Source organism: Streptomyces sp. NPDC001770 (assembly GCF_053596135.1).
The window spans coordinates 113,588-196,056 of record NZ_JBSFFN010000013.1; the positions used below are offsets into that span (position 1 = coordinate 113,588).

General features: G+C 72.3%; 62 protein-coding genes, 1 tRNA gene and 2 pseudogenes (1 of these 65 cut by a window edge). 16 read left to right on the plus strand and 49 right to left on the minus strand.

Annotated features, from left to right (window positions below):
• Window positions 1-1,229 carry the 5' portion of a phage tail sheath family protein gene (locus ACWCSV_RS14415; RefSeq protein WP_451141966.1) on the minus strand. 376 nt of this gene lie to the left of the window's left edge, so only the first 1,229 of its 1,605 coding nucleotides appear in the window; it begins with the start codon at window positions 1,227-1,229; its stop codon lies off the left edge, out of view.
• A 452-nt stretch (window positions 1,230-1,681) separates the two neighbouring features.
• On the opposite strand from ACWCSV_RS14415, the gene ACWCSV_RS14420 reads away from it, so the two are divergent.
• Together ACWCSV_RS14420 and ACWCSV_RS14425 are read left to right on the plus strand one after the other, a co-directional pair.
• Entirely contained in the window at window positions 1,682-3,244 is a 1,563-nt protein-coding gene (locus ACWCSV_RS14420) for a LamG-like jellyroll fold domain-containing protein (protein ID WP_451141968.1), read from the plus strand.
• A gap of 198 nt (window positions 3,245-3,442) precedes the next feature.
• Entirely contained in the window at window positions 3,443-4,879 is a 1,437-nt protein-coding gene (locus ACWCSV_RS14425) for a COG1470 family protein (protein ID WP_451141970.1), read from the plus strand.
• A 107-nt stretch (window positions 4,880-4,986) separates the two neighbouring features.
• Here ACWCSV_RS14425 and ACWCSV_RS14430 read toward each other — a convergent pair whose 3' ends face one another.
• From ACWCSV_RS14430 to ACWCSV_RS14440, 3 genes are all read right to left on the minus strand, one after another.
• Window positions 4,987-7,038: an ATP-binding protein gene (locus ACWCSV_RS14430; RefSeq protein ID WP_451141972.1), complete on the minus strand. Its 2,052-nt coding sequence runs from the start codon at window positions 7,036-7,038 to the stop codon at window positions 4,987-4,989.
• Window positions 7,035-7,727, minus strand: coding sequence for a DUF4255 domain-containing protein (locus ACWCSV_RS14435; protein WP_451141974.1), 693 nt, complete (start codon window positions 7,725-7,727; stop codon window positions 7,035-7,037). The genes ACWCSV_RS14430 and ACWCSV_RS14435 overlap by 4 nt, the downstream gene beginning before the upstream one ends.
• Window positions 7,728-7,909: 182 nt before the next feature.
• Window positions 7,910-8,578: a LuxR C-terminal-related transcriptional regulator gene (locus tag ACWCSV_RS14440; RefSeq protein ID WP_451141976.1), complete on the minus strand. Its 669-nt coding sequence runs from the start codon at window positions 8,576-8,578 to the stop codon at window positions 7,910-7,912.
• Window positions 8,579-8,805: 227 nt separating this feature from the next.
• Between ACWCSV_RS14440 and ACWCSV_RS14445 the strand changes: the two genes are divergently transcribed.
• Window positions 8,806-11,694 carry a LuxR C-terminal-related transcriptional regulator gene (locus ACWCSV_RS14445; protein WP_451141978.1) on the plus strand — a complete coding sequence of 963 codons (2,889 nt, stop codon included), beginning with the start codon at window positions 8,806-8,808 and terminating at the stop codon, window positions 11,692-11,694.
• Window positions 11,695-11,735: 41 nt separating this feature from the next.
• Here the strand turns inward: ACWCSV_RS14445 and ACWCSV_RS14450 are convergent, their stop codons facing one another.
• Together ACWCSV_RS14450 and ACWCSV_RS14455 are read right to left on the minus strand one after the other, a co-directional pair.
• Window positions 11,736-17,027 (minus strand): hypothetical protein, encoded by a 5,292-nt coding sequence (locus ACWCSV_RS14450; RefSeq protein WP_451141980.1) that lies wholly within the window; start codon window positions 17,025-17,027, stop codon window positions 11,736-11,738.
• Window positions 17,028-17,269: 242 nt separating this feature from the next.
• The gene (locus tag ACWCSV_RS14455; protein WP_451141982.1) at window positions 17,270-18,958 is read right to left on the minus strand and encodes a protein kinase domain-containing protein; all 1,689 of its coding nucleotides are present in this window, start codon (window positions 18,956-18,958) and stop codon (window positions 17,270-17,272) included.
• Between the two features lie 171 nt (window positions 18,959-19,129).
• On the opposite strand from ACWCSV_RS14455, the gene ACWCSV_RS14460 reads away from it, so the two are divergent.
• Window positions 19,130-19,924 (plus strand): FHA domain-containing protein, encoded by a 795-nt coding sequence (locus ACWCSV_RS14460; protein ID WP_451141984.1) that lies wholly within the window; start codon window positions 19,130-19,132, stop codon window positions 19,922-19,924.
• Between the two features lie 60 nt (window positions 19,925-19,984).
• On the opposite strand, the gene ACWCSV_RS14465 is transcribed toward ACWCSV_RS14460, so the two are convergent.
• From ACWCSV_RS14465 to ACWCSV_RS14475, 3 genes are all read right to left on the minus strand, one after another.
• Window positions 19,985-20,233 carry a hypothetical protein gene (locus ACWCSV_RS14465; RefSeq protein WP_451141985.1) on the minus strand — a complete coding sequence of 83 codons (249 nt, stop codon included), beginning with the start codon at window positions 20,231-20,233 and terminating at the stop codon, window positions 19,985-19,987.
• A 109-nt stretch (window positions 20,234-20,342) separates the two neighbouring features.
• Window positions 20,343-22,838 (minus strand): AAA family ATPase, encoded by a 2,496-nt coding sequence (locus ACWCSV_RS14470; protein WP_451141987.1) that lies wholly within the window; start codon window positions 22,836-22,838, stop codon window positions 20,343-20,345.
• Window positions 22,839-22,936: 98 nt separating this feature from the next.
• Window positions 22,937-23,701 carry a Crp/Fnr family transcriptional regulator gene (locus ACWCSV_RS14475; RefSeq protein ID WP_451141989.1) on the minus strand — a complete coding sequence of 255 codons (765 nt, stop codon included), beginning with the start codon at window positions 23,699-23,701 and terminating at the stop codon, window positions 22,937-22,939.
• A gap of 171 nt (window positions 23,702-23,872) precedes the next feature.
• On the opposite strand from ACWCSV_RS14475, the gene ACWCSV_RS14480 reads away from it, so the two are divergent.
• The 7 genes from ACWCSV_RS14480 to ACWCSV_RS14510 are packed head-to-tail and all read left to right on the plus strand — an operon-like array spanning window position 23,873 to window position 28,822.
• Window positions 23,873-24,622, plus strand: coding sequence for a hypothetical protein (locus tag ACWCSV_RS14480; protein WP_451141991.1), 750 nt, complete (start codon window positions 23,873-23,875; stop codon window positions 24,620-24,622).
• A gap of 9 nt (window positions 24,623-24,631) precedes the next feature.
• Window positions 24,632-25,069 carry a hypothetical protein gene (locus ACWCSV_RS14485; protein WP_451141993.1) on the plus strand — a complete coding sequence of 146 codons (438 nt, stop codon included), beginning with the start codon at window positions 24,632-24,634 and terminating at the stop codon, window positions 25,067-25,069.
• Window positions 25,066-26,274 (plus strand): protein phosphatase 2C domain-containing protein, encoded by a 1,209-nt coding sequence (locus ACWCSV_RS14490; protein WP_451141995.1) that lies wholly within the window; start codon window positions 25,066-25,068, stop codon window positions 26,272-26,274. The genes ACWCSV_RS14485 and ACWCSV_RS14490 overlap by 4 nt, the downstream gene beginning before the upstream one ends.
• Window positions 26,271-27,380, plus strand: a complete 1,110-nt coding sequence (locus ACWCSV_RS14495; protein WP_451141997.1) for a hypothetical protein — start codon at window positions 26,271-26,273, stop codon at window positions 27,378-27,380. The genes ACWCSV_RS14490 and ACWCSV_RS14495 overlap by 4 nt, the downstream gene beginning before the upstream one ends.
• 15 nt (window positions 27,381-27,395) lie before the next feature.
• On the plus strand, window positions 27,396-28,046 hold the full coding sequence (locus ACWCSV_RS14500; RefSeq protein ID WP_451141999.1) for a vWA domain-containing protein: 651 nt from the start codon (window positions 27,396-27,398) through the stop codon (window positions 28,044-28,046).
• The gene (locus ACWCSV_RS14505; protein ID WP_451142000.1) at window positions 28,046-28,516 is read left to right on the plus strand and encodes a hypothetical protein; all 471 of its coding nucleotides are present in this window, start codon (window positions 28,046-28,048) and stop codon (window positions 28,514-28,516) included. Before ACWCSV_RS14500 ends, ACWCSV_RS14505 begins: the two co-directional genes overlap by 1 nt.
• Before the next feature lie 51 nt (window positions 28,517-28,567).
• On the plus strand, window positions 28,568-28,822 hold the full coding sequence (locus tag ACWCSV_RS14510; RefSeq protein WP_451142002.1) for a hypothetical protein: 255 nt from the start codon (window positions 28,568-28,570) through the stop codon (window positions 28,820-28,822).
• A 114-nt stretch (window positions 28,823-28,936) separates the two neighbouring features.
• On the opposite strand, the gene ACWCSV_RS14515 is transcribed toward ACWCSV_RS14510, so the two are convergent.
• The 21 genes and pseudogenes from ACWCSV_RS14515 to ACWCSV_RS14615 form a co-directional block, all read right to left on the minus strand.
• A complete protein-coding gene (locus ACWCSV_RS14515) occupies window positions 28,937-29,938 on the minus strand; it encodes a hypothetical protein (protein WP_451142004.1) in 1,002 nt (333 codons plus the stop codon).
• A gap of 177 nt (window positions 29,939-30,115) precedes the next feature.
• Window positions 30,116-31,084: pseudogene (locus ACWCSV_RS14520) on the minus strand (2-isopropylmalate synthase); the annotation flags it as partial.
• 12 nt (window positions 31,085-31,096) lie between these two features.
• Complete coding sequence (locus tag ACWCSV_RS14525) at window positions 31,097-31,918, minus strand: class I SAM-dependent methyltransferase (RefSeq protein ID WP_451142006.1); 822 nt, start codon at window positions 31,916-31,918, stop codon at window positions 31,097-31,099.
• A 51-nt stretch (window positions 31,919-31,969) separates the two neighbouring features.
• Window positions 31,970-32,761, minus strand: a complete 792-nt coding sequence (locus ACWCSV_RS14530; RefSeq protein ID WP_451142008.1) for a maleylpyruvate isomerase family mycothiol-dependent enzyme — start codon at window positions 32,759-32,761, stop codon at window positions 31,970-31,972.
• 31 nt (window positions 32,762-32,792) lie between these two features.
• Complete coding sequence (locus ACWCSV_RS14535; protein WP_451142010.1) at window positions 32,793-33,533, minus strand: SDR family NAD(P)-dependent oxidoreductase; 741 nt, start codon at window positions 33,531-33,533, stop codon at window positions 32,793-32,795.
• A 23-nt stretch (window positions 33,534-33,556) separates the two neighbouring features.
• Window positions 33,557-34,654, minus strand: a complete 1,098-nt coding sequence (locus ACWCSV_RS14540; protein ID WP_451142011.1) for a PEP-utilizing enzyme — start codon at window positions 34,652-34,654, stop codon at window positions 33,557-33,559.
• On the minus strand, window positions 34,654-35,313 hold the full coding sequence (locus ACWCSV_RS14545) for a hypothetical protein (RefSeq protein ID WP_451142013.1): 660 nt from the start codon (window positions 35,311-35,313) through the stop codon (window positions 34,654-34,656). Before ACWCSV_RS14545 ends, ACWCSV_RS14540 begins: the two co-directional genes overlap by 1 nt.
• The gene (locus tag ACWCSV_RS14550; protein ID WP_451142015.1) at window positions 35,310-35,825 is read right to left on the minus strand and encodes a LeuD/DmdB family oxidoreductase small subunit; all 516 of its coding nucleotides are present in this window, start codon (window positions 35,823-35,825) and stop codon (window positions 35,310-35,312) included. Before ACWCSV_RS14550 ends, ACWCSV_RS14545 begins: the two co-directional genes overlap by 4 nt.
• Complete coding sequence (locus tag ACWCSV_RS14555; protein ID WP_451142017.1) at window positions 35,822-37,111, minus strand: 3-isopropylmalate dehydratase large subunit; 1,290 nt, start codon at window positions 37,109-37,111, stop codon at window positions 35,822-35,824. Before ACWCSV_RS14555 ends, ACWCSV_RS14550 begins: the two co-directional genes overlap by 4 nt.
• The gene (locus ACWCSV_RS14560) at window positions 37,108-37,395 is read right to left on the minus strand and encodes a phosphopantetheine-binding protein (protein ID WP_451142019.1); all 288 of its coding nucleotides are present in this window, start codon (window positions 37,393-37,395) and stop codon (window positions 37,108-37,110) included. The genes ACWCSV_RS14555 and ACWCSV_RS14560 overlap by 4 nt, the downstream gene beginning before the upstream one ends.
• Window positions 37,388-38,929, minus strand: a complete 1,542-nt coding sequence (locus tag ACWCSV_RS14565; RefSeq protein WP_451142021.1) for a PEP-utilizing enzyme — start codon at window positions 38,927-38,929, stop codon at window positions 37,388-37,390. The genes ACWCSV_RS14560 and ACWCSV_RS14565 overlap by 8 nt, the downstream gene beginning before the upstream one ends.
• Window positions 38,926-39,924 carry an SDR family oxidoreductase gene (locus ACWCSV_RS14570; protein ID WP_451142023.1) on the minus strand — a complete coding sequence of 333 codons (999 nt, stop codon included), beginning with the start codon at window positions 39,922-39,924 and terminating at the stop codon, window positions 38,926-38,928. Before ACWCSV_RS14570 ends, ACWCSV_RS14565 begins: the two co-directional genes overlap by 4 nt.
• Entirely contained in the window at window positions 39,921-41,039 is a 1,119-nt protein-coding gene (locus tag ACWCSV_RS14575) for an SDR family oxidoreductase (RefSeq protein ID WP_451142025.1), read from the minus strand. The genes ACWCSV_RS14570 and ACWCSV_RS14575 overlap by 4 nt, the downstream gene beginning before the upstream one ends.
• Window positions 41,036-42,259 (minus strand): acyl-CoA dehydrogenase family protein, encoded by a 1,224-nt coding sequence (locus ACWCSV_RS14580; RefSeq protein WP_451142027.1) that lies wholly within the window; start codon window positions 42,257-42,259, stop codon window positions 41,036-41,038. Before ACWCSV_RS14580 ends, ACWCSV_RS14575 begins: the two co-directional genes overlap by 4 nt.
• Complete coding sequence (locus ACWCSV_RS14585; RefSeq protein WP_451142029.1) at window positions 42,256-43,287, minus strand: UbiA family prenyltransferase; 1,032 nt, start codon at window positions 43,285-43,287, stop codon at window positions 42,256-42,258. The genes ACWCSV_RS14580 and ACWCSV_RS14585 overlap by 4 nt, the downstream gene beginning before the upstream one ends.
• 35 nt (window positions 43,288-43,322) lie before the next feature.
• A complete protein-coding gene (locus ACWCSV_RS14590; protein ID WP_451142031.1) occupies window positions 43,323-45,014 on the minus strand; it encodes an AMP-binding protein in 1,692 nt (563 codons plus the stop codon).
• Between the two features lie 4 nt (window positions 45,015-45,018).
• Entirely contained in the window at window positions 45,019-45,702 is a 684-nt protein-coding gene (locus ACWCSV_RS14595; protein WP_451142033.1) for a TenA family transcriptional regulator, read from the minus strand.
• Between the two features lie 68 nt (window positions 45,703-45,770).
• Complete coding sequence (locus ACWCSV_RS14600; RefSeq protein WP_451142035.1) at window positions 45,771-46,991, minus strand: cytochrome P450; 1,221 nt, start codon at window positions 46,989-46,991, stop codon at window positions 45,771-45,773.
• Between the two features lie 58 nt (window positions 46,992-47,049).
• Complete coding sequence (locus ACWCSV_RS14605; RefSeq protein WP_451142037.1) at window positions 47,050-48,309, minus strand: cytochrome P450; 1,260 nt, start codon at window positions 48,307-48,309, stop codon at window positions 47,050-47,052.
• Window positions 48,310-48,457: 148 nt separating this feature from the next.
• Entirely contained in the window at window positions 48,458-49,519 is a 1,062-nt protein-coding gene (locus ACWCSV_RS14610; protein ID WP_451142039.1) for an ABC transporter permease, read from the minus strand.
• 11 nt (window positions 49,520-49,530) lie between these two features.
• Window positions 49,531-50,436, minus strand: a complete 906-nt coding sequence (locus ACWCSV_RS14615; protein ID WP_451142041.1) for an ABC transporter ATP-binding protein — start codon at window positions 50,434-50,436, stop codon at window positions 49,531-49,533.
• Between the two features lie 484 nt (window positions 50,437-50,920).
• Here ACWCSV_RS14615 and ACWCSV_RS14620 point away from each other — a divergent pair.
• Window positions 50,921-51,214, plus strand: a pseudogene (locus ACWCSV_RS14620) (tyrosine-type recombinase/integrase); the annotation flags it as partial.
• 55 nt (window positions 51,215-51,269) lie between these two features.
• On the opposite strand, the gene ACWCSV_RS14625 reads toward ACWCSV_RS14620, so the two are convergent.
• The 10 genes from ACWCSV_RS14625 to ACWCSV_RS14670 all read right to left on the minus strand — a co-directional run bounded on the left by ACWCSV_RS14625 (window position 51,270) and on the right by ACWCSV_RS14670 (window position 66,048).
• Window positions 51,270-51,343 (minus strand) — tRNA-Thr (locus ACWCSV_RS14625).
• Window positions 51,344-51,507: 164 nt separating this feature from the next.
• On the minus strand, window positions 51,508-53,046 hold the full coding sequence (locus ACWCSV_RS14630) for an alpha/beta hydrolase (RefSeq protein ID WP_451142043.1): 1,539 nt from the start codon (window positions 53,044-53,046) through the stop codon (window positions 51,508-51,510).
• A gap of 257 nt (window positions 53,047-53,303) precedes the next feature.
• A complete protein-coding gene (locus ACWCSV_RS14635) occupies window positions 53,304-54,509 on the minus strand; it encodes a DNA polymerase III subunit delta' (protein WP_451142045.1) in 1,206 nt (401 codons plus the stop codon).
• Window positions 54,510-54,874: 365 nt separating this feature from the next.
• Window positions 54,875-58,261: a dTMP kinase gene (gene tmk / locus ACWCSV_RS14640; RefSeq protein WP_451142047.1), complete on the minus strand. Its 3,387-nt coding sequence runs from the start codon at window positions 58,259-58,261 to the stop codon at window positions 54,875-54,877.
• A gap of 250 nt (window positions 58,262-58,511) precedes the next feature.
• Window positions 58,512-61,394 carry a type I DNA topoisomerase gene (topA, locus tag ACWCSV_RS14645; protein ID WP_451142049.1) on the minus strand — a complete coding sequence of 961 codons (2,883 nt, stop codon included), beginning with the start codon at window positions 61,392-61,394 and terminating at the stop codon, window positions 58,512-58,514.
• Between the two features lie 354 nt (window positions 61,395-61,748).
• Window positions 61,749-61,946 (minus strand): hypothetical protein, encoded by a 198-nt coding sequence (locus ACWCSV_RS14650; protein WP_451142051.1) that lies wholly within the window; start codon window positions 61,944-61,946, stop codon window positions 61,749-61,751.
• Window positions 61,947-62,207: 261 nt separating this feature from the next.
• Window positions 62,208-63,689 (minus strand): DUF7059 domain-containing protein, encoded by a 1,482-nt coding sequence (locus tag ACWCSV_RS14655; RefSeq protein WP_451142095.1) that lies wholly within the window; start codon window positions 63,687-63,689, stop codon window positions 62,208-62,210.
• A 183-nt stretch (window positions 63,690-63,872) separates the two neighbouring features.
• Window positions 63,873-64,454 (minus strand): small secreted protein, encoded by a 582-nt coding sequence (locus ACWCSV_RS14660; protein WP_451142053.1) that lies wholly within the window; start codon window positions 64,452-64,454, stop codon window positions 63,873-63,875.
• Between the two features lie 570 nt (window positions 64,455-65,024).
• A complete protein-coding gene (locus ACWCSV_RS14665) occupies window positions 65,025-65,501 on the minus strand; it encodes an ATP-binding protein (protein WP_451142055.1) in 477 nt (158 codons plus the stop codon).
• A gap of 193 nt (window positions 65,502-65,694) precedes the next feature.
• Complete coding sequence (locus tag ACWCSV_RS14670) at window positions 65,695-66,048, minus strand: STAS domain-containing protein (RefSeq protein ID WP_003967428.1); 354 nt, start codon at window positions 66,046-66,048, stop codon at window positions 65,695-65,697.
• Between the two features lie 78 nt (window positions 66,049-66,126).
• Here ACWCSV_RS14670 and ACWCSV_RS14675 point away from each other — a divergent pair, with 78 nt between their 5' ends.
• Window positions 66,127-68,640, plus strand: coding sequence for a DEAD/DEAH box helicase (locus tag ACWCSV_RS14675; protein ID WP_451142057.1), 2,514 nt, complete (start codon window positions 66,127-66,129; stop codon window positions 68,638-68,640).
• Here ACWCSV_RS14675 and ACWCSV_RS14680 read toward each other — a convergent pair.
• From ACWCSV_RS14680 to ssd, 7 genes are all read right to left on the minus strand, one after another.
• Window positions 68,558-68,959, minus strand: a complete 402-nt coding sequence (locus tag ACWCSV_RS14680) for an Rv3654c family TadE-like protein (RefSeq protein WP_451142059.1) — start codon at window positions 68,957-68,959, stop codon at window positions 68,558-68,560. The two genes, ACWCSV_RS14675 and ACWCSV_RS14680, sit on opposite strands and share 83 nt — an antisense overlap.
• Window positions 68,956-69,465: a TadE family type IV pilus minor pilin gene (locus ACWCSV_RS14685; protein WP_451142061.1), complete on the minus strand. Its 510-nt coding sequence runs from the start codon at window positions 69,463-69,465 to the stop codon at window positions 68,956-68,958. The genes ACWCSV_RS14680 and ACWCSV_RS14685 overlap by 4 nt, the downstream gene beginning before the upstream one ends.
• Complete coding sequence (locus tag ACWCSV_RS14690; RefSeq protein ID WP_451142063.1) at window positions 69,452-69,646, minus strand: DUF4244 domain-containing protein; 195 nt, start codon at window positions 69,644-69,646, stop codon at window positions 69,452-69,454. The genes ACWCSV_RS14685 and ACWCSV_RS14690 overlap by 14 nt, the downstream gene beginning before the upstream one ends.
• Before the next feature lie 244 nt (window positions 69,647-69,890).
• A complete protein-coding gene (locus ACWCSV_RS14695; protein ID WP_451142065.1) occupies window positions 69,891-70,802 on the minus strand; it encodes a type II secretion system F family protein in 912 nt (303 codons plus the stop codon).
• Complete coding sequence (locus ACWCSV_RS14700; protein ID WP_451142067.1) at window positions 70,799-71,674, minus strand: type II secretion system F family protein; 876 nt, start codon at window positions 71,672-71,674, stop codon at window positions 70,799-70,801. The genes ACWCSV_RS14695 and ACWCSV_RS14700 overlap by 4 nt, the downstream gene beginning before the upstream one ends.
• A gap of 50 nt (window positions 71,675-71,724) precedes the next feature.
• A complete protein-coding gene (locus ACWCSV_RS14705) occupies window positions 71,725-72,870 on the minus strand; it encodes a TadA family conjugal transfer-associated ATPase (protein WP_451142069.1) in 1,146 nt (381 codons plus the stop codon).
• Window positions 72,867-73,988 carry a septum site-determining protein Ssd gene (ssd, locus tag ACWCSV_RS14710; RefSeq protein WP_451142071.1) on the minus strand — a complete coding sequence of 374 codons (1,122 nt, stop codon included), beginning with the start codon at window positions 73,986-73,988 and terminating at the stop codon, window positions 72,867-72,869. Before ssd ends, ACWCSV_RS14705 begins: the two co-directional genes overlap by 4 nt.
• Window positions 73,989-74,487: 499 nt before the next feature.
• Between ssd and ACWCSV_RS14715 the strand changes: the two genes are divergently transcribed.
• Complete coding sequence (locus tag ACWCSV_RS14715) at window positions 74,488-75,330, plus strand: HAD family hydrolase (protein ID WP_451142073.1); 843 nt, start codon at window positions 74,488-74,490, stop codon at window positions 75,328-75,330.
• A gap of 470 nt (window positions 75,331-75,800) precedes the next feature.
• Here ACWCSV_RS14715 and ACWCSV_RS14720 read toward each other — a convergent pair whose 3' ends face one another.
• Complete coding sequence (locus tag ACWCSV_RS14720) at window positions 75,801-76,625, minus strand: oxidoreductase (RefSeq protein WP_451142075.1); 825 nt, start codon at window positions 76,623-76,625, stop codon at window positions 75,801-75,803.
• Between the two features lie 102 nt (window positions 76,626-76,727).
• On the opposite strand from ACWCSV_RS14720, the gene ACWCSV_RS14725 reads away from it, so the two are divergent.
• Window positions 76,728-77,720 carry an ATP-binding protein gene (locus tag ACWCSV_RS14725; protein ID WP_451142077.1) on the plus strand — a complete coding sequence of 331 codons (993 nt, stop codon included), beginning with the start codon at window positions 76,728-76,730 and terminating at the stop codon, window positions 77,718-77,720.
• A 209-nt stretch (window positions 77,721-77,929) separates the two neighbouring features.
• Here the strand turns inward: ACWCSV_RS14725 and ACWCSV_RS14730 are convergent, their stop codons facing one another.
• Window positions 77,930-79,276, minus strand: a complete 1,347-nt coding sequence (locus ACWCSV_RS14730; RefSeq protein ID WP_451142079.1) for a hypothetical protein — start codon at window positions 79,274-79,276, stop codon at window positions 77,930-77,932.
• Window positions 79,277-79,556: 280 nt separating this feature from the next.
• Between ACWCSV_RS14730 and ACWCSV_RS14735 the strand changes: the two genes are divergently transcribed.
• Complete coding sequence (locus ACWCSV_RS14735) at window positions 79,557-82,103, plus strand: SulP family inorganic anion transporter (protein WP_451142081.1); 2,547 nt, start codon at window positions 79,557-79,559, stop codon at window positions 82,101-82,103.
• The last annotated feature ends 366 nt before the right edge of the window (window positions 82,104-82,469 follow it).

Genomic DNA, 82,469 nt, shown 5'->3' on the forward strand with positions numbered 1-82,469 from the left:
ATGCGGATGCCGCGGCCGGGGAAGGCCCGGATGCAGTTCACGCCGATCGGGTTGAGCAGGTCCTGCTCACCGCGGGTGATCTGGGTCTCCAGGTCCACCGCGCCGCGCACGACCTCGTTGGCGGGGGCCTTGTGCACACCGCGCTCGGAGTCGTTGCGGGCCCAGATGCCGGCGACGTGACCGCTCGGCGGGATCAGCACCGACTGTCCCACGGACGGGTCGAAGGACTTGATCCACGGGTAGTACAGGGCCGCGTACTTGGAGTCGTAGCCGGCCGTCTCCTGGCGCCACACCCGGATCTGACGGGCGTTCAGGCTGGGCGGCGGGTCGATGACCGCGACCCGGTCGCCCATGAGCTCGCAGTGCGCGATCAGGCCCAGCTGTACGGCCTTGACGGCCTCCAGGTCGATCGCGCCGCGCTGGTAGGCGGCCATCAGGTCGGGCACCGCGACCATGGAGATCTCGTCGATGGCCTCCAGGCCGCCGAAACCGGTGCGGTCCGCGGAGTCGCCCAGGTAGCGGGCGGCTCCGGGGTACGAGTCGTCGGCGGACCCGGCGGGCACGGCGGGAGCGGCGGCCGACGGGGCCGCGAGGGCCACCGTCTGCGCGTCCGGCCGGACCAGCTGTCCGGCGGGCGCGGCCTCGGCCACGGTGATGAGCTTGGAGCGCTCCTTCACCTGGGTGACGACGTAGGTACGGCCGCCCTTCTTGGCGGACACGTCGAAGGTCTCGACGGCCTTGTCGCCGTCCTTGACCGTGAGCTTGAACCGGTCGGCCGGGCTGTCGTCCTCCGGAAGCGTCACCTCGACGCTGAGCGCGCCGTTGGTGCCGGGGGCGATGGCCGCGACCGAGAACCCGCCGAGCGGCCGGAACTCGCCTGCTTCCAGGGCGGCCGGGGCGGTGGAGGCCTTCACGGCGGCGCGGCCGGAGCCGGCGGCCGGGCCGTCGGAGGACGCACCCTCGGCGGAGCCACCCACACGGACCACGTAGGCCGCGGAGCCGCCGTTGTTGAAGAAGCCGTAGACGGAGTGCGCGAGGTAGTACCCGTCGGTGAACTCACCGAACGACGCCACGTACTGGCTCCAGTTGGTGACCAGGGTCGGCTCGTTCAGCGGACCGCTCGGCGCGAGCCCCACGAAGGCGGCGACCGACGTGCCCACTCCCTCGATGGGACGCGAGCCGCTGGCCACCTCCTCGACGTAGACGCCGGGCGACAGATAGGACGGCATGTTCTGCTCTCCTCGGGGTACGAGACAGGAACCACTCCACACTCTCGCCCGTGCGGAAAGGCCTTCGAAACGTCCTCCGGGACCTGTTCGGGGGCACTGCCGCTGCCCTCAAGGGCATCCGGTGGTCCCCGCACGGGCCGGAGAGGGACCGGTCGCCGGCTGCGCAACCGCTCCCCGCCCCGCCGTTACGGGCGGGCGCGGCATCCCCATCGGCCGGGGAGCGGCAGGTCTGTGCCCGGAGCGGGGCGGGTGCGCGCTCCTGCGGGTCCGGTTCTCTGCTTACCACGGCACGTCCGTCCGCCGAAAGGGCCTCCCGGGCACACCCGGAGGCAGACGGCCACACTTCGGGGAAGTACGGATGGCCGAACAGGCAGCCCCCTCGGCCCTTGTGGCCGACTGCCCCTGCCCCGTAGCCACATGACCGGGCTCTCGTGCCGTCCTAGCGTGGCCGGGTGAGCCTATGGACCTCTCTCGAACCCGCGTCGGCCACGGTCGATCCCGGCAGCAGCACCACCGTACGACTCCGCCTGCGCAACACCGGTGACGTGGTCGACGAATACCGCTTCGAACCCGTCGGCGACATCGCCCCCTGGACCACCGTCGAACCACCCACCCTGCGCCTCTACCCCGGAACCACCGGCACGGTCGAGCTGAGGTTCGCACCCCCACGCACACCCGACGCCACCGCAGGCCCCAACCCCTACGCCATCCGCATCACCCCCACCGAACACCCCGAAGCAACCACCGTCCCCGAGGGCAACCTCACCATCACCCCCTTCACCGAACTCCACGCCGAACTCGTACCCCCCACCGTCAAAGGCCGCCTCCGCGGACGCCCCAGACTCGCCATCGACAACCTCGGCAACACCAAACTCACCGCCTCCCTCAACGGCACCGACAACGGCGACCAACTCACCTACGAACTCCGCCCCAGCAACATCCAGATCGAACCCGGCCGCGCCGCCTTCATCACCACCACCCTCAAACCCCGCAAAATCATCTGGTTCGGAGCCAAAGAACAACGCCCCTACACCCTCACCGTCCAACGCTCCGGAACCACACCCCTCCCCATCGACGGAACCTTCGTCCAACGCGGCTTCCTCCCCCGCTGGCTCGCCACCTTCCTCGGCATCCTCATCGCCCTCACCATCACCTTCCTCGCCCTCTGGTTCGGCCACAAACCCACCATCGCCAGCGGCACCACCGAAAAACTCGTCGAAGCCGGCTCCACCATCGCCCCCAGCCCCACCCCCCAGACCTCCCTCGCCCCGCCACCGGTGACCACCGCACCCGTCACGGCACCCGCCCAGCCGACCCAGGACACACAGTCCGAAGCATCGGGCGGAGGCGGCGGGGGAGACTCCTCGGACCCGAAGCCCCCGGAGGTACCGGAGCCGATCGGCCAGTGGCTGGTCAGGCCCGGCGCCCTGGGCAAGGACGAGACCGGCGCCCACCCGCTCACCGTGACCGACGTAGCCGGTGCGGACGGGCACGGTGGCGCCGGAGCGTTCAACGGTTCGAGCAGCCAGATGATCTCGACCGGCCCGGTCGTGCCCACCGGGCCGGGCAGCAGTTTCACGATCTCGGCGTGGGTGTACCTCAACACCACCGCTCACTTCTCCACCGCGGTCAGCCAGAGCGGGAAGCACAACAGCACCTTCTACCTGCAGTTCTCCCCGGGGGAGAAGCGCTGGTCATTCTCCCGGACAGGCTCGGACGGTGGCGACAACGCCGCGATCGGCTACCGCGCGCTCTCCCTGGATCCGGCGGCCCTGCACACCTGGACCCATCTGGTCGGTGTCTTCGACGGAGCGACCGGCAACCAGACGCTCTACGTCGACGGCGCGCCCCAGGGCTCCGTGCAGGACCCCTACCCGTTCGCGACCACCGGCGCCTTCATCATCGGCCGGGCCAGGTACGCGGACGCCAACGCCGACAAGTTCGACGGGCGGATCAACGAGGTCGCGGCGTGGGACCAGGCACTCACCCGCGAGCAGATCAACGAGATTCCCTGAGCCCGCCCCGTCCGCGGAGATGCCCTGGGATACGCCCGGGTGATGCCCCCGGGATGCCCTGCGGGGCATCACCCGGGGGCAGACGGGCTGCCCGGGGAGACCACGGGGCCGCCTGGACGGGCACTCTCGGTGGCGGCGACAACTCCGTTCACCCATAGGGCACATGAGGGTGACGGCTCACTGCTCTAACGTGGCCGGGTGAGCCTATGGACCTCTCTCGAACCCGCGTCGGCCACGGTCGATCCCGGCAGCAGCACCACCGTACGACTCCGCCTGCGCAACACCGGTGACGTGGTCGACGAATACCGCTTCGAACCCGTCGGCGACATCGCCCCCTGGACCACCGTCGAACCACCCACCCTGCGCCTCTACCCCGGAACCACCGGCACGGTCGAGCTGAGGTTCGCACCCCCACGCACACCCGACGCCACCGCAGGCCCCAACCCCTACGCCATCCGCATCACCCCCACCGAACACCCCGAAGCAACCACCGTCCCCGAGGGCAACCTCACCATCACCCCCTTCACCGAACTCCACGCCGAACTCGTACCCCCCACCGTCAAAGGCCGCCTCCGCGGACGCCCCAGACTCGCCATCGACAACCTCGGCAACACCAAACTCACCGCCTCCCTCAACGGCACCGACAACGGCGACCAACTCACCTACGAACTCCGCCCCAGCAACATCCAGATCGAACCCGGCCGCGCCGCCTTCATCACCACCACCCTCAAACCCCGCAAAATCATCTGGTTCGGAGCCAAAGAACAACGCCCCTACACCCTCACCGTCCAACGCTCCGGAACCACACCCCTCCCCATCGACGGAACCTTCGTCCAACGCGGCTTCCTCCCCCGCTGGCTCGCCACCTTCCTCGGCATCCTCATCGCCCTCACCATCACCTTCCTCGCCCTCTGGTTCGGCCACAAACCCACCATCGCCAGCGGCACCACCGAAAAACTCGTCGAAGCCGGCTCCACCATCGCCCCCAGCCCCACCCCCCAGACCTCCCTCGCCCCGGCCCCCGCACCCGCACCCACCACCGCCCCACCCGCCCCCCGGCCCACGCAGGAAGCGAAGTCCGACGCATCCGCCGGAGGCGGCGGGGACAAGGAATCCACCGCCCCGAAGGAGCCCGAGGACACGGCGGCGACCGAGGTGAACCTCATGGCCGAGGACGACCCCACGGGCCGGCACATCTGCTACCGGGCGTTCATCAAGGGCGAGGGCTGGCAGCGTCCCGCCTGCGACGGCGCCATGGCGGGGAACAGCCGGAGCGAGCCCCTCACGGCCCTCAACATCGCCGTGTACGGCGTCAGCGGCTCCGCCGCCAACGCCCTCCCGCACGACCCCGATTCGACCGACGGACAGGCCCACTGGAAGACACCCTGGACGGCCATCGTCGCCGACGGCAAGGACAACTACATCGGCAGCACCGACGACGACGCCGAGGTGCTGGCCGGCTTCGCCATCAACGTCGGCTCCGGGCAGATCTGCCACAACATCCGGTTCACCGGGTCGGAGTGGACCAGGACCGCCACGTGCAAGGGGCCCCGAGGGGACTTCAACTTCGGCGGTACGACCGACAACTCCCGCGCGCTCGAAGCCGTCTCGTTCACGGTGCCCGCCGCCGGGTGACGTTCACCGCCGGGTGACGTTCACGGCCGGCTGACGATCACGGCATGCTGACGCTCACAACCGGTCGACGCTCGCCGCCGCATGACCACCGCCGCCGGGCGGGCGGCCTACCAGGTCCCCTCGCCCGGCACCAGGCGCCCGGCCTTGCGGTACTCGCGCCGGGCGCCTTCCAGCAGGTCGGCCGCCGTGACCAGGTCGTCGCGGGAGGCCGCGAGGTAGGCGGCGGTCACCACGGCGCTGCGGATCGAGCCGCCCGCCAGCTCGAAGACCGACGCCACCGGCTGCACGTCGACGTCCGCCACGCAGGGCACGTGGGAGAGGCTGTGCCGCCACAGGGCGAGGCGCTGTTCGACGTCGGGGAACGGGAAGTCCACGACCAGGTCGAGGCGGCGGGTGAACGCCTCGTCGATGTTGGCGCGCAGGTTGGTGGTGAGGAGCGCGATGCCGTCGAAGGACTCCAGGCGCTGGAGCAGGTAGGAGCTCTCCATGTTGGCGTACCGGTCGTGCGCGTCCTTCACCTCGGACCGCTTGCCGAAGACGGCGTCGGCCTCGTCGAAGAGGAGGACGGCGTCGGTGCGGTCGGCCTCGGTGAAGATGCGTTCGAGGTTCTTCTCGGTCTCGCCGACGTACTTGTCGACGATCGACGACAGCTGGACCGTGTAGAGGTCGAGGCCGAGTTCGGCCGCGACGACCTCCGCCGCCAGCGTCTTGCCGGTGCCGGAGGCGCCCGCGAAGAGCCCGAGGACGCCCCGGCCCCGGCCGCCGCCCGCGCTCAGCCGCCACTCGCCGAGGACCCGGTCGCGGTGCCGGGCACGCAGGGCGAGTTCGCGCAGCTCGGTGAGCGGGCCGGGGGGCAGCACCAGGTCGCGCCAGTCGACGGCCGGCCTGATGCGCCGGGCGTGCTGTTCGAGGCCCGAGGCGGACTGCTGGCGGGCGGCGAGCCGCAGGTGGGCGGGGGTGAGCGGCCCCTGGTCGAACGCGGCGAGGCCCCGGGCCGCGCGGGCGGCACGGACGATGTGGTCGCCGGCCAGGTGGTACGGGGCGACGGTGGCGGCCAGGTCGAAGCCGGGCTCCTCGCCGAGCGCCGCCGCCCAGGCACCGGCCGCACCGGCACCGCGCGGGGGCGCCTCCAGGACCAGCGGGTCCGTGTCGCACCACTGCGGGTCGTACGGGCGCGGTCCGGTGATCAGCACCGGTACGTCGGTGGCCCCGGCCAGCTGCCGTACCAGCGCCTCCGGCCTGTCCGGCAGCCCCTGGACGACCACCGCGCGGCCGGTCAGACGGGCTTCGCGCAGCAGGTCGGGCACGCGGTCCTCGGGTCCGGTGAACCGCAGGGCCGGCAGGCCCGCGAGGCGCAGTGCGGCGGCGATCGAGGGAAGTCCGTCGCCCTCGCGCCGCTCACGGAGGTAGGCCGTGACCGGCGGACCGGCGGCGAGCAGGGCGGCCAGACGGTGCACGAAGAGGCCGGTGGCGGTGTCGGGAGACGGCTCCCGCTCGCCGTGCGCCTCCTGCCCGTCGTACGACCCGTCGTGCGGATCCGGGCCCGCGTCCAGCGGGTGGAGGTGCCCGGCGAGGGAGGCGTCCGGGGCGTCGTCGCCGAGCAGGTGGGCCAGCAGCCGGTCCGGTACGCGCAACGAGCGGCTCAGGAAGGGGCGTTCGGGCTCCTCCACGTCGAGCAGGCCGAGCGCGCGCAGCGGTGCCGCCGGGTGCAGCCGGGCCCGTGCGGAGGCGAGGTGGACGGGGATGCCGCAGAGGTCGAGGGCGAGCGCCGCGGTGGCCCGGCGGCGGCTGACGTCGTCGTTGAGGTAGCCGTACAGCGACTCGAAGCTGCGGTCCAGGTCCGGGGCGAGCGCGATGAGCAGGACGAGGGCGTCGAGTCCGGTCAGCCCGAGCCGGACGGCGAGGTCGGTCAGCCGGTCGGCGTACGCGTCGACGGGCTCGGCGACACCGAGCCGCGGAGGTTCCGCCGGGCTCAGCAGGCGGTGGACCGCCTCCTTCGACACGTACAGGCCGCGCAGCGGGTCGTTCGCTGTGGGGTCGTCGGCTGAGCGGTACTCGACCAACAGCGCCGTGCGTTCGCGCAGTTCGGCGAGTCGGGCGAGGAGCGGCCCGGCGTGGTCGGTGTGGTCCTGCGGCGGAAGCCGGGTTCCGGCGGTCATGTGCGGTTGCCCGTGGCGCGGTTGCGACGGGCCGCTTTCCTGGCCTCCTGGGCGGCCGCGACCTGGTGGGGCCGGTGCGCACGCTCCGACTCGGCCCGGGGTTCGTCCCCGGTGGAGTCCATGGTGCCCACGCGGACCGCGGCGCCCTCGGTGACGGGTGGCCCGGCGTCGTACTCCGGATAGGCCGGGAAGGGTGCGGTGACCACCAGGTCGAGGGAGGGCTTGAGTTCTCCGCCGAGCGCGGACCAGATCTCCGCGAGCGAGCGGGCCTCGGTCTGGATACCGGCCACCGAGAGCGGCACGGCCAAGCCCAACGCACCCAGCGAGCCCGGGAGTTCCGAGGGCGCGATGAGTTCGCGCGGGATGAGCGTGGCCAGCGCGGCGGAGAGCAGCCGGTGTTCGTCCTGGGGTTGCTTCGTCCAGGCCGTCACCAGATACGACAGCCGGAACCAGCGCGGGGGCTGGCGGCGCTTGACGACCACGTCCCGCTCGTCGTACACGGGGACGTGCCCCCGCTGGCGGCGGTTGACGTCCTCACGGATGTCGTACAGATAGGCGTTGATGGTGGGCGCGTTGCGGCGGGCGGCCCAGTCCCGGGTGGGGGCGTCGAGGGCGATGTCGATGCCCGAGCCGCTCAACGCGCCTCCTTTGAGGAGGTTCTTGAGGACCTCGTCCACTTCGTGGATCACCGTCGTGCTCCCGCCCTGCCGTTCCCGGCCCCGCTGTCGTCCATGCCGTCGTGCCCGCGGCCGTGACCGACCGGCCGCCCCGGACGATCCTGCCTCCCGCGCCGCCCGTCCCCGCAGTCGCACCGGGACGTCCGCCGGGCAGACCGTGCCGCCCCCAGGGGCGGCTCCGGTTGCCCTTCCGGTCAGATGTAGCCTTCCCTCAAGGCCTGAGCCACGGCGTGCGCACGGTTGCGCAGGTGGAGTCGGGTGGTCATTCCGTGCATGACGTTCTTGACCGTGCGTTCGGAGTAGGACAGCTTCTTGGCGATCTCGCCGGTGTCGAACCCTTCGGCCACCAGCCGCAGTACGTCGACCTCACGCGGTGTCAGCCCCGACACGGGGGCGCCGGGCCGGCCTGCCGCGCTGCGGTGCAGCGAGCCCACCTGGGTGATCAGCCGGCCGAGCAGGTCGGACGGCAGGTCGCCGTCGCCGCGGGCGGCCGCGTGGACCGCCTGCAGGAGCCGGTTGGCGGTGGCCTCGTGGCGCCACACGATGGCGCCGACCCCGCACTCGATGACGTCGAGCAGTTCGGCCTCCCGCAACGTGCCCACCACGAGCGCGGCCCGCGCGCCCTCGCTGCGCACCAGCCGGCGCAGCCGGGTCAGTACCGCATCGTCGAGCGAGTCCTCGACGAGCAGCAGCACCGTGCCGGGGCCTGACTCGCTCTCGTCCCGGAGGTCGATCTCCGGGTACCGGCGCAGCTGGCTGTGGACGCCTTCGCGCGAGATCGGGTCCCTGGTGTGCACCGCGACGCGTATCCGCTCCACGGTGTCGGCCGGGCCGGGCTGTGTGGTGCGCGTGGCGCTGTGCAACCGAGTTCCCCCATGTCCGCGTGCGTGGAACCCGGTTCCGTCCGGCGGCGGGTCCGCGTTATCCACCTTTGTGGAACGGCTGGGGTGCCCGCCATCGTGGAACACCACGAGCGGTACCACGAGATCGGCGGTGGCCGCGGAACACGGCACCATCCGCAGCGGGCACGGCGCCCGGGGCGGTACGCGGGGGAAAGCCCCGTTCTCCACCGTCGCGAGGAGGGGACAGAATGTCCGGACCCTACAGTGAGCACCCGCGCGAGCACAGGGGTGCGGCAGAACTGATCGCGACGCGCGCTGCCCGCGCCCGCGCGGGCCACGGTGGTGCGGTGCTCCTGCGCGGGGCCACCGGCACCGGCCGGACCACCGTGCTGGAGGCCGCCGCCGAGGCCGCCGCCGGGCACGGCATGCGGGTGCTGCGGGCCCGCTGCTCCCCCGACGATGCCGCGGTCCCCTTCGCCGCCGCCCGGCACCTGATGCGCTCCGGGGCCGCGCCGGAACCGTCCGCGGGGGGCTGCGGACGCGGTACGGGCACCGGCCGGGAACAGGACCCCCGCGAACCGGGCGCCGGCCCGGAACAGGAAGCCGGCGAACCGGGCGCCCGTGAACAAATCGACCGTGAACGGGGCGACCAGCTGCGCCAGTTGCTGTTCTCCCAGGCCGAACAGGCCGCGCTCCTGGTGGCCGTGGACGACGTGCACCTCGCCGACGCGTCCTCGTACCGGTGGCTGGTGGAGACCGCCCGGCACGTGGACCGGCTCCGGCTGCCGGTGCTGCTGGTGGTCGCCGAACGCAGCCAGTACGACGTGGGCGCGCCCGCACCGGGCTTCGCCCGCGGCCTCTCACCCGCCCTCCTCCGCACCCACACCCTCGCCCCGCTCACCGGGGACGCGGCGGCCGCCCTGGTGCGCGCCAGGTTCCCCTCGGCCACCGGGGCATGGGTCGAGGCGTGTACGCGGGCGGGCGCGGCGAGCCCGCTGCTGCTCCGTGCCCTGCTGGACGACCTCGGTGCCTCCGGCGCCCTCCCGGCCGTGCCCGAAAGTGCCGCCGCGCTGTACCCGGGTGCGTACGTGGCGGCGGTTTCCTGGTGGCTGGAGTCCGCCGGGGCGGACACCTCGGAGGTGGCGCGCGTCCTCGCGGCCCTCGACGAGGAGCCGGACCGCAGGAGCCCGGAGCAGCCCCGCACGGCCGCCACCGGCGCGGACCGGGCCGCCGAGGAGCTCGGCCGGCTGCTCGCCGAACTGTCCGGCGCCGATCCGGCCCGGGTGACGGGGTGGCTCACGGCGATGACCGGGCTGGGCCTGCTGCGTCCCGGCGGCGACGGCAGGCCACGCTACGCCCACCCGTTGCTGCGGGACGCGGTCCTCACCTGCGTACCCGCGACCCGGCGGTACGCCGTGCGCGGGGCGGCGGCCGAAGTGACGCGGCGCTGGGGCGCCCCCGCCGAGACGGTCGCCGGGCATCTGCTGCTCGCCGGTCCGGTGGGTCAGCCCTGGGCGCCCACCGCACTGCACGGCGCCGCCTCGCTGGCCCTGCGCGCCGGACGGACCGGCGACGCCGTCGCGTACCTCCGCCGCGCCCTGGACGAACCGCTCCCCGACGGGCAGCGACAGCGGCTGCTGACCGACCTGGGCTCCCTGGAGTACGCGGGCGCCCAGTCGTCGGCCGCGATCCCCCGGTTCACCGAGGCGCTCGCGCTGGCGGGCACCCCGCGCGAACGGGTCCGCGCCGCCGTCGCCCTGGGCACCGCGCTCGCCGGGCGCGGCAAGACGCGCGCGGCCCTGGAGGTGCTGCGCAGGGCCGACGGACAGCTCGCCGGCCACCCCGGCCTGGCGAGCACCCTGCAGAGCGCGACGGTGCTCCTCTCCGACCAGGACAAGACGGTCCGCCGCGAGGTCTACCGGTGGCTGCGCGCCACCGCGGAACGCACCCCGGAGCTGGTCAGCCCGGCCGCCCAGGCGCTGCTCGTACGGTACGCGGCCACCGCCGGGCTGACCTCGGCCGACGAGGCGATGCGGAAGGTACGGGTCCTGCTCGCCGAGCCGTCCGACCCGCTGGCCGAACCGTTCCTGCTGGGCGCGGCGGCCACGGTCGCGCAGTGGGCCGACGAACTCGACGAGGCCGAGGAGCTGGTCGACCGCGGCCTGGACGGCCGGCTCCCGCACCTGCCGCACCCCATGCACATGGCGCTGGTCAACGTACGCACCGACATCGCGGCCGCCCGGGGCGAGTACACCCGCCTGCCGGCCGGGCCCGCCGTCGCCGGGTCCACCGGGCTCGCCCCCGCGCACGCCCATGTGCTGACCGGGCTCGTGGAGGCGGGCCGCACGGCCGAGGCGCGGCGGCTCGCGGACGCCTTCGACCTCCGGGAGGCGCCCGATTCCTGGGGCCGCAACCGGTTCCTCTACGCGCGAGGACTCCAGCGCGCCTCGGCGGGAGACCCGGCGGGAGCGCTGCACGACTTCCTGGAGTGCGGGCGCCGCCAGGCCGAACGCCAGGTGGTCAGCCCGGTCGTCACCCCGTGGCGCACGGCGGCCGCCCTGTGCTGCCTGGTCCTGGGCAGCCCCGGGCAGGCGCTCGCGCTGGCCGAGGAGGAGCTGCGCCTGGCCCGTGTCTGGGGCACCGCGCGCCCGGTGGGCCGCGCGCTGCGGGTGTTCGGCACGGTCACCGGCGGGCGCCGCGGTCTGCGGATGACCGAGGAGGCCGTACGGCTGCTGCGGGACTCACCGACCGAGGTCGGCACGGAACTGGTCAGCGCACTGCTCGCGCAGGGCCGGGCGCTGACCGCCGCCGGGGAGCACGCCCACGCCCGCAGATGCCTGCGCGAGGCGGTCGAGCGCGCCGAACGGCTCGGGGCGGTACGGCTGCGCACCCTCGCGGAGCAGGCCCTGCGGGAGAGCGGCGCCCGCCGCCCCACCCGGGCCGGTACCGGCGCGCGCTCCCTCACCGCCAGCGAACGCCGCATCGCCCGGCTGGCCGCCAACGGCCACACCAACACCGAGATCGCCGACCTGCTGCATCTGGCCCGGCGCACGGTGGAGACCCATCTGACGAACACCTACCGGAAGTTGGGGATACGGCGACGGGTCGAGCTGGTCACCTCGCTGGGCTCGGACTGAGCCGGGGCCGCTCCCCTGGCTCCGGCCTCGTAGCCCCGGTGCTACGAAGCTGCCGGAGGTGCCGGCGCCGCAGGGGCCAGACCCAGGTGGTTCTCCGGGTCGCGGAGTCCGGCCCCGGCCGTCCGCACCATGCGCCCGGCCATCGGCTCCGGCACCCGGATCACCACCGGCTGCGGCAGGGTCAGCTCCCGCACGGTGGGGCCGCCGGTCCCGTCCAGGCCTACGGCGGCCCGGCCCCTGTTGCTCACCTGGGCCACCACCCTGACGTCCAGGGTGAACTGGAGGAGCACCGACTTCGTCTTCGGCTTGACCAGCGGCCAGGACCCGGCCGCGTTGCCCGCCGCGGCGGCCGCGCCGCCCGAACCTCCCACCGTGCCCATCAACTGGTTGAGCCGGAGCTCGTCCGGGTTGAGCAGAGCCGCACCCGCCGCTCCCCGCCCCGATCTGCTCTGCTCCGCGGAGGCGGAACCCTCGCCCTGGGTCGGGCGGAGTCCTCCGAGACGGCTCTGGCCCACGGTCTCGAACGTCATCGTGTCGCCGACGCCCAGGACCCGGCCCTCCCGCAGCCGGGCGTGCACGGAGGCCCGCAGATCCTGGCCCTCGACGCCACTGGCGTGCACCGGCGGCAGGTCCGCCCCGGCGGAGACCAGCAGGGGCAGCGCCGCGATCATCCACTCGGTGGAGATCGCCTCGTTCAGCGCGTACGCGGCCGCCTGCCCCTTGCCACGGAAGCGGTCGCCGCCCCCCGCCGCCCTGACAGCGGTTTCGAGCACCTGCCGTACGCGCCCGGCTCCCTGGAACCCGTTGACCTGTGCCTCCATGGGCAACCGCACCCCTCGGGCCCGCCAGGCCCCGTGGTCGGACCGGTCTCCGACGGACCGGGGGGCGGGGGCAGTGGTCTCCGCGGCAGTGGCGGGAGCAGCCGCGGAGGCGGCGGCCGGCGCGGGCAGACGCGTGCGCGCGGGGCCCGGGGCGGGCGCGCGCACCCGGCTGAGGGCGTCCAGGTCCTTCACCGGCACCCGGTGGGTCAGTTCCAGTCCGCCCAGCCGGGCCAGCGTCACGCGCGTCCCCGAGGCGTCGAACAGCTCCAGGTTCGCCGTGACCGGTATCCGCATCTTCGCCGACGGAGCGGACTTGGCCTCGGCGACCATCTTCATGCCCACCTGGCCCCGGCTCGCGGAGCCCTGGCGGCGGGACGAACCGGTGGCGAACCCGGCCCCGCCCGCGCCGCCCACTCCCTTCAGGCCGCCCAGCCCGCCCTCGGGCCGGGCCGAGCCGGCGAAGATGCCCTCCACCCCCTTCGTCACCCCCTGGTCGCGCATGGTGGCCTGCTGGCCGACGGCCGCGGTGATGTACTCCATGTCCCGCCCGTCGTCCGCGTCCTCCAGAAACGTGCCGTGGCCGGACCGGTCGATCCTGAACACGGCCCAATAGGGGGTGTTGCGCCCGTCGAACAGCTCGACGGTGACCCCGCCGTCCATGGCGCCGGACAGCAGGCCGGTGGAACCGCTCCGGTCCAGGACCCGCAGCAGCCGCTGCACGTTGTCGTGCCGGTCCTTGAGCTGCTGCCTCGGCAGCAGGTCCTCCGCGAGCCTCTTCTTCGGGCCCCGCGCGAGGCTGTCGCGCACCATCCCGAGCAGCGGGACGAAGTTCGGCAGCTGCTCGACCGTGCCGAAGCCGAGCGGCAGCGCGCGGTCGAGGGTGCGCCCGGCCCCCGAAGCGGACGCGGCGGGCGCGGTGGTCCCCTCCCCGGTCGTAGCGGCGGTGACGGCCGTGGCCAGGTCGCCGCCCGTACCCTCGCGGGCTTCCCGTTCGGCGCCCGTACGCGAGCTCTCCCCGGTCTCCGGGCCGCCCTGCCGGGCCCCCTTCGCGCCGACGGCTGCCTTCGCCCCGGCCTCCTGCTTCTCCCGCCGTCCCACCTGCTTGCGCACGGACGCCGGGAGCTGGGCCTCCGTCAGCCACACCGCGGCCTCGGCCGGCAGGGTCAGGGCGCGGCTCTCCACGTAGGGCCCGCCGGTGGTGACCGCGACTTCGGCCACCATGTGGACCAGCAGGTCGCACTGGACCAGGTAGAGCGGGGCCTTCTTCGGCGTGTGGGCGTTCCGTTCGACCGTGCCGGAGACGGCGGAGGTGTCCGCCCCGCCCTCCGACACGGTGCGGTGGAACGCCAGCCCCTGGCTCGTCCGGCCGCCCGCGACGGTCTCCGAGCCCGTGGCCCCGAACTGCCACGTGCCGCTGGTGCTCCGCCCCTCCTGCCCGGCGCTCTGGTGACCGCCCAGGACCAGGGTCTCCGTACCGGGACCCGCCCCCTTGTGCAGGAACCTCGGGTTGGCGAGGGTCATCCGGCTGCCGACCGCCCCGTTCAGCGCGGCGAGGCGGCGCGCGTACCGCAGGTCCTTCACCACCCAGCCCGAGGACGTCGCCTGCCGCAGTGCGGCGTGCAGCGCCTGCGGGCTGAGCCGCTCCTCGATCGCCAGCCGGGGCGCGAGGCCTTCCGTCGCCAGCGCGTCGTCCCCCTGTGCGCCCGTGCCCCTGGCGGCGGCCTTCGACAGCAGCGCGAAGGCGAGATCCCGGACGGCCCCGCCGTCGCCGACGGTCTCCAGCAGCTGCCAGTCCCGCACCACCGACCCGGCGGAGGGCTTCTGGACGAGCGCGGCCAGGTCACCGATGCCCGAGAGAGCGAAGGGGCGCTCCAACCCGGCCGGCCGCGCCTTGCGCGTCTCGGCGTCCGCATCCTGCCCGGACTTCTCCGAGTCGTCCAGCGTGAACTCCTGCGGCGTGCTCAGCCGGACTTCCTGCCCGCCCAGGTGCAAGGTGCTGATCGATTCCGCCCTCGGCGCCCGACGGCCGGGGCTGCCCGGGGTGACGGTCCGGGCGAGCTTGCGCGGCCGCGAGGTCATGGAGACGTCCACGTCGAGCAGGAGCGACGCGCCGAAGACGGACGCGGTGTCGGAGCCGTTGGTGAGGGTGTCGGTACGGGTGCCGGGGCCGCCCTGGTTGCGGCGCTTGCCCGACCACTGCTTCTCGTAGCGGGCCGAGGCCGTCAGGATGCCGGGGATCAACCGGACCTGCCCCAGAGCCTGGACGCCGAGCGACCGTGAACTGCTGCGCCCGGTCTGGGCGTTGCTGGTGATCCCGGAGTGGCCGCGCACCATCCAGTCCTTGGTGTCGCCGAGGTAGTGGGTGCCGTCGAGCCGCCCCTTGACCCGGACCAGCACGTCATGGCTGTGCATCTTCGACTTGCGTCGCAGCCGTACCGGGATGCCCGTGGAGAGCAGCTGGGCCTTGTTGGCCTTGAGGCTGGTCTCCGACAGGGCGAGCGCGAGGCTGCGGTAGTTGCCCCGCTGGGTCTCTGCCTCCTCCCTGGTGGGGATCCTCGTCGCCGGGGTCCCCCCGAAGAGGGGGAGGTACCCGGCCAACCGGGCGTCGTCCCCGAACAGTTGCGTCACGGCTTCCATCATCGGACGGCTGTCGACATGGCTGAGGACGACGCTGGAACCGTTCTCGTACGCGAGGTGCCGCTCGGCATCCTGTTCCCGGCCGTCCTCGCCGGTCTTCTTCGGCTTCCTCACGAACTCCCCGGCCTCCGCACCCGGCGGCAGCGGCAGCCCGAGGTCCCGCGCCTCGTCGGAGCGCAGGCTCATCCACACCTTCATCGAGTGCGTGGCGGTACCGAGCCGCGGGTTCAGCACCACCGCCCCCGGCTTGGGCCCCGTGCCCTCGGCGGTGAACCGCACGGTCGCCAGATAGAGCGCCTTCTCGCCGCGCACCTCGGCGCCCTGACGGTTCGTCACCGTTTGCTCGTTCACGGAGAACCGTGCCTTGCGGACGCCACCCACGGGCATGACCGTACCCCGTGCGACAGCGGCACCGGCGGGAGCCCCGAAGCCGAACGCCGGGCCCGCGCCGAGCCGGGCGGCGCGACCGTCGCTCGCGGTCGCGGTCGCCGTGTGCTGGGACTGCTGGTGGGTCCGCAACTGGGTCTTGCCGGTCGGCCAGGCGGGCGTCAGGCCCGCGAAGTCGGCCCGCAGGCGGTAACCGCTCGCCGTCTTCCCGTCCTTGGCCCACAGGTCCTCCCCGACGACCCCGTCCCCGAGCAGCCGGGGCAGGTCCTCCAGGACGCTCGCCGTCGAGGTCGCCTCGTACAGCCGCGCGCGACCGGGCGCGCCCGGGGCCGTGACCGACGGGTGCAGGACGGAGGCGACCGTGTCGAACAGCCCGCCGCCGCCCTTGTGGGGCGCCGCCTCCTCCGACACACCGACCGGGGCCAGGGAGTCGGCGAGCCGGACCCGCCGGGCGAACCCGTGGCTCAGGGCCTCCGGTTCGATCGGTGCCTGCGGTGCCGCGGTGCCGTTCGAGACCAGATGCTCGGTGGGCACCCGCTGCGTGAGCGTCCCGGTCTGCTGGAAGGACTGGACTTCCCGCGTACCGCTCTTCTGTACCCGTACGTCGAACCGCACCCTGCGCCGCACCTCGACGGTGCCCTTGTCGCTGCGCAGGACGCGTGGTTCCGCGGCGGTCCGCTGAGTCCGGGACTCGTCGGCGCTCTCCCAGGGCCGCACCGTGCCGGTGACGGCGGCGCCGGCCCACACCGCCGGTGCGACGGGCGCGAGCAGGAAGCCCGTGCCTCCCACCCCCTTCTCGGACGAGCCGCCCGCCGTCGCACTCACCGTGGCGCCCGAGTGGTGCTGGACGTCGACCTTGGTGTCCTTGCCCTCCTTGTCGTCCAAGGCTGCCGCCGGGGAACCCGGACGACCGGCCGGGAGCTTGCCCAGCTCCTTCTCCGTACGGAAGACGGGCAGGCTCCCCTCGTCGAGAGGAGAGATCCTGACCGTGACGTCGAACCAGTCCTTGCCCCGGGGGCCCCGCACCGCGAAGGCGCGCCCCTGCCCGAAGAAGGACTCGGGCCGCCCGGCCAGTTCGGCGGCGATCCCGGCGGCGGTGCCCTCGCCGCCCCCGGCCGGCTTGCCCGCGGCGGTACCGGCCCCGTGCCCGACGGCCGTCGCCACGGCGCCCTCGACCGGCTCGTGCCCGGTCAGCCCGTACACCGCCGACAGCCCGGCCGTCTCCAGCGACGCCAGATACGACGGCAGGACCATCCCCGTCCCGGCCTGCCCGGAGGCCACCGGAGCCACGGGGGCAGGGGCCGGTGCGGGGGCAGGGGCTGGTGCGGGGGCAGGGGCTGGTGCGTGGACGATTGCGGGGACCGGTGCGGGGACGGTCTGCGCCCGCCCCCGCTGGGCGTTCTCCACCACCGCCGCGGCCGCCGCGTTCCCCGCGGCCCGCTGGATGCCGAGGAGGACGCTCGGGGCGGGGCCCGGTGCGGAACTCACGGCCGCCTGCCTCGTCCGGGGCGCCTGCTGGGAGGTCTCGGTCCTGCCATCACCTGACTGCTGCCGTGTCCGCACGGGATCACCGTAAAGACGCCCGTCCCTGGTCAGGCGCCCGAATCAGGCTTCGGCCCGAGTCGCCTCCGACACCACACGCGCACGCCATCTTCCGTACATCGGGGCTTCGTCCGGGGTGCGGGCGCGGCGCGGCCACCGCGCCCACGGCGGCCGAGGGCCCACCCGCGTCACCCCCTGACCGGGGTGTGGCCGTCCATGGCGAAGCGGGGGGAGCACCGCTCGTCGGACCGGTCGCCCCCGTCCCAGACGCAGATCCACATCGTGTGTCCGACGCCCGAGAGGTAACTCGTCTTCGCCGCCTTCCAGTCGGCGTGGAACGCGTACGCGGTGCCGTCGCTGCGGTGGAGTTCGGCGCCGCAGCTCCGGCCCAGGGAGGTGTTGAGCACACCTGCGAGCTCCCCGGCGCCGTTGTCGTCCAGCCAGGCGGAGCAGCCGGCGGCGCTGCCGACCCAGGAGACGTCCGCCTCGGAGCCCTCGACCTGGGCCGGGTCCTTGTTGCCGTCGATCGCCTCGATCGGCGTCGAGGTGACGCGGGGGGCGGACGGTGCGGGCGGGGCGGACGTGGGTACGGCCGACGCGGCGGGTGCGGTGGGGCCCGACGAGGCGGGCGCGCCGCCGCCGGACGCGCTCGGTGCGGCGGTCGCGGCCACCCCCGCCGGTCCGGCCGGGGCCGGGCCGCCGGACTTGCCGGACCCGGCGGTGGGTGAGGCGGGGCGGTTCGGGTTCGCGGAGGCCGTCCGGGTCACCTCCGCCACGGGCTCGACGACGGCCGACGCGCGGTCCGACGGATCCGCGGCGTCCTGGTGCCGGAACACCGGCGGGTCGAGCAGGAACCCTGCCGCGACGCCCAGGGCGATCGTCGTGGCGGCCGTGAGCAGGAACAGGCGTCCGCGTCGGCGGCGAGGTGCGGCGGCGGGCGGCCGGGGGCTCCCGGGGGCCGGGCCGCCGTCGAGGTCCGGCGGCGGGCCGGCGTCCGGATCCGGCGGCGGGACGGTCTCCAACTTGCTCACCGGCGTGGTGGCGAAGGCGCGCCGCGCGGCGATGCGTGACATGACCTCGCGGGGCCAGGGAGCGGGAGCCGGCAGATGCGCGCGGGCCGCCTCCGCCAGCCCGGCGGCGGTGGGGCGGGCTGCGGGATCGTCCGCGAAGCAGGACCCGACGACGACGGCGAGGCCGGCGTCCACCGCACGCAGCGGCTCGGCGTCCGGGACGACGCCCGGGGTACGGCCCGAGGCCGCGTAGAGCACCAGCGCCCCGAGCGCGTAGACGTCCGCGGGCGCGTCCACGTGCTCGTCCCCGGCCTGCTGTTCCGGTGCCGAGAACCCCTGCGTCCCGTAGCCGCCACCGCTCCTGGTGAGCCTCGCCTGGTCCGCCGCGCGGGCGATGCCGAAGTCGATCAGCTTCACCCCGTCCCGCACCAGCATGACGTTGCCGGGCTTGACGTCGCGGTGCACGATCCCCAGCGCGTGCACGGCCGCCAGGTGGGCGGCCGTCTCGGCCAGCAGCAGCCACAGTGCCTCGGCGGGCAGCGGTCCGCGCATCCGGACCGCTTCGTCCACGGTGAGTCCGGGCACGTACTCGGCCGCGAACCAGGGGCGTTCCGCGGTGCCGTCGCTCGCCAGCACCCGCGGTCCGATCCCGGCCGGCACCCGGTAGAGGATGCCGACCTCGCGCTCGAAGCGCTCGCTGGAGACCAGCCGCGGCCGGACGCGCTTGACGGCGGCGTACCCCCTGTCGGACGCCCCGAGGTAGACCTCGCCCATGCCGCCGACGCCGAGCAGGCCGATGAGGTGGAAACTGCCGATCTCCTGCGGATCGTCCGCGCCCAGCGGCTCGGCGACCGTGCCATCCATCATCAGCAGTCCTCCGACCGCTCGCGCTCAGGGCGGGCAGATTATCGAGCGACTCCGGCCAAATCAAAACCAGTTGGCGGCGCCGAATGAATCAAGCCGGATGCACACGCGCGGGAGGAACGGTCCTCCCGGCGCCTTCGTACACTGACGCGATCCCGAGCCGGAGGTAGGCGCATGGCGTACGGAAACTTCCCACCCCAGATACTGCCGCCGGGCAGCCCCTCCGACAGAGTGCCCTCGGCTCCGCCGGGGACGATCTTCGTACTGGGCCCGGAGGGCGGCTACGCCGTACCGCCGCGCCGGTACACGCTGCTGTTCGGACGGGACCGCGAGGACGTTCATGTACCGGTCGGTGTCGACGACCCGACCGTCAGCCGTCGGCACGGCGTGTTCACCTGCACGACCGCGGACGGCGACTGGTGGCTGGTCAACACCGGCAATCTGCCGATCGAACTTCCCGACGGGGTGCTGATGCTCACCGGACACAAGCGGCTCATCGAGTCCGGGTACACCCCACTGGTGATCAACTCCTCCAAGCGCCGCTCCCACCTGGTGGAGGTCCGCGTCGTGGACGAGGACGACCACAACCCCCGTACCAGCGGCGGCGCGGAGACCGTGGACCCCGAGACGGTCTACGAACTCTCCCCACAGGAACGGCTGGTAGTGACCGCGCTCGCCCGCCGCTACCTGGAGGGCCACGACGCCTTCCCCCTCCCGCTCCCCTGGGAGGACACGGCGCGTCTGGTCAACGCCTCCCCGTACGTGACCAAGTCCTGGACCCACAAGTCGGTGGCGAACACGGTCGAGGACGTACGCGAACGGCTGCACCGCCGGGGCGTGCGCGGACTGCTGCGCGACGAGGTCGGCGAGCCCGTCGGCTCGACCCTCAGCGTCAACCTGATCAGAGAGCTGCTGAAGACGGCGACCCTGAGCGCCCAGGACCTGGAGTTGCTGACCGACAAGGACTGAGCGAACCGCACGCGCGGAGTGCCCCGGCCGCCGGACCTCCGGCCGGGGCCTCCGCGCCGCTCAGCCCTCCCCGTCCCGCTCGGCTCCGGCGTAGTACGTGACGTACTGGTGGCCGTTCTCGACCGCGAAGACGGCCGCTCGGTCCGTCGCCGAGTTCCGCTGCTGCGCCTGCGCCTGCGCTTCCTGTGGTGACTCGTGCTGCTGATCGGGTTCGTGCGTCGTACTCGTCACGTGGTTGTTGTCCCCCACGATGAAGGTGCCGGAGACGTTCCCGGTGCGGATGTCCCCGCGGGTGGATTCGGGTGGCATGGGGCGGCCTTTCTGTCGGTCGGGCAGGGAGGTCCCGGTCGGACGGGACGTTCTGCCGCTGCTGGGTCCGGGGCTGGGAGGCCGGGCCGGTAGACCGGCCCGGAGGGGGTCAGGCGCCGCAGTCGGTCTGCAGGCTGTCCAGGGCCGAGTTCATCGCCGCGTTCTCACTCGACGCGTCGACCTCGGAGCTCGTCGGATCGCTCGCGTACGACTCGTACTCGGCCTTCATCTCCTGAACGGCCGTCAGCATGTCCTCCAGATCCGCTTCCACGGAGCTGTCCTCGGCCTCCGAAGAGGCTTCCCGCAACGTGGATTCGATGGAGCCCAGATCGCTGATGACGGCGGCAATACCGGAGTCGGCCGCACCGGTGTCGGGCACGACGGAGGTGGCGCCCGAGTTGTACGAGGCCATGGCGTTGTTGTACGAGTCGACCGCGGCGGACGCGGTGTCGGCGTCGGCACTGGACTGCTCCATCTCCGGCGCCAGCTGCTGCATCACCGTCAGGCACACGGGATCGAAGGTTTCCCCGATGTCCTCCGTCCCGGTCCCGGTCGAACCGTCGTCGGAGCCGGGGACGAAGCCCGAGAACGCGTCCGGCGCGGACGAGTACGAGGGAGAGAAGTCCGACACGTAGGAGGTCGGCCGGTCGTTCGCGTCGACCGCGTATCCCACGCCCACCACGGCAGCGAAACCGAGCGTGCAGGCGAGCACCAGAGCCGACACCTTGCCACCCGCACCGACGGCGGCAACAGCCGTGTGGCCCGCGGTCGTCGTGGTCGCGGTGGTGCCCCCGGCATGCGACGCGTGCGCGGCGGAGGAGTGCGCCGCCGAGAAGTCGATCGTATGGGGCGTCGGTGCGGCCGTGTGCGCGCCGGTCAGGGGGCTCGCAGCGGCGTGCGGCTGTGCGGCGGCGTGGGTCATGTCGACCACCGGCCTCGCCGCGTGCGCGGTCCCGGCCGCATGCGCCGTCCCGGCCGCGTGCGCGGTCCCGGCCGCGTGCGCGGTCCCGGCCGTGTGCGCGGTCCCGGCCGTGTGCGCGGTCCCGGCCGCGTGTACGGGCCCGGCCGCGTGTACGGGCCCGGCCGCGTGTACGGGCCCGGCCGCGTGAGCCGCATGCGCCGTCCCGGCCGCATGCGCCGTCCCCACCGTGTGCGCAGCCACCGGTGCATGCGCCTGGACCCCGCCCGACACCGCGGTCAACGTGTTGCCCGCCGCCGTGCCGGCTGCCTGGGTCACGGAATGCGCGTGCAGCGTGGCGAGTTCCTGGAACAGCACGCCCGCTTCGAGCACCAGGGCCGCCGTCAGGGCGCCCCGCCCGATCGCCCTCCGGCGGTTGCGGGCCTCGCCCAGGAAGAACTCCTCGCCCTGCGCGTCTCCCGCGCTCCTCGCCGCCGCCCAGCCGGCTCCGAGCAGACTGCCCCACGCGTCGAACTGCCGGGACAGCGCCAGCTTCGGCGAGGCGGCACGGGCCAGCGCCACGCCGAGCTGCGGGTGTCCGCTGCTCTCCGCCCGCCGTACCGCCACGTCCAGGGCCTGGAAGTGTGCCGCGACGTCGTCCGGAGTGGTGTCCGTCGCCTCGACCCACACGGTGAACGCCTGGCAGAGCCGATCGGCGGGAAACTCCGTCCGCCGCAGGTCCAGCACGCAGTCGGCGACATCCGGCGGGCAGCTGTAGCCGGTCTCCGAGGCGACCAGCAGGCCGTGCCGGGTCATCCCCTCGGCGAGCGCCTCGGCGTCCGACCGGCCGAGCAGACCGTCGAGGTGCCGGGGGGCCAGCCAGGCACCGGGGAGCGATCCGAGCAGGTACAGCAGGTCGCGTTCCTGCGGCTGGAGCCTCTTCAGCAGCGCGGGGAGCAGCGCGGGGAGGTCACCGATGCGCGGCAGACCACGGCCGGTGGCGGCCGCCAGGGCGATGCGCCGCAGCCGGAGCGGGTTGCCCTCCACCGCGTCGCACAGCGCGGGAACGACCAGCGCCTCGTCCGGACTCAGTTCGCGGTGGATCAGCGACCCCACGAGCTCCGCCGCCGCCGGCGCCTTCACCCCGCCGAGCCTGATCGCGTGCACGCTGTCGACCGAGGAGCGCCGCTGCGAGGTGAAGACGAAGGTGGACTGCTCGGCCATGTCGAAGAGTCGCCGCACGTCGCTCTCGTCGAGCCCCACGTCGTCCAGGTAGATCCGCAACCGCAGTGTTCTCAGGTGCTCCTTCAGCACCTCCGTCGACGGCCTGTAGTTCGGCGCGTCGAAGCTGATGTCGAAGAGCGCCTGCGCGATGTCGTCGGCCGTACGCCCGCCGGCCTCGACGTAGGCGACGCCCTCGGGCCCGCGTGGCAGGGTGCGCGCGAGGTGGCGCAGCAACGCGCTCTTGCCGATCCCGGACGCGCCCCAGATCTGCACCAACTGCCGTGTCCCGATGGCGTCCCGCAGCACGTCCGCGTCCTGCGCCCGTCCGAACAGCGGCTCGGTGGCGGCCCGCGGCAGCTGTGCGATCGGCCGGCGCTTGACCGGGACCGGCAGCGGGCCCCCGTGCACGGTGACGACCGAACCCGACTGGGCGGTGATGTTGGTCAGGATGTTGCCGTTGCCCACGATCATCGTTCCGGGCACGTCACCTGCCCGAACGCCGCCTGACCGCTCCGGAACACCGTCGTTCTCCACCATCTGCTCTCCCCCGTCCTTTCCCGAATCCGGGTTCCCTCACCCGGTCACACTGGCGCCGTAGCACCGCGCCGACCGGGCGTTTTTACGTGTTCGGCGAGATCGCCGCCGGGCCCGGCCGCGGCGGCGATCCGGGCGAGGTGGTCCAGGTCGAGGATCGTGATGCTGCGGTAGCCGGTCACGACCGCGCCGGACTTCCGCAGCGCCCGCAGCGCTTTGTGGATCGACGACTCCGCCGCGCCGACCAGGGTGGCCATCTCCGGCTGAGACAGCGGGAGCCGGGCCTCGTGCCGGCCGGGCCGCCCGTAGGTGACGGCCAGGTGGTGCAGGATCCTGGCCAGGCGTCCGAGCACGTCGCAGCCGGTGAAATCGACGATCCGGCCGGTCGCCGTACGCAACTTGGCCACCACGCTCGCGTTGAGCGCGAGTCCGATGGCAGGGTGCCTTCTCGTGCACTCCACCAGTTCGGTACGGAGGATGTAGCGGGCCAGCACCGTCCCGCAGGCGGTCACGGTGCCGACGCGCGGCTGGTTGTCGATCCCGGCGAGCTCCCCGACCAGGTCTCCTGCCATCCGTACGGCCAGCAGCGCCTCACGGCCGTCCTGCGCGTGCGCGGTGACCTTCACCATGCCGCCGAGCAGGAGCAGCGCGAAGTCCGAGCGGTCGGCCTCGCGGATGGTGATCTGACCGGCCGGGTAGGTCACGCCGTGGCCGAGTCCGATGAGGACTCCGCGGTCGGCCTCGTCGAGCCGGCCGAGCAGCCCGGCCGACGGCCAGTACGCCGCGGCGCCGCGCACACGTGTGTTGCTCATGGGCCACACCCTCCCTTTCGTACGGCCGAAGCCGCACAAGCCGTATTAGTAGCCGTTCTCTTCGGGGACCCCTCCTCTACGGTCTCACCCATCATCTGGCTGACACCGGACAACCGGACGACGGCAATTGATCTTCGAATTGCCTGAACCCGTCGCGATCACGGAGGAATTGTGAATCCGAGGTACGAGTACCGGGCTTTGCTGGCGTGCGACATCGCGGGCTCCGCGGGCCGTGGGGAGCAGCATCTGCAGGAGATCCGCGGCGTCCTGCGTTCCGCGCTGACCGACGCCCTCGGTACGGCGGAGCTGGACGCGCGGGGGTTCGCGTCCGTCGACACCGGCGACGGCTGCCGGCTCGTCGCCCCGGCCGGGCTGCCCAAGGCCGGGCTGCTGTTCCCGTTGCTCCCGGAGTTGTGCGCGCGGCTCCGCGCGCACAACCGGCACGCCGGCCCGGAGACCCGGCTGCGGGTGCGGGCCGCGGTGCACGCGGGGGAGATCCGGTTCGATCCGGACGGCACCGTCTCCGGCGCCCCCTTCGAGGCGCTGGCCCGGCTGCTCGACTCGGCTCCGCTGCGGCACGCGACCCTGACCGGTACCACCGGCACCCCGCTGGCCGCGATCCTTTCGCGCCACGTCTACGAGGAGACGGTCGGGCACGGCTGGGAGGGGCTCGAAGCGGACGCCTTCACCGGGGTCGACGTCCGGGTCAAGGAGTACGCCTCCCGGGCCTGGCTCTGGTACCCGGGCAGCCCCGTCGGGCCGCGGGCCGTCACCGGCCAGGAGTCCGGGTCCGGCGAGGGGGCAGCGCGGCCCGAGCCGCAGGCGCCCTCGTCGGAGCAGGTCGTCCAGGTCTCGGGAAACGGCACCGCGTTCACCGTCAACCGGGGCAAGCAGCACGTCGCCCACAGCGACCGGAGTTGATCCGCACCGATGAACGAGGAACTCGCGGTGCTGGCCACGAGCGGTGCCACCGCTCTGGTCTCCGCCATGGGCACCGATCTCTGGCAGGAGGCGCGAGGGCTGATGAACAGGGTCCTCGACCGGACCGGGCGCGGCAGTCACCGCGACGAGCTGTCCGTGGAGCTGGACCGGCAGTCGACCGCCACGAGGGGAGCGGTCGACGCCGGTGCGGCCGACTACTGGACCGAGGTCCTGCGCCAGGTGCTCGAACAGAACCCGGACGCCGTCGGGGAGGTCACGGCACTGGCTTCGCTGCGCCTTCCGGAAAGGCCGGACATGGCGATACAGATCAATTCCGCCACCCATTCCGGCGAGGTGTTCGCGGTGCAGCACGGCTCTCAGCATTTCACCTCCCGGTCGAATGGCCGGGATTCAGGAGAACTTCGGGATTCAGGAGAACTTCGGTGAACCGGGACGAGAGCCGGCGGGACGGGCTCATGGACGGGCGGTTGCGGGCGGTGCTGTTCATGGCCGTCGTCGCCGGCGCCTTCGTCGAGGTCAGCACGGAGCACCAGCGGTACGGCCCGCTGGTGAACGTGTTCGCCCTCGCGGCGGTGGGCGTCGTCGGCGCGGCGGCCGTACTGGGATTCGCTCACGCCGAAGGTCCCGCCGCCGGGTCCGCCCCGACGCCGGACCCGCCGGCACGGGAACCGGTGCCCGGCACACCGCTTCCGGTCTGCCGGTACGCGGGCGGGCCGGCGGCACCACAGCCCCCGAAGCCCCGGTCGTTCCTGCGCGAGCGGCCGACCGACCTCAACGTTCCCCGCTTCGGCGACGGCGCCCGTGCCCAGGGCTACCCCTGGCTGCTGCCGGAACGCACGGTGCAGAACGGGATCGCCGCCGACGAGGCGACGGTCGGCGCCTTCACCATTCGCGGGGCCTCGGTCATCGGCCCCGGCCACCGCTGCGGTCACCCCGCCGAGCCGCGCCAGGACTCCTACCGGATCGGGCGCACCCGGGACAGTCGGCACGCGATCGTGGCCGTGGCCGACGGCCTGTCCAGCGCGGCCTGGTCCGACACCGGGGCCACCACGGCCTCCAGCCAGGCCGTCACCCTGCTCCGCGAGCAGATCGGGACGGTGGGCTTCGGCGGGCTCGACGTGAAGGAGCTGTACGGGCGGATCGCGGCGTCGATCGCCGCGCAGGCGACCGGCCGGGGCGTCGCCGCCTCGCACATGGCCACGGTGCTGATCACCGCGGTGCTCACCGAGCCGGACGTGAACGGCGTCGCGAAGGTCTGGGTCTCGTGGCTCGGCGACAGTTCGGCCTGGATGCTCGACCCGCACGTCCCGCTGTGGCGGTTCACCTCCGGACAGGTCAAGGACCGGTCCGCCGCGGTCGTCTCGAACGAGGTCGCCGGCCGGTTGCCGGACACCCCCCACCTGGCCGGGGACCACTACTTCACGCTGCCCCCGGGCGCAGCCCTCGCCCTGGTCACGGACGGCATCGGCGACGCGTGGGCGGACCCGGCGGGTCACGTCAACGAGTACTTCGCGAACGCCTGGCGCTCGCCGGTCCCGGCGACCCGGTTCACCGCCGACGTCGGCTTCGACGCACCGCAGTGCCTCGACGACCGCACCGCGGTCGTGCTGTGGAACGGTGGCCGGGCATGACCGGGCCCACTCCCGCCGACGGTGGTGCCGCCGGCCGGGCGGACGTCCGGCCGGGCTGGAAGCTGCCGCGGACCGTGAGTCCCGGCGATCTCGGGCCGCTGGCCGACCCGATCTCCGAGCACAACGGCCAGGCCGTCGCCGTACGGCCGTTGAAGGACCATCCGGGCTGGCTGGCCAAGCTCTACCGGCCGGGCGGGCACCAGGAGGAAGCCGATCGCCTCGACCTGCTGATCGCGGCTCCGGGCACGCTGCCGGACGCGGACCGCGCGCTCCTGTACACCGGCACGTGCTGGCCCGCGGCGCGGATCCAGGAGCCCGGCAACCCGGCCGTCGGCTGCGTGATCCCGATGGCGCCCGAGCACTACCGCTCCGAGCTGCGGCGCGGCGGGTTCGGCGAACGGCGCTTCGTGGAGATCGACTGGCTGGCGAAGTCCGACGAGTCCATCGGGGGCATCGGACTGCCGCCCCCCGGCTCCGAGGGCAGGCTGGCCGCCTGTCTCCGGCTGACGGAGCTCGCCGCGATCCTGGAGAACCTGGGCCTGGTCTACTCGGACTGGTCGTTCTCCAACGCCTTCTGGAGTCCGGACCGGCGCTCCGTCTACCTCATCGACGTCGACGGCTGCCGGCCGCGGAAGATGCCCGACATCCACCAGCCGAACTGGGCCGACCCGCTCACGCCTCCGGGCACCGACGCGGACGAGTACACCGACCGCTACCGGATCGGCCTGCTCGTCGCCAAGTGCATGACGGGGAGGCGGGACGCCCACGCCTTCCACACCGTCGCGGCGTCCCCCTGGCAGAACCAGCCCGCCGTCTCCGAAGTACTGCTCGACATGCTGCTCGCGACCGACCGGGAGCGACGTCCCTCCGCAGCCCAGCTGAACCGGGCGCTGAACGGCGGCCCCTACCTCAGGCCATCGCCACGTCCGGCCCGCGGCGAGCTGCCGCCGCTGCCCCCGCGGCCCCCCGCCGTTCCCACCGATCCCGCGAAGAAGTCCGAGGTCACGGCCCCCGAACGGCCACCGACCGACCTGCAGGCCGTCGGCTGGATCGTCGTACTCGCCGTCGCCGTGGTCCTGCTCCTCATCGTCATTGCCCACCACTAGCCCAGAGGTACACCCATGTCGCTCTGCCTGCCCACCTACGTGGTCATCGACGCGTCCTCGTCGATGAAGCCGCACGAGGCCGTACTCAACGCGACCCTCTCCCGCCTGCACCTCAACCTGGCGATGAATCCCCGCGTCTCGGAGTTCGCCCGGGTCAGCGTGGTCGCCTTCTCCACCGATGTGCACGTGGTGATCCCGATGTCGGACATGGAGCAGGTGCCGGCCATGCCCGAGGTGATCTGCGGCGGTCGCACGGAGTACGGCAAGACCTTCGCCCGGATCCGGGAGTGCGTCGAACGGGATGTCAGCGACCTGCGGGCGCAGCACCTGGACGTACTGCGGCCGACGGTCTTCTTCCTGACCGACGGCAGCCCGACCGACACGGGCTGGCAGGACGCCTTCCGCGAACTCACGGACCGGGACTGGCCGCGCCACCCCCATGTGATCGCCTACGGCTTCGGCACCGCGCAGCGCGCCGTGCTGGAAAAGGTGGCGACCAAGGCGCTGTTCATCGCTGACGGTTCGGACACGGAGTCGGCGCTGAGCGAGGCGATCACCGGCCTGCTCAACACCCTGATCGCCTCGTCGGCGACCGGCCGGATGCAGATCGCCACCGACGTCAGGGGCTTCACCTACGTCGAGGTCGCACAGGAGTACGTGGACTGATGAGCACCCCCGCCCCTCGCTCCCCGGCCCCCCGGCCCTCACGCGCCGCCGCCGGACTGACCACGCTGGCCGTGGTGCTGCTCCTCTGCGGCGCCTCGGTCCAGCTGACCGGCAACCTCCTCGGCTCCCCCACGACCAAACCCGGAGGCGCCCCGCACCCGCCGTCAACCGTCGAGCCCACCCCCACCCACCCCACCCGGCCCCCGTCACCACCCGCACCCGCGCCGACGTCCCCATCCGCGGCCCCGTCCACGTCCGCGTCGGCCGCCCCGTACGACCCCGGCGCTACGGCCACCACCGCCACGCCCACCCCCACGGCCTCCGCCGCACCGGCGCCCACCGCCACCGACGGCCCCTACTGCGCCGGGGAGCCCGAACCCGGCCTGTGGCCTTGCGGGACATCGGCACACCGAGCGAGCGGCACCGGTGCCCGGCCGGCACCCTCCGACACCGATCAGCAGAGTCCGTAAGGCGGTTGGAGAGCCGAGCGGGCCAACAACACCCAGGAGCGGGAGACGCACATGGGACTACTGCACGCGATCCGGATGCAGAAGCTCGTCGCGGACGCCAGGCGCGCACACGTCCAGGGGAACGACATCTTCGAAGCCTCCATCGACATCGACCCCCGGGCCATGGCCCGGGTCAGGAACCCCATGAAGAAGATCCGCAAGGAGATCGATCTGGTCGTGCGGTCCGTCGAAGCCGTCGGCTGGGAGTGCGTGGACGTCGGCCAGTTCATGTACGCGATCGAGATGAGGTTCGTCCGAGCGGGCTGAGCTGCGCGCTCCCGGGATGACGGACACGCCAGGCCCCCCGCTGACGTGCGCGTACGGCCCGGAGCTGTTTCCAGCCCCGGGCCACGGTGGTCGGCACGGCCCTGACGGGACCGGTCAGAGGCCGGCCGTGCTCACCGCTCGTTCGCGGACGAGCCAGCCCGCCTGGAACCTGCTCTGAGCGCCCACCTCACCGAGAATCTCGGCGATGTGCTTGCGGCAGGTCCGCAGGGCGATGCCGAGCCGCTTGGCCACCACCTCGTCCTTGTACCCCGCGGACAGCAGCTGGATTATGGCTGCCTTCGTCTCCTCGGTCAGGCTGTCCGGAAAACGGAGACCTCCCTTGGCGGCCCGGAACTCCGTGCCGGACGCCCAGGCACCCTCGGCGGCGTGCGCGACGAAGTCGACCAACGCCTTGTGCTGCACCATGTGATAACCGTCCTCGCCGTCCGTGACGACGACGGCCGACCGGTCGAAGAGCACCAGTCCCGGAAGCAGCGAGACCACCGTGCGCACTTCGCCACCCGCCTCGGTGATCCGCTCGGTGTACTCGGCGACGACCGAATCGTAGCGGGCGTAGTGGCCGAACAACGCCCGCACCTTGACATTCCGACGGAGCAGCGCCAGATCCCGCCGAATTGCCCACTCAAGTGACAGAGAGCTATTTCGGCCAAGCGGCTGGATGCTGAGCATTTCGTCGGTCACGTACGAAGCGGTCTCGTCCAGAACGTCATAAAGGTGAGACGTGTCACCAATCGGAACAATGACGCCGTTGTGGTTGGTCCCGCACCCGACGGTGTAGATGTCGGCCAGTCCGGCGAGCTGTTCACGAATTCCGTCCACCTGGGATCGCCAGGCGTCGATCAAGCCTTCGATGGGCTTTGTGTACTGCGCCTTTGCCGTATCCGGGTTCACCGCGACCCAGACACCCGCACGCACCGGACAGGCCTTGACGAGCCGCACTTCACGCAGGGTGCGCATCACCCGCTCGGCTCTCTCCTGCCCCCAGCCCAGAACGTTGACGATGCGCTCCGCCGTCAGACCGCCCATCTTGACCGCCAGGCCGTACGCCGCGCCCTCGTCATCCCCGATCACCGGGACCGCATATGGGATCTCCATTTTCCCCCGCCCATCGGATCTTCACTGATACCGGACCTGCCTGCTGGACACGCAGAAGCATCAACGAATCCCGCCCCGGGCGCCATTGGATGCACCACACACCCAGTACAAGGTGTAGTAAAATTTGAGTCAAGGGATTGAAGGGTGATTGGTGTCGGCCTTAAGAAATCGGAAAACCGGATGACACGGGTCCGTCTCCATGAGATTACATCGCTCGGATACGGTGCGAATTACTTCGATGTCCGAAAAGTCGATCTGCGGATCCACGCCCTGTGCGAGCAGATTCATGGCCAGGGTGATCAGATCGACGTTGCCGGTGCGCTCACCCTGTCCGAACAGACAGCCCTCGACCCGGTCGGCGCCCGCCTGCACGGCCAGTTCGGCCGCCGCCACCGCCGTACCGCGGTCGTTGTGCGGATGCGCGGACAGACAGACGAACTCGCGGCGGGACAGGTTGCGGGACATCCATTCGAAGCGGTCCGCCTGTGTCGACGGGGTCGAACGCTCCACCGTGGCCGGCAGGTTGAGGATGATCTCGCGCCCGGCGTCCGGCTGCCAGACGTCCATGACGGCCTCGCAGACCTCCAGGGCGAAGTCCAGCTCCGTGTCCGTGAACATTTCCGGGCTGTACTGGAAGCCGAACTCGGTCTCGTCGTCCAGTAGTTTCCCGGCGTGCTCCAGGACCGCTCGCGCACCGTCCACCGCGATCCCGCGCACGTCCTCGCGGGTGCCGCGGAAGACCACTTCGCGGAAGAGCGCGGCCGTCGCGTTGTAGAGATGGACGGTGGCACGGGGCGCGCCCCGCAGCGACTCCACGGTGCGTTCGATCAGTTCCCCGCGGGCCGGGGTGAGGACGGATATCGTCACGTCCTCGGGGATCGCCCCGCCCTCGATGAGGGAACGCACGAACGTGAAGTCCGTCTCCCCGGACGCCGGGAAGCCGACCTCGATCTCCTTGTAACCCATCTTGACCAGCAGGTCGAACATCTCCCGCTTGCGATCGGGGGTCATCGGGTCGATCAGCGCCTGGTTGCCGTCGCGCAGGTCTGTCGACAGCCACCGCGGCGCCGCCGTGATCCGACGGTCCGGCCAGCGGCGGTCCGGCAGATCGACCTGTTCGTAGGGGCGGTAGCGGTGGAAGGGCATCTTCGGCACGGTTCAACTCCCGGCTGTGCCAGGTGCGGTGGCCAGGACGGCCCAGGTGCGGTGGGGTACCCGCAGCGGGTCGTCCGGGAAGCGCTCACACAGGACACGCCCCAACTCGGCGTCGAACGCGGCCACCCCGTCCGGAGGCAGACTGGCTCCCACCCCGGCGCTGGCCCGCATGCGGCCCCGCCACGCCTCGTGCGTGTAGGTCACCTCCACGTCGAAGGAGAAGGTTTCGATCCCGGTGAATCCGCCCGTGGCCAGGTCGGTCGGCCAGCGCGGATACAGACCGGTGCTGCCGTACAGCGTCCAGTCCGGGTTGCGGGACCGGATGAGCCGCTCCGTCGCCTCCACCACGTTGCCGGGCAGCGGCAGCATGTCGAAGTGGGCGATGACGGCGTGTCCGCCCGGTCGCAGCAGCCTGGCCACTTCGCGGATCGCGCGGGGCGCGTCGAACCAGTGCCAGCACTGTCCGGCCGTCACCACGTCGTAGCGGGCGCCGGGCAGCCCGGTGTCCTCGGCCGCCGCCGCCCGATAGGTGATGCTCACTCCTTCCTCCGCGTCCAGCTCCGCGGCCCGGTCGAGCAGCGTCTCGGCCCGGTCGACTCCGGTGACGTCGGCGCCGGCCCGCGCGAACAGCCGCGCCAGGGAACCGGTTCCGGTGCCGAGGTCGAGGACCCGCTGGCCGGGCAGGCCGATGCCGTGGCCCCGCAGCCGCCGTAGCAGCTCGGCGGGAAAACCCGCCCGGTGCCGGGCGTAGTCGGCGGCCGTCAGCCCGAACTCCGGCCGCAGCGGTCCCGCCGTGGGATGCGTCTGGCTGAACCTGGTTGTCACCTGAGTCCGAATCCTTCCGTCGTGGCCGGCCCGGTCCGTGGCCGGGCGGTATCACAGATAGGCGCGGGCATGGGTCAGCGCGAGCCGCGCGAGTTCGCCGTCGGCCACCAGGGCGGCCGACTCGGGCCGCGGGCGGCGACGGGTCACGGCACAGCACCACTGGATCAACGGGCCCCGGATCACGTCGGTGCTCTCCTCCGGGCCGAAGGCGTACCGGGTGCCGTCCGCCGCGGTCAGTTCCAGACTCAGGGTCAGCCCCTGCGGCCAGCGCTGCCGGGCCCGGCCCAGCCCGAAGCGGAGCGTGGCGAGGCCGAGCCCGGCGACATGCCGCAGCCGGGGTGTCTCGGTCAAGGTGAGGCCGAGGGCGTCCGCCACGTCGAGGCCGTGCGCCCAGTGCTCCATGAGACGGGCCGCGGCGAAGTGCCGGCCTCCCATGCCGAAACCCCACGCGACCCGCTCCGACGGGTTCCGGGCGGCCAGCAGTTCGGCGGTGCGGTGGGCGTTCTGCGCCCACAGGGAGATGAGCCGGATCGGCGTCTGCTCGCGGTTGCGCCTGCACCCGTCCGCCGTGAACTCCTCCGCCGTGGCGAAGCCGGCGAGCGCCGTCGTGAATGCCCTCGGCCCGTCGCACAAGGTGTCCGCCGCCACCTCCTCGGTGTCCGCGAGATGGGCCAGCTGATCGCGGATCGTCCAGCCCGCCGCGGCCGAGGGCCGCTCCCAGTCGGCGTCCCGCACACAGGACAGCAGGGCCGCGAACGCCTGGTGCTCCGCACGCAGGTCGAGCACCTCGCCCGCCCAGGCCGTATTCCCCGCGACAGGCTCGACGGCCCGTGTCCGTTCCATTGACTGACCACTCCACTTCGGGGGCACGGTCTCAACGCCCGAGCAGCGTTCCGCCGTTGATGTTGAGGAACTCTCCGGTGACGTAGCCCGCCTCCGGTGCGGCCAGGAAGGCGACCGCGGCGGCCACGTCCTCGGGCTCGCCGACCCTGCCGACCAGGGTCTGCGCCCGCCTGCGGGAGAGCTCCTCCTCGGTCGCGGGGCCGCCGAAGAAGTCGGTCCCGGTCACGTAACCGGGCACGACCACGTTGGCGGTGGCCCCCTTGGGCCCCAACTGCCCCGCCAGCGCGTGGTTCCAGGCCTGCAGGGCCGCCTTCATCGCCCCGTAGGAGCCGTTGCCGCGCAGGGCGGCGATGGACCCGACCGTGACCACCCGGCCGCCCGGCGAGGCGAGCCGGGGCAACAGCGCCTCGGTGAGCAGAACCACCGGCAGGACGTTGTTGTCGAAGTCCCGCCGCCACCGCTCGGCGACCTCCTTCAGGCCTCCCCCGGCCGTCGCCGGTGTGCCGCGCACGCCCGCGTTGTTCACCAACACGTCGATCCGATCCGGCAGTTCGGACAGCCTGGCATCGATTTCCGCTGGGTCGGACAGGTCGACGGCGACGGTGCGCACCGGGTGCGCACCGTGGATCGCGTCCGCCGCCGCCCGCAGCACCTCGGCGCGCCGACCGAGGATGGTCACCCGGTCGCCCTGCCGGGCGAACCGGGCGGCCACGGCCCGGCCGATTCCCGTGCCGCCACCGCTGATCACTACCGATCGTTCTGTGCCGTTCATCCGTTCCTCCGGGTTCTCGCCGATCACGTCACCACCACCCTTCCACGCGTACCGTCCACCTCCATGACGGTGTTCGGCCCAAGGCCGGCGAGGGCCTGGGAGCCCACTCCGGTGACGCAGGGGAGGCCCAACTCCCGGGCGACAATGGCAGCGTGGCAAAGCATGCCGCCCACGGCGGTCACCAGGGCCGTCGCCTCTGCCATCAGCGGCACCCACTCGGGTCCGGTCTCCTCGGTGACCAGCACCGAGCCCGGCCGCCATCCGTGCTCGTCCGCATCCCTCAACCGCACGGCCGGCCCGCTCACCACCCCGGGCGACGCGGCCACCCCCGTCAGGAGCCGGCCCCGGCCACCGTGGCCCGGCCCGGCCGGGTCTCCGAGGTCGGCCCGGTCGTCCGCCCGGGTGAGATCGCGGGTGACGGGGCGGCACTGCAGCCAGACGAGACCGGAGCCCAGCACCGCGAACTCCAGGTCCGTCGCCTGCCCCAGCAGCCGCTGAACGGCCAGACAGGCGCCGCCGGCCGCGTGCCCGTCCACCACCAGCAGCCCCGGCTCCCCGGCTGCGGCCGGCCACTCCTCGGCGTGCGGGGTGACCCGCCCCGAGACGAGGCGCTCGCCGCTGCCCTCGGTCCACTCCAGGCGGCCGCTGCCGGGGCCGCGGCCCAGCCACACACCGGAGGCGGCGGGGGGCTCGTAGGGCTGAAGCACCACTCCCATGCCGATCGGGCCGGCCGGGGCCCCCACGCGGTCGCGGTACGCCGCGACGCCGGGCTCATCGGCGGACGCCCGCACCCGGGCCGCAGCGGACGCCAACTCAGCTCCAGCCACGTCCAGTTCGCTGTGGAAAAGACCTGCGTGGGAGAGGTCGGCGCCGTCCTCGACATCGGCGGAGCTGCGTACCGCCCAGCGGTCGGCGACCGCGGCGAGCCGGTCCCAGTCCCCGGGCCGGGCCGTGCGCCCGGCCGGCAGTACCCAGGTTCGGGGGACCCGCAGGCCCGCCCGGTGCAGGGTGGCCAGCCCGAGTGTCTTGCCGCCGACGTCACGGGCGGTGAGCGGCCCGGCGCCGGCGGCGGCCGTCACCTCGATCAGCGCGTCGGCCGGCCGGCCGTGGTCCCGGCCCATCAGCCGCCCTCCGCCGGGACGAGGCGTGTGCCCTTCAGCCGGGCCTCCTCGACGTCCCGGCCGGTGCCGGTGGTCAGCAGCAGATCACGGTGCAGTTCCATCCACACGTCGTGGTAGGAGTCGCGCATGACCCCGGTGAACGCCGTGATGTCACCCCCGGTCAGCCGGGCCAGAGCCGAGTCGAGCCGGTCCCGCAGCCGCAGGTAGCGGGGCCGCAGAGCGCCGAGGCCACCGAGAACCCCGGTGGTCCGCTCGTGCAGGGCTTCGAGTTCACCGACGACCCGTCGGTCGTGGGCGTCGTCGGTGTGGTCGTTCGGGCTGCCGTCGCGCACCTGCCACTGGGTGCACAGCGACTTGAGGCGGTCGTTGAGCGGCAGGAACCGCTCGTACCACGGCTGGATCAACTCCACGACAGCGGCCGGGGTGTCCTGGCGCAGCAGACCGGCATGGTGCTCCTTGCCCTCGGCGGTCGGACGCCAGATGTCACGCTTCTCCAGGTGCTGGGCGAATCCCTCGGCGGCCAGCGCCCGCAGTGCGCCGGCCGTGGCCGGTCCGCCGCGGTCGAGGGTGCCCGCGAGCGCGGCCGCGGTCCCCATGCCCTTGAGGACCAGGATGTGCAGGGTGAGGAAGTGCTCGTCCTCCGGTGCCGCTCCGGTCATGTCGTCGCCTCCCCACGCCCGGCCGTCCTCGTCCGCAGCCGGGCCATGAGTCCGCCGTCGGCGATCAGCCCGAGCAGGAAGCCGGGCACCGGGTCGCCCTTCAGGACCCGGCCGTCCGCGCAGTGGATCTCCCCCGTGGAGAGGTCGACCTCGGTGGGACCGTCGGTGGGGAAGGGCTCATCGCCGCGGTACTCCAGCAGCGGCAGGCCGATGTTGAAGGCGTTGCGGTAGAAGATCCGGGCGAAGGAGCGGGCGACGACCAGCGGCACTCCGAGGTCGCGCAGGGCGGTGGCCGCATACTCACGGCTGGAGCCGCAGCCGAAGTTGCCGCCCGCGACGATGGCGTCACCGCTCTGGAACCGCTCCGCCATCTCCGGGTGCACGGAGGCCAGTCCGCGCAGTGCGCCGTCGGCGCTGGCACCCCTCAGCGTCATGAAGCGGCCGGGGAACAGCGTGTCGGTGTCGATGTTGTCGCCGAGCCGCCAGGTACGGCTGGGCAGTGTGATTCTCATGCGCGGGCCTCCGATGGATCGCTGTCGGCTTCGGCGAGGTAGATGTGCGCGTCGGTGACCACTCCCGCGAGTGCGCTCGCGGCCACCGTCGCGGGGGACGCGAGGTAGACGCTGGCCCGCGGGTTGCCCATGCGTCCGATGAAGTTGCGGTTGCTGGCGCTGATCGCGTTCTCGCCGTCGGCGAGGACACCGCCCTGGAGCCCTGCGCAGGGGCCGCAACTGGGGGCGGCGACGATGGCGCCCGACTCCGTGAGCGTCTGGACCAGACCCTCGACGAGCATCTGCTGGTAGATCCGCCGCGAGGCCGGGGTCACCAACAGGCGTACGTCGGGGTGGACCTTCCGCCCCTTCAGCACACGCGCGGCCTCACGGTAGTCGTGCAGCCGGCCACCCGTGCAGGAGCCGATGAAGGCCTGGTGGACGGTGACCGGTTCGACGAGGTCGGCGACCGGCCCCACGTTGGCGGGGCTGTGCGGGCGCGCGCACATGGGGCTCAGTGTGCCGAGGTCGATCCGGATGAGCCGGCGGTAGTCCGCGTCCGGGTCGAAGGCCAGCCCTTCGCCTTCCTCGGGCGGGATGCCGAGATAGCGCGTGGTCTCCTCGTCGACCTCCACCAGGCCTACCTTGGCGCCGAGTTCGACCGCCATGTTGGCCAGCACGAGCCGTTCGTCCATCGGCAGCGCGCGCAGCCCCTCGCCGCCGAACTCCAGGGACTGGTAGGTCGCTCCGTCCACCCCGAGCAGGGACAGCAGGTGCAGGACGACGTCCTTGGCGTAGACGCCGTCGGGCAGCCGCCCGGTGAGTTCCACACCGATGGCCTCGGGTACCCGGAACCAGATGCGCCCTTCGGCGAACACACCGGCCATCTCGGTGGACCCGATCCCGGTGGCGAAGGCGCCGAGAGCACCGGCGGTGCAGGTGTGGGAGTCGGTGCCCACGACCACCTGACCGGGCCCGGCCAGGCCGGACTCGGCGAGCGTCTGGTGGCTGGGGCCGTCGTACAGGCCCGTGTTCGTGATGCCGTGGCGCCGGATCGCCTCGATCGTGACCTTGTTGTTCTCGGCCTGCGCCGCGGTGGCGGCGGGCACGAAGTGGTCGATGGTGACGTACACCTTGCTGGGGTCCCACAGCGGTATCCCGAGTTGCTCGAACGCCTGGAAGGTGGGCGGTCCCAGCACTTCGTGGGTGAGCGCGATGTCGACGTCGGTCTCGACGACGTCACCGGGGCGCACCGGGCGGCCGCACTTGCGGGCGAGGATGCGCTGGGCGAGGGTCGGCGTCGTCATGAGCGCGGCGCCGGGGTGCCCTGCTCGGCGCGGAGTTCGCCGATCAGATCCGCGAGGGCGCCCACGGTCGGCACCTGGGCCGCCCGCAGATTGTCCACGAGGTGGACCCCGAAGCGTTCCTCCAGCGCGAGCAGCAGTTCGAGGGCGGCCAACGAGTCGACCTCGAGGTCCTGCACGATGCGGTCCTCTCGGCGCAGGTCGCGGCGGATCCGTTTGATCTGGTGGTAGATCTCCTCCATCGCCGTTATGACGTCGTCGGTCCGGGGCGTAGAGCTGTCACTCATGGTCATGGATGGTCACCTCTCCGGTGGTTCCGTTGATGGACACGGTGGTGCCCGATGGGAGTGAGGCGGCGCCGGGATAGCCGACGACGCAGGGGATCCGGTACTCGCGGGCGAGGATGGCGATGTGCGACAGCTCGCTGCCCCGCTCGCTGAGCACGCCTTCGGCGAAGGGCAGCAGCGGGGCGATGTCCGCGTCCGCCGACGAGCACACGATGATCGCGGGGCCGTCCGGCGGATCCTCGTCGGGCGACATCACCTGGCCGAACCCGCTGCCGGGCGCCACTCCGCGGGAGGTACGGGGCGCGTCGGGCGCCCACATGCGCCGGCTGCCGTCGTCCGCGGTGAGGTCGAGATGCTCGGGCATGGGCACGGCGAGGGCGGCCCGGCACGTCTCCACCCGCCCCTCGGCACGGGCGGCGAGCTCGGGACGCGTGACCAGGTCGGTGAATTCACGCACCGTCAGGTAGGGCCACATGTCGTCCGCGACGCCCTGGTGTCCGGCCAGTCGCGGCAGCAGCCGCCGGAACAGGTGCAGTGTGCGCATGGCGAGGGACTTGGAGTGCTCCCGGCCCGCCATGACCTCGCCGACGGTGGTGGAGACCGCCTGGACCGTGTGGGCCCGCCACTTCGGCAGCATGCTCGCGAGCGCCTCGGCGGGGCCGACCAGGGCGTCCGCCGCCCCCTCGTCGAGCGAGCCGGCCCGGTGGCGTACCGCGTAGTCACGCCATGGGGCGTGGCTGTCGGCGACCTCGTAGAAGGAGGAGTCCAGGAAGTTTCCGGGGCCGTACGGGTCCTCGGTCGCGGCCGCCCGGTGCAGCCGGTCCCAGACCAGTTCCCTGGGCCGGTTGAGCCACTGCGCGGTCTCCTCGGGGTGGCGGACCATACGGCGGTAGATCCGGTGCTGCACCGAGCGCAGCGGCACCAGTCCCGAGGTGCTGAGGATGTGCACGCCCCACGCTTCCTCGAGGACCGGCAGCGTGTCCTTGAGCACTCCGTACATCGCCAGCGGACTGCCCGTGGTCAGCGCCGCCCGCAGGTCCCACTCCAGCTGGGAGACGTTCTCCTCCAGCGCGCGCAGCCGCGGCCCCATCTCACGCAGTTCCCGCAGCAGCCGCACGGCCCCGGTCGCCCGGCGCAGGCGGGGCTCGCGCAGGGCGCCGATCTCCTCGGGGGGTTCGACGTCCTCGAAGTAGGCAGCGGTGACGTCCCGCGCGGTCAGGCCCGGGATCGTACGGGAGAGATGGCAGTACGACGACAGGTTGTGGTACGGCCGGCAGCCGAAGTAGCCCACGAAGACGTAGTGCGAGCCCTCCGCCCAGGCGCAGCGGCCCCACAGGCGCCGGGCCAGGGAGCGGGTCGCGCGCTCCATGGGGTCGCCCACCAGCGACCACGACATCGGGGACAGGCGCTGCGGAGCCACCTCGCCGAAGTTGCCCGCCGAGTAGACGCGGAAGAACGGGTGCGGATCGGTGTCCACCGTCGGCGCCGCCCCGGTCGTGCCGGGGACGGTGCCTGTCGGCTCCGTGATGGTCATCGGACCACCTCTCGTGCGTCGGCCTGCGGCAGGTCCCCGCGCAGGGCCCGCCCGGTCTCGGTCAGGTAGTGCGGCTGGGGGACGGGACGCGGTCCCGGAATCGCGTCCAGGACGGCGGGGTCCAGGTCGAACCACGGCTCCGCGTAGTCGGTCAGCTCAGGGGTCGCGCCGACCCGCTTGCCGACCAGCCGGGTCAGCCTGCCCAGACCCTTGGCCTCGACGATCCGGGGCACGACGCCCCACGGGCGGCAGACCTCCTCGAAGACCTCGGCGAGGGTGGGCATCGACGGGTCGAACCAGCTCCAGGTGGCCCCCGCGGGCGGGGTTTCCAGCGCCCTGAGGACCACCTCGGAGGCGGACCGGGCGTCGGTGACCCAGCTCGGGAAGTCGCCCCTGCGCTCCAGGTGGACGGGGTAGCCGGCCAGCAGGTGCGGGAAGACCGCGGGCAGTCCGGAGCGGGTGTCGGGCCGCCCGCCCCGCGGGTCGGGGCCCAGCACGGGACCGAACCGCACGACGGTGACCGGGAGATCGCCGGTGGCGTTGCGCACCAGTTGTTCCGCGCAGTACTTCCCGTACTCGTACCAGTTGCGGAAGCGCTGGCCGGTGTACAGCTCCCGGTTGGTGACGCGGCCCTCGGCCCGGCCCAGGGCCAGCAGGGACGACACGTGCACGACATGCTCCAGGGCCGGCAGTTCGCGCAGGAACCGCAGCACCGACTGCATGGCGACGCTGTGCGTGTCCATGGCTTCCCCCGGACCGCAGGCCCAGTCGACCGAGCCGAAGGCGAGCACCACGTGCGTGACGGTGTCACGGACGTGGCCGAGGTCCGCTCCGGTGAGTCCGAGTCGGGGCCGCCGCACATCGCCGCGTACGGCGCGACCGGTGACCGCGCGGCCCCCGCGGGACAGCGACACCGGGTGGGCTCCGGCCTCGGCACAGGTCAGCGCGATCTGGCTGCCGAGGAATCCGGAACCGCCCACTATCAGTACGTTCATGGCTGGAACCTCGCCAGTCCTCGGTCCCCGACGGGGCGTGGCCGCGCCGGGGAGGGCAGGTCGAACAGCAGCCGGGCGAGCAGCTCCGTCCGCACCGCGGGGGGCGGCTCCGGCAGCAGGGCCGACAGCGCGCCGCGCTCCATCACCCGGTCGAGGCCGATGTAGCGCAGCCCGATCACGCTGTTGCGCCAGGCGTCGGGAAGTTTCGCGAACCGCTCCGCGTTGGCCGACAGCCACAGCAGGTGCTCGGCCCGCGCGGGCACGAGACGCGCCCAGTCACGGAACGCCAGGGGCGACGCGGCCCGCGCGGTCTCCAGCAGGCTGCGCAGGGTGGGGGCGCTCTCCCCGGCCGCGACGTGCACGATCGTGGGTTCGCTCGCCGGCCCGGCCGCGTGCCGGCTCTCCAGGACGGAGAGCAGGACGTCCGCGGCCACGTCCCTGGGCAGGACGTCGACCCGGGCCCGCGGCATGGCCGGCAGCAGCCTGCCCGGGAGTTCGTCCCACCGCTCGGCGAGCAGGTACAGGGAGTTGCGGCGCAGGGTCGCGCCGGTACGGGAGTCGCCGAGCAGCGCCGCGACGCGCGCGACGACCAGGTCCGGGTCACCCGGCCGGTGCAGCGACCACAGCTCCCGCTCGGCGAGCCACTTGCTGTGCTCGTAGGCGGTGCGGTGGCGGTCCGGAGGCATGGGCGCCTCCGGAACGGTGCCCACGGCTCCGCCCGCGACGTAGATCGACGAGGCGTGGCAGTACAGGACCGGCCGGCCGCCGCGCCGCTGGAGTTCCCTGGCCACGTCGAGGCCGGTGCGGGCGCCCAGGACGTTGCTGGTGTACAGGTCGCGGCCGGTGCCCGCCCAGTTGGTCTCGCCCGCCAGGTTGAGTACGGCGTCCACCTCGCCGGCGAGGCGCTCGACGGCCGCGTCGGTCAGGCCCCACAGGGGCGCGGTGACGTCTCCCTTCACCTCACTCCCGGCCCAGGCGGGGAAGGCACGTTCGAACGGCACGCGGCCCCTGCGGTTTCGGCGCACCAGGGGAACCAGGCCGATGCCCCGCGTCTCCGCGGTCTCGGCGACGGCGGTGCCCAGTTGTCCGGTCATACCGGTGAGGAGAATTCTCATCCGACATCGACGCTCTCGTCGTAGGCCTCGAAGTCGGGTACGAGCCCGCTCGCCACCAGTTCCCACATCATCTCGTCGGTGCCGCCACCCAGCCGCGCGAGCCGCGCGTCGCGCCACATGCGGGCGAGCGGGGTCTCGTCCTCCAGGTAGCCGGGCCCGCCGAACAGGTGCATGCATTCGCTGATCGCCTCCTCCGCGAAGCGGGCCGCGGTGACCTTGAGCGCGGCGGTGTCGCGGGGGCCGACGGCACCGGTGACCGGCAGCCCCTGCCCGGCGGCGTACACCGCGTAGCGCAGGGTGAGCAGCCGCGAGGCCAGTTCGGCGAGGCGCAGCCGGAGCGCCTGATGCTCCATCAGCGGACGGCCGAACTGGTGCCGGCGGTGAAGGTGGGCGGTGGCCAGGGCGATGGCGCGCCCGATCCCGCCCACCGCCTGCCCGGCGATGGACAGCCGCTCATGGCTCAGCCCCCAGGTGGCCACCAGCAGACCGGCGCCGACCCGGCCGACCCGTGCCTCGTCGGGCACCTCGACGTCGACGGTCATCCACGTGGTGTCGAGAGCGGCGGTGCCCGCCTTGGCCAGGCGCCGCTTGGGGGTGAGCCCGGAAGCGGGCACCGCGAACACCCCGAGCCGGCCGTCGGCGGCGCTTCCGTCGTCGATCCGGCACAGCAGCAGTGCGAAGTCGCAGACCCGGCCCAGCGAGAGGTACTTCTTCTCGCCGGTGACCCGCCAGCCGCCGGGCACCTTGCGTGCCGTGGTGCGGATGCCGGTGAGGTCGGAGCCACCGGTCGGCTCGGAGGCGCCGAGGCAGCCGACCAGGCGGCCGTCGAGCACGCCGGCCAGGTACTCCCGCAACAGGGACGAGTCCCCGTACCTGATCAGGACGGAGGAGACGGTCTCCAGATGCAGGCTCAGTCCGACGGACAGCGAGGCGTGTCCGAGCCGGCCGCTCTCCTCGGCGATGACGACACCGCGCCCGGGGTCGCCGTGCAGTCCGGTGCGCCACCTCTCGTGGAACAGCCCGGTACTGCCGATGTCGGCGATGATCCGGCGGGGGAAGAGTCCGGCCCGCTCCGCGGCGGCGGCATGTTCGGCGAACACGTCGGCCAGCAGTTTGGCCGTCGTCTGCCGCCACTCGTCGACACGCGGGCCGAACGGCCCTTCGGCGAAGAGAAGGGTGTCGGGTGCCTGCCCCGGGGTGTCGCTGGATGGCACTGTCATGGGGTACTCCCTCGGCCGAGGTCGGTGGGGTGGCCCGCCGCGAGCACTCCGCCCGCGCCGCTTGCGGCGAGCCGGTCGAGTGCGGAACGGATGCCGCCCTGGATCAGCCGCCGCGTGTACAGCCGGTGGCCGAAGTACAGGGACGCGTACATCACGACTCCGGCGACGGTCGCGGCGACCGGTGCGAAGGCGGCGGCCACCGCCGCGTGCCGCACGTACTCACCGAACTTGAACTGCTTCATGTCCTTCATGCGCTGGACGCGCCCGCGCCCCGGCGTCTCGAAGTGCCGCAGCGTGCGCCGCCGGCACGACGCCATCAGGGCCGCCGCCACCGCGGCGAAGGGCAGCGCCCACCAGCCGTCCTCGACCAGTACGGCGAGGGCCACCACGGGAACCAGACCTGCGAAGGCGATCCCGGAGGCCAGCCGGAACGCGGCGGGGCCGCCCATCCGCACGGCGAGGGTCAGATTGCCGACCTCTCCGTCGAGGTCGACGTCGCGCAGCGCCGCCAGGATGTTGTTGGAGACGCAGGCACACATGCAGTAGGCGATCACCAGGAGCAGCTGCCACACCGGGCCGCGGCCGGCCAGGAGCCAGGCGATGACGCCGGGCAGGGTCTGCGGGACGGTCATCATCAGCGAGGCGATGATGCCGTCCTCCTTCACCTTGGAGTACGCCATGGAGGCCACGACGCCGGCCACGGTGATCCCGAGCCCGGTCGCGAGCCGGAGCGCGCTGCCGCTGGCCAGAGCCAGGCACAGCAGGCCGGCGACCAGGTACACACCGGCCCACGACCATGACTGACGTGTCGTCAGCAGCTTCGCGGGGAGCGGCAGATAGGGAGCCGTCGTGGCGTCCCCGTCGGCGTCCAGGATGTCGTTGACGATGAACAGGGCGCCGCCCGCGAACGCGACGTAGCCGCACAGTGCGATCAGGTGCCACAGCGCGGGCCGGCCGGACGGGTCGGCGGCGTACCAGCCCATGACGACCGGCCACACGTTGATGTTGGACAGGTAGATGCGGGTCATCCACCAGGCGGATTCCGTCCGCAGCAGGCCGGCCCTCATCGCGCCGCCCCGGTGAGCCACTCGCCCTCGAGTTCCCCGGTCAGATGGCGGGTCCACAGGGTGCGCCGGCGGGGCTTGCCGCTGGAGGTGAGGGGAATGGTGCCGCGTCCGGCCTTCAGGACGAGGAGGCGGACGGCGGCTCCGCCGAAGGCGGCGACCGTCTCCTCGACGGCGTCGAGGAGCCCGCCGAGGTCCTGCTCGGAGACGACCAGGAGCGTGGGCCGCCCCTCGGAGACGCCGGCGCAGACGGTGAGCCTGCGCTGCGGGATCCCGGTGCGGGCACTCAGTTCCAGCTCGACGTCCTCGACGAAGACGCTACGGCCGTTGACCTTGACACTGTCTCCCAGCCGTCCGACCACGTACAGGTCGCCGTCGAGCTGGAATCCGGCGTCACCGGTGTGCAGCCATTCACCGGCGCCCCACCCGTCCCCAGCGGTCTCGTCGGCGTACCCCAACGCCACCGAGGGTCCCTTGACGAGGATCTCGCCGAGTACGCCCTCGGGCTGCGGGCGGCCCTCGTCGTCGGCGACCTCGACCGCGAGCCCGTCCAGCGGACGGCCGCAGCTGACCTGCCAGGTCCAGGAGTCGGGCACCTCCTCGATGCCCACCTCGGCGGTCTCCAGGATGTCGACCTTCTCGCCGAGGCGCTTGTCGAGGGAACCGGTGCGCAGCAGCCGCGGGCGCCGGCCCTTGGGCACACCGGTCACCGCGAGGGTGCCCTCGGCGAGGCCGTACGCGGGCATCAGGCTGCCGGCCTGGAAGCCGTGGGGTTCGAGCAGCCGCACGAAGGAGGCGAGCACCTCCGGGTTGACCCGCTCGGCTCCGCTGATGACCGAGGTGAGGGTGGAGAAGTCCAGGCCTTCGAGGTCCTCGGGCCGTACCTTGGCGACCGTCCGTTCGAAGCCGAAGTTGGGCATGAACATGTGCGCGTAGGGGGCCCGCCCGTACTCGGCGAGCCAGCCCGAGGTGTCGCGGATGAAGTGTTCGGGCCGCATCACGGAGTGCTGCACCTGGACGGTGACCGCGGCGAGCAGTCCGCCGACCAGGCCCATGTCGTGGTAGAGCGGCAGCCAGGAGACACCGCCGTACTCGTCGAGCTGGAGCCACTTCTCGATCATGCCGAGGTTGGCCGCCATGTTCTCGACGGTGACGCGCAGCCCGCGGGGCGCACCGCGGGAGCCGGAGGTGAACTGCAGCACCGCCAGTTCACCGCTCTCCCGGCGCAGCTCCTGGAACCCGTCGGCGTACGCGGGCTCCAGGATCACTACGTCCTGGCCGAGTTCGCCCACCGTGCGCCGCAGCACGTCCTGGTAGCCGGACGAGGCCACCGCGAACCGGGGCCTGATACGGGTCGCGATGGACTTCAGCTGGGCCTCGTATCCGACGCCGCCCTGAAGTGCCCAGGGCAGGGGCAGCACCGAGGGCGTGGCGCCGATCACCAGCAGACCGAAGAAGGTCGTCAGGAAGTCCGGGCCGGCGGGTACCACCATCGGAACGACGTCGTCGCGCCGCACCCCCGACTGCTGCAGGGCCATGGCGGCCCGCAGCACCTGCTGGGCGAGCTCCTCGTAACCGAACTCCTGCCAGGTCAGGTCGTCCCGCAGGAACCGGACACCCCGCGTGGGGTGCGGTTCGTCGATCCAGCCGAGCAGTCTCTCGCTGCTCCTGGTCACGTCCAGGCCGGTCATCGGCTCAGCCGCCCGTCGCGACGCGGTAGTAGAAGTCCTGGAGCAGGCGCCACTGCTCCAGGCCGTCCCGGACCACCTGCTCGGCCCTGGTGTCGAAGTCGGGTGCCTCGTGGGCGTACTTGGCGATCAGCGCCCGGGCTCCCTCGGCGTGGTAGACGTCGACCTCGCCGTGCACCAGGAACCACTCGGCGTCCCGGCGGCTGACGTCCATCTCGGACGTGAGGTAGTCGTACATCTTCTGCACGGCCGCCGGGGTCTGCCGCTCGTTGACGTAGAAGGCGAGCAGCCCGTACACGAAGTGCTCGCCCAGACAGACGCCGAGGAGGTAGTCGACGAAGCGCCGCACCTCGGGGGCGACCGGCAGTTCGGCGATGTTCTCGGGGGCGCCCATGGCCAGGGCGAAGCGCTTCATGAGGTTGTAGTGCGAGTCGCTGCCGTCGCGGATGTCGGTCTCCTCCGCGATGAGCTGCTCCATCTCCCACAGCCGTACGTCCTCGTACGGGGCGACCGCGTGGATGGCGGAGAAGCCGCGGTTCTGGTGGAACGTCTGGTGGTACTTCTGCACGGCCCAGTCCCGCAGGTGCTCGCGGGAGACCTCGCCGGCGATCAGGGTCTGGGTGAAGGAGTGCTTCACGTACGCACGCTCGTCGATGACGGCGTCGAGGCGGTCGAGTATCTGCTCGGACATCGGCAGTCTTCTTTCTTCAGGCGGCGCCGCGCCAACCGGGTGGGCGGAAGCGGCATCCGGTCCGGTGATCAGAGTTCGACCTGAAGGTCGGTGTAGGAGCGCACGGCGAACAGGCCGTGCCGGTCCGGCTGGGACACCAGTCGCATCCGGGGAAAGCGGCGGGTGAGCCGCTCGAAGACGATCTCCGACTCCATCCGGGAGAGCGCGGAACCGAGGCAGTAGTGGATGCCCGCGCCGAAGGACAACGGCTGCACGTCGGGCCTGCGGATGTCGAAGGCGTGCGGGTCGGCGTAACGCTCGGGGTCGCGGTTGCCGGCGCCGAGGATGCCCATCACCACGTCACCCTGCTTGATCCGGGTGCCGCCCAGCTGCAGGTCGGTGCGGGCGCGGCGGCCGATGTACTGCACCGGCGAGTCCCAGCGCAGCATCTCCAGCACGGCGTTCGGCACCAGCGAGGGATCGCGGTGCAGGGCCTCGTACTGCTCGGGGTGGGTGAGCAGACCGTACAGTCCGTTGCCCAGCATGCTCGCGGTGGTCTCGTGACCGGCCCCGAACAGGAAGATGACGTTGTTGATCAGCTCGTGGTGGGCGAGCCGGGTGCCGTCGTCCTCCAGTGCGAGCAGCGCGGACAGCAGGTCGTCCTGCGGGTCGGCGCGGCGCTCGGCGGACAGGTCCTCGAAGTAGTCGAGGAACCAGCGGCACGCCTCGTCCGCCTTGCGCAGCTGTTCCTCGCTGATGATCGGATCGAGCAGCGGGACGACCGCGGAGGAGTACTCCTTGCACTTGCCGTGCTCCTCCTCGGGGAGGCCGAGCATCATGCAGATGACGGCAACCGGGAGCAGCGCGGCCACGGTGCCGAGGAAGTCGCCGCCGCCCTCGGCGGCCAGGTCGTCGAGGAGTTCGTCGACCTTGTTCTCGATGTACGGCCGCAGCGTGGCGATCCGGCGAGGCGTGAACGCCTTGGCGAACTGTTTGCGCACCCGCGTGTGCTCCGGCGGGTCCATGCCGAACAGCCAGGACCGGGAGGCCAGGTCGACCGCCGAGCCCTCCTCGAAGTGGCCGAAGAACCGCATCTGTTCACCGCGGCCGAGGTCGTTGTCGCGCAGCATCTCGTCGATGTCCGCGAAGCGGCTGACGAGCCACATGTTCAGGCCCGTGTGGAAGTGGACGGGTTCGGCGGCCCGCAGCCGCTCGTACCAGGCATAGGGGTCGTCCACGAATCCCGGGGCGAAGAGGTCGAAGAGGGACGCCGAGTCCGGCGGAGCGCCGGGCAGTGCGGATTCAGCCACAGGTATCTCCCAGGTCCGGCCCGTGGTCACGGGCGTGAGCGAGAAGTGGATGCGGGGGTCAGACCGCGTTGGTGCGGACGTGCAGGGCTTCCAGGCCGCGCAGGAAGAGGTTGACGTTCCAGCGCGGGGTGTCCTCGGCCAGGGCGAGCCGCGGGAAGCGGACGAAGAGGCGGCTGAAGAGCGCCTCCGCCTCCAGGCGGGCCAGCGGTGCTCCGAGGCAGAAGTGGATGCCACCGCCGAAGGCCAGGTGGCTGCGGGAGTTCGGCCGCCCGATCTCGAAGACGTCGGGGTTCTCGAACCGGGCCGGGTCCCCATTGGCGGCCTGCGCGATGATCACCGTCATCTGTCCCGCGCGGATCGTCCGGTCGGCCAGGGTCACGTCCTCCAGCGCGATGCGGGCGGTAGTGCGCAGCGGGCCCTCGAAGCGCAGGATCTCCTCGACGACCTGCGGGGCCAGGGCGAGGTCGGCACGCAGCCGGGCCAGTGCGTCGGGGTGGCGCAGGAGGGTGAGCACGCCGTTGCCGATGAGGTTCATCGTGGTCTCGTGACCGGCCCAGACCAACAGGGTGACGTTGGACAGGAGTTCGTGTTCGGTGATGCCCTCCTGGTCGTCGTGGAGCTTGACGAGGTGGGTCAGGATGTCGTCCCGAGGCTCCGCGCGGCGCTGTTCGACGAGCACCCGGAGATAGTCGCGGAACGCGAGGACCGCCGAACGGCTGCGCTCCAGGGACTCGTCGCCCAGGTCGACGTCGAAGACCCGCGCGAGGTCGGTGGACCAGTCCTTGAAACGTCCCCGGTCGGCGGCCGGGACGCCCAGCATCTCGCAGATGACGATGACGGGCAGGGTGAAGGCCAGGTCGGCAATGACGTCGAACTCCGGTTCGGCGGCGAGTCCGTCCAGGAGTTCGTCGACGAGCTCCTCGACGCGCGGGCGCAGCCGCTCGACCATCCGGGGCAGAAAGGTACGGCCGAACGCTTTGCGCACCCGGGTGTGGTCCGGTGGGTCCAGTTGCGACATCCAGCTGCGCAGCACCTGGACCGTCTCGCTCTCCACCCCGCCGCGGGCGTCACCGACCTGGTCCCAGTAGTCGGACTTGCCGAACCGGGGGTCGCGCAGGACGCGGTCGGCGTCCTCGTAGCGCGTCACCAGCCAGTAGCCGCCGGGGGGAAAGGCGTCGCTCCAGCGGACGGGTTCCTCCTCGCGCATGCGGTGCAGCAGCGGGCGGGGATCGTCCAGGAACGCGGGCGTGAACAGGTTGCGTTCCAGCGGCTGCAGAAGCTCCTGCTCTGCGCCACCCGCCGGGCGGGCATGGGACATGACAGCACCTTTCGGGTACGACGGGCACGGTCGTCCGACCGGGCGGACGCGCCGGGGCAGCGGCATGGCGCAGCTCGCGACAGCCGTGAAATGGGTCGGGGGGAGAGGTCAGTACGAAAAGCGCGAAGCGGATACGGCCGGCCGGGGATCAGGCGTGCCGGAAGCGGTCCCAGCGCATCGCGGTCACTCCGGCTCCGAGGAGCACCGCGCAGAAGAGAAGGACCATGAGACCGTCGAAGGCCAGGTCCGGCGTCGTGGCGCCACGCGAGGTGGCGCCCTTGAACAGTTCGACCAGCCAGTACTGCGGAGTGAACGGGGCGGCGGCGCGGACCCAGGACGGCATGATGGCAAGGGGTACGAGACTGCCGCCGAGGGTGCCGCCGACCAGGACCAACAGGTTGTTGAGCTGCGGCACTTGGGCGTCGTTGCGGCTGACTGCGGCGAGCATCGCGCCGACCGCGGCCACGCACAACCCGGCGAGCAGGCACCCGGCGACCAGCCCGAGCGGGCTGTGCACGGGAATGCCCAGCACCAGACAGCCGCCGCCGACCAGGAGCAGCCCCTGCAGGGTGACCACGAGGACGGTCGGGATCATCTTCGCGGTCAGCAGCCAGCCCTTGCCGAGCCCCAGAGTGAGCATGCGGTTCCAGGTGCCCCAGGTGCGTTCCCGGTGCACGGACTGCGCGGCGTGCGAGGCCGCGAAGAAGGCGTGGTAGATCACGAACCCGAGCAGGGTGGCGGCGTACGGGCTGGCACCCGAGCTGTACGGCTTGCCGTCGGGCCCGACCACGTCCGGGGCCTTGCCCTCGATGGCGGCGAGCATGGTGGGCAGGAGGATCCGGGTCGCCGGGTCCGCGACCAGCTGGCGCACCTGCCCGCCGGCCCCCGTCACGACGGCGAACGAGACCTCGCCCGCGCCGATCCTGCGGCGCGCCTCGTCCAGGGAGACGACGGATTCCGGCTTGCCGAGCCGCTGGGTCAGCGCGGTGCTCGCCCGGCCCACCAGGACGTAGTCGGGCGGGTCGCCCATCGCGAAGGCGCCGCCGAGGGCGCTGGACAGCAGCGCCACCAGCACGATCGGGAAGGCGAACATCATGACCAGGAGCAAGGGATCCCTGCGGTTGAGCAGCAGCTCCTTGTGCACGACGGCACGGAACGCACCGGCCCGGGATGCGGCCGACGGTGCGGCGGCCCGGAGGGGTGGCGTCATGGCGGGTGAGCTCATGAGTCGTTGAGTTTCCGTCCGGTGAGGTGCAGGAAGACGGCTTCGAGACTTGGTTCCACCAGGCGTACGTCGGTGAGGGTCACGCCCACGTCACTCGCGGCGGCCACCGCCGCCGTCAGCGCGCGGGAGGGTTGGTTCACCTGGATCCGCAGGAACCGTTCGTCGCCGTCGGCGGGGACGAGGGGGCCGAAGCACGAGTGGGAAGTGAGCCGCTCGGCGAGCGCCGCCGAGCCCGGGCTCTCCAGGCGCAGTTCGAGAAAGGCGAGGGCGTATTTCCCCAACAACCGCTCGACCGTGCCGGATTCGATGACCATGCCGTGGTCGAGGACCACCACATGGTGGGCGTGCTCCTGGACTTCGGTCATCAGATGGGTGGAGTAGAGGACGGCGGTGCCCTGTTCGCACTCCTTGACCGTGAGGTCGAGCAGAGCGGCACGGGACTGCGGGTCGACCCCCACGGTGGGCTCGTCGAGCAGCAGCACGTCCGGGCCGCCGAGGGTGGCCGCCGCGAATCCGAGCCGCCGTTTCATCCCACCGCTGAAGCCTCCGGCCCGGTCGTCGGCCCGGTCGGCGAGACCGACCCGTTCCAGCGCCTCGCGTACGGCCGCGGCCCGGGCGGGGCGCCGCAGTCCGACGGCCGCGGCCGCGAACCCGAGGTTCTCCGCAGCCGTCAACTGCGGGTAGAGCGCGTGCTCCTGCGGCATGTAGCCGACGCGGTGCCCGGAGACGAGCTGCCGCCGGCCGCCGTCGGGACGCAGGATGCCCGCCGCGATGGCCATGAGCGTCGACTTACCGGCCCCGTTCGGGCCCAGCAGGCCGGTGATCCGCCCGGGGGCCGGGGCGATGGACACACCCTTGAGCGCTTGCGTGGCTCCGTAGTGCTGCACAACCTGGTCGAGCACGAGTGGTGCCGGCGGGCCGTCAACCGGTGGCGTTCCGGTCGCGACAGCCGAAGGCGTCGCGCTGGTTGGCCCTCGTTCGCCGAGCATGGAGATCCCCCGCGTGTTGGTCGTGCTGTCGACTACGCGCTCAGCCTTCCCCATCCGCGTCGTTCGCCGCCATGCCCTCGGCATGCAGCAAACTGTGCTGCAACTTGCTGCACGGTGGAGCGCGGAGGAAGGGAGCGGGCCCGGACGGAAGCGGGCCCGGCGAGCACTGCCGCTGACGGTAGGGACCGAGTCGCCGACGATGACGCCGGCCTTCGCGGGAGCCTGGTCGACCACCCACAGCCCGGTCAGGGTGACGACGTGAACAGGACGATGACCGGGGCCGCGCACACCATCCGGCGCCGGCGTCCCCTGCGCAGCCAGTCGCCGCGGACGGCGCGACAGGTGCCCGGTCCGGGGTCGACGCCGCCGCCGAGCACCTCCATGGCCTCGCAGAGCTGCCGGGATCGACGACCACCGCCTGTACCGACGGGAGCCGTCACACCGCCGGGACCATCCTGGACGAACTCGGCGTGGACATGACGACCATCAGGGAGATCCTCCGTCCCACCCGGAACAGCCGGACCAAGCGCTACGTGAAGAGGCGGTCGCACCTGTCGAAGGACGCCGCAATGCGCCGCATGGGCGAGTTCTTCGTACGGCCGCGAGCAGCCGCCCCTGAGCCCACTGCGGGGACTGGGACCGGAACTGAGACCACGGACACCCGCATTCGGCCCGCGCCCGGCGCAGCCGCACCAAGAAAATGAAAAAGCCCCAGGTCACGGCGAGTGAGTCCTGGGGCAATTCCGAGCCGCCTTCGGGATTCGAACCCGAGACCTACGCATTACGAGTGCGTTGCTCTGGCCAACTGAGCTAAGGCGGCATGCCCTGCCGCACCATGGTGCGATCAGCAGCGGGGCCAAGTCTACACAGTTTCCGGGGGTGCTCCGTACCACCCTCCCCGGGCCCTCTCCCCGCAGGTCAGGGCGGTCCCGCACGGAGGGCCGGGGCGGGTCGCCGAGGAGTCGGGGACGGGTCGGAACCCGTTCAGCTGCACTTGGTGCCCTTCTTCGGAACGGTGCCCTCCAGCAGGTACCGGTTGATCGCGGTGTCGATGCAGTCGCTGCCCCGGCCGTACGCGGTGTGGCCGTCGCCGTCGTAGGTGAGCAGGGTGCCGGAGGTGAGCTGGTCGGCGAGGGAGACGGCCCACTTGTACGGGGTGGCCGGGTCGCGGGTGGTGCCGACGACGAGGATCGGGCCGGCACCCTTCGCATGGGTCGCGTGCGGGGTGCCGGTGGGGTCGACCGGCCAGTACGCGCAGTTCAGGGCCGCCCATGCGAAGTTCTTCCCGAAGACCGGGGAGGCCTTCTCGAAGCTCGGGACGGCCTTCTCCACGGCGGAGGTGCCGGAGAAGGCGGCGGGCAGGTCGAGGCAGTTCACCGCGTAGTTGGCGTACATCAGATTGGCGTACGAGCCGTCGGGTGAGCGCTCGTAGTAGCTGTCGGAGAGGGCGAGCAGCCCGGAGCCGTCACCGTGCTGGGCGCCCGCGATGGCCTCGCGGAGCTGGGGCCAGGCGGACTCGTCGTACATGGCGGCGATCACGCCGGTGGTCGCGAGGGACTCGCCCAGTTTCCGGTCCTCGCCGGTCGGGACCGGCTTGGCGTCCAGGTCCTCGAAGAGCCGCTTCAGCTCCGCCGCCGCGTCGGCCGTGCTCCCCGTGCCCAGCGGGCAGTCCTTCTGCTTCACGCAGTCCGCCGCGAAGGACTCGAAGGCGCCCTCGAAGCCGGCGGTCTGGTCGCGGTTGACGTCGACGGCGGGCAGCGACGGGTCCAGCGCCCCGTCCAGGACCAGGCGCCCCACCCGGTCCGGGAACAGGTCGGCGTAGGTCGCGCCCAGGTACGTACCGTAGGAGGCGCCCACGTAGTGCAGCTTCTCGTCGCCGAGGATCTCGCGCAGGATGTCCATGTCGCGGGCTGAGTCGACGGTGGAGACGTACGGGAGGATCTTGCCGGAGCGCTTCTCGCAGCCGTCGGCGAACTCCTTGAAGGCCGCGCTCAGCTTGTCGATCTCCGCCTCGTCGTCCGGTGTCAGGTCGACCTGGGTGAACGCGTCCATCTCCTTGCCGGTCAGGCACTCGACGGGCTCGCTGCGGGCCACTCCGCGGGGGTCGACGGCGACCATGTCGTACCGGGCGCGGACCTGCGCGGGGTAGCCGAGGGCCGCGTACCCCTGGAGGTACTCGATGGCCGAGCCGCCGGGTCCGCCCGGGTTCACCAGGAGGGAGCCGATCCGCTCGCCCGGTCCGGTCGCCTTCTTCCGGGAGACGGCCAGATCGATGTCCCCGTCACCCGGCTTCCCGTAGTTCTTCGGCGCCTTCATCGTCGCGCACTGGAAGCCTTCGACGCCGCACTCCCCCCACTTCAGCTTCTGCGAGTAGTACGGGGCGAGGTCCTTGGCCGCCACGGTCGCCGAGGAGCCGACGGCGGACGCGCTGGGCGTCGAACCGCCGCTCGTGCAACCGGAGACGAGCAGGCCGGCAGTGCCGAGCGCGGTGGCGAGGGTCTGGAGCAGGCGCCTGGAGTCCATGCCCGGAGCGTAGTCGCCCGGTGACGAGTCGTCCGATTTCCTCCTCATTCGGGTGAAGGGGTGGTGGGGCAGCCAGCCGGGCGCGGAGGGAGCGCACGGGGCAGCGGCGAGCCGCCGGGAAACGGTCGCGTCGATCCGCGTCCTCAGCCCACGCCCTCAGCCCGCCGCGCCCTCGGCCCACGCCTCAGCCCGCCGCGCCCTCGGCCCACGCCTCAGCCCGCCGCGTCCTCAGCCCGGCGCGCCCTCGGCCCACGCCCTCAGCCCGCGCGCAGGGCCATCGTCATCGCCTCCACCGCCAGCAGCGGCGCCACGTTCCGGTCGAGCGCGCGGCGGCATGCGATCACCGCCTCGATCCGGCGAAGGGTCTGCGCGGGCGCCGAGGACTCGGCGATCCGGTCGAGCGCGTCCTGCGCGTCGGTGTTGGCGAGGGCGATCCGCGAGCCCATCTGGAGGGCCAGCACATCGCGGTAGAAACCGGTGAGGTCGGAGAGGGCGAGGTCGAGGCTGTCGCGCTGAGTACGCGTCTTGCGTCGCTTCTGTTTGTCCTCCAGCTCCTTCATCACCCCCGCCGTGCCGCGTGGCATCCGGCCGCCCGCGACCGCGCCGAGCGCCGCCTTCATCTCCTCGGTCTCCTTGACGTCGACCTCCTCGGCGACCTGCTTGGCGTCCTCGGCGGCCGTGTCGATCAGCTCCTGCGCCGCCTTGAGACAGCCGCCCACGTCCGCGACGCGCAGCGGGACCTTGAGCACGGCCGCCCGTCGGGCCCGCGCCCGCTCGTCCGTCGCGAGCCTGCGGGCGCGGCCGATGTGGCCCTGGGTGGCGCGGGCCGCGGAGTGCGCGCGCTCGGGATCGATGCCGTCGCGGCGGATGAGGACGTCCGCCACGGCCGCCACCGGGGGCGTGCCGAGCGTGAGGTGGCGGCATCGGGAGCGGATCGTGGGCAGCACGTCCTCCAGCGAGGGCGCGCAGAGCAGCCACACCGTGCGCGGTGCGGGCTCCTCCACGGCCTTCAGCAGGACGTTGCCGGCGCCCTCGGTCAGCCGGTCGGCGTCCTCCAGGACGATGACCTGCCACCGGCCCACGGCCGGCGAGAGCTGGGCCCGGCGCACCAGCTCACGGGTCTCCTTCACGCCGATGGAGAGCAGGTCCGTGCGGATCACCTCGACGTCGGCGTGCGTACCGATGAGGCTGGTGTGGCAGCCGTCGCAGAACCCGCAGCCGGGGGCACCGCCCATGGCCCGGTCGGGGCTGGTGCACTGGAGGGCGGCGGCGAAGGCGCGGGCGGCCGTGGACCGGCCGGAACCGGGCGGTCCGGTGAACAGCCAGGCGTGCGTCATCTTCGAGCCCGGAGGCACGGGCTCGCCCTGGGCCGTCGCGGTGACCAGGATGTCGGCGTCACGGGCGGCAGCCGAGAGCTGCTCCTGCACCCGGTCCTGACCGACCAGGTCGTCCCATACGGACATGGTCACCGCCCTTCCGGTGGTGTCGTGCGGTCCTGCGGTGATTGCGGTCCTGCGGTCCTGCGGTCCTGCGGTCCTGCGGTCCTGCGGTCCTGCGGTCCTGCGGTCCTGCGGTCCTGCGGTCCTGCGGTCCTGCGGTCCTGCGGTGATGATGACCGGAGGCGTACAGCGCGCGGGGTACCGCGCGCTTCCATTGTGGGGGACCCCACCGACAATCCCGACGCCGTACGGATTCCGGGGCGGCCATCACGTACGCGCGTCGCGTACGGCGGCCCCGCCGCACGCGACCGCCCCCGGTCCGGTGATCCGGTCCGGGGGCGGTCGGTGCCGTCGTACGCGTACGACGGGGCGGTCGGGGGCTGTCCCCCTCAGCGGCGCGGGCGCCGGCGGCCGTTGCCGAACCCGTCCTCGTCGTCATGCCCGCCGAGCAGTTCGTCGGCGAGCGTCGGCAGATCGTCCAGCGGGGTCTCCTCGGCCCAGTCCGGACGCGGCCGGCGCGGACGGCTCTGCTGCTCGTACGCGGCCCGGTCGGCCGCCGGGTCGCCGCTGATCTGCGGCAGCTCGCGGGTCCGCTCGGTCTCGCTCTCCGAGGCGGAGGGCGCCGAGTCCTCGTCCCGGAAGATGCCCCGGGGAACACGGTCGGCAGGCGCCTCGGGGCGGTACGCCGGCAGGACGGTGGTCTCGTCCGCCTCCTCGCGGTACGCGGGAAGCACGGTGGTCTCGTCGCCTTCCGACGACCCCGCCCGGCCCTTCGCCCCGCGCGAATCTCCCGAACCGCGCGAACCTTCCGAACCGTCCGCGTCGCGCGAGCGGTCGGGCCCGCCCTCCGCGGGACGCACCTTCGGGACCTGCTGGGTGACCTCGTTCGGGTTCACCACCGGCGTCTCCACCGTCAGCTCGTCCCCGGAAGCACCGGAGCCGCCCGAACCGCCGGAACCGCCGGACGCACCGGCCCCGCCCGACGCCGACGCCGACTCCGACGCCTTCGTCCACGGGTCCCGCACCGGCCGCGAGGCCTCCGCACGCGCCTCCTCCGCCTTCCGGGCGGCCTCTGCACGCTCGGCCGCGACCCGCTCGGCCTCCGCACGCTCGGCGGCCACCCGCTCGGCCTCGGCACGGGCCGCGGCCTCCGCCTTCGCCCGTGCGGCGGCCTCGGCGGCCGCGCGTTCGGCGGCTTCCTCCTGGGCCCGGCGGCGGGCCTCCTCCGCGCGGACCAAGGCCTCCTCGGCCTTGCGCTGCTTCTCCAGCCGGAGCGCCTCGGCCTCCTTGCGGAGCCGGGCCTCCTCGGCGGCCTGGAGGCGCAGCCGCTCCTGCTCGGCCTCGCGCGCCTTCTCCTCGGCCTCGCGGCGGCGCCGGTCCTCCTCCTCGCGGAGGCGGATCTCCTCGGCGCGCTGCCGGGCCTCCTCGGCCTGGCGCTCGGCCTCGGCCTGGCGGGCCTCCTCCAGCTCGCGCTGCTTGCGCTCCTCCTCCTCGGCGCGGAGCTTGGCGAGCTGCGCCTGGCGCTCGCGCTCCAGCCGCTCCTCCTCCGCCTTGCGGGCGGCCTCCTCCTCGGCCTTGCGCCTGGCTTCCTCCTCGGCCGCCCTGCGCGCCTCTTCCTGGGCCTTGATCTCGGCCTCGGAGAGCGGCAGGACCCGGTCGAGCCGGTGGCGCACGACGGTGGTGATGGCCGCGGGTTCCTGGCCCGCGTCCACGACGAGGTACCGGACCGGGTCGGCCGCCGCGAGGGTCAGGAAGCCGGAACGCACCCGGGCGTGGAACTCCGGCGGCTCGGACTCCAGCCGGTCCGGCGCCTCGGTGAACCGCTCCCGCGCGGTGGCCGGGTCGACGTCCAGCAGCACCGTCAGGTGCGGGACGAGGCCGGTGGTCGCCCAGCGCGAGATGCGGGCGATCTCGACGGGCGAGAGGTCACGGCCGGCGCCCTGGTAGGCGACGGAGGAGTCGATGTAACGGTCGGAGATGACGACCGCGCCGCGTTCCAGGGCCGGGCGGACGACGGAGTCGACGTGCTCGGCGCGGTCGGCGGCGTACAGCAGGGCTTCGGCGCGGTTCGAGAGTCCGGCCGAGGACACGTCGAGGAGGATCGAGCGGAGCCGCTTGCCGACCGGGGTGGCACCCGGTTCGCGGGTCACGACGACCTCGTGGCCCTTGGACCGGATCCACGAGGCGAGCGCCTCGACCTGGGTGGACTTCCCGGCGCCGTCGCCGCCCTCCAGGGCGATGAAGAAGCCGGTCGCGGCGGGTGCGACGGCCGGGTCGCCGCCGCGCAGTGCCTCCCGCAGGTCGCGCCGGAGGGGGACCCCCGCGCGGTCGTCCGTCTTGGCGAGGACGAGCGCGGCGACGGGCAGCAGCAGGGCGCCGACGAGCATCAGCGCGAAGGCGGCGCCGCCGTGGGCGAAGACGAAGTCGCCGGCGACGAGACGGTGCCGGCCGAACGCGGCGGCCAGCAGCGGGCCGCCGATCGCGCCGACCGCGACGGCCACCCGGACGACCGCCTGAAGGTGCGCGGTGGTCCTGGCCCGCCGCGGCTCCTCGGTCTCCTGGTCGATCAGGCTGTGGCCGGTGTGCGCGGCGATCCCGGCGGTGTACCCGGCGAACAGGGCGATCATCAGCCCGGTGGCGGTGTCCGGCACCAGGCCGAGCACCAGCAGCGCCACGCCGGTGAGGGCGAGCGCGAGGGCGAGCAGCCGGCGCCGCGACAGCGCGGGCAGCACCTTCCCGGCGGTACGGATGCCGAGGGCGGTGCCGCCGGTCAGTCCGAGGATCAGCAGGGCGTACGTCGCGGGCCCGCCGCCCAGGTCGGCGGCCTGGAGCACAGCGGCACCGGCGGCCGCGGCGATCGCCCCGGCGACGGCCGCGCAGGCGGCGACCATCAGCCGGAGCGCACCGGTGCGGCCCTTCTCGGCACCGGCCCCGTCCGTGCCGGCGGCCGGGCGGCGCAGTCCCTCCAGCGGCGAACGCGGCCGGGGCGTGGGAAGGCCCGGCAGTTCGAGGAAGTACAGGGTCGAGATGGAGGCGGAGAACAGCCCGGCCGCGACGTACGAGCCGAGAGCCGCCTGGTGCAGCGAGAACCAGTCCAGGCCCGCGCCCAGGAGGTTGCCGACCAGGGTGGCGGCCAGCAGCACCACCGCTGCGGCGGGCACCGCGAGGAAGTCGGTGCGCAGGGAGAGCCGGCGCAGTGCGTCCAGGTGGTCGGGGAGCGGGCGTACGGCCGCGCCCTCGATCGGCGGGGCCGGCAGCAGCGCGGGAGCCGCGCTCTCCTTCGCCACCGACCACAGGCGTTCCCCTGCTCCGGCCAGGAAGACGGTGATCAGGATCATCAGGAGCGCGTTGTCGGGCGTCCAGTCGATCCAGAGCGGCGCGACGACCAGCAGCGCGAGCCGCAGCCCGTCGGCGCCGATCATCAGCCATCGCCGGTCCAGCACTCCGCCGGGGGTCGTGAGCGCCGTCAGCGGACCCAGGAGTACGGCTCCGAAGAGCAAGGTGGAAAGGATCCGGACACCGAAGACGGCGGCGACGGCGAAGGCCGCCCCGCGGTATCCGGTGCCGAATGAGCCCTCGACGACCGCCGCTTGCAGCGACAGCAGCACCAGCACGAGGAGGGCGAGTGCATCGCCGATCCCGCCGACGAGCTGGGCGCTCCACAGCCGCTTCAGCGGCTGGATGCGCAACAGGGCCCGTAGGGCGCGCTCGCGTGAGTCTGCGGCAAGTGTGTCGGAGGTGGGGCTCACGACCGTTGGCTGCTCGGCTCGCGTCATCCGTCCAGCCTATCGGCAGCCGTACGGTCGTCGTTGCCCCGGCCGAACATATGACCGCGCGGTGGACCGTCACCCCGGTCCGGGAACCCTGCCGGGCACCCGGACGGGAACCGTCTCCGCCGCCTCCGGGGAGCGTCCGGAATCCACTCCTGGGGGGAGAGGACCCGGACACACGTCCGCCGCCCCCGGTCAGGAACCGGGGGCGGCGGTCGCGCGTGTCGCGGGGTGCGGTGCGGCCCGCACGCCCGGTTCAGTCGTCCGTGGACGTCGCCGAGGAGGTGGCGGAGCTCGTCGCCTTCTTCGCCGCGGCCGTGGTCTTCTTCGCGGCGGCGGTCGTCTTCTTCGCGGCGGTCGTCTTGGCCGCCGTGGTCTTCTTCGCCGCGGTCGTCGTCTTCTTCGCCGGGGCCTTCTTCGCGGTGGTGGCCTTCTTGGCGGGTGCCTTCTTCGCCGTCTTCTTCTTGGCGGGGCCCTTGGCGCGCTTCTCGGCGAGCAGCTCGTACCCGCGCTCCGGCGTGATCGTCTCGACGCTGTCGTCGGTGCGCAGCGTCGCGTTGGTCTCGCCGTCGGTGACGTACGCGCCGAAGCGCCCGTCCTTGACGACCACCGGCGCACCGCTGACCGGGTCGGTGCCCAGTTCCTTCAGCGGCGGCTTGGCGGCGGCCCGGCCGCGCTGCTTGGGCTGCGCGTAGATGGCGAGGGCCTCGTCGAGGGTGATGTCGAAGAGCTGGTCCTCGGAGGTGAGCGACCGCGAGTCCGTCCCCTTCTTCAGGTACGGGCCGTAGCGGCCGTTCTGCGCGGTGATCTCGACGCCCTCCGCGTCCTCGCCGACGACGCGCGGCAGCGACATCAGCTTGAGCGCGTCGGCCAGCGTCACCGTGTCGAGCGCCATCGACTTGAAGAGGGAGGCGGTCCGCGGCTTCACCGCGTTCTTGCCGGTCTTCGGCGTGCCCTCGGGCAGCACCTCGGTGACGTACGGGCCGTACCGGCCGTCCTTGGCGATGATCTGGTTGCCGGAGACGGGATCGGCGCCCAGCTCGAAGTCGCCGCTCGGCTTGGCGAGCAGCTCCTCCGCGTACTCGACGGAGAGCTCGTCCGGCGCCAGGTCGTCGGGGACGTCCGCGCGCTGGTGGCCCTCGGAGTCCTTCTCGCCGCGCTCGATGTACGGGCCGTACCGGCCGACGCGCAGCTTGATGTCGTTGCCGACGGGGAACGAGGAGATCTCCCGGGCGTCGATGGCGCCGAGGTCGGTGACGAGTTCCTTGAGGCCGCCGAGGTGGTCGCCGTCGCCGTTGCCCGCGTCGGAAGCCTTGCCGGCACCGGCGTTGTCCTCGCCCGCGCCGAAGTAGAAACGCTTCAGCCACGGCACGGACTGGGCCTCGCCCCGCGCGATGCGGTCGAGGTCGTCCTCCATGCGGGCGGTGAAGTCGTAGTCGACGAGCCGGCCGAAGTGCTTCTCCAGCAGGTTGACGACGGCGAAGGAGAGGAACGACGGGACGAGCGCCGTGCCCTTCTTGAAGACGTAGCCGCGGTCGAGGATGGTCCCGATGATCGAGGCGTACGTCGACGGGCGGCCGATCTCGCGCTCTTCGAGCTCCTTGACCAGCGAGGCCTCGGTGTAGCGGGCCGGCGGCTTGGTGGAGTGGCCGTCGGCGGTGATCTCCTCGGCGGAGAGCGCGTCGCCCTCGGCGACCTGCGGCAGCCGGCGCTCGCGGTCGTCCAGCTCGGCGTTCGGGTCGTCGGCGCCCTCGACGTACGCCTTCATGAAGCCGTGGAAGGTGATCGTCTTGCCGGAGGCGGAGAACTCGGCGTCCCGGCCGTCGCTCGCCCGGCCGCCGATCTTGACGGTGACGGAATTGCCGACCGCGTCCTTCATCTGGGAGGCGACGGTCCGCTTCCAGATCAGCTCGTACAGACGGAACTGGTCGCCGGTCAGGCCGGTCTCGGCCGGGGTGCGGAAGCGGTCGCCGGAGGGGCGGATCGCCTCGTGCGCCTCCTGGGCGTTCTTGACCTTGCCGGCGTAGGTGCGCGGCTTCTCCGGCAGGTAGTTCGCGCCGTAGAGCTGGGTGACCTGCGCCCGGGCGGCGGAGATCGCCGTGTCCGAGAGGGTCGTGGAGTCCGTACGCATGTAGGTGATGAAGCCGTTCTCGTACAGCTTCTGCGCGACCTGCATGGTGGCCTTGGCCCCGAAGCCCAGCTTGCGGCTCGCCTCCTGCTGGAGGGTGGTCGTACGGAACGGTGCGTACGGCGAGCGGCGGTACGGCTTCGACTCGACCGAGCGGACCGCGAAGGCGGAGTCGGCGAGGGCGGCGGCCAGGGCGCGGGCGTTCGTCTCGTCCAGGTGCATGACCTGACCGGACGCGGCCTTCAGCTGCCCGTCCGCACCGAAGTCACGGCCCTGGGCGACGCGGCGCCCGTCGACCGCGCTGAGGCGGGCGGTCAGGGTGGACGGGTCCGAGGCGTCACCGGTGCGGCCGGTGGCGAAGGTGCCCGTCAGGTCCCAGTACGAGGCGGAGCGGAAGGCGATGCGCTCGCGCTCCCGCTCGACGACGAGCCGGGTGGCGACGGACTGGACACGGCCCGCCGACAGGCGGGGCATGACCTTCTTCCACAGGACCGGCGAGACCTCGTAGCCGTAGAGGCGGTCGAGGATGCGGCGGGTCTCCTGGGCGTCGACCATGCGCTGGTTGAGCTCGCGCGGGTTGGCGACGGCGGCGCGGATCGCGTCCTTGGTGATCTCGTGGAAGACCATCCGGTGGACCGGGACCTTGGGCTTCAGGACTTCCTGCAGGTGCCACGCGATGGCTTCGCCCTCGCGGTCCTCATCGGTGGCGAGGAAGAGTTCGTCGGACTCGGCCAGCAGCTGCTTGAGCTTCCTGACCTGGGCCTTCTTGTCCGCGTTGACGACGTATACGGGCTGGAAGTCGTGTTCGACGTCGACCCCGAGCCGCCGGACCTCGCCGGTGTACTCGTCGGGAACCTCGGCCGCGCCGTTCGGGAGGTCGCGGATGTGCCCGACGCTCGCCTCGACGACGTATCCGGGGCCGAGATAGCCCTTGATCGTCTTCGCCTTGGCAGGCGACTCGACGATGACGAGTCGGCGGCCGCCCTGTGCGGTCTCGCTGGTCGGGGACAACTTCGCTCTTCTCTCCGGTCGGCACTCGATGCGCATCCACGCGGTGGCGATGAGCCACTGGCGGTGCTGTCGCTGCGGAGTGTGACGGTACAACCCGCCCCCGTGTCAAACGGCAAAAGCCCGCAACGGCCACTCGAACGGTAACCCGACTTCCGGCATTCCTGCCGCCCGGACTGTCCGTTCCGCGCTGCGTACGGCAGCTGCCTGCGGGTTTCAGGACACCGGGGAAGGGGCGCGAAGGAGTGCGGAGAGGGTGCGGAGGGAGAGCGAAGAGAACGTGAACAGGCGCTCCGGGGGCGGAACGCGAGGGGCGGGGCAGACTGGATCCTGAAAGTCCTGGCGCACCGGATCCGATCAAGCGCGGGCGAGGACCCATACGCCGAGGACGAGGAAAAGTACGCCGAAGACGGTGGTGAGCACGGCGGCGGAGACGGGGCTCACTCCATGGGCCACCGGCGCGCGACGGGCGGTGCGCGCCCCCGTCCAGACGAGGAGCGCGGCGCCGAACAGCACGAAGACCGATCCCGCGAAGACCGCCGGCCCGCTCTCCATCTCTCCGCACCCCTGTCCTGGCCCGCCGACGGACCCGGCCGCCCCGGTCGGCCGGACCCGAAGCGGGACCGGCTCGCCCTCAGGGCGCGCAGGGGGGAGGCTGCCACCCCCGGACGTCGGCCACGCGAACCCCGGGTGAACAGCGGACCCCGGACGTACGGGAAGGGGCCCGCCCCGCACCGGGGCGTACCCGCTCGACGCGGATACGCCCTGCTCAGACCCTGTGCGCGGGGCGCTGGGTGGTGGGGCGCGCACGACGGCTCAGGCCGTGCGCCCGACCCCGCCCGCTCCGGGCTCCACCGGCTCCAGGAAGCCCTCCTCGACCAGGAGCCGGATCGCCCGCGGGGTACGGTCCCGCAGCAGCACGGGGTCCTCACCCATCAACTGGGCGATGGCGTCCAGAATGCGGCCGGCGGGCAGCGAACCGTCGCAGACGCCCGCGAACCCGGCGCCCACCGAGTCGACCTTGGTGGCCCGGCGCATCCCCCGGTGCTGACGGAGCACCACGTGCTCGGGGTCCTCGGCGCCCGGCAGACCGACCTGCTCCTGCACGACCTCCTCGGCGAGGGTGAAGTGGCCCGCGAGCAGGGAGGCATCGTCCTGGGCGCGCAGATAGTCCTGGCGGGCGAAGTGGGCGAGGACGGCCGGGCCGAGCGGCTGCTCGATGGTGTGCGGCCACTCCTCCACGACGACCGACGGATCGCCGGCAGCGGCCGCGGCGGACTTGCGCACCGTGATCCAGCCAAATCCGACGGCCGTGGTCCCGCGCGCCTCGAATTCGTCGAGCCACGCCTCGTACCGGGCGGTGTACGCGTCCGGATCGGCCCGGTGGTCACCGCTGTCGCGCAGCCAGAGCTCGGCGTACTGCGTGACGTCCTGCACCTCGCGCTGCACGATCCAGGCGTCGCAGCCCTCAGGCACCCAGGAACGGAGCCGGTCCTGCCACTCCTCGCCCTCCACGTGCTGCCAGTTGGCGAGGAACTGGGCGTACCCGCCGTCGTTCAGCCGGTCGCCCGACTGCTGGACCAGGGTGCGGCAGAGGTCGTCGCCGCCCATGCCCCCGTCGCGGTAGGTGAGGCGGGCGCCGGGAGAGATGACGAACGGCGGGTTCGAGACAATCAGGTCGTACGTCTCGTCGGCCACCGGCTCGAAGAGGGAGCCCTCCCGCAGATCGGCGGGCGCGGCGCCGGAGAGGGCGAGGGTGAGCCGCGTGAAGTCCAGGGCGCGCGGATTGAGGTCGGTCGCGGTGACCCGCGTGGCGTGCTGCGCCGCGTGCAGCGCCTGGATACCGGAGCCCGTGCCCAGGTCGAGGGCGGAGGCCACCGGGGTACGGACCGTGATTCCGGCGAGCGTGGTGGACGCGCCCCCGACACCGAGGACGACCCCCTCCTCGTGCGATCCGATGCCGCCCGCGCCTCCGACAGCGCAGCCGAGGTCGGAGACGATGAACCAGTCCTGGCCCTCGGGGCCGCCGTACGGACGGACGTCGACGGTCGCCCGCACCTCGCCGTCCTCCTCCCGCACCCAGCCGTCCTCCAGGCAGACGGCGAGCGGAAGGGCGGCCTTCGCCCGCTCCACCGGAACGGCGCGCTGGAGAAGGAACAGCCGCACCAGCGTGTCGAGCGCGGTGCCGCCCCGGGTGGCGCGCAGCGCGGGCACCGTCTCGGCGCGTGCCAGCGCCGCGTAGGCCGGTGCGCCGAGCAGGTCCAGCAGCCCGTCCGCGGTGAAGGCGGCCGCGAGCAGCGCCTCGCGGAGTGCGGGAACGTGCTCGGACCGCGGAAGGCGGGGCCCCGTGGGGCTCGTCGGTGCTGAGGGGCTCTTCGTACTCACGCACCCATTGTCGCCGCTCCCACCGACAACGGCAGCGGCCCGGCCCCCCGAGGAGGGGTGACCGGGCCGCCGCGTCCGCCGCGCGGGCTCTACGGGCTACGAGGCCTTGGCGCCCGAACCGGGGGAGGCCGAAGCGGAAGGGCTCTTGCAGCTGTCCTGCTTGGCCATCGCGCTCCCGACCTCGCCGGACTGCAGCTTGTTCAGCGCGTTGGCGCCGCTGCTGCTGATGTTCTTCAGCTCGTCGGCGATGTCCTTGAGGCCGTCGGCGAACTTCGCCTGGTCCTCGGTGTCGAGCGCGTCCACCTTGGTCTTGAGGTTCGCGTACGCCTCGGAGGAGGAGTTGAGCCCCTTCACCGCCTCCTGCTGCGTGGCCTTACCGTCGTCGACGGGCGGGGCACCGGCCGAGTCGACGGCCGAGCCGAGCGCCTTGTACGCCTCCGAGATCTGCTGGAAAGCGGCCGAGTCGGTCCGCTGCACGTCGGCCGGCTGGCTGTTGTCCGCGGTCTGCTCCTGGATGGCCGCATTGGCGTCCGCGATCTTCCGCAACTGCGGCTGGATCTGGTCGCACACCTTCTTGGCCCAGTCGTTGACCTCGTCGTTGCTGTCGTCGCTGCAACCCGTCAGCGTCAGTACGAGTACCGCACCGCCGGACAGTGCGGCCGCAAGCTTCTTGTTCACCGGATCGGTCCCTTCCAAGGCTCTCGGCCCCGGAACTTACACGCCAAGTGGGCGACAACCGGGCCCCGGTCTCCGGGTATGTACCCTTTTGAAGCCATTTGCATCAAGAGCGACAAGGGAGATTCAACTCACCTCGCACGCCCGCGCCAACCAGCGGAACCTGCCCTCGGGTCGCACTCCAACCACACCCGAAAGGATGAATACCTCGGCCTCGAAGCCCCACGCCTCATCCCTGCCGACGGATTCGGCCACCAGCACCCGTTTGTCACAACTGATGTGAATAGGTGTCACTTTCCGGCCAGGGGATTCGGCGGCTCACCGAGGAGGCCGCGACGATTCGCCGGTCACTCTCCCGCGGGCGTGCCCAGCGCGCGGCATGACAAGAGGGAAGGAAGCAGCGGGCCGTCTGCGGGCAGCCCGGAAGGACGCCACGCCAGGTCACTGGTCGGGCGAGGTTCACTGACTCAGGAACGCACAGGCGCAACGGTTCACGGCCTCAGCAGCCCGAAAGGCCCCCGCAGCGGGCACCCGAAAACCCGGCACCCCGAAGAAGCCCCGGCCAGGAAACGCTCAGGGAAAGACCACCGCGTGCGCGGTCGGCCAGGTCATACGGATCACGCCGCCGTTCGCCCCCGACCGGACCTCCACGTCGTCCACCAGGCCCTTGATGACGGCGAGGCCCATTTCGTCCTCACCCTCACCGTCCGGTTCCGGCTCGGGGTCGTCGAGTCCCACCGGCGCGGCGGGCGAGGCCCGGCGGGCACTGGGAACGGCGCTTCCGGCATCACTGCCGGGCCCCGGCACGTCGTCGCCGACCTCGATGGAGAACGACTTCTCCCCGTCCGTCAGCACCACGGCCACCGGAGTGTCGATGCCATGGGCGTGATGCAGCCCCACAGCCCGGCTGCACGCCTCGCCCACCGCGAGTCTGACCTCGTCGAGCACCGCTTCGTCGACGCCGGCCCGGCGTGCCACAGCGGCTGCCACCAGGCGGGCCGTCCGGACATGTTCAGGCTGTGCGCTGAAGCGGAGTTCAACGGTGGCCATGAGATCCCCCTCGAACGTAGGGCGTGCGTCTCAGAGGCCCGGGCGTGGCGCCCGTACCTCTGTGTCTTCTCCGGGAGCCCACGGAGCGGACGGCCGACCCAGGGTCGACCGCCTGCTCAGCGCGGCCCGGCACGGCTGACGCCGTCCGAGCCGTCCACGGTCCGCCGGCCGGGGCCGGCGGGCCGCTCCGACGTCAGTCGGTGGCGGCGACAGCCTCATCGACCGTGGTGTGAATCGGAAACACCTTGGTCAGGCCCGTGATCCGGAAGATCTTGAGAATGCGCTCCTGGTTGCAGACCAGGCGCAGCGAGCCCTCATGGGCCCGGACACGCTTCAAGCCGCCCACCAGCACGCCGAGGCCGGTGGAGTCGAGGAAGTCGACGCCCTCCATGTCGACAACCAGGTGGTAACTGCCGTCATTCACCAACTCGACCAACTGCTCGCGCAGCTTGGGCGCGGTATACACATCAATCTCGCCACCGACCTCGACGACCGTACGGTCGCCACCAGGGCCGGACACATTGCGAGTCGACAGGGACAGGTCCACGGATCCTCCAGCACCTTGCTATCGAGCGGTCGCCCCTCGGTCTCCCCGACGGAGCCAGGGGACGGATCGCCAGCCGCGATGGCATTCAATCACTTACCAGCAGCCATGCACGACGCCTTGGGACCATTGTCCGTCACGCCAGTGACACACTCGGTGCCGATGGCCAAGAATCACCGCCCCAGCGGACCCGCCGAGAGCGGAGACTCCCGCCCCTCCCCCGACATGATCCTCGACCGACTCGCCGCAGGGGCGGGCCGGGCCGCGCGCATCACTCATACGGAGCACTTGCCCCCGCGACCGGGAACCCATGCCATCTGGCCGGATCGCATCCGCCCGGAAGTCATCGCGGCGATCGGGCGTGCCGGGATCGACCATCCGTGGGTCCATCAGGCGGCTGCGGCCGAATGCGCGCTCGACGGCGAATCCGTGGTGATCGCCACCGGCACGGCGTCCGGAAAGTCGCTTGCTTATCTCGCCCCGGTACTCAGTACGCTGCTCGACGGCTCCGAGGCCCCGAACGGACGTGCGGCCACCGCGCTCTACCTCTCCCCCACCAAGGCGCTCGCGGCCGACCAGCGCCGGTCGGTGAAGGCTCTCGCCGCGCCGCTCGGCAACGCGGTCAGGCCCGCCGTCTACGACGGAGACACGCCCGTGGAGGAACGTGAGTGGGTACGCCAGTACGCCAACTACGTCCTCACCAATCCGGACATGCTGCACCGGGGAATCCTGCCGTCCCATCCCCGCTGGGCCTCCTTCCTGCGGGCTCTGCGCTTCGTCGTCATCGACGAATGCCACACGTACCGGGGTGTCTTCGGCTCGCACGTCGCCCAAGTCCTCCGCCGGCTGCGGCGGCTGTGCGCCCGGTACGGCTCCGATCCGGTCTTCCTGCTCGCCTCCGCGACCGCGGCCGAGCCGTCGGTCGCGGCCGGCCGTCTCACCGGGCTGCCGGTCAAGGAGATCGCCGACGACGCCTCGCCCCGGGGCGAACTGGTCTTCGCGCTCTGGGAGCCACCACTCACCGAGATGCAGGGCGAGAAGGGCGCGCCCGTACGGCGTACCGCGACCGCCGAGACCGCCGACCTGCTCACCGACCTGACGCTCCAGGGCGTCCGCTCGGTCGCCTTCGTGCGCTCCCGGCGCGGCGCGGAACTCATCTCGGTGATCGCCAAGGAGCGGCTGGCCGAGGTCGACCGCTCGCTGCCGCGACGGGTCGCCGCCTACCGGGGCGGCTATCTGCCGGAGGAGCGCCGCGCCCTGGAGCGTGCCCTGCACTCCGGTGAACTCCTGGGTCTGGCCGCCACCACCGCCCTCGAACTGGGGATCGACGTCTCCGGTCTGGACGCCGTCGTCATCGCCGGTTACCCGGGCACCCGGGCCTCCCTCTGGCAGCAGGCGGGACGCGCCGGCCGTTCGGGGCAGGGCGCCCTGGCCGTACTGGTGGCACGGGACGATCCGCTGGACACCTTCCTCGTGCACCACCCGGAGGCCCTGTTCCAGCAGCCCGTGGAGTCGACCGTCCTGGACCCGGACAACCCCTACGTCCTCGCCCCCCACCTGTGCGCCGCCGCCGCCGAACTGCCGCTCACCGCCGCGGACATCGCTCTCTTCGGGCCTGCCGTGCCCGAGCTGCTGCCGCAGCTGGAGGCCGCGAAACTGCTGCGCAGGCGGGCGGCCGGCTGGCACTGGACCCGCCGCGAACGGGCCGCCGACCTCACCGACATCCGGGGCGGGGGAGGCCGGCCGGTACAGATCGTCGAGGAGGGCACCGGCAGACTGCTGGGCACCGTCGACGAGGCCGCCTCCCACACCGCGGTGCACGAGGGCGCCGTCCACCTCCACCAGGGGCGTACCTACCTGGTCCGGAAGCTGGACCTGGAGGACTCCGTCGCGCTCGTGGAGGAGGCGAGTCCGCCGTACTCGACGAACGCCCGCGACACCACCGCCATCACGGTCCTGGAGACCGACACCACGATCCCCTGGGGCGACGGGCGGCTCTGCTACGGCTCCGTCGAAGTCACCAACCAGGTCGTCTCCTTCCTGCGCCGAAAGCTGATCACGGGAGAGGTGCTGGGCGAGACCAAGCTCGAACTACCGCCCCGCACCCTGCGCACCCGGGCCGTCTGGTGGACGGTCACCGAGGACCAGCTCGACGCCGCCCGGATCAATCCGGAGATCCTCGGCGGCGCGCTGCACGCCGCCGAACACGCCTCGATCGGGATGCTCCCCCTGTTCGCCACGTGCGACCGCTGGGACATCGGAGGGGTCTCCGTACCGCTGCACCCGGACACCCTGCTGCCGACCGTCTTCGTGTACGACGGCCACCCCGGTGGCGCCGGGTTCGCCGAGCGCGCCTTCCACACCGCCCGCGCCTGGCTCACCGCGACGCGCGAGGCCATCGCGTCCTGCGAGTGCGAGGCGGGCTGCCCTTCCTGCATCCAGTCCCCCAAGTGCGGGAACGGCAACGAGCCCCTCCACAAGCGGGGTGCGGTACGGCTGCTGACCGAACTCCTCAGGGCCGCCCCCGCGGACCCGCCGGCCCCGCAAGCACCGGCCCCGGCCCCGGAAGCGCCGGAGGGCCCGCGCGGGACCTGACCGCCGGCGCGTACGGCCCGAACGCCGCCCGTGCCGTTACGTCGGCGATCTCACCCCGCACCGAGCACCGCACCAGCAGGGCGCCTTGCGCGCCCGCCACGCGCCGGGCCGCCGCGCAGGCATCCCCGGGGCCCTCGAGCGCGCGGTCGGCCGCGGCAAGGGCTGCCAGGTCCGCCGCGCCACCGGCACGGTGCCGGGCCGCGACCGCCTGCCCGAACGCGAGGATCACCACGCACACCGCGCAGAGCGTGGCCACCGTCAGGGCCACCCACACGGTCGCCACCCCCTGATCGCGGCGGCGGCCGACGAACGGGTTCATCGCCCGCCTCCGGCGCTGTCCCCGGCTCCCGGGGCATCACCGGGAGCCGCATCCGCACCGGGACCGGGATCCCCACCGGGACCGGCGCCCACCGTGTCCTCGGCCAGGGCTGCCGCCTCGGCGCTCAGAGTGAGGGCCAGGGCGTGCGGCCCGGGTGTGGGAGCCTCCACGCGTACGCGCCAGAGCGCGCCCTCCCTCCGTACGGTGACCAGGGCCCGGGCGGGGGCCGCGGTGCGCGCTGCGGCCCGTACCGCGGCCTCCGGTTCCGACCGTGCGGCGGCCCGGGCGCCGGCCCGCGCCGCGTCCACGCACCGGATCTGATCGGCCGCCGCCACCAGCGCCCAGACCAGCACCACGGCGAGGGCCACCAGGACCGGCAGCACCATCGCCGCCTCGGCGGTGACCGAGCCCGTGTCCCCGCCAGGGTGCCGGGTCCGGGCCCACCGCCGTGCCGGTTCGCATTCCGTTTCGCGTTCCGTTTCGTCGCCCCGCTCAGAACGAGCCATCGAGCGCACCCTCGATCAACGACTGCAACGCGTTCTGGACCGCCCCGCTGTTGACCACCTTGTAGAGCACGGCGGCGAACGCGCAGGCCGCGATCGTCCCCATGGCGTACTCGGAGGTGGTCATCCCCCGGTCGGCTCCGCCGAACCTCCGGGCCCACCGGCCACGCCGGTCCTGCCACACGGCCCGGAACCGGCATCGAGCCGGCCGCACCGCCTCGCGCTCGGTGTGCCGACCACGTCGGCCCCCTCCGCCGCGCGTGCCGTCCGCGACGTTCCCACTCGTTTCGGCACCCATGTCGGCGCTCATGTCAGTCAGCCCTCGTTTCGCCCTTCGGCGGGCATGGTCGGATGACCGGCGCACCTGCGGCGCGCCGTTGGTCCTGGAAAGGTGGAAATGGATCCGGGAAATGGATCCGCGGGCCGGTTCAGCCGGCGTGCAGAAGTCCTCCCGCGAGCCCGACGATCACCGGCGCGACCCCGACCGCCAGGAAGGCCGGGAGAAAGCAGAGCCCCACCGGCGCGGTGATGAGCACGCCCGCGCGCTGGGCCTTCGCCGCGGCGGCGTCGGCACGCGCGGCGCGTATGGCGTCGGCCAGCCGGGCGACCGGCTCGGCTGCCGGGGCCCCGGTCTCACCGGCCCGGTCCAGGCACCGGGCCAGCGGACCCGCTCCCGGGATGTCCCCGAGGCGGCCCCAGGCCAGGGAAGGATCGCCGCCGAGGCGGATCTCGACGGCCGCCCGGACCAGCCGCTCGCCGAGAGGTCCCCGCAGCGACTCCCCGACGGCCTCCGCGGCCTGCCGGGGGCCGGCACCGGCGGAGATGCAGGCGGCCAGGAGATCCGCCGCCAGCGGGAGTTGCCGGGAAGCCGAGAGCTCGTCCTCCGTCGTCGTCCAGGAACCCCCCGGACGACGAGCCCGCCGGCTTCGCCGGACGTGCCACACCGCAGCGGCCGCCCCCGCGCCGACCATGGCTCCGGCGGCACCTCCGACGAGAATCCATGCCATCAGACCCGCGCCGACCGGTTCTCCCCACCGCGTCACCCCGTCACGGAGCCCCGGAACACCACGGCCCTTCGCGGCCATCCGGCCCCCCGCGACCTCAGGGACTCCCGCGACCTCACGGGCTCCCGGGGCCGAGCGGGACGGCACTCGCCGGACCCGCTTCCCGCCCACCGCAGCCGCCGTACCGGTGTCGTGGTCCGCCCCTGCGAGGAGGGTCGCGCCCCTCCTCAGCCGGGCCCTTTCCCGACGGGTGCCGGTGACCGACAGCACCGAACACAGGGCCGCCGCGCACACCGAGAGCCAGATCCCCAGGCTGTGGACAACTTCTCCGTTCACCCCGTGTCCCCCGCCCGCACGATCCGCCCGGCCCAGAGGAGCCCGACCGCCTCCAGCAGCAGACCGGTCCCCAGGCAGACCAGCCCCGCCGGGGTGTGCAGCAGGACACGGAGCGGCTCGGCCCCGAGGGCGGCGCCCATGCCCAGCCCGGCCAGCGGCAGCAGCGCCAGCACCACCACCGTCGACCAGGCTCCGGCGAGCCGCGCCCGCAGCTCCTCCCGGCGCCGGCGCTCGGCTCGTAACGCTCCTTCCAGACGGTCCAGCCCCGTCGCGAGTCCCGCACCGCCGTCCACCGACACGCGCCAGCACGCCGCGACCCCGGCCAGCGACCCCAGCCCCGGCATCAGGGACGCGCGGTGCAGTGCGGCGGGAACGTCGCCGCCGAACCGGGCCGCGGCAAGCACCGGTGACTCGGCCGCACCCAGCGCCCGGGCCTCCCGCACGGCACGGATCAAGGCCTGCCCCGGTTCGCGTCCCGCCCGCAACTCACCGACGACCGCACCGCAGAGCGCCACCACCGCCTCGTCGGACCGCTCGCACGCGGCCCGCTCGTCCCGCCCGCGCAGCCAACGCCGTACCAGTGGCACCGCCACGGCCCCCGCGGCCAGCGGCAACCACGACTCCCCGAGCACCGCGAGCACCGCGGCAGCCGGGACGCACAACCATGCGCGGTGCCTTCCCAGCAGCTCACCCGCCCGTGCGCGCAGCTTCTCCGCGCTCCGTGCCACCCTCGCCGGTACCCCGCTCTCCGCACCACCGATGTCCGCGCCTCCGCAGTCGCCCGGGCCCGAGGCACCACGCACCACTGCCGCGCACCTCGCCCGCACCGAGCCGCCGGAGCCGCGGCGCAGGACCAGCAGGGCCGCCAGCACGGCACAGGCCGTCGCTCCCCACGTCGGGCACGCGGGGACCACACCGCCCATCAGGCACCCCCGACCAGTGCGGCCAGCCTCTGCCAGCCGGGGGCCCGCACGAAGCCGTCCGGCCCACCGGTCAGCGCGGGCACGGTGAACACCAGCCCACCGGAGTCGCGTTCCAGCACATGGACCTCGGCGAGACGCCGTCGTCCCGTGCGGTCGCGCACCAGGTGGAGCACCACTGACAGCGCCGCCGCCAACTGGCTGTGCAGCGAGGGCCGGTCGAGCCCAGCGGCCGTCCCGAGCGCCTCCAGCCGAGCGGGCACGTGCGATGCGGCATTGGCATGCACCGTGCCGCACCCGCCTTCGTGTCCGGTGTTCAACGCGGCCAGCAGGTCCGTCACTTCGGCGCCTCGCACCTCGCCGACGACCAGCCGGTCCGGACGCATGCGCAGCGCCTGGCGGACCAGGTCCCGGAGCGTCACCCGGCCCGCGCCCTCCTGGTTGGCCGGGCGGGACTCCAGACGCACCACGTGCGGGTGGTCCGGGCGCAGTTCGGACGAGTCCTCGGCCAGCACGATCCGCTCGTGCGGGCCGACCTCGCCCAGCAGGCTCGACAGCAGGGTGGTCTTCCCCGCGCCCGTGCCCCCGCTGATGAGGTACGAGACCCGGGCGCGCACCAGGCTCCGCAGCATCCGGTCACCGCCGGGCGGCACCGTGCCCGCCCTGACCAGTTCCTCCAGGGTGAAGGCCCGGGGGCGGACGACACGCAGCGAGAGACAGGTCGACCCGACGGACACCGGAGGCAGCACCGCGTGCATCCGTGTCCCGTCCGGCAGCCGCGCGTCCACCCAGGGCCGTGCGTCGTCCAGGCGCCGGCCGGCCACCGCTGCGAGCCGCTGCGCGAGCCTGCGCACGGCCGCGGCGTCGGGGAAGGTGACTCCGGTCAGTTCCAGACCGCCGCCCCGGTCCACCCACACCCGGTCCGGCGCCGAGACCAGGACATCGGTCACGGCCGCATCGGCCAACAGGGGTTCCAGCACGCCCGTGCCGACCAGTTCGCCGCGCAACTCGGCTGCAGCTCCCAGGATTTCCTCGTCCCCGAGCAGCCGGCCGTGAGCCCGCACGGCGGCAGCCACACCGGCCGGTGTGGGCACCTCCCCGCTGAGCGCCAGCCGCTGCCGCACGGCATCCAGCAGGCCCTCTGTCATGACGCCCCTCCCACAGGAACGGGAAGACCGCCTACGTACGCCTTCTCCCAGAACGCGGCGCAGAACCGGGCGAGCGGACCGCGCGGCCCGGAACCCGGCGGAAGGATGCCGTCCTGATGTGCCGGAGCACCTGGTTCCACCGGGAGTTCACCCAGCAGCGGCAGGTCGAGCGCGCGGGCCACCCAGGAGCCGTCCAGCCCGGGGGCGAACGGCGCCCGCGCCACCACACGCAGATCGTCGAGGGACGTGCCGACCGCCGACGCCACGCATTTCGCGGCTGCCACGGCGCGTAGTTCACCGGGCACGACCAGGAGCCCGAGGTCCGACTGGGCGAGCGCTTCCGCGACGCCTTCGTCCACCTGCCGGGGCAGGTCCACGACGACCACCCCGCCCAGCCGGCGGGCCGCCGCCAGCACCGACCGCACCGCCTGGGGCGGTACGATGACGCCGCATTCGCGCCCCCGGCTGAGCACCCTCAGGCCGTGCAGGGCGGGCAGCGAGCCCTCCAGGACTCCACCGCCGAGCCGCCCCCTGGTGTGGACGAAGTCGGGCCATCTCCGGCCCTCCGTACGCTCTCCGCCGAGCAGGACGTCGATGCCGCCGCCCAGCGGATCGCCGTCGATCAGTGTGGCCCGCAGTCCCGCCCGGGCGGCGGTCACCGCGAGCGCGCAGGCGAGAGTCGAGGCGCCGGCGCCGCCCCTGCCGCCCACCACCGCCACGGTGAGCGCGGGGCGCCCCGCGCCTTCCGCCGCGTTGGCGAGCTGCTCGATGAGCCAGCCCTCGGCATCGGGCAGCCTCAGCACGTGCTCGGCACCGATCTCGACCGCCTGTCGCCAGACATCGGGAGAGTCCTGGTCCCGTCCGACGAGCATCACCCCGCGGCGCCGCGCGAGCCCGCGGCACCGCTTGACCGCGTCGTCGCCCACCAGGACCAGCGGCGCCCGCCGCCATACCTCCCGGTCCTCCGGTACGCCGTGATGAACCTCCGGTTCCGCTCCGGCCGCCGCACAGAGACGCAGCAGATCGTCGAGCAGATCAATGTCCTCCGTCACGATGAGCGGTGCACCGCACCGCTCATCGGCGATCGGGAATCCTTCTCGCGCAAGGGACCGGGCCACGATCTCCACCCCTTCTCACAGCTCCTTGAGCACCGTTCACGCTGATCCCGGAAGTTCCGGGACAGGCGATTCCGGAACCCGCGGACTTCGCGGGCGGAATCACCATGCGATCTCACGGAAAAAGATGTGGATCTTGGTGGAGAACTGTGGACAACTCTCACGTTGTGAATAACTCGGTCACTCGGAACGGGGACATTCGGAGCGCACTCTATTCGCTACACACAGTTACGTGTCAGGCTGGGCGCAGCGGCCCTCGCAGCCGGAGCGATTGGCCTGCGGCAGAGGGGAAAAAGCGCGTGACTCCGGGGAAACCACACCCGGACGTGCGACGACCCCCGCCGGGGGGGAGAGCGGGGGTCGTCCCCACGGCCGACTCGGGGGGGGGGAGGAGTCGGACCGGGTTAGCACGGTCGCGAACGATCCGTGACTTCCATGGTGTACCCGAGCACCTTGTCAGGCAAACCCGCGCACCGGAGTTTGAGCCGAATGGAGGCCCCCTATGCTCAGCCTTGTGGAAAACCGCTTCTCGCCGCGCACCGCCGCCTTCTTCGACCTGGACAAGACGGTCATTGCGAAGTCTTCGACGCTGGCCTTCAGCAAGTCCTTCTACCAGGGCGGCCTGATCAACCGCCGCGCAGTGCTGCGCACGGCGTACGCACAGTTCGTCTTCCTCGCCGGGGGTGCGGATCACGATCAGATGGAGGGGATGCGTGAATATCTCTCCGCGCTCTGCAAGGGGTGGAACGTGGCGCAGGTCAAGGAGATCGTCGCCGAGACCCTGCACGACCTGATCGACCCGATCATCTACGACGAGGCCGCCACCCTCATCGAGGAGCACCACGCCGCCGGCCGCGACGTGGTGATCGTGTCCACCTCGGGCGCCGAGGTGGTGGAGCCCATCGGTGAACTGCTCGGCGCCGACCGGGTCGTGGCGACCCGGATGGTCGTCGGTGACGACGGCTGCTTCACGGGCGAGGTCGAGTACTACGCCTACGGCCCGACCAAGGCCGAGGCTGTCAAGGAACTGGCCGCGTCGGAGGGGTACGACCTCTCCCGCTGCTACGCCTACAGCGACTCCGCCACCGATGTCCCGATGCTGGAGTCGGTCGGCCACCCGCACGCGGTGAACCCGGACCGGGCGCTGCGCCGCGAAGCCGGTGCCAGGCAGTGGCCGATCCTTGTCTTCAACCGCCCGGTGCGACTCAAGCAGCGGCTGCCCAGTTTCTCGCTGCCGCCGCGTCCGGCACTCGTCGCCGCAGCAGCCGTGGGAGCGGCGGCGGCCACCGCGGGTCTCGTCTGGTACGCCACGCGCCGACGCGCGGCTGCCACCACCTCCGTCTGACCACCGCCCGAGGCACGGACGCCCGTGCACCCGTGCCCCCCCCGTGCGCACAACCGCGCGCTCGGGCAACCGGGCACGCGGCGCGAGGAGCCGACAGCGTCCCGCAAAGGGTGGTTGAACACGAAAGTAAAGAAGTGGAGCCTGGGGTACCGCTTACCCCGCTCCAGGAGTACAAAGGAGTCAACGGCCCGCGAGACCGGGGACATCCGAGAGGATGACCTTTCACGCAGCAAGGCCCCACGGACCGAGCACCGAAGCCGAGCACCCACGCGACGTCGACCCGTCGATTACGGGCCAGCCGCACCAGGTGACGGGCAAAGAACCCGACCTGATGGGCATATCTCGAGGACGCTTGGTAACCCGGCGGAAGTGCCAGCGGCGGTACCGGTTCCGGTACCGCCGCAACTCTTGATGCCGGTACCGCCGCGATCGATGACGCCCCGCCCGAAGCCGCGCGTACCCCTGCGCCGTCAGGCGGCGCCGCGCTGCAGCGCCTCACAGACCGCGGTCGATTCCCTGACTCCCAGTTCCACCGCGCGCCCGCAGTGCGCGATCCAGGCCGCCATCCCTTCCGGCGTCCCCGACATGTAACCCTCGAACGCCGCCACGTACGCGGCACGCCCCTGCTCGGCGTGACCGACCTCGGCCGGGCAGATCGACTTCGGGTCCAGGCCACTGCCGATCAGCACGATGCGTTCGGCAGTCCGGGCCACCAGCCCGTTGCACGAGCCGAAGGGACGCAGGGCGAGCAGCTCGCCGTGCACGATGGCGGACGTGACCAGCGCGGGAGCGGTGCTCCCGTCGATGATGAGCCGCGACAGCCCGTCGAGTCGCCCCGCCACCTCGTCGGCACCCGGCAGGGGAGCCTCCACGAGGGGCTCGTCGACCGTCTCACCGGCCAGCCGGGGACGCCCCACGGCGTCGTCCGGGGTGGCACCTCCGGCCGCGACCAGATGCAGCCTGGCCAGCACCCGCAGGGGTGACTGCCGCCAGATGGAGAGGAGTTGACCGGCCTCGGCAGTGAGACGCAGCGCGGCGCCCACCGTCCGCGCCTCGCCGTCGCCGCTGAAGTCGGTGCGCCGGCGTACCTCTTCCAGGTTCCAGTCGGCACCGGACAGCGCCGCCGAACCGCGCCCCCCGCGCAGCGCGGCCTCCGACGTCACCTCGTTGCTGCGGCGCCGCATCACACGGTGGCCGTAGACCCGGTCCACGGCCTTGCGGACCGAGTCCACCGAGTCGGGAACACCCGGCAGAGCGGCGAGGGCGGCGAGCGGGTCCGAGGCAGTCGTACTCATAAGTAACGAGGCTACGCGCCTCATACACCCTCGCGCCCCCCACGTGTCGTTCTTCACGAAGCGCGACGACTTTCCGCGACGGTGGGACTACCCTAGGTGAACATGAAGATCGCTTTCGTAGGGAAGGGCGGCAGCGGCAAGACCACGCTGTCCTCTCTCTTCATCCGACACCTCGCAGCCAACGAAGCCCATGTCATCGCCGTGGACGCCGACATCAACCAGCACCTCGGGGCCGCACTCGGCCTCGACGAGCAGGAGGCAGCCGCGCTTCCGTCCATGGGCGCCGAACTCCCGCTCATCAAGGACTACCTGCGCGGCACCAACCCCCGGATCGCCTCCGCCGAGACAATGATCAAGACGACGCCCCCCGGCGAGGGTTCGCGCCTGCTGCGCGTCCGCGAGGAGAACCCCGTCTACGACGCCTGCGCGCGCACCGTCCGGCTGGACGACGGCGACATCCGGCTGATGGCCACGGGCGCGTTCAACGAGTCCGACCTCGGCGTCGCCTGCTACCACTCCAAGGTGGGTGCGGTGGAGCTCTGCCTCAACCACATGGTCGACGGCCCCGACGAGTACGTCGTGGTCGACATGACCGCCGGATCCGACTCGTTCGCTTCGGGGATGTTCACCCGGTTCGACATGACGTTCCTGATCGCCGAGCCGACCCGGAAGGGCGTCTCGGTGTACCGCCAGTACAAGGAGTACGCGCGGGACTTCGGCGTGACGCTCCGGGTGGTCGGCAACAAGGTGCAGGGCCCGGACGACCTGGACTTCCTGCGCTCGGAGGTCGGCGAGGACCTGCTCGTCGGGGTCGGCCACTCCGACTGGGTGCGGGCCATGGAGAAGGGCCGGCCGAACCGCTTCGAGCTGCTGGAGGCCGACAACAGGATGGCGCTCCAGGCACTCCAGGACGCGGCCGAGGACTCGTACGCGCTGCGCGACCGCGAGCGGTACACACGCCAGATGGTGCACTTCCACCTGAAGAACGCGGAGAGTTGGGGCAACGAGAAGACCGGCGCCGATCTGGCCGCCCAGGTCGACCCCGCATTCACGCTCGACGACCGCCTGGTGACGGGCGCGTCCGCCCCCGCGTGACCGAGCGGCGACCGCGGTCCTGCCGGTAGGGGCCGCGACGGAAGGGCGGGACCCACGCGGAACACCCGCGGCGGTCCCGCCCTCGCGCGGACCGAAGCCGAACCTGGAGACCCGGAACCGAACTCGACACCTGGAGCCCGGAGCCGAACCTCGCCCCCCGGAGCCGAACCGCGATCCCCAAAGCCCGAAGCCCGAAGCCCGGAGAAACGTTACTTCTCCTCCGCGTCCTTCCCCGCAGCCTTCGCCGCGCCCGCACCCTTGTGCGCGTCCTTCGCCGCCGGGCCCATCGGCTTGCCACCGGCGGCCACGGTCGGAGCCGCGAGGTAGGACGACCAGCCGCCCTTCGGGGCCTCCCCGACGCCGAGCGTTCCGAGCTTGGCCACCACCGCGGGGTCCTGGGCGTCCAGCCAGTCCGCGAGCTGGCGGAAGGAGACGCAGCGCACGTCCGACTTGGTGCAGACGGAGGCGATCGTCTCCTCCACGGCGCGCATGTAGGTGCCGCCGTTCCAGGACTCGAAGTGGTTGCCGATGATCAGCGGCGCGCGGTTTCCGTCGTACGACCGGTCGAAGGCCTCCAGGAGACCGTCACGCATCTGGTCGCCCCAGTACTCGTGCTCCGCCGGGTCGCCCTGGGTGACGCCGGACTGGTTGAACATGAAGTTGTAGTCCATCGAGAGCGTCTCGAAGTCGCGTCCCGGGACGGGCACGAGCTGGAGCGAGAGGTCCCAGACGCCGTCCTTCTTCGCGGGCCAGACCTGGTTGTTGATACCGCTGGAGTCGTAGCGGAAGCCCAGGTCCCGGGCGGCGGCGACCATGTTCTCCCGGCCTTCGAGGCACGGGGTACGGCCGCCTACGAGTTCCTTTTCGTAGTCGAAGGGGAGCGGTGCCTCGGACTTGAGCTCCGGGTCGTTCGTCTTCCAGTTCTTCACGAAGGACTTGGCCTGGCGGATCTCGCTCTTCCACTCGTCCACCGACCAGGTGCCGCCACCACCGTCCGGGCCGCAGAAGTGGCCGTTGAAGTGGGTGCCGATCTCGTTGCCCTCCTTCCAGGCGGCACGCACCTCCCTGAGGGTGTCGTGGATGCCCTTCGTGTCGTTGAAGCCGATGTCGGAGCGGCCGGGCGAGTGCTGGGGCGGGTCGTAGAGGTCCTTCTTCGCCTCGGGCAGCAGATAGACGCCACTGAGGAAGTACGTCATCTTCACGCCGTACTTCTTGGCGACTCCGCGGAAGTGGGAGAAGAGCTTCTGGCTGTCCTCGCCGGCCCCGTCCCAGGAGAAGACCACGAACTGCGGGGGCTTCTGCCCCGGCGCGAGGCGCTTGGGGACGGGGAGGTTGGGCTGAGCGCCCGTGAAGGCCGTGGACCCGTCACCGATCAGCTGGACGGCGTTGCCGGGGGCGGGAGCGTTCTGCCCGTCGGGCTTCTTCTTGGCACCGTGCGCCTTCTCGGCGGCGGCTCCCGACGCCCCGTTCGTTCCGGCGCCGGAACAACCGGCGAGCGCGACGAACACGGCTGCGGTGGTGATGCCCAGGGCAACTCTCTTCGTGGTGGCGATCATCCGCCCACCTCTTCCTTGCGGCTCGTTTGCGTGGAATGTGCCGACCGGCGCGGTCACGTTCACACGCGGTTCGGATGCCTCCGAGCGACAGGCCGTACGAAAAGATGCTTATTCACTGCATTGGGTGATTCCATGGGCTATTTGCCTGATATGTGAACCACATTTCTTTACTCTGCATTACGATCCATTTACCTAGCGTTGAGAAATCCCGCCGCTGCACGCCGTGACCCACGGCCGCGTCCCCACGTTCCGCGACCGCGCTGCCCCGGAGGAGACGGGAATGCCTGCCTGCGTACCCACCCGAAAGAACCGAGACCACCACCGCCCCCACCTCCCCCGCGCCGCCGGGGAGAAGCGGCCCCACAGCCCGCCGCCGCGCGGAGGCCTCCGCTTCCGCGTCACCGCGGGCGACCTCTCCGCCTCGATCACGGTCTTCCTCATCGCCGTCCCCATGTCGCTCGGCCTCGCCGTCGCCATGGACGCACCGCTGGAGGCGGGCCTGATCTCCGCCGCGATCGGCGGCATCGTCGCCGGACTGATCGGCGGCACCCCGCTCCAGGTCAGCGGGCCGTCCGCCGGACTGACCGTCGTGACAGCCGAGTTGATCCAGGTCTACGGCTGGCGCACGACCTGTGCCATCACCATTGGAGCCGGGCTGCTCCAGATCCTGCTGGGGTCACTGAAAGCGGCGCGGGCCGCCCTCGCCGTGAGCCCCGCGATCGTCCACGGTACCCTCGCCGGGATCGGGGTGGCCATCGCGCTCGCCCAGTTGCACATCGTCCTCGGCGGCTCACCGCAGAGCTCCGCGATGGACAACGCCCTGGCGCTGCCGGAGCAGTTGGCGCGGATCAGCCCGGCCGCCCCGCTGGTCGGAGCCCTGACCATCGCGCTGCTGGTGCTGTGGCCGCGCATTCCCGGTGGCGCGGGCCGCGTGCTCCGCAGGATTCCGGCCGCGCTCGCCTCGGTCGCCGTGGCCACGGCGGTGGCTGCCGTCGCCGCACCCCGCATCAGCCGGGTGGACCTGCCCTCCTGGAGCTCGCACGCCCTGCCCGAAATGCCGCACGGGCCCGTACTCGCCCTCGCCACCGCCATGTTCACCGTGATGCTGGTCGGCAGCCTGGAGTCGCTCCTGGCGGCCGTGGCGGTGGACAAGCTCACTTCCGACCGCGCGGCCCAACATGCCGTTCAGCAGCCCGACATGCCGCTCTCACGCGTTCCCCGCTCCGATCTGGACCGCGAGTTGCGGGGCCAGGGCATCACCAACACGCTGGCCGGGCTGCTCGGCGGGCTGCCGATCTCCGGTGGCGCGGTGCGCAGTTCCGCGAACGTCCGCGCCGGAGCCACCGGCCGCGCCGCGACCGTGCTGCACGGCGTGTGGGTGCTGCTCGCGGCGGCGTTCCTGGTCGCCGTGCTCGAATGGATCCCACTCGCCGCGCTGGCCGCCCTCGTCATGGTCGTCGGCATCCAGATGGTGAACTACGCCCACATCAGGAACGTCCACCGCCACCGCGAATTCCTGGTCTACGGCGCCACGATCACCGGCGTCGTGGTGTTCGGCGTGCTGGCCGGCGTCGCGATCGGCATCACGGCAGCCGTGGGCATGGCGCTGCACCGGCTCGCCCGCACCCGCGTCACCGTGAGCGAGAGCGACGGGCGCTACCTGGTCATCGTGCGCGGCCAGTTGACCTTCCTCGCGGTGCCCCGGCTCAGCCGCATCCTCAACCAACTCCCCCAAGGCGTCTACGCGATCGTGGAACTGGACGGATTCTTCATGGACCACGCGGCCTACGAGGCCATTCAGGACTGGCGCACCACCCAGGAGGCCCACGGCGGCAGCATCGTCTTCACCGGCAGGTCCGGAGGGAGGATCGCGGAACCCGCGTCGGCGGCGCACTCCTGCTGCCGCCCGTGGACGCCCTGGCGCAACCACCACTGCCACGACCGCCCCCACCAGCCCACCACCGCGGCGGATCACCCCCGCACCAGGACGGGGCGTGCCGACGGGCTTCCGGCGAAACAGGCGCCGGAGGCGGACGGACACCCAGTCGCGCGCGCCGACGCTCCCCGGCGCGGCGGGCACCGGCTGCTGAGCGGCATCAGTTCCTTCCAGCTCAACACCGCTCCGCTGGTCCGCGAGGAGCTCGCCCGTCTCGCGGCGGAGGGCCAGCGGCCGTCCCAGCTCTTCCTCACCTGTGCGGACTCCCGCCTCGTCACGAGCATGATCACGTCGAGTGGGCCGGGTGACCTGTTCACCGTGCGCAACGTGGGCAATCTCGTGCCCCCGCCGGGGGCCGGGGCCGACGTGGGCGGGGACGACTCGGTGGCCGCGGCGATCGAGTACGCGGTGGACGTGCTGCGGGTCGAGTCCATCACCGTCTGCGGGCACTCCGGCTGCGGTGCCATGCAGGCACTGCTCAACGCGGAGCCGGGCACGCCCCGGAACACGCCGCTGTGGCGGTGGCTGCGGCACGGACTGCCGAGCCTGGACCGCATGTCCTCCCGCGACCGGTCCTGGGCGCGCATCTCCGGCCGGATGCCCGCCGACGAGGTGGAGCAGCTCTGCCTGACCAACGTCGTCCAGCAGCTCGACCACCTGCGCGCCCACGAGTCGGTGGCGCGCAGGCTGGCGGACGGCACCCTTCAGCTGCACGGCATGTACTTCCACGTAGGGGAGGCGCAGGCCTATCTGCTGACGGAGGGGGACAGTTCCGGTTCGGGCCCGGACGAGGTCTTCGAGCGGGTGGCGCCGGGCATCGGCCCCGATCAGGAGGAGGCATGCATGGAGGACGGTCCCGGTCACGAGGAGGCCGGCCACAGCCTCGTCTGAACCGGTGACACCCCGGGGCCGTGAGACCTTGTGGTTCCGCCGCTCTCCCGCGGGCGCGGCACGGTCGGTACGGACACACCGTAGCGACCGCCGCGCCGGCGGGGTGGGTAGGCGGAGTTCCTCCATACACGAGGGATAGGTCTAAACCAATTCCCGGCAGACACTTGTCACTCGGCCTTTCGCCTGATGAGCTATGCCCCGGGACACAACGGTCACCCTGGGAATGGGAGATGTCGTGAGCAACGAAAGCCTGGCCAACCTGCTGCGGGAAGAGCGCCGGTTCGAGCCGCCGGCCGAGCTGGCCGCGAACGCCAATGTCACGGCGGAGGCGTACGAACAGGCAGCCGCGGACCGGCTGGGCTTCTG

What these genes read in the sequence shown, in the direction of transcription:
- ACWCSV_RS14705 (WP_451142069.1), bottom strand. Translation starts at nt 72,870, where the DNA reads ATGACAGAGGGCCTGCTGGATGCCGTGCGGCAGCGGCTGGCGCTCAGC.
- ACWCSV_RS14535 (WP_451142010.1), bottom strand. Translation starts at nt 33,533, where the DNA reads ATGAACGGCACAGAACGATCGGTAGTGATCAGCGGTGGCGGCACGGGA.
- ACWCSV_RS14735 (WP_451142081.1), top strand. Translation starts at nt 79,557, where the DNA reads ATGCCTGCCTGCGTACCCACCCGAAAGAACCGAGACCACCACCGCCCC.
- ACWCSV_RS14720 (WP_451142075.1), bottom strand. Translation starts at nt 76,625, where the DNA reads ATGAGTACGACTGCCTCGGACCCGCTCGCCGCCCTCGCCGCTCTGCCG.
- ACWCSV_RS14485 (WP_451141993.1), top strand. Translation starts at nt 24,632, where the DNA reads ATGAACGAGGAACTCGCGGTGCTGGCCACGAGCGGTGCCACCGCTCTG.
- ACWCSV_RS14530 (WP_451142008.1), bottom strand. Translation starts at nt 32,761, where the DNA reads ATGGAACGGACACGGGCCGTCGAGCCTGTCGCGGGGAATACGGCCTGG.
- ACWCSV_RS14685 (WP_451142061.1), bottom strand. Translation starts at nt 69,465, where the DNA reads ATGGCTCGTTCTGAGCGGGGCGACGAAACGGAACGCGAAACGGAATGC.
- ACWCSV_RS14575 (WP_451142025.1), bottom strand. Translation starts at nt 41,039, where the DNA reads ATGAGAATTCTCCTCACCGGTATGACCGGACAACTGGGCACCGCCGTC.
- ACWCSV_RS14605 (WP_451142037.1), bottom strand. Translation starts at nt 48,309, where the DNA reads ATGTCCCATGCCCGCCCGGCGGGTGGCGCAGAGCAGGAGCTTCTGCAG.
- ACWCSV_RS14715 (WP_451142073.1), top strand. Translation starts at nt 74,488, where the DNA reads ATGCTCAGCCTTGTGGAAAACCGCTTCTCGCCGCGCACCGCCGCCTTC.
- ACWCSV_RS14590 (WP_451142031.1), bottom strand. Translation starts at nt 45,014, where the DNA reads ATGACCGGCCTGGACGTGACCAGGAGCAGCGAGAGACTGCTCGGCTGG.
- ACWCSV_RS14500 (WP_451141999.1), top strand. Translation starts at nt 27,396, where the DNA reads ATGTCGCTCTGCCTGCCCACCTACGTGGTCATCGACGCGTCCTCGTCG.
- ACWCSV_RS14460 (WP_451141984.1), top strand. Translation starts at nt 19,130, where the DNA reads ATGGCGTACGGAAACTTCCCACCCCAGATACTGCCGCCGGGCAGCCCC.
- tmk (WP_451142047.1), bottom strand. Translation starts at nt 58,261, where the DNA reads ATGACGCGAGCCGAGCAGCCAACGGTCGTGAGCCCCACCTCCGACACA.
- ACWCSV_RS14465 (WP_451141985.1), bottom strand. Translation starts at nt 20,233, where the DNA reads ATGCCACCCGAATCCACCCGCGGGGACATCCGCACCGGGAACGTCTCC.
- ACWCSV_RS14570 (WP_451142023.1), bottom strand. Translation starts at nt 39,924, where the DNA reads ATGAACGTACTGATAGTGGGCGGTTCCGGATTCCTCGGCAGCCAGATC.
- ACWCSV_RS14550 (WP_451142015.1), bottom strand. Translation starts at nt 35,825, where the DNA reads ATGAGAATCACACTGCCCAGCCGTACCTGGCGGCTCGGCGACAACATC.
- ACWCSV_RS14545 (WP_451142013.1), bottom strand. Translation starts at nt 35,313, where the DNA reads ATGACCGGAGCGGCACCGGAGGACGAGCACTTCCTCACCCTGCACATC.
- ACWCSV_RS14560 (WP_451142019.1), bottom strand. Translation starts at nt 37,395, where the DNA reads ATGAGTGACAGCTCTACGCCCCGGACCGACGACGTCATAACGGCGATG.
- ACWCSV_RS14555 (WP_451142017.1), bottom strand. Translation starts at nt 37,111, where the DNA reads ATGACGACGCCGACCCTCGCCCAGCGCATCCTCGCCCGCAAGTGCGGC.
- ACWCSV_RS14475 (WP_451141989.1), bottom strand. Translation starts at nt 23,701, where the DNA reads ATGAGCAACACACGTGTGCGCGGCGCCGCGGCGTACTGGCCGTCGGCC.
- ACWCSV_RS14650 (WP_451142051.1), bottom strand. Translation starts at nt 61,946, where the DNA reads ATGGAGAGCGGGCCGGCGGTCTTCGCGGGATCGGTCTTCGTGCTGTTC.
- ACWCSV_RS14730 (WP_451142079.1), bottom strand. Translation starts at nt 79,276, where the DNA reads ATGATCGCCACCACGAAGAGAGTTGCCCTGGGCATCACCACCGCAGCC.
- ACWCSV_RS14455 (WP_451141982.1), bottom strand. Translation starts at nt 18,958, where the DNA reads ATGATGGATGGCACGGTCGCCGAGCCGCTGGGCGCGGACGATCCGCAG.
- ACWCSV_RS14585 (WP_451142029.1), bottom strand. Translation starts at nt 43,287, where the DNA reads ATGACCCGCATCTACCTGTCCAACATCAACGTGTGGCCGGTCGTCATG.
- ACWCSV_RS14565 (WP_451142021.1), bottom strand. Translation starts at nt 38,929, where the DNA reads ATGACCATCACGGAGCCGACAGGCACCGTCCCCGGCACGACCGGGGCG.
- ACWCSV_RS14635 (WP_451142045.1), bottom strand. Translation starts at nt 54,509, where the DNA reads ATGTCCGTATGGGACGACCTGGTCGGTCAGGACCGGGTGCAGGAGCAG.
- ACWCSV_RS14445 (WP_451141978.1), top strand. Translation starts at nt 8,806, where the DNA reads ATGTCCGGACCCTACAGTGAGCACCCGCGCGAGCACAGGGGTGCGGCA.
- ACWCSV_RS14595 (WP_451142033.1), bottom strand. Translation starts at nt 45,702, where the DNA reads ATGTCCGAGCAGATACTCGACCGCCTCGACGCCGTCATCGACGAGCGT.
- ACWCSV_RS14580 (WP_451142027.1), bottom strand. Translation starts at nt 42,259, where the DNA reads ATGACAGTGCCATCCAGCGACACCCCGGGGCAGGCACCCGACACCCTT.
- ACWCSV_RS14680 (WP_451142059.1), bottom strand. Translation starts at nt 68,959, where the DNA reads ATGAACCCGTTCGTCGGCCGCCGCCGCGATCAGGGGGTGGCGACCGTG.
- ACWCSV_RS14675 (WP_451142057.1), top strand. Translation starts at nt 66,127, where the DNA reads ATGGCATTCAATCACTTACCAGCAGCCATGCACGACGCCTTGGGACCA.
- ACWCSV_RS14515 (WP_451142004.1), bottom strand. Translation starts at nt 29,938, where the DNA reads ATGGAGATCCCATATGCGGTCCCGGTGATCGGGGATGACGAGGGCGCG.
- ACWCSV_RS14510 (WP_451142002.1), top strand. Translation starts at nt 28,568, where the DNA reads ATGGGACTACTGCACGCGATCCGGATGCAGAAGCTCGTCGCGGACGCC.
- ACWCSV_RS14610 (WP_451142039.1), bottom strand. Translation starts at nt 49,519, where the DNA reads ATGACGCCACCCCTCCGGGCCGCCGCACCGTCGGCCGCATCCCGGGCC.
- ACWCSV_RS14430 (WP_451141972.1), bottom strand. Translation starts at nt 7,038, where the DNA reads ATGACCGCCGGAACCCGGCTTCCGCCGCAGGACCACACCGACCACGCC.
- ACWCSV_RS14725 (WP_451142077.1), top strand. Translation starts at nt 76,728, where the DNA reads ATGAAGATCGCTTTCGTAGGGAAGGGCGGCAGCGGCAAGACCACGCTG.
- ACWCSV_RS14505 (WP_451142000.1), top strand. Translation starts at nt 28,046, where the DNA reads ATGAGCACCCCCGCCCCTCGCTCCCCGGCCCCCCGGCCCTCACGCGCC.
- ACWCSV_RS14630 (WP_451142043.1), bottom strand. Translation starts at nt 53,046, where the DNA reads ATGGACTCCAGGCGCCTGCTCCAGACCCTCGCCACCGCGCTCGGCACT.
- ACWCSV_RS14495 (WP_451141997.1), top strand. Translation starts at nt 26,271, where the DNA reads ATGACCGGGCCCACTCCCGCCGACGGTGGTGCCGCCGGCCGGGCGGAC.
- ACWCSV_RS14540 (WP_451142011.1), bottom strand. Translation starts at nt 34,654, where the DNA reads ATGGGCCGGGACCACGGCCGGCCGGCCGACGCGCTGATCGAGGTGACG.
- ACWCSV_RS14665 (WP_451142055.1), bottom strand. Translation starts at nt 65,501, where the DNA reads ATGGCCACCGTTGAACTCCGCTTCAGCGCACAGCCTGAACATGTCCGG.